This window comes from Labrys sp. WJW, from assembly GCF_001676615.1.
In the GTDB taxonomy this organism is placed as follows: domain Bacteria; phylum Pseudomonadota; class Alphaproteobacteria; order Rhizobiales; family Labraceae; genus Labrys; species Labrys sedimenti.
This window is the reverse complement of sequence record NZ_LYXZ01000006.1, coordinates 170,983-269,083: the sequence shown is the minus strand read 5'-3', so window position 1 is coordinate 269,083 and position 98,101 is coordinate 170,983. Positions and strand designations below refer to the sequence as shown.

Genomic DNA, 98,101 nt, shown 5'->3' with positions numbered 1-98,101 from the left:
ACAGATATTCCACGCCCGCAAAGCCGTTGCGGGCGGCTGCCGCGAAGCGCTCCATGAACGGCACTTCGTTGAACAGCATGGTCAGATTGGCGGCAAATTTAGGCATATTCTATGGCCCTCTTTTACCCTCCCCTCGATGGGGAGGGTGAAAACCGATCAAATGCTCAATCCAGGAGCGCGATCGCGGTCGGCGCATCCTTGGCATCGAGGGCGAGGTCCTCGAACTCGGTGACCTTGTCGAGATCGATGCCCATGGCGACGTTGGTGACGCGCTCCAGGATCACCTCGACCACCACCGGCACGCGCAGTTCGGCTGCCAGGCGCTTGGCCTCCACGAAGCCCTCATGCAGCTTCTCGGGATCGGTGACGCGGATGGCGCGGCAGCCCAGGCCCTCGGCCACCTTGACGTGGTCGACACCGTAGACGCCCAGCTCCGGCGTGTTGATGTTCTCGAAGGAGAGCTGGACCTGGAAGTCCATGTTGAAGCCGCGCTGCGACTGGCGGATCAGGCCGAGATAGGCGTTGTTCACCAGGACATGCACATAGGGCAGGTTGAACTGGGCGCCCACCGCCAGTTCCTCGATCATGAACTGGAAGTCGTAATCGCCCGAGATCGCCACCACCGAGGCGCTGCGATCGGCGGCGCAGACGCCGAGGGCGGCCGGCAGGGTCCAGCCGAGCGGGCCGGCCTGGCCGCAATTGATCCAGCCCCTGGGCTTGTAGACATGCAGGAACTGGGCAGCGGCGATCTGCGACAGGCCGATGGTCGAGACATAAGTGGTGTCGCGGCCGAAAGCCTTGTTCATCTCCTCATAGACGCGCTGCGGCTTGATCGGCGTCTCGGTGAAATGGGTGCGGCGGAGCAGGGTCTTCTTGCGTTCGCGGCACTCCTCCAGCCAGGCGGAGCGATCCTTGAGCTTGCCTTGCGCCTTGAGTTCCTTGGCGGCCTCGATGAAGACGTCGAGTGCCAGGCCCGCATCCGAGGCAATGCCGTAATCGGGCGCGAAGACGCGGCCGATCTGGGTCGGCTCGATGTCGACATGCACGAATTTGCGGCCCTGGGTGTAGACCTCGACCGTGCCGGTGTGGCGGTTGGCCCAGCGATTGCCGATGCCGAGCACGAAGTCGGAGGCGAGCAGCGTGGCATTGCCATAGCGATGGCTGGTCTGCAGCCCCGCCATGCCGACCATCAGCGGATGGTCGTCGGGAATGGTGCCCCAGCCCATCAGGGTCGGGACCACGGGCACGCCGGTCAGTTCGGCGAAGGTGACGAGCTTGTCGGAGGCATCAGCATTGATGATGCCGCCACCCGCCACGATCAACGGGCGCTCGGCTTCCTGCAGGAGCGCGATGGCCTTGTCGATCTGGGCGCGGGTCGCCTTGGGCCGGTAGACCGGCAGGGGCTCATAGGTTTCCGGGTCGAACTCGATCTCGGCGGTCTGCACGTCGAAGGGCAGGTCGATCAGCACCGGACCGGGACGGCCCGAGCGCATCAGGTGGAAGGCCTGCTGGAAGGTGCCGGGAACCTGGGCCGGCTCCATCACGGTCACGGCCATCTTGGTGAGCGGCTTGGCGATCGCGGCGATGTCGACGGCCTGGAAATCCTCCTTGTGCAGGCGGGCGCGTGGTGCCTGGCCGGTGATGCACAGGATCGGAATGGAATCGGCCGACGCCGAATAGAGGCCGGTGATCATGTCGGTGCCGGCCGGGCCGGAGGTGCCGATGCAGATGCCGATATTGCCGGCCTTGGCGCGCGTATAGCCCTCGGCCATGTGGGAAGCGGCCTCGACATGGCGGGCCAGCACATGCTTGATCTGGTTGCGCGGACGCAGCGCGGCATAGAGCGGATTGATCGCAGCACCCGGAACACCGAAGGCACAGGTCGCACCTTCCTTCTCCATGATGTGCACAGCAGCTTCCGCCGCGGTCATGCGGGCCATGAGCGTTTCTCCTCAAGCATTCTTCGATCCGCGGATCGGAATTGCGTCTGTCTTTTGAAAATCACGCCTTGCAGGCGACCGATGGGATCGAATCCAGGGCGTGGTTGAATTCTTCGACGGAGCGGTGTTTCCCGCCCATTGCTGCCTGAAGATTGCAGGGGAAGGGCTATTAGTCCAATATATGGTTCGGTATAATCAATATCTCAAACATATGGATGCTGGACCGCCATGGAACTGCGTCATCTGCGCTACTTCATCGCCCTGGCGGAGGAGCTCAGCTTCACGGCCGCGGCACAGCGCCTGCACATCTCGCAGCCGCCACTGAGCCAGCAGATCCGCGACCTCGAGCATGAGCTCGGGGCGGTGCTGTTCCTGCGCACCAGCCGCAAGGTGGTGCTCACCGAAGCCGGCACGGCCTTCCTCGCCCATGCCCGCAGCATCATCGCCAGTGCCGAACTGGCGGCGACTCAGGTCAAGGCGATCGGCCAGGGCATGACGGGCGCACTCAACGTCGCAGCGACCGGCTCCATGCTGCTCGGTCCGCTCGCCGCCCTGATGGCGGACTATCGACGCCGCTTTCCGGGCGTGGTGATCGGCCTGCACGAAATGGCACCCGAGGCCCAGCTCAACGCGCTCGCGACGCGGGCCGTCGACATCAGCTTCCTGCGCATGCCACCCGAGGATGCCGAACTGGTGCACGAAACAGCCTGGCGCGAGCCCGTCGGCGTCTTCCTGCCATCAGGCCATCGCCTCGCCGAGCGCGGCCCAATCGCGCTGGCTGAGCTCCATGAGGACGAACATGTCTTCCTGCGCCTGCGTGATTCCAGCTTCGCGGTCTATCTGCGCCAATGCTGCGTGGAGGCAGGCTTCATCCCGCGCATCAGCCAGCAGGTGATCGAATCCTATTCGCTGACCAGCCTGGTGGCGGCCGGCTTCGGCGTCGCCCTCGCGCCCCGCAGCGTCAGCGCCCTGTCGCGGCCCGAGGTGATTTATCGCGACCTGGTGCCGCCCGCCCCCAGCGCCGACGTCAGTATGGTCTATCAGCGCGAGCCGAGCCCGGTACTGGCCCGCTTCCTAGCCTTCGCGCGCCGCTTCCTTGCAGATTGGCGCGCGCAGCCGGGCCGCCAATGAACTACCGCTGCTCAGGAAACGGGGATGGCGGCCAGTTCCCGGCGCAAGACCTTCAGGGCCGTCGACATCCAGATCCACACCCGGGCTGACTCGGCCTGTTCCTGGGCCAGGGTGACCTTCGTCCGGCTGAAATGCCTGTAGGCGTCATAGGCCTCCAGGGCGCCATTGGCTCCCGGCGCGGTATATTTCAGGATTTCGCGCGTCGTTCGGTCGCCTGCCAGACGATCCACGGGCGAAGCGGAAGGACGCCGTGCACCACCGGCACCGGGCGGCCGGTAATCACTGGATTCGTTGATATAGCCGTCGGGATCGGCGACACCCCAGGGCGTGCCGCCCATACCGCCATGGGTGCAGAAGAAATATTGCTGCTTGTAGATGGTCGAGGCACCCGGCGTGCGCCGCGTCGCATAGCTGCCGAACAGCAGCCGCGACCCCGTCTTCGGATCACGGCGGGCATGGAAGCACACACGGACATTGGGCGGAATGAAGAGCGGTGAATTGAAGGGCTGCCTGTCGACGGCATCGAACAGGAAGAGGCCATCGACGGGAATGCCCTCCAGCGCGAGCAGGGAGGCGGCATAGACCACGGCCGCACCACCCCGGCTATAGCCGGCTAAGAAAATCCGTTTGGGCCCGGACGCCTTGTGCCGATAGCGCTCCCGCACGGAGCGATAGGCACCGATGCCCAGGGCCGGCGTCGAGACACCGTCGAGGCTCGGGCCACGCCGGTAATATCGGGCCTCGTTGCCCCAGCTCCGATAAAGGCGCTGCACGAAACTGTTGCGGAACTCCGCCTCATAGGCCCGGTCGGAATAGGGGCCGGTACCGTCGATGCCGGCATAAATGTCGAGGGCCGCATTGGCCGCCGCGGCCTGGGCATCGCGCTGGCGCTGCTCCTCGTACCGCGCGACCTCCCTGGTGTAGAGCACCGACATGTCGTGGCTGTCGAAGGGAAAAGCGCCATTCCAGTTCATTGCCCGCCCCGAATGACCTACGAAGTATATGTAACAGTCTATACGGCCTCATTAATGTCCTTCAAGAAGTATTATTTGACAATAATATAATTCAATGCGCGGTATCTATGTACCCACTGAAACAAATCCGACACAATCCGTACCTCGGGATTGAGTTATTATGAGAATGGGCAATTTCTCTCCGGTCTTGAAGGAAAAAGACCAGCGGCAGGTCCCCAGCATCTCGTTCGCATTCTCCTCCAGATCTCGGAACGCGGGATAGGGGGCTTCGTGCCGGGCAACTCCCTGGGTGGTACGGACTGAGGAGGGTACCGCGGCAGGGTTGCACAAGTCCGCAGCCCCTTGACGAACCGGTGCAGGACCGACATTTTTAACCAGGCGTGGCCCACGCCCAACCTCCCAAGGCCTTCCCCAGCATGGCCTTAAACGGAGGCAAAGGGACTTCCGTCTCGGGTCGTCGTCCTGGTCCGATCGTTTCGGGCGTGGTTGCTGGGGAACTTGCGTCCGGGGCGTGAAAGGCCTGACAATGACGCAGAATGGCAATCTCAAGCGCCGTGTCCGTGCGCGCGCAGCCAAGACGGGCGAGTCCTACACCGCCGCGCTCAGACATCTTCGTGAGGCACAACCGCGCCACGCCGGCGCCCAATCGGTGCGGCTGGCGGTGGCGCAATCCTCGCTCTTCAACGATCCTCGCGACAGCTCCGCACTTCGCACCAGCGGCATGGAAATGCGACAGCTGATGTGCGACGCCCACAGGGTCGGCGCGCGACTGATCCATTTCCCGGAGGGTGCGACCTGCTCTCCCAACAAGCGCATCATGTCTGCGAGTGGTCCGCGCGACGTTGGCCCCTCAGACTGGACCCGATTCGATTGGGCGGTTCTCGGCGAGGAACTCGACGCGATCAGCACGCTCGCGCGGGCGCTCGGACTATGGACGGTGTTCGGCGCGGTCCATCGCCTGACCCCACCACACCGGCCGCATAACAGCCTCTATGTCGTCTCCGATCGCGGAGATCTCGTCACCCGCTATGACGAGCGCATGCTCTCGAACACCAAGATCTCCTTCATGTATTCGCCGGGCAAGCAGCCGGTGACCTTCGAGGTCGACGATCTGCGTTTCGGCTGTGCGCTCGGCATGGAGGCGCATTATCCCGAAATATTCACCGACTATGAAAGGCTCGATGTCGACTGCGTCCTGTTCTCGACAACGGGCGAGAGCCCGTCGGCCGCGCCGCCTTTCGCGGCAGAGGCCTTGGGACACGCGGCCAGCAATGCCTATTGGGTCAGCTACGCCGCCCATGCGCCGCAGAGCGTGATGGTCCCCTCCGGAATAGCTGCACCAGACGGCCGGTGGAACACCCAATGCCCGGCAGATGGCACACCGGCCATCGCCGTTACCGACATCACGACGGATCGAGACCATCCCGCGCGGCCATGGCGGCGAACCGCCCGTTCCGATCTCTACGAGGCGCATAAAATCGACGGCGATCCCAGAAGCGACGCCCGCAATTCGTTCTGACCGGCAAAGGGGGCGAAAGCCCCCTTTGCCTTACCGCTGCCGCTCAGGCCTTCGCGCCCGACACCTTCACGCCCGGCGCAAGCGAGCGCAGTGCGTAGTAGATGATGCCCGCGATGGCGACGCCGAAGAACCAGCCATAGATACCCCACCAGGCCGGCAGCCAATTGGTCAGGTTGGGCAGGATGGAGGAGAACAGTGCGCCGATGCCGGCGGCGATCAGGGCGTTGACATGCCAGCCGCCCTGGAAGCGGAACTCGCCATCCTCGCGATAGAGCGCCTCGACGTCGATCTCGCCCTTGCGGATGAGATAATAGTCGACCAGCATCACCCCGAGGATCGGCCCCATGGTGGCGCCGATGATGCCGACGAAGCTGGCGGCGCTGCCTTCCCAAGGCGCGAAGGGATAGAGCACCAGAGCAATGAAGGCCGCGATGTAGCCGCCCTTCTTGAAGTCGATGGCGCGCGGGAAGACATTGGCGAAATCGAAGGCCGGCGAGACGAAATTGGCCACGACATTGATACCCAGCGTCGCCACCGCGAAGGTCAGCGCGGCAAGCAGCGCCAGGAACCAGCTGTCGAACTTGGCCGAGATCTGGTCGGGATGCAGCAGCACCTCGCCATAGACGTCGTAGGCGGCGATGGTGGTGACGCCGGCCACCATGGAGAACAGCACCAGATTGACCGGCAGGCCCCAGAGATTGCCGGTGCGCACCGCCGATTTGTCGGGCGCATAGCGGCTGAAGTCGCAGAAATTCAGGTAGAGCGCCGAGAAATAGGTCACCCAGATCGCGGCAACCGCGAACAGCGAGGTCCAGGAGCCGGGCGTGCCGGGCACCCCGGCATCCTTGGTCTTGTCGAGAAGGACATCGAGCGGAATATCGCTGGAAAAGGCGAACTTGCCGGATTTGACGCACAGATAGATCGCCAGGATCAGCATCATCACCCACACCGCTGGGCCGGCCCAGTCCTGGAAGCGCCGCACCGTCTCCATGCCCTTCTGGATGATCAGCAGCTGCAGGGCCCAGATCACCACGAAACAGATCACTTCGAGCCCGGAATGGCCGAGAAAATGCACGTCGCGATGGAACTGGGCGAAACTGTCGGAGCGGATCAGCAGCGCCACGATAGCGCCTGAAGCGGCCGACGTCTGGGCACCATACCAAAAACAGGCGACCACGGCCCGCACCAAGGCCGGCAGGTTGGCGCCCCAGATGCCGAAGGAGGCCCGGGCGAGCACCGGATAGGGCACGCCGGTCTTCACGCCGGCATAACCCACCAGATTCATCAGCGCATAGATGACCAGCGAGCCGATGCCGATGGCCACGATGAAATTGACGAAGCCGCCGCAGAACAGGAACAGACTCGCGGCGAGATAATAGCCCCACAGGCTGTGCACGTCTGAGGTCCAGACGTTGAAGATGCTGAACGGCCCCCAATTGCGAATTTTCGCCGGGGCCAGATCCTCGTTGTAGAGGTCGGGCGATGCCCCTTTGATCTCCATTATCACCTCTCCCGCGCTCGTCCGCCGGAGGTTACAACATGACGCATGGTAATGTCCGGCGGCATTCCATGCGTCATTGCTGGGCCGAATCTTGGCACCGCATCCTGCAAGTCAGAGCGCTCGAAAGATGCAAGTCAATCAGCATCCATGCAATGAGCACCGATATTTTACCTGTACTGACTCCGCCTGACCATCGTTGCCGGCAATACTGTCTGAATAAGAGGCAGCCTGCACAGTCCGGCGGCGAACACGCGCGTCCACGCGCCGACATGGCAAGAAAAAACCCGCCTCTCGCATCGCGATGGCGGGCTGTTACCGGGCCGGGGGCGCAGAACCTTCTGGACGAGAGGGAGGCGAACCGGAAGTCCGCACATTCCTAAAATAAGCCTCAGCCGCGCTTGCGCGGCTTCTTCGGCTCGCCCATCACATAGGTCTCCTCGACGGCGCGGTCGTCGCCCAGCGTGACCAGCACGAAGAGCTCCTCGGCCAGGGTAGTCACCGTCTCCATGCGATGCGCCATGGCGGGAGTCGCTCTGGCGTCGAGCACCACGGCATCGCATTCAAGACCCGGTTCGAAACTGCCGATCAGATGCTCAAGGCCGATGGCGATGGCGTTGCCGCGGGTCATGGCGTGGAACAGCGCCAGCGAATCCAGGCGCTGGCCCTGCAATTGCAGCACCTTATAGGCCTCATTCATGGTCTGCAGCATGGAATAGGAGGTGCCGCCGCCGATATCGGTGGCAACGCCGATGCGCACCGGCCTGTTGGGATCGCGCATCGCCTTCCAGTCGAACAGCCCCGAACCGAGAAAGAGGTTGGAGGTCGGGCAGAACACGGCGACCGCATCGGCATCCGCATAACGCTGGCGCTCGCTCTCGGACAGATGGATCGAATGCCCCATCAGCGATTTGCTGCCGAGCAGCCCGTATTTCTCATAGATCGCGGTATAGTCGGCGCATTCGGGATAGAGCCGCTTGGCAGTGGCGACTTCTTCCAGATTTTCCGAAATATGGGTCTCGACCAGGCAGTCCGGATGCTCGCGCGACAGGGTTGCGGCGGCTTCGAGCTGGGCGGGCGTCGAGGTGATGGCAAAGCGCGGCGCGATCGCATAGAGCTGACGGCCGCGGCCATGCCAGCGCCCGATCAGGGCCTTGCTGTCGTCATAGCCGGATTGAGCGGTGTCGGTGAGCGCGTCGGGCGCATAGCGATCCATCATCACCTTGCCGGCGGCCATGCGGGTGTTACGCCGCTCGGATTCGGCAAAGAAGGCCTCGGCCGAGGCCGAATGCACCGAGCAGAAGGCGACGGCCGTGGTGGTGCCGTTGGAAAGCAATTCGTCGAAGAAGAAGGCTGCGCCGCGGGCCGCATGGGCCGGATCGCCATATTTCTGTTCCTCGACGAAGGTATAGGTGTTGAGCCAGTCGAGCAGTTGGGCCGCCCACGACGCCACCACCTGGGTCTGCGGCAGATGGATATGCGGATCGATGAAACCGGGCGTGATCAGGCGGTCCGAATGATCATGGATCACGATGGCGGCGGGAAGCTGGGGGCGCAGAACGGAGGTCTCGCCGGCCGCCAGGATCTTGCCGCCGGCCAGGACCAGCAGGCCGTCCTCGACATAGCGCACGGCGCTCTCGCCATGCTCTTCGGGACGCTCCACGAACCAGAGCAGGCGGCCGCGCAGGGCCTTATCCGCCCGCGAGAGATCCTTCGTCGTCACAACGTCACTTCCTTCTGGCTGGCGCGAGGGGCGCACGACTAAAGTGCTTTGTTCTGGTGAAGAGGCCGTGCCTTCAATGCGGGCACGAGCCAGGATCCTGCAAATACACCAGGATCCCACGGCATGGCTCACCGATCATGCCAGACATCATAACCATATCGTCTTCGGGCGATTGTCACATTTTATTGGGAAGTCCTTCATGCGAGGCATATCTACCGCTGTGACGCCCCACGGGAAATTATAAGTGCTACAAAGAGGCCACAAACGAGCCTGACGAAGAAACTTTGGGAGGAGGCGCCGGCGCAGGGAGGCCGGATCGACATCCCCCAATCACATTCCGATCCCGTTGCGGATCGGCCGGGCTCCAGCCCCGGTTCCAGTTCCTTGGCATGTTCGCCGCCGTGCACCCGTCCTCGGGTCGCCAGTCGCCGGGCATGCGTTGGTATGTTCGGGGCCGGGCATGCTTCTTGCCTGGCTCGCTTCAGTGCCTTCATCGATTATGCTGCAGGGTCGGCATGCCGGGAAACCGGTAGACAGACCTCGCCAAACCACACGGATGATCATGCGCCGGACCGTAAGATTCCTACTCAACGATCGCCAGTTCTCGCTGGAGGGCTTCGACCCCACGCTGACGCTGCTGGACTGGCTGCGCAACGAGCGCCGGCTCGTCGGCACCAAGGAAGGCTGCGCCGAGGGCGACTGCGGCGCCTGCACCGTGCTGATCGGCCGGCTTCGTAACGGCGAGCTGCGCTATGAAGCCATCAATGCCTGCATCCGCTTCCTGGCAACCCTCGATGCCTGCCACATCGTCACTGTCGAGCATCTGAAGAAGGCAAGCGGCGGCCTGCATCCCGTCCAGCAGGCCATGGTGGAGCTGCACGGCTCGCAATGCGGCTTCTGCACGCCCGGCATCGTGATGTCTTTGACCGCCCTGTGGCTGGGCGCCGCCGAGCCCCCCTCGCGCGATCGCATCGAGGAGGCCCTCGCCGGCAATCTGTGCCGCTGCACCGGCTATGGCCCGATCATCTCGGCGCTCGACCGGGCCTACGAGATCGAGGCGTCCAGCGCCGATTCCCTGAATGTCGGTCGCGCCGAGATCGCCGGCAAGCTGGCCGGCCTCGCCGACCAGGAGGTCATCGAGATTTCCGAGGGCAGCCGCAAGCTGTTCGCCCCCGCCACCGCGGATCAGCTCGCCGAACTCACGGCCGCTCATCCCGACGCCACCCTGGTGGCGGGTGCTACCGATGTCGGCCTGTGGATCACCAAGATGCTGATGCGTCCGGCCACCGTGATCACCCTCGGCCGCGTCGGCGAACTCGACCGCATCGAGGACAAGGGCGACCATCTCGTCATCGGCGCCCTGGTCTCGGTCAGCGACGCGCGCGCCGCGCTCGGCGCTCTCGACCCGCAGATCGACGAGCTCATCCGCCGCTTCGGCTCCGAGCAGGTGCGCAATGCCGGCACCATCGGCGGCAATGTCGCCAATGGCTCGCCCATCGGCGATTCCCCGCCGGTGCTGATCGCCCTCGGCGCCAGCGTGATCCTGCGGCGCGGCGGCGAGCGGCGCACCGTGTCGCTGGAACAGTTCTTCATCGCCTACAAGAAGCAGGACCGCCTGCCGGGCGATTTCGTCGAGGCCCTGATCGTGCCCAAGCCGAAGCCGGGCACGCTGTTCCACGTCTCCAAGATCTCCAAGCGCTTCGACGAGGACATCTCGGCCGTGTGCGCCGCCTTCCGTCTCGAGCGGGATGGGGCGGGCCTCACTACGAATGCCGTGCTGGCCTTCGGCGGCATGGCTGCCACGCCCAAGCGCGCCGCCGCCGCGGAGGCGGCCCTTGCCGGCCGGGCGTTCAATGCCGAAGCCGCCGAGGCCGCAGCCCTCGCTTTGGCCAGCGATTTCAAGCCGCTCGACGACTGGCGCGCCAGTGCACGCTACCGCTCGACGGTGGCTGCCAATCTGATCCGCCGTTTCCAGGCCGAGACGGCCACCGGTTCCGTTCACCGAGTTGCCGGCATCCTCCGGAGTGACGCCCATGCATAAGCCCGTCTTCGCAGCCAATCGCGACCAGGTCTCCGGCGGCGTCTATCAATCCATTCGCCACGATTCCGGCCACAAGCACGTGGCCGGCGAGGCCCTCTATATCGACGACATGCCCGAACCGGCCGGCCTGCTGCACGCCGCCCTCGGCCTGTCGCACTGCGCCCATGGCCTGATCAAGGAGATCGACCTCTCGGCGGTGAAGGACAGCCCCGGCGTCGAGTTGGTGCTCACGGCGGCCGACATTCCCGGCGTCAACGATGTCAGCCCCTCCAACCATCACGACGACCCGGTTTTCGCCGAGGGCAAGGTGATGTTCTACGGCCAGCCGATCTTCGCCGTGATCGCCCGCACCCGCAACGAGGCGCGCCTGGCTGCGGCCAAGGCCAAGATCACCTATGAGGAGCTGCCGGCGATTCTCGACATCGCCGCCGCCCGCAAGGACGGAAAGGATCTCGTCGCCGAACCGATGAGCCTCAACCGCGGCGATCTCGATGCGGCGATGACCGCCGCACCCCGGCGCATCAAGGGCTCGATGAATCTCGGCGGCCAGGAGCATTTCTATCTGGAAAGCCACATCGCCCTGGCCGTGCCGGGCGAGGACGGTGACGTAACCCTCTATTCCTCCACCCAGCATCCCAGCGAGATCCAGCACGCGGTAGCGCATGTGCTTGGCGTGCCGAGCAACGCCATCACCTGCGAGATCCGCCGCATGGGCGGCGGCTTTGGCGGCAAGGAGACCCAGGGCAACATCTTCGCCGCCATCGCCGCCCTGGCGGCACGGCGCACCGGCCAGGCGGTCAAGCTCAGGCCCGACCGCGACGACGACATGGTCGCCACCGGCAAGCGCCATGACTTCGTGATCGACTACGAGGTTGGCTTCGACGACGAAGGCCACATCCTGGCCGCCGACATCCTGTTCGCCGCCCGCTGCGGCTTCTCGGCCGATCTTTCCGGCCCGGTGACCGACCGTGCGCTGTTCCACGCCGACAACGCCTATTTCTATCCGGCCGTGCGCCTCAACGCCCAGCCCTGGCGCACCCACACCGTCTCCAATACCGCCTTCCGCGGTTTCGGCGGACCGCAGGGCGTGATCGGCGCCGAGCGCCTGATCGAGGAAGTGGCCTATGCCACCGGCAAGGACCCGCTCGAGATCCGCAAGCTCAACTTCTATGGCGGGCCCGGCCGCGATCTCACGCCCTATCACCAGACGGTGGAGGCGGACCTCTCGGCCGAGATCATCGCCAAGCTCGAGGCATCCAGCGACTACCAGGCCCGACGCGCCGAAATCCGTGCCGAGAATATCAGGGAGAATGCCCGCGGAGGCACCTTCCGTCGTGGCATCGCCCTCACGCCGGTCAAGTTCGGCATCTCCTTCACCAACAGCTGGCAGAATCAGGCCGGCGCCCTAGTGAACGTCTATACCGACGGTTCGGTGAGCGTGAACCATGGCGGCACCGAGATGGGCCAGGGCCTCTACATCAAGGTCGCCCAGGTGGTGGCGCAGGCCTTCCAGATCGATCTCGACATGGTCAAGATCACGCCGACCACCACGGCCAAGGTGCCCAACACCTCGCCGACGGCCGCCTCCTCCGGCACGGATCTCAACGGCATGGCGGCGCTGAACGCCTGCAACAACATCAAGGAGCGCATGGTCGCCTATGCCGTGGAGAAGCACGGCGTGCCCGAGGACCAGGTGGAGTTCCTGCCCGGCCGCGTGCGGGTCGGCAATCGCGAGATCGAGTGGCCGGATTTCGTCAAGGAGGTCTATGGCAACCGCATCCAGCTCTCCTCCTCCGGCTTCTACCGCACTCCCGATATCTACTGGGACCGCAAGGCCGGGCGCGGCCGCGCCTTCTATTATTATTCCTACGGCGCCGCCGCCTCGGAAGTCACGATCGACACGCTCACCGGCGAATACCGGGTCGAGCGGGTCGACATCCTGCACGATGTCGGCGCCTCGCTGAACCCGGCCATCGACATCGGCCAGATCGAGGGCGGCTTCGTGCAGGGCATGGGCTGGCTGACCACCGAGGAATTGTGGTGGGACAACAAGGGGCGCCTGCGCACCCACGCGCCCTCCACCTACAAGATCCCGGTGGCCTCGGACCGGCCGCGCATCTTCAACATCGACCTGTTGAACAAGCCCAACCACATGCCCTCGATCCACCGCTCCAAGGCGGTGGGCGAGCCGCCGCTGGTACTGCCGATCTCCGTCCTGCATGCCCTGTCGGACGCCGTGGCCAGCATCGGCGACTACAAGATCTTCCCCGATCTCGACGCGCCCGCCACGCCCGAGCGCGTCCTCTTCGCGATCGAGGCGATGCGCGCCAAGATGCGGGAGAGGAGCGGGGGTCATGGTTGATCTCGAGATCGGCAAGCTCCTCGCCACGATCGAGGCCGATGGCCGCCAGGCCATCCTGGTCGAGATCGCGGCGGCCCTGGGCTCGACGCCGCGCGGCGTCGATGCGCTGATGCTGGTAACCTCGGATGCGGTTGCCGGCACCATCGGCGGCGGCCATCTCGAATTCCATGCCATCGACGTGGCGCGCTCCATGATTGCCGAAGGCAAGGAAGGACCCGGACCCGCCTCCCAGAGCATGGACCTGCCGCTCGGCCCGATGATGGGCCAGTGCTGCGGCGGCCATGTCACCCTGCGCTTCGAGCCGGTGACCACGAAGGTCGCCGCCTGGCTCGGCGACCACGAGGCCAAGCTCCTGGATGCGCGGCCACCGGTACTGGTGTTCGGGCTCGGCCATACCGGCCGGGCGCTCGCAAGCATGCTTTCGCTGCTGCCCTTCGCGGTGACGCTGGTGGACGATCGGGCCGAGATGTTCACCGGCCTGCCCGACAATTGCCGCACGCTTCATCTCGAGGATCCGGCCGATGCCATCGCGGACGCTCCCGCCGGCGCCGCCTATATCATCCTCACCCACAGCCATGCGCTCGACTACCGCCTGACCGAGGCGGCCCTGGAACGCCGCGATGCCGCCTATGTCGGCATGATCGGCTCCAAGACCAAGCGCAAACGCTTCGAAAGCCAGTTCCTGCGCAACGGCGGCACCAATGCCATGCTCGGCGAGCTGACCTGCCCGATCGGCGGCGCCGATGTCGACGACAAGCGCCCCGAAATCATTGCCAGCCTGACGGCGGCCGAGCTGGTGCGGTGCTTCGCCCAGCGTGCCGCCCGGCTGCAACGGCCCCGCTGGGCCCCAGCCAAGGCCGGCTGACACCCGGCCGGCCCTCGTCAGAACCACCCCGGAAGACCGGCATCCTCCTCCCGCTCGCGGCGAGGATCGCCGCTGCATGCCCAAGCCCATGTCCATGCCACGGAACTGAACCTGCCCTCGCCACCCGGCCGAAGACCGGAGCGAGACCCAACATCAGGAGGGGAAACGTCCCATGACGACGCTTGCACAGACCAACCCGGCGGCCAGTACCGCCACCGCGCAAACCACACGGGTGCATCCCGTCGACGAGGTGCTGCCTTTTGCCAAGCTGGCGACCTACGGCTTCCAGCACGTGCTCGCCTTCTATGCCGGCGCCGTGCTGGTGCCGATCATCGTGGCAAGTGCGCTCAAGCTCAGCCCGGAGCAGTTGATTCACCTGATCAACGCCGATCTCTTCACCTGCGGCATCGCCTCGATCATCCAGGCGGTCGGCATCGGCAATATCGGCGTGCGGCTGCCGCTGCTGCAGGGCGTGACCTTCACCGCCGTGAGCCCGATGATCGCCATCGGCCTGGCGGTGGGCGGCGGCACCGAGGGCCTGCTTTCCATCTATGGCTCGGTGCTGGTGGCCGGCTTGTTCACCTTCGCCGCAGCCTCCTATTTCTCCAGGCTCACCCGCTTCTTTCCGCCGGTGGTGACGGGATCGGTGATCCTGATCATCGGCGTGGCGCTGCTGCCCGTCGCCGCCAACGACATCGTGGTGGGCAAGGGCCCCAACGCCATGCAGGATCCGGTCCTGCTCAAGAACCTCGCCTATGCCTTCGGCACGCTGGCGCTGATCGTCGGCATCCAGCGCGTGTTCACCGGCTTCATGCAGACGGTGGCGGTGCTGATCGGCCTGGTCGCCGGCACCCTGGCGGCCTGGGCCCTGGGCGATGCGCATTTCAGCGAAGTCGCCAATGCCGGCTGGGTCGGCTACACCTCGCCCTTCTATTTCGGCTGGCCGACCTTCTCGATCACCGCCATCCTGTCGATGATGGTGGTGATGATCATCACCATGGTCGAGACCACCGGGGACGTCTTCGCCACCGGCGAGATCGTCAAGAAGCGCATCGCTCCGGAAGATATCGGCCGCGCCATCCGGGCCGACGGCCTCGCCACCTTCATCGGCGGCGTGCTCAACTCCTTCCCCTATACCTGCTTTGCCGAGAATGTCGGCCTGGTTCGCCTCACCCAGGTCAAGAGCCGCTGGGTGATCGTCGCCGCCGGCGTGATCATGATCATCCTGGGCTCGCTGCCCAAGGCCGCCGCCATCGTCGCCGGCATCCCGCATCCCGTGCTCGGCGGCGCTGCGCTCGCCATGTTCGCGGCGGTGGCCGTGGTCGGCATCCAGACGCTCAGCAAGGTCGATTTCAACAACCACAACAACATCGTGATCGTCTCGACCAGCGTGGGACTGGGCATGCTGGTGACAGCGCAGCCCTTCGTCGCCAACGCCTTCCCGCAATGGGCGCAGATCATCTTCGGCTCGGGCATCACGCTCGGCGCCATCTCCGCCATCGCGCTCAACGTCATCTTCAACCATGTCGGCAAGGTGCACAGCCCCGCCGTGGCGGGGCGCCCCGGCCACACGCTGGTCACCCTCGCAGACGTCAACAGGATGGGCAGCGCCGAGTTCGCCAAGACCTTCGGCGGCCTGGTCGAGGACACGCCCTGGGTGCTGGAGCGGGCCTATGCCTTGCGCCCCTTCGCCGACACCATCGCACTGCGCTCGGCTTTCCACGACGCCCTGCTCACCGGCTCGGCCGAGGAACAGCTGCAATTGCTGAACTCCTTCGCCGATCTCGGCAGCGAAAGCGACGCCGGCAATGCCTATCTGCTGGATCATGCCGATGCCGGCATCGACAATGAGGATCTGGCCGAGGTCAACAGGCTGGCCGTGGCCTATCGCAAGCATTTCGGCTTCCCGCTGATCATCTGTGCGCATGAAGTCGAGCGCTACGAACGGGTGCTGGCAACCGGCTGGTCACGCATGGCCAACTCGCCAACCGTCGAGCGCTCCTCGGGCCTGATCGAGATCGCCAAGATCGCCAATCATCGCTTCGACAAGCTCGTCGCCAACGCCAATCCGATCGCCTCCTCCCACCTGGTGCAATTGCAGGAGCGCTTCGCCTAGAGCGTCTTGCGCCAGAGCGATCGCAAGGAAAGCCCCCGGCACACCCCGCCGGGGGCTTTCGGCCTTTGTAATCTCCGCCTCACGCCTGCCCGATCCGAGCAGGGTTGTTTGTGACACCCCGATGACGCATGGTCTGCCCGATTCACAATCGAAGGACCGGCACGTGGGTGACACCAAGAAGAAAATTTATGAATATTTGATCGAAGGAGCGACGTCTGGCCTCGTCGACGAAGATCTCTATACGTATATCGTCGGGCGCGTCTCGAAGGCCAACAGCAAACGCATCGCCAGGGCAGGATTTCTCGCTCTCAGTGATCCAACGTTGACTGATCGCAATGTACTGAACACGATTTATGCTTTGGCCATCAAGCATAGGCTTGCCGGCAGCGGCGCAGATGAAGCCGAAGAAGCCGCGGAAGAGGGTTCCGGCAAGGCCAAGGCCTCCGACTCCAAGGCCGCAAGTCTGCCCCTGCCGGAGAAGAAGCCCAAAAAAGGCTGAAGCCCGATAGCCCGTGTGGCCTGGCGATGAAGCCAGGGCTCTTTCCGAAGCAGAAAACGACCGAGATCGTGGCGGCGGCCTGAACGAACCGGGCCTCAGCCCTGGTGGGTGATCCTGCCGTCGCAGATCGTCACGAGCGGGCGCAGGGCCGCCAGTTCCGTCGCGGGCGTCGCCTCGATATCGCCGGAGAGGACGACGATATCGGCGAGGTAGCCGGGCTTGAGCCGGCCCTTGCGGTCTTCCATGAACTCGACGAAGGCCCCCTCGCTGGTATAGGCGGCGAGCGTTTCCATCAGGCTGAGGCGCTGGTCGGGCATGCCCTCCTTCCAGGGCTGGCGGGTCATCGCATCCTGGATGCAGCTCAGCGGCGACAGCGGCGAGACCGGCCAGTCCGTCGCGAAGACGATGCGGGCGCCGGCATCCTTCAGGGTGCGCCAGGCGAAGGCGAGCGGCCAGCGCGCCTCGCCGATGCGGGTGAGATAGGGCTCCAGGGGCAGGCCCGCCGAGCCGGGCGGATGCGTCGGCTGCATGGACGCCACCGTGCCGAGCTCGGCAAAGCGCCCGACATCGTCGGGATGCACCACCTCGACATGCTCGATGCGATGCCGGCTGTCGCGCGGCCCATTGGCCTTGCGCGCGGCCTCGTAACCGTCGAGCACGATGCGCACGGCGCCGTCGCCGATGGCATGCACGGCGACCTGCAGGCCGAGCCTATCGGCCTCGACCGCGACTTGCGCGAAGTGCTCGCCCGTGAACAGCGGATCGCCCTTCCAGCCCGGCTCGTCGGCATAGTCGTCCACCATCACGGCGGTGCCGGATTCGGTGACGCCGTCGACGAACACCTTGACGAAGTCCGAACGCAGCCTGTCGCTGTCGAAACGCCGGCGCCAGCCTGCCGCCTTCGCCTCGATCATATCAAGATCCATGAAATTCTTCATGTGGAAGGGCATGCGCACGCGCACCGGCAGGCCATGCTCGCGCTCGATCTCCTCCAGGATCTCGAGCTGGTAGAGATTGCCGTCCATCGCCTGCACGCTGGTGAGGCCGAGCTCGGCGCAATAAGCGAGGCCCCGGCGGATCAGCGCGAGATCGGAGGCCCGCTCCTCAGGCGTGACATGGTCTGGATCCCCACCCGTGCCGATGCCGAGATGGTCACGCCCGGCGGTGACGCCCATTTCCGCCACCGGATCGATGGCATTGGTTTCCTTGAGCTCACCGGTGGCCAGGCCGTCCTCGCCCATGACGATCTCGTTGCCCACCCCGACGTCGCGCCCTTCCAGGATGCCGGCGGCCTTCAGTGCGGCCGTGTTGGCCCAGGCGGTGTGACGGTCGGGCGCCAGCATCATGAAAGGCCGGTCCGGCAGGATGGCATCGAGATGGTGGCGGGTGACCTTCTCGGTCTCCGACAGGATGGTGTAGTCGGCCGACAGGCCGACGAGCAGGCGCAGATCGGGATTGGCGGCCGCATAGGCGGTGACCGCCTGCTTGAGGGCTTCGAAGCCCTTCACCCCGAACAGGGAAAGCTGGGTCAGCGACACCGAGCCGCCGAAAATATGCATATGGGCTTCGTTGAGCCCGGGCAGCACGGTGCCGCCGCCGGCATCGATGCGCCTCGTGCCTTCTCCCGCCAGGGCCAGGATCTCGCTGTCGCTGCCGATGGCGAGCAGAAGGTTGCCGGCGACCGCCAGGGCCTGTGCCCGTGGCCGCTCCTCGTCCATGGTGAGAATGCGGGCATTGTGGATGATGAGATCGGCCTGCGGCATGTGCGCCCCCGGAATGCTGCCTTTACAGTTTGGCGCGCAACAGAGCCTATTCCGGCAGGCCGGGCAAGCAGGACAGAGGCCGACGGCCTGCCGCGTTTTGGCGCATGCCTCCCCTGCATGCATCGGGACGCAGGATGGTTGAGCGCCTTGGCCGATCTCTTTATTGATAAGGGTATTCGCGCCGCTTTCCGATCCAGGCTGCCCCGATTTTCTCCATTTCGAATCGAACATTCTTTGACCGACAGATCCTTTGAGAATCAGCTCCGGCCTTCTGCGGATTCCCAGGAACGCCATCCGCAGCTTCATCAGCCGCCGGGAGAGCCGCTGATCGATGTCGAGGAAGGTCCGGAGCCCAGTGGGGCGAGCCTGGCGGCACGCATCCTGCTCGGTGTCAGCCTGGTGCTGATTGCCGCCAACCTCAGGGCGGTGTTCTCCAGCTTGTCGACGGTCCTGCCGGAAATCGTGCGCGATACCGGCCTCAACTCCTTGTGGTCGAGCGTACTGACCACGCTGCCGGTGGTCTGCCTCGGCATCTTCTCCTTCCCGGCTCCCAGTCTCGCCCGGCGCTTCTCGGCGGAGCGCGTCATCCTCGCCTCCATGCTGACTATCGCGCTCGGCACGGGTTTGCGCGGCCTCGGCCAGGCGCCTTTCCTCTTCGTCGGTTCCTTCCTGGCAGGAGCCGGCATCGCCATGATCAACGTGCTGCTGCCCGGGCTGGTCAAGCGCGACTTCCCCAGGCAGATCGCCCTGATGACGGGGCTCTACACCATGGCGCTGTGCGGCAGCGCGGCAGCCGCCGCGGCCTTTACCGTGCCGCTCGAAAAGGCGCTGTCGGGCAATTGGCCTGCCGCGCTGGCCCTATGGGGCGTGCCGGCGCTCGCGGCGGCCGTGATCTGGGTACCGCAGGCCCTCCGAGCGGGCCATGACCACGCCTCTGCCAAGCCGGCCGTGAAGGGGCTGTTTCGCGACAGGCTCGCCTGGAAGGTCACGCTGTTCATGGGCCTGCAATCGGCCATGGCCTATATCGTCTTCGGCTGGATGGCACCGATGCTGCGCGACCGCGGCATGGAAGGCACCAGTGCCGGCCTCCTGGTGTCTGGCTCCGTGGTGGTGCAGATGCTGGCCTGCCTGGCGACGCCACCCCTGGCCATGCGCGGGCGCGACCAGCGTCTCGTCTGCCTTGCCCTGCTTGCCTGCGGCGCTGTCGGCTTTGCCGGCTGCTACTGGCTGCCCTTGTCGCTCACCTGGATCGGCGCCATCTTCTGCGGCATCGGCCAGGGCGGCCTGATCGCCGTGGCGATGACGCTGATCATCCTGCGCTCACCCGATGCGCATGTCGCGGCCCGCCTGTCCGGCATGGCGCAGGGCTTCGGCTATATCATCGCCGGCTTCGGCCCGCTGCTTGCCGGCCTGCTGCGCGGCATCACCGGCAGCTTCGCCGCGCCGACGCTGCTGTTCATCGCCTTCGCCCTCGTCGCCGCCTGGAGCGCCCTGGAAGCGGGGCAGGACAAGGTGGTTCAGGTCGAGAACTAAGTGAGGACCAGTTCCCTTCTCCCCTTGCGGGAGAAGGTTGTCGCGCTCAAGCCTGCCCGCCTGCGATCAACCCCGACAGCGGCCGGTTCTGCCGTTCGACCTGGGCCTTCAGCGCATCCAGCGGCATCGCCTCGTCCTTGGCGAATTCGATGAACATCAGATTGAGATTGTTGAAGAACATTTCCCCGGCCGCCGCCGCATCGACATCCGCGCGCACGGCGCCGCGCTTCTGCAGGGTCAGGACCAGGCTGGAGACCTGGCCGCACAGGCGGCGGTCGAGCTCGGTATAGCGCCGGCTGAACGGGCTGTCGGGCTGCTGGATCGACAGCGCCATGGCGACCCGCCACATCTCCTTGGACAGATAGACCAGGGAATGGTCGTAATATTGCGCGATCAGCGCCTGCAGGGCTGCCTGCACGGTCGGCGGCGGATTGGCCACGATCCGGCGCCCGGCCTCGAGCACCTCCTCCACCTCCATGGTGACGGCAGCGAGCAGGATGTCGCCCTTGTTCTGGTAGTAATTGTAGAGCGTGCCGACCGAGACCTCGGCAAGTTCGGCGATGTCCTCGATCCGCGCGCTGTCATAGCCCCCCTCGCGGAAGAGGCGGGTGGCGGCCTCCAGGATGCGCCGGTTCCTGTCCGCCTTCTGCTTTGCGCGTAGCCCCGCCATCTCGCATCCTCTGAACGTGTTCTAAAATTGATATTGACTTAAAAAATGAACTCACTCAATTTCTTTATTAGAGCACCATCAAGACGTGCCGCCAGCCAGAGGTAAACCATGACATCGCCCGCAAGCCGCGCCCTCGCGCGCCGTCTCCTCCTCGCCTCCGCTCTCGCCGGCATGACCGGCCTCTCCGCCACGGTATCCGCCCGTGCCGCCGACGAGCTCAACGCCCTGGTCTGGTGCGATCACACCGACCCGGCCCTGATCGAGCCCTTCGAGAAGGCCAACAACGTCAAGGTCAACCTGAAGACCTATGAAGGCACCGGCGCGGGCCTTTCCATCATCGCCCAGTCCCGTCCTGGCGACTGGGACGTGCTGGTGATCGACGCCATCGACGTCAAGCGCGCCGTCGACCAGAACCTTCTCGCCGAAATGCCGGCCGACGCCCTGCCGCTCGCCGACACCTTCCCGGAAGTGCGCATGGAGGCGCAGAACGCCAAGGATGGCAAGATCTACGCCGCCACCGAGAAGTTCGGCTACAACACGATCTCCTACGACAAGACCAAGGTCGACCCGAAGGACATGAAGGACCTCAGCGTGATGTGGTCCGACAAGTACAAGGGTCGCATCGCCATCTATGACTATTACCTGCCGGTGATGGGCCTGGTTCAAATCGGCCTCGGCAAGAAGACGGCCGAGTTGTCGGAGGCCGACCTGCCGGCCATCCAGGACAAGCTCGCCGCCATGAAGAAGGTCTCCAAGCAGGTCAGCGAGGTCACTGCTTCGCAGACGGCGCTGGCCACCGGCGAGGTCGACATCCTGGTCGGCGGCGGCGAATGGATCACCGCCGCGCTCGCAGCCGAAAAGCCCAATCTCGACTGGACCGTGCCGGACCAGGGCGCCGTGCGCTGGGCACAGTCCATCGGGGTGATGAAGGATGCCGCCCACAAGGATCTCGCCCTGAAATTCGTGCAGTACATCCTCAGCCCGGACGGGCAGGCGCGCCTCGCCACCTCTTCCTGCTACTGGGCGATGCCCGCCAACAAGAAGGCTGGTGACCACCTGACCGATGCCCAGAAGGCGGCGCTGCGCTGGAACGACCAGGCCGGCTATCTCGCCAAGGCCCAGCTCTATCCCGCGCCCAATCCCGAGCTCGACAAAAAGATGCAGGACGCCTGGACCGACATGATGCAGCAGTGAGGCTGGAGCGCGGACTTCCAGTCCGCTCTTCCCTTCTTGCAAGCAGCACGGTTCCAAGAGCGGGCAGGATGCCCGCGCTCCCAGGGGACACCACCATGACCGCATCCAGCCTCGAAGCGGCCGAGCGCCGCAAGGCCTGGGGCTTCGTCCTGCCGGCGCTCGGCTGGACGCTGGCCTTCTTCGTCGTGCCCTTCGGCTTCATGGCGGCGATGAGCCTGTGGTCGCTGCAAGGCGGCCAGATCGTCCAGAGCTGGGACCTGAACAACTACCTCGCCTTCCTCCAGAAGGAGTCCCTGCTCAAGGGCCTGGTCAATTCGCTGGAGATCACGGCGATGGTGACCGTGCTCTCCGTGCTGCTCGCCTATCCCCTCGCCTGGATCATCGCCGAGCGCGTGCCCAAGCGCTATCAGCGCCTCGCCCTCATCCTGGCCGTGCTGCCGTTCTGGACCTCCTATGTGGTGCGCTCCTACGCCTGGCTGCTGGTGCTTTCCAAGGCCGGCGTGATCAACCAGGCCCTGCTGGCGCTCGGCGTGATCGCCGAGCCGCTCGACCTCGCCTCGACGCGCACCGCCACCGTGATCGGCTTCGTGCATTTCTTCGTGATGCTGCTGACGCTGACCATCTACGCCAATCTGATCCAGCTCTCCCCGAACTACCGGCGGGCGGCGGCCGATCTCGGCGCCAACGGGTTGCAGACCTTCTGGCACGTGGTGCTGCCGCTCACCCTGCCCGGCATCATGACCGGCGCCTTCCTCACCTTCGTGCTCTGCATCGGCGATTATGTCACCCCGCAGATCCTCGGCGGCAACAACGAGTTGGTGCTGCCGCAGATCATCATGCTCCAGCTTGGACGCCGGGCCGACCTGCCCATGGCCGCCACCCTGTCCATCGTGCTGATGGCGGTGGTGACTTTGGCCTATGTCGCCTGCGCACGCTGGCTGAAGATCGAGAGGGCCTGAGCATGACGCGCAAGAGCCTCGGCAATGCTCTCTCCGGCCTCTATGCCATCGCGATCTTCGGCTTCATCTTCCTGCCGGTGGCGGTGCTGGTGCTGTTCTCCTTCCAGGACGGGCGCCTGCCGGTACCGCCCTTCAACGGCGCCTCCCTGCAATGGTACCGGGCGGTGTTCGCCGACGGCAAGCTGATGGCCGCCATGCTCAATTCCCTCATGGTGGGCATCGGCTCCTCGATCGTCGCCTGCCTGCTCGGCTTCCTCGCCGCCTATGCGCTGGCGCGCTACAGGCTGCCGGGCTCGGCGCTGCAGCGGGGCCTTTTGATCGCCCCGATGACGGTGAGCTATCTCATCATCGCGCTCGGCCTGCTAACGGTGCTGAACGCCTTGCATTTGCCGCTCTCGCTGTGGACGGTCGGTATCGGCCATGTGGTGATCAATTTGCCGCTCTGCTTTGCCATCATCTATTCCTCGATGGGCGACCACCACATCAATATCGAGCGCGCGGCCCGCGACCTCGGCGCCAGCGACCTCAAGGTAATGGCGCTGGTCACCGCCCCGATGCTCGCCCCCTCGATCCTCGCCGCCTTCTTCCTGTCCGTCACCTTCAGCTGGGACGAGTTCATCATCGCCTTCCTGCTCTCGCGCTTCGACGTCACGCTGCCCGTCGAGATCTGGAACCTGCTGCGCTCCGGCCTCAATCCCAAGACCAACGCCATCGGCTCGTTGGTCTTCCTCATCTCCATCCTGGTGCTGGTTGTCGTCGAACTCGCCGTCTTCGGAAGGGCCAAGAAATCATGAAAGACCCGAAATCATGACCGCCTCGGTTTCCGTCCGCAATGCCAGCAAGACCTTCGGCGCCTTCACCGCCCTCGACGATGTCAGCCTCGAGATCGCGGCCGGCGAGTTCATCGTGCTGCTCGGCCCCTCCGGCTGCGGCAAGACCACCCTGCTCTCGATCCTGGGCGGCTTCCTGACGCCGAGCTCCGGGCAGGTGCTGATCGGCGGCCAGGACATGACGAATGTGCCGCCGGCGCGGCGGCCGACCACCACCATGTTCCAGGACTATGCCCTCTTCCCGCATATGCGCCTGATCGACAATGTCGGCTTCGGGCTGCGCATGCGCGGCATGGGCCGGGCGGAGCGCGACGAGAAGGCGCTCGGCTATCTCGCCCTGGTCGGCCTCGACAAGGCTGCCGCCAAGAAACCGCATGAATTGTCGGGCGGCCAGCGCCAGCGCGTCGCCCTCGCCCGGGCGCTCGCCGTCGACCCCGACGTGCTGCTGCTCGACGAGCCGCTCGGGGCGCTCGACCTCAAGCTGCGGCGCCAGATGCAGGACGAATTGAAGGCGATCCAGAAGCGGGTGGGCACCACCTTCGTCCATGTCACCCACGACCAGGAGGAGGCGATGGCGATCGCCGACCGCATCGTGGTGATGAATGCAGGCCATATCGAGGATGTCGGCCCGCCCGCCACGGTCTATATGCGGCCGCGCTCGCTGTTCTCGGCCGGCTTCATGGGCGAGGCCAATTTCATCGCCGGCGAGGTCGCCGATCTCCACGGCGATCATATCAGCATCGACACGGCCCTCGGCAGCCTCGTGCTGCCCAGCGCCGGCTTTACCGCGGGCGAGCCCCGCAGGAAAAGCGCGGTGACGCTGTGCATCCGGCCCGAGCATTTCCGGCCGACGGCGGGCGAGCAGGGGCCGATGGTCTCGCTGGGCGAGGCCAGGGTCACGGGCGGCGCCTTCTTCGGCACGCATTATCGCTGCCATCTCCAGCCTGCCGCCGGGCCGGCCCTGGTGGCGCATCTGCCGCAATCGGCCCACCTGGCCGAGGACCAGTCCCTGGCGCTAGCCGTCAAGCCCGATGATGTGGTGATCTTGTCCTGACAGGAAGTGATTGCTCACCCCATTTGAGAGGTCGCGCAGCCCCTCACCTCTATCCTCTCCCCGCAAGAGCGGGGCGAGGGGGTACAGGCGCCGCGATCGATCCTCAGGCCTTTCGTCTCGCCCGGTGGTTGGGCGAGATGATACGGTTTTCGAACGAACGCATCGTCGAGGTCCCCCTCGCCCCGTTTACGGGGAGAGGGTAAGGGTGAGGGGCAGCGCAACTCGGACAGCATTGGTTAGGCAAATAACAGGGCAAGATGAAAAGGCACCCGATGCAGCGGATCAGCCCCGACAAATGGTATGAAATGCGGCGTCTCGACGACGACGTCACGGCCATCGGCGAGCCCTATATCCAGGAGTTCTATCGCTGCAACATCTGGCATGTCCGCGGGCGTGACCGCGACATGCTGGTCGACAGCGGCATGGGCGTCGTCTCCCTGCGCGAATGGGTGCCTGTGGTCACCGAGCGCGACCTGATCGCGGTGGCGAGCCACACTCATTTCGACCATATCGGCTGCCATCACGAGTTCGAATGCCGGGCGGTGCATGCCGCCGAAGCGGACCTCCTCGCCAATCCGACCCGGCAGAACACCCTGGCCGATCCCTATGTCACCGACGAGATCTTCGATGCCCTGCCGCCGGAGCCCTATTGCTCGGCCTGTTATGCGGTGAAGCGGGCACCGGCTACCCGAATTCTGGAGGACGGCGACGTCATCGATCTCGGCGACCGCGTCTTCGAGGTCATCCACACGCCGGGCCATTCGCCGGGCGGCATCGCGCTATGGGAGGCCCGTACGGCGACGCTGTTTTCCGGCGACATCCTCTATGACGGCCCCTTGATCGAGGACACCTACCACGCCAATGCGCAGGACTATGTGGCCTCGATGGAACGATTGCTGCGCCTGCCCGTCCGCACCGTGCATGGCGGGCATTTCCCGAGCTTCGACGGTGCGCGCTACCGCCAGTTGATCCGCGCCTGGCTCGAAGGCAAGGGCAGGACCGTGCCGCCGGCGTGACGCTTCAGGCCACCCGCAGGATCCGGCCCGGAAAGTCGGTGAACACGCCGGCAACGCCCAGGGAGAACAGCTCCAGCGCCCGCTCGGCGGTGTTGACGGTGTAGGACAGCAGCGGGCGCCCCGTCGCCTTGTAGGCGGCGATGCTTTCGGGCGTCTCTTGTTCATGGTCGAAATTGATGGAAGCCGCTTCGACTCTGTCGGCGATGTCGGCCCAATCGGCCGGGCGGTCCCAGATCAGATAGCCGCGCGGCAAATCGGGAGCGAGGTCTCGCGCCGCCTCCAGGCTTTCGACCGAGAAGGAGGACAGCACGAGCGGCGTCCCGGTCGAGCCGAAGGCACGGATCGCCTTCAGGGCAACTTCCGCAGTGCGGACATCGGTACCGGGCGAGGGCTTGATCTCGACATTGAGGCCAAGCTTCAGCTCCTTGCACAAGGCAAGCACCGAAGTCAGGTCGGGAATGCGCTCACCGGTGAAAGGGCGGCCGAAGGGAGCACCGGCATCGAGAGCCTGGAGTTCCCGCCAGGTGAGATCGATGACCGGCCCCCGGCCCGTGGTGGTACGCTCCAGCGTATCGTCGTGAATGACGACGGGCACCTCGTCCTTGCTGAGCTGCACGTCGATCTCGACCATGGCGACGCCAAAGGCTGCGGCACAGCGGATCGATTCGAGCGTGTTCTCAGGCGCATGCGCAGCGGCGCCGCGATGCCCGATGACACGGGGAAGGGTGAGGGGCATCGTCGGTCTCCAGAAGCGGATCGAGAGGATCACAAGCTCCATGGCCCGAAGCGCCGCCAATGGCAAGATCACGCCCCCTGCTGCCCCCACTTCTTTACGCAAGGACAGGCGGGTTCATGCACGCCGTCCCCGCATCCGGATGGAATGCGGGGACGCAGTTTCGTTTTTCAGATTTTCCATGAGACGATCGCTCGGGCCGATCTCGGATCGGTTGGGTTCACCCCCCGGAGAACACCAGCCCGAAATCTTAGGTCATGAGACGATTGAATGAACTGTAGCGATATCGGTTTTCGGTTCTCGGACCGGCTCGCTATGTTGAACCACCTCGAAAAGCTTACGCTTCGCTTGGGATATCAGGCCCTTGAGGCGGTTCGGAAGGGAGGCTCAGCCGATTATTCGCTCGGCAGGCCGAGTGCAGCCGCAACGCGGCGCAGATGGGCGGGGCTGGCATTGTTGCCCAGTTCGAGGTCTTCTATCTCATCGACCGTGAGACCGCAGGTGACTGCGAGGTCTTCCCTGCTGTATCCCTTTGCTTCGCGGGCCTGCCTGAAGAGGTCCGTACCGACGGGCACCGAGGACGTGCAGGTCTGGGCAAGGGTATGATCGCTTCCGGTATGGGACATATAAATCCTCCTTGTTGAGAACCGGGGAAATGGATTTGCTATTTGTCTCCCGTCCTGGATGGTGAAGGCGGCACAACATGCCTTCCAATTAACGATTTGCCAAGTATCGCCCTGCGCGACATGTGCATTGCGAGCACACAACTGCGCGAGGGACTACTTAAGTTACTGTTTCAGCTTTGCAATATCGATCAAACGCAGGAAAAGGCCTCGGGAGAACAGCCCTTTCCTTAGGTATTGCCTTTGATCAGTCTTGGTTGGATCAGGAGCGAATCGGGCTTTTTGACCAGCTGCGGGATTATACCCCGCCTGCCATGGTTGCCCGGCGCGGATACTGACAGCTCATGCCCGAGAGATCAAGCCATCGTTTGCCCGGGCTGCCGCCGCCCCGGCATGTCGCGGTTCGATGCAGTCAGGTGAAATTACAAAAACCTTTCCAGACAAAGCGTTAGCGGACGAAGCATCAGGCATGCGCGCGCCTGGCCCGGGCACTGAGATAACGGCGAATGGGAACATCGTAGCAGTAGTGCGCCAGCAGACTGGCGATGATCGCGACGACCGCGACGATGGGAGCCTCGACATAGAAATTCTGCGCCCCGAAGAAGGAACGGTAGAGGCCGTTGATCCAGCAGAAGATCGGGAAATGCAGGCAGTAGAGCGGGTAGGATACAGTGCCTGCAGCTGAACAGAATGCGGCAAGCCCGCCCGAGCATTGGACCCTGGCGCCCACGGCGACCAGAGCGGGCGAGAGCAGCGCCACCCAGGTGAGCTGCACGACCCGCGGCAGTTCCGCCGGCCAGAAGAACAGGACGGCCATTGCGCCGGCCAGCAGCCAGAACGTCACGGTCCATCCCCGCCATGCCGGCAGCCTGTCGCGCATCTGGTAGAGCACGACGCCGATGAAGAACGAGGCGCCGACACGCGGAAAGCCGGAGAGGAAGGTATTGGGGGTATCCCCGCCCAGACCGGTGACCATCAGAATGCACAGGCAGGCCAAGGCAAGGGCGGCCGCCGCCTTCTCCAGATTGGTGTGTCGCAGGCGCCACCACACCAGATTCGCGGTGAGTTCCAGCAGGATGGTGTATTGCGGCGCGTTCAGCGGGAAGAAACTGGGACCCCCGATCTCGGCGGGAGCGCTGAAATTCGGCAGGCTGAAGGTGGAGAGCATCAGCGCATTCAGCAATTCGGCATAGGGTACCGGCGCGTGCTCGAAGGCGCCGCGGGCGACCAGGTAGCTGGCGCTGATGGCAAGGGCGAGCACCGTCAGCGGCAGCAGGCGCAGCAGGCGGACGCGCAGAAATTCGAAACTGTCCATCGTGCGGGCCTGGCCCATATAGGCGTAGGACAGCACATAACCGCTGAGGCAGAAGAACAGGTCGACCGCCAGATAGCTGTTTCTCGCGACCCACGGCACGGCCAGCCAGCTGCCGAGATGGATCAGCATCACGCAAAATGCAGCGAAGCCGCGCAAACCGTCGAGCAGCAGGAAATGCGGTTTGGCCGCCTGACTGCCGGGGAACATGGAATGACGCCGCATCTTGACCTCGTCCTGTCCAGAGCAATACGCGCTCGCGCCTGGACGCCTATTTGTTCCAACTCTTTGTTTCCGCGCGTCTTTACGATGCGAGGTGCCCTCCGGGGCTCGAGAAGCACGCGCCCTGCCGGCCGCAGCCGCAGAACTATGTGATGGCCCCGGCGCGACACCTGATCGCCGCCGGCTACACCCGCCTCATCAGCCGGCCCTTATTGCAATCCGGCATTTCGTCCGCACTGCAATTTCATAATGACGCAGAGGAACATTTGCACATGATCTCAGCAATTGCAACATGTCTCGTTATCTTTAAAATAACAAGTTTATATATAATTACCCTTTTTGCTGTTCATATAAAAAGTAATTTCAAGTCATCAGAAACAATATTCAATACGCATCGAAAGATTCTTGTTTTCTTGAGATAAGGCGTACGAAAATTCCCTCAAGTTCAGTAACCTGCAATGCAGACGCGCCTGCAGGAAGTTTGCTCCAGGGAGGGAGATCTTCGTTCTACCCCGTATCCTGCCAACAAGTAGTGCTGCCCCGGCTCCACAACATAGGCGATAGTAAAGCCTGCACCCTCGCACGGAGGCACCTGCCCGGACGGGTCGGGAAGATGTCAGCAGGCCTCGCTTCCCGCTTCACCGGATCCGATGAAGCGGGACTTTGAGATCACGTCCCATTCGCCAAGAACCGGCGCCGGTCTTCCGGTACGATGGTCTAGAAATAACGGGCGAGATTGCGACGGATGCGCTCCAGCGGGTTCTCTGCGCCGGGTGGGGTTTCGAAGGCTTGCCCGGTTATCGTCTCATAGGCCTGAATATAGACCTTCGAGGTTTCAGCGATCAGCTCGGCGGGGATGGCGGGAATCGCTTCCTTATAGGGATCGCAGCGCGCGGCGACCCAGTTGCGTACGAAATCCTTGTCGAAGCTTTCGGGCTTCTCGCCGGCAGCAAAGCGGGCGGGATAGCTGGCGCCAAACCAATATCGGCTGGAATCGGGCGTATGAATTTCATCGGCCAGGATGATACGCCCCTCGCCATCGGTGCCGAACTCATACTTCGTGTCGGCCAGGATCAGCCCCTTCTCCTGCGCCAGGGCCTGGCCGCGTGCGAACAGCGCCAGGGCATAACCGGAAACTTCCTCCCATTGCCGCGGGCTGAGCAGGCCTTTGGCGATGATTTCATCGGCGGAAAGCGGCTCGTCATGCCCCCCGTCGAAGGCCTTGCTCGTGGGTGTGATGATCGCCTGCGGCAAGGCCTGGTTGTCGCGCAGTCCGTCGGGAAAACGCGCGCCATACATTTCACGCTGGCCCTGTTTGTAGAGGGTCAGGATGGAAGTCCCCGTCGTGCCGGCGAGATAGCCGCGCACCACGATTTCCACCGGCAGGATCGTCAATCTCTGCCCCACCACGACATTGGGATCGGGATAGTCGAGCACATGGTTGGGGCAGATGTCGCCGGTATGCTCGAACCAGTAGCGGGCGGTCTGCGTCAGCACCTGCCCCTTGCCGGGAATGCTGGCGATCGCCCGGTCGAAGGCGCTCAGCCGGTCCGTGGCAATGATGATGCGGCGCCCGTCGGCAAGATCATAGTTCTCCCTGACCTTGCCACGATAGTAGTTCGGCAATTCCGAGATGAAGGCATCTTGCAGGGCGGCAATATCTGGCATGGCGTAACCGTGTCGAAATGGGAAAATCGCTTATGGCACGGCCAGCCCGTCCTGTCACACCCGCCGTCCGCCTCGCTACGGGCCGCGTCAGGCGATTCCCGGACGTGGACTTCGGGCGGTGATTCCAGGGTTCAACTTGCACCGAAGTTCTGCTATTATAGATGGCAACGGATCATGGGGAACCGGATCCGTTTCGATGACTGAGCCCATAGACTCAGCCAAGGACAGGTCAAACCAGTCCATGAGGCCTCAGGCCTATCGAACGCCGGATGACTAGGCGCGACTTTGGCGGCTTCAGAGCAAACCGCCCCTTCCCTCCCTCTCTCCTCTGCCATCCCTGCATTCGCTTGGCCTGCCCGGATCAACGGTCCGCTTGCGCGCCGGCGGTCCCTGCTTGTGCCAGCTCTCGATCCGCAACCAGCGGCCCTCAGCCCTTGGAGCCTGAAACGATGATCTCAGCTGCCTATTGCCGCCTCATGGCCCGGTACAACAGCTGGCAGAACGCCTCCCAGCTCGCTGCCGCCGACAAGCTCACGCCTGCGGATCGCTGGAAGGATCGAGGCGCCTTCTTCCAATCGATCGCGGCGACGTTGAACCATCTCTATTGGGCCGATGCCCTGATCCTGCAGCGCTTGAAAGGGAATGAGCGCCCGGAGGAACACATCAAGCACTCTCTCACCAGCCCATCGGACTGGGATGACTTCAAGACGCTTCGATCGCGGCGAGACGAAGAGATCGAGGAATGGGCGGCCCAACTGCTCGACGCGGACCTCGCCGGCATGGTCGCCTGGCGTCCGGGAGCGGGTTCAACCCGGATCGAGAAGCCAACGGCGCTGTGCGCCGTCCAACTCTTCAACCACCAGACCCATCACCGCGGCCAGGTCCACGCGATGTTGACGGCAGCAGGGACACAGCCAGGACCGACCGATCTCGAGATGCTGCCATAGCCGACACGGCCCCGGCCGCCGCCGGGCTTTGGGTGCAAGGTGAAGGTCCGCTTCCTTTTGAAGCAGCCCCCCAAACTTCTTCTGCAAATTGTGCCGGGCCAGAGGCTCAGGCGTCGACCTGGGCCGTCAGCGCGTTGTCCTGGATGAATTCGCGGCGCGGCTCGACGATGTCGCCCATCAGCTTGGTGAAGATGTCCTCGGCCTCGACCACTTCCTTGACCTGCACCTTCAGAAGGGAACGGACATTGCGGTCGAGCGTGGTCTCCCACAGCTGGTCGGGGTTCATCTCGCCCAGGCCCTTGTAGCGCTGCAGTGACAGGCCCTTACGGGCGGCATTGGTCAGCGTCTCGAACAAGGCCACGGGACCGTGGATCTCGATCTCCTCGCCGCGGCGGGTAAGGCTGGCGGGAACCCCGTAGACCTCGCGCTGCGCGGTCGAACGCTCGTCGAGCAGCCGGGCATCGACGGTGGCAAGCAACTGGGCATCGAGCGTATGGGCTTCCTTGACGCCGCGCACCATGCGCTCGAAGACATAGCCGCCCTTGTCGACCCGGCCGGTCCAGCCGCGTTCGAATTCCTCGGCAATGGCATCGAGGCGCCGCGCCGTTTCGTCGGCGGCCTGCTGGGCCTGCTCGGGGTCGGCAACCACGGCGATGTTCAGCGCACCGGCGATAGCGGCCTGTTCCACGACCACGCGGTCATAGCGGCTGTGGAGCTGGCCGAGCAGGGTGCGGATGGTGCGCGCATCGGTGATGACGCCGCGCAGGTCCTGGCCGGCCCGCTCCTCGCCGCTGCCGAGCCGCAGCACCGAGCCCTCGACGCCTGTGTCGATCAGATAGTCCTCCAGCGCCCGCTCGTCCTTCAGATATTGCTCGGACTTGCCGCGGGAGACCTTATAGAGCGGCGGCTGTGCGATATAGACATGGCCGCGATCGATGATCTCGCGCATCTGGCGGAAGAAGAAGGTCAACAGCAGCGTGCGGATATGGCTGCCGTCGACGTCGGCGTCCGTCATGATGATGATTTTGTGGTAGCGCAGCTTGTCCGGGTTGAACTCCTCCGAACCGATGCCGGTGCCGAGCGCGGTGATCAGCGTACCGATCTGTTCCGACGACAGCATCTTGTCGAAGCGCGCGCGCTCCACGTTCAGGATCTTGCCGCGCAGCGGCAGCACGGCCTGGAACTCGCGCGAGCGACCCTGCTTGGCGGAGCCGCCAGCCGAGTCACCCTCGACGATGAAGAGTTCGGCCTTGGCCGGATCGCGCTCCTGGCAATCGGCAAGCTTGCCTGGCAGGGAGGCGACGTCGAGCACGCCCTTGCGGCGGGTGAGTTCACGGGCCCGGCGGGCCGCCTCGCGGGCAGCGGCAGCCTCGGCCACCTTGCCGACGATGACCTTGGCCTCGGCGGGATGCTCCTCGAACCAGGTCGACAGCGCCTCGTTCATGGCGCTCTCGACCACCGGGCGCACCTCGGAAGACACCAGCTTGTCCTTGGTCTGGGACGAGAATTTGGGGTCCGGCACCTTCACCGAGAGCACGCAGGTCAGGCCCTCGCGGCAATCGTCGCCGGTCATCTCCACCTTCTCCTTCTTGGAGATGCCGGAAGACTGGGCATAGCCGGTAACCTGGCGGGTCAGCGCACCGCGCAGGCCGGCGAGATGGGTGCCGCCGTCACGCTGGGGGATGTTGTTGGTGAAGCACAGCACCGTCTCGTGATAGCTGTCGTTCCACCACATCGCCGCTTCCACGCCGATGCCGTCGCGCTCGACCTGCACATAGATCGGCGCGGGCACGAGGGCGGTCTTGGAACGGTCGAGATAGCGCACGAAGGCGTCGAGGCCGCCTTCATACATCAATTCCTCGCTCTTCTCCCCGCCATGGCGGCGATCCGTCAGCACGATGCGCACGCCCGAATTGAGGAAGGCGAGCTCGCGCAGGCGCCGCTCCAGCGTGGCATAGTCGAATTCGGTCTTGGTGAAGGTCTCGGTCGAGGGCAGGAAGGTCACCTCGGTGCCGCGCTTGTCGCCGGCGGGGCCCACCATCTTGAGCGGCGCATCGGCATCGCCATGGCTGAAGCTCATGACGTGCTCGCCGCCGTCGCGCCAGATGCGCAAGATGAGCTTGGAGGAGAGCGCATTCACCACGGAGACGCCGACGCCGTGCAGGCCGCCCGAGACCTTGTACGAGTTCTGGTCGAACTTTCCGCCGGCATGAAGCTGCGTCATGATCACTTCGGCCGCCGAAACCCCCTCTTCGGGGTGGATGGCGGTGGGAATGCCGCGGCCATTGTCGGTAACGGTGACCGAGCCGTCGGGGTTCAGCGTCACCGTGACGATGTCGGCATGGCCGGCCAGCGCCTCGTCGATGGCGTTGTCGACGACCTCGTAGACCATGTGGTGCAGGCCCGAGCCGTCATCCGTGTCGCCGATATACATGCCGGGGCGCTTGCGCACCGCGTCCAGGCCCTTGAGCACCTTGATGCTGTCGGCGCCGTAGTCATTTTCGGGCGTTTCGGACAAAGCGGGTTCAGCCATTGAGCAACTCATTCCTTGATTCGGAAGGAATATAGGGATTCCCGTGCCGAATTTCATGCCAAAACGGCACATTTTTGTGATTTATCAGATATTTATCGGTGGATGACGGCGATCTTTCATCGCGTGGCGATCGTCACGGCCGTGCCGGCGATCACGGTGCCGCAGCTCCTGGCCAGAAGACGCATGGCGCGCGGGCTGGTCAGCAACGAGCGAGCCCGGCCGGCCAGGACGATGTAGAAGCCGAACACGGCGGCGAGCACCGCTTCGGTGGCGATGGCAAGCTCGACGAAGCTTGCCGGCGAGAGATGGCCGAGATCGATCAGGTTGGGCAGAAGCGCGGTGTAGAACACCATCACCTTGGGGTTGCCGAGGGTGATCGACAGGCCGCCCAGAAAGCTGCGCCAGCCATTCTCGCGGCTTGTGTCACGCTCGACGGCCTGGACGAGGTTCGCCGTCGTCCATAATTTCCAGGCCAGATAGAGCAGATAGGCGACGCCGGCATATTTGATCGCCAGGAAGACGCCTGAAAAGCTCTGCGCCAGCACGGCCAGGCCCGCCGCGGCGAAACCGAGCCAGACCAGGTCGCCCAAAGCGATGCCGACGGCAAAGCCCAGGCTCTCGCGTGCGCCCTTGCCAAGCACGCGCGCCACCAGTGCCGCGATGCCCGGCCCCGGCAGAGCCGCGGCCACGAACAGCGCGCCGGCATAGACGGCGAGGGCGGTGGGATCGAGCATGGGGAGGCTCCGGTGGGAGACCTTTATAGCCGGTCGCGGCCAGAGTGGGAAGCTTTCCGGAGCCGCCAGCCTCCCGCAGGCTTGCGGGAAAGGGCGGTCAGTCAGTCCACCGCCGACTGCGCGATCTTGGCTTCCGCCTCTCCCACCGCTTCGGGCGTGCCGACATGCAGCCAGATGCCGTCGAGCCGCCGGCCGAACAACCGCCCCTTGGTCTCGGCCGCGTCGAACAGCCGGTTCAGCGAGAAGATCTCGCGCGTGCCTTCGAACAGGTCCGGCTTGATCAGCAGCACCCCCGCATAGGCGAAGGGCGCGGTCTCGTTCTCTCTCCGGCGGGAGAGCAGCCCGGCGCTGTCGAGATGATAGTCACCCCGGCCGTCGAAGCCGATACTGGTCGCCGTCGCCGCCACCAGCATCAGGATGTCCATGCGTTCGGGATCCCAGGCCGCCTCGAGGGCCTCGAGATTGTTCTGCGGCCCCTCGATCCAGAAGCTGTCGCAATTGCAGACGATGAAGGGCGCCTTGCCGAGCAAGGGCAGGGCCTTGCGTACGCCACCGCCGGAATCCAGCAGGCCTGCACGCTCGTCGGAGATCAGGATCTTCGGATGCTGCCGGCCGGAAAGATGGGCTTCCATCTGCTCGGCGAGATAGTGCACGTTCACCACCGCCTTCTCCACGCCCGATGCTGCGAGGCGGTCGAGCACGTGATCGATCAGCGGCTTGCCTGCGATCTCGATCAACGGCTTGGGCCGGACGTCGGTCAGTGGACGCATGCGCTTGCCGAGCCCGGCGGCCAGCAGCATGGCGGTCGAAAAGGGGCGGGTCATGATACTCTGGCTTCTATCGCGAAGACGAAGGTCTCGAACCATTCCCTGAGGTCGGCCAAGGTGGGATGGGCCAAAGCACGGTCGAGATAGGCGCGGATGCGCGGGATGTGCTTGAGATAAGCGGGCTTGCCGTCGCGCTTGTCGAGGCGGGCGAACAGGCCGAGCAGCTTGGTGTTGCGCTGGGCCGCCATCACCGCATAGGCGCGTGCGAAGCCGGCAGGATCGAAAGCGGCATCGGCGCCGCGGCGCGCCTTCACATAGCGCGTCAGCAGCTGGAGCTCGAGCTCCTGGTCCAAGCTCACCCGCGCATCGAGGCAGAGCGAGGCCACGTCATAGGCAGGCGGGCCGATCATCGCATCCTGGAAGTCGAGCAAGCCGATGCGCTTGATGCCCTCGCGCCGGGGCAGCCACATCAGGTTCGGCGAGTGGACGTCACGCAGCAGCCAGCTCTGCTCGCCCTTGACGACCGGTGCGAGTGCCGAGCGCCAAAGCGCCGTGAAATGGTCGCGGTTGCGCTGCGACAATTGCGGCGCGCCGATCATCGGCATGTACCATTCGATCAGCAGCTCGACCTCGATATCGAGGGCGCCATGGTCGAAGGACGGGATCTTGTGGTTGATGGCGGAAGCGACCGGCAGCGTATCCGGCAGCTCCATGCCGTGCAGGTGGGCGAGCAGGTCGACGGCCACGCCATAGCGCTCGGCCACCGGCTTGCCGTCCTCGGCAATGAAGTCCGTGCCGAAATCCTCCAGCAGGAGCAGGCCGTGCAGCAGATCTTCCTTGAGGATCTGCGGGGCCGAAAAGCCGCGTTCCGCCAAGCCCCTGGCCATCGCCACGAAGGGCTTCACATCCTGGGAGATATGGGCGATCTGGCTGTAGGTCTTGCCATAGCGCACCGGCGTGCGGTCGGTCCGGGCCGGCGAATTCATCAGGATCACCGTGTTCTGCCCACGCCTCAGCCGGGCATAGGAACGGGTCGAGGCGTCGCCCTGGACATGTTCGCGCGCCGCATCCTGCCAGCCAGCATGGCGCAGGAAATCGCCGGTCTGGGAAAAGCGGCGCAGCCGGGCGGACCAATCGCCCGTCCCCGTCAGCGTCGCGCGCCGGGCGGTCTCGCTGCGGCCGGCATGCACGAAACGGATGTCGAGCCGGTCGGCGGGAAGCGTCTCACCGGCCTTCTCGGGCCATTCGACCAGCACCAGCGCGCCGTCGGGCGCCTCGTCCCAACCCAGTTCGTCCAGCTCGCTGGCATGGCCGATACGATAGAGATCGGCGTGCACGATCGGGAAGGTCGGCGTGTCGTAGAGCTGGATCAGCGTGAAGGTGGGACTGGAGACTTCCAGCTCCGGATCCTCGGCGATCTCCCTGATCAGGGCGCGGGCAAAGGCGGTCTTGCCGGCACCGAGATCGCCCGACAGGGTAACGAGATCGCCGGCCCGCAGCGTCGCCGCCAGGTCACGGGCCAGCAGCTCGGTCGCCGCTTCGCTCGGCAGGTCGACGGTCCATTGGTGGGTCAGGAGATCGGTCAATGGGCTGGGCCTTTAATGTCATCCCGGACGTATCCACACAAGCTTTTGCTTGTGTACGGCGGCGCGCAGCGACGCTTCGCAGATCCGGGACCGCTCTGGATGTGAGACTTGTTTGTCATGCGATCCCGGATCTGCGGCACAATATTGCATATTGCGCCGCGTCCGGGATGACCCCGGCCTCTCATTCGGCCGCCTCCCTGTGAACGGAGGCGTCGACCGGGAAGCGACAGGTGACGATGGTACCGCGGCCCTCCTCGGAGACCAGCTCGACCGTGCCTCCATGCAGTTCCACGAAGGAGCGCACGATGGACAGGCCGAGGCCGACGCCGCGATGGCCGCTTGAGCCGCCATGCGATTCGAAACGGTCGAAGACGCGGTCGATCACCGCCTGGGAAATGCCGCGACCGCGATCCTCGACCCGGAAGACGATCTCCTGGCCCTTGCGCAGGGCCGAGAGCGTCACGGTGCCCCCGGCCTGCGAGAAGCCGATGGCGTTGGAGAGCAGGTTGAACAGCACCTGGCGCACGCGCTGGCCATCGGCCTCGAAATTGCCGATCGCCTGGCTCGCCTTCATCTCCAGCCGGACGCCGGTCTCGGCCAGGCGCGGCTGCACCGCCTCGGCCACGCCCTGCATGGCTTCGCGGATGTCGACCTTGCCGAGGTCCAGCGTCATCGCGCCGGCATCGATGGTGGCGAGGTCGAGGATGTTGTTGATGATGGCATAGAGCGCATCGGACGAGGTCTTGATGTAGCCGGCATATTGGCGCTGCTTCTCGTTCAGCGGCCCGGCAGCGCCATCGGCCATCAGCTGCACGAAACCGATGATGTTGGTGAGCGGCGAGCGCAGCTCGTAGGAAACATGGTGGACGAAGTCGTTCTTGAGGCGGGCGGCTTCCTCCAGCGCCTCGTTCTTCTCGACCAGGGCGTTCTCGAAATTCACCGAATCGGTGACGTCGGTGAAGGTGGCCAGCGTACCGCCATCCGGCAGCGGCACGGTGGCGACGTCGATGACCGTGCCGTCGACCCGCATCATGCGCTGGTCCGTGGAATGGCGGGCATCGCCGAAGGAGGTGATCACGCCCTTGAGCGCCTGCCACACCGCCTCGTCGCGGAACAGCACCGAGCAGCGCGACACCACGTCGTCGATATGGGGACGCTGCTCCAGCATCTCCTGCGGCAACCGCCAGATCGCGGCGAAGGCCGGGTTGGACAGGCGCAGGCGGCCGTCGGAGCCGAAGGCGGCGACGCCTTCCTTCAGATTCTCCAGCGTCTCGCCCTGGACGCGCGACAAGGCCTTGTAGCGGGCCTCCAGATCGATGCGCTCGGTGACATCCTCGAACAGATAGGTGACGCCGCCGGCCGGGTTGGGCGTGGTGACCACGCGCGAGGTGCGGCCATCGGGCAGGTGCCACCAGTGTTCGGCTGGCTCGAAAGCGCGATAGGCCTCGTGCAGCTTCGATTTCCAGGCCCTGAAGTCGGCCTGTTCTGGCAGGCGGCGCTGGGCACGCAGGCGGTCGAGGATCTCGCTGTCAGTCGGCTTGCCGTCGAGGAAGGCGGCATCCAGCTGCCAGAGCGCGGCAAAGGACGCGTTGTAGAAGGTGAGGTGCTGGTCGGCGTCGAAGATCGCCACGGCGGTAGCGAGCTGGTCGAGCGTGCGCACATGCGCCTCGATCTGGCGCCCGATATCGGCCCGCATCGTCTCGACTTCCGACACATCGATCGCCATGCCGGCCGAGCCGCGCGAAGAAGGGATATCGATGACGTCGAGCGTGCGTCTGGCGCCGCCGACCACCGCCGGCACGCGCTTGAGGAAGGGCTTGCCGTCGTGACGCGCAGCATTGGCCTCCTCGCGGGCCGGCCGGTCGAGCAGCTCGACGTCGCCGCTGAGGACATCGGTCTCGTCCTGGGCGTCGACAGCCCGGGCATAGGCCTTGTTGACCCAGACCAGCTTGTCATTGGCATTGCGCAGCCAGAGCGGCACCGGCGCCTCGTCGAGCAGGGAGCGGATCGCCTCGATCTCCTCGCTGGCGCGGCGATGCCGGTCGGCGAGGCGGGCGAGTTCCAGGCGGTCGCCGGTGACGTCGCGCAACCGGAGCACGGCCCGCCCGCCGATGGCACGGCCATCCGCCTCGATATAGCCGCCATGGCGCGAGCGTGCCACCATGTGAAAGCTCTCGCCGCGCCCGCGCAGCGCCGCGATCTGCTCTTCCAGCGCGCGGGTATCGTGATAGTCGAGCCAGCCCGTCCCGATCAGGCCGCGGCGGGAGGACGAGATGGTGACCCCCGGCAATTCGCCAGAAAGCAGCGGCAGGTCCTCGGTGCCGGACCAGACCGCGATCAACTGCGGCTCGGACATCAGCAGGGCTTCGGCACGCTCGGCGCGAGCGGCGAGGGCCTGCGCCTCGGCCTTGGCGGCGCGGTCGCGCTTGAGCCAGGCATTGCGGGCGCGCAGATAGAACACGGCAAGGCCGGTCGCCAGGATCAGCAGGCCCGCGAACAGGGCCAGCATGGCGAGGATGCGGCGATCGGCGCTGGAGAGATTGCCGAACAGGCCTGATACCGCCGGCATGGTATCGGCCGCCAGGGCGGCGGACGTCGGCAGCATGCCCGCCAGGAAAATGCCGGTGCATAGCAAGGCCGAGAGCCGGGCCCTCCCCGACAACCCCGCTTCCTGTCGCCTGCCTTGCCGTCTGTCCTGTCGCATCTTGCTTCGACGAATCCCTTCGGTACCGGACAGGCGCCGGCGAATGACGTTCCGCTCACCCTGAAACGCAACGCGACGTTGGCAGGACCGCGGCGGCCTCGCCCCTCCTTCGAACGGGCGGAAACCACCAGGCTGCTGCGACCCCGTCTGCCAAGGGCGCAGGCACCGATGCGCCCCGCCCTCGCACATTTGCAGGCACCGCGGACCGAATGGAGACCGGCCCTGCCCGCAAAGGGAACCGGCTGTCATTGCGAATGACGTCCGGCCTTGCGCGGGAGCCCGGCTTCACGATCAGCATGACCGTGAACCCGTCCCCCGAATCAGTTCACTTTACCCTCCCCTTGACTCCTGCCGGAAGAGGCCATTCGGCAGCTATGCAAGGAAATTTGAAGGTGCAGGCTCCCGATGAAGGAACCAGACATGACGAAGCGACCCGTCATCTTGGCACCGATCATGGTTACCACGGGCTTAACAAACCTCGGCCATCGGCGGAAATCGCCAAGGGAACAGGGATCGGCGCCCCAACAAAAAACCGCCCCGGCAAGCGGGGCGGCGCGCAATATCGCTTCACTATGATCGGCTGAAAAAGACTGTCTTTCTACGCCTAGGTGATGAAACGTCCGACGCGAACGGGTTCAGTAGGCCTCGCTATTGCTCAATCGACGGGTGACATGCCGAACGGCATGGATCTTGCGAGGCTGAGCGCTCTTGTCGCTCGCGCCAATCTGGCGATCATTCTCGCCCGCCTGCTGGATCGCCGCGGGTGCGCCATACAATTCAGGCCCGGTAACGAGACGGCCATGGGCATTGGCAGCCGTAGCGGCAATGACAATACCAAACGCTGCAATCGTAGAAATCGTAAAGATCTTCATGATTTTTTCCTTGAAAATCCTCAGGAGGGCGAACAAGCAATGATCTGAATCTACGGCACACTGCTCCGTCTCGCAATTCACGAGCGAGATATGAAGCGTGAACTATTCGTGATGGCGAATTTACCGAGAGAGATAGACCGGAAACAATCCAGAAATACTTATGGCAATTTTGCGATCTGCAAAATTGTGATCGCTCCGGCTGCGGCTGCTTCAAAAATCGGAAGCAATGCCCTTCACTTCCCAGTCGCCATAGCGCACGGGTTCAGGCCCGTCCCGGCCATTGATCTCGCGCGGGCGCTCGGCCGGCTTTTCCGCTTTGCGGCGCTCAGCCGCCTCCGCGAGCGCGCGCTTGGCCGCTTCGCTCAAGGTCTTGCCAGGCGCGGCATGGGGAGGCGTGTCGGATTCGGGAGCGGACATGGGTTCTCCATCGCAAATATGGTATGTTCGATCAAGCACTTCTATGAAAACTGCCTCGGTTACACGGGCGGCGCCGAGGCGTACCTCGCCTGCGGGCAACGCGCGATGAGACTTGACCTTTGGGAACCAAGGTTCACGATACCGGGCTGGCATGTCCGCATTGCAGGCTTCCCATAGATGGATGCCCGGATCAAAAAAACGAAGAGCCGACTTGTCATGGCGGCAGGTGAGATTATAGTCAGGAAATAAATATTATCCGCAGTGAAGTCTGCGGGACTTGGATTGCATGTTGGCAGGCATCTCCCATCCGCCACCATGCGGGCAGGTCCCCTCAGGCCAACGGCGGCCAAGGCGTGCTACGGCGGCTTCGGAGGAGGCTGGCGGAGCGCCAATAACTACAGAAATCCAGACGCTCAAACCAACCGCCATATCGGCAGAGGGGAAGAATATATGACAAGAGTAGCCGTCATCGGTGCCGGTCCCTCGGGCTTGGCGCAGCTCCGCGCCTTCCAATCGGCCGCCCGCAAGGGTGCCGCCATTCCCGAAATCGTCTGCTTCGAAAAGCAGTCGGACTGGGGGGGCCTGTGGAACTACACCTGGCGCACGGGCCTGGACGAACATGGCGAGCCGGTGCATGGCAGCATGTACCGCTATCTCTGGTCGAACGGCCCCAAGGAATGCCTGGAATTCGCCGACTACTCTTTCGAGGAGCATTTCGGCAAGCCGATCCCGTCCTACCCGCCGCGCGCCGTGCTGTGGGACTACATCAAGGGCCGTGTCGAGAAGGCGGATGTGCGCAAATGGGTGCGCTTCAACACGCCGGTGCGCATGGTGCGTTTCGACGAAGCCACCAAAAAGTTCACGGTGACCGCCCATGAGCGCACCGAAGACCGCATGTATGACGAGGAGTTCGACTATGTCGTGGTGGCTTCCGGCCACTTCTCCACGCCGAACGTGCCCTATTTCGAAGGCGTGAAGAGCTTCAACGGCCGCGTGCTGCATGCACACGACTTCCGCGACGCCCTGGAATTCAAGGGCAAGGACATCCTGCTTGTCGGCCGTTCCTATTCGGCCGAGGACATCGGTTCGCAATGCTGGAAATACGGCGCCAAATCGGTGACCACCAGCTACCGTTCCAAGCCGATGGGCTTCAAATGGCCGGCCAATTTCGAAGAGCGCCCGCTGCTGCAGCGCCTGGAAAACCGTACGGCCTATTTCGCCGATGGCTCCAGCAAGGAAGTCGACGCGCTGATCCTGTGCACCGGCTACCAGCACCACTTCCCGTTCCTGCCGGATGACCTGCGCCTGAAGACGGCCAACCGGCTCTGGGCCGACCACCTCTACAAGGGCGTGATCTTCGACAAGAACCCGCAGCTCTTCTATATCGGCATGCAGGATCAGTTCTACACCTTCAACATGTTCGACGTGCAGGCCTGGTGGGCCCGCGACGTGATCATGGGCCGTATCAATCTGCCGCCGGAAGCCGAGCTTCAGGCCAATTTTGACGCCTGGCGTGCTCGCGAGGAAACCCTCGAAAATGCCGAGCAGATGATCTGGTTCCAGGGCGACTATGTGAAGGAGCTGCTGGCCGAGACCGACTATCCGCAGTTCGACATCGAGAACACCAACAAGACCTTCATGGAGTGGGAGCACCACAAGATGGAGGACATCATGGGCTTCCGCGACCATGGCTATCGCTCGCTGATGACCGGCACCATGGCGCCCAAGCACCATACGCGCTGGGTCGAGGCGCTCGACGACAGCATGGAAACCTATCTGCGCACCGAGCCGGAGGCGGCCACCAAGGTAGCGTAAGGCATTCGTAGTTGAAATTCAGGACGCCGGCCCCGTCTCGTGCAGGGCCGGCGTTGTGTTTTCCGGGGGGCTGCCGGCTGAAAGCCGGCGATCCCAGGGGTTCAGTGCCCCGCTCCCCCGATCCGCTCCGCCAGGAAATCCACGAAGGCGCGGATGCGGGCGGCCAGGTGATCGTGGCCGACGAACACGGCGTGGATCAGCTCGACGTCGAGCGGGTTGTGGTCCTCCAGGAGCGGCACCAGCAGGCCGGCATCGATGTCGGGCTGGACATGAAAACGGCCGAGGCGCACCAGGCCGAGGCCGTCCAGGCAGAGCTTGCGCATAGTCGGCCCATTGTTGGCCTTGAGATTGCCGGCAACCTGCACGCGTCGTACGGAAGCCGAACCGGGATCGCGGAAGGGCCAGCTGTCGAGACCGCGCCGGAAGTTGAACAGCAGACAGTTATGCCGCTCGAGATCCTCGGGCCTGGCGGGCATGCCGTGACGGGCGAGATAGCCGGGCGAAGCGGTGATCACTCGGCGGCTCTCCAGGATCTTGCGCGCCTTCAGCGTCGAATCGCGCAGGGGTCCTGAGCGGATGGCGATGTCGGCCTTCTCCTCGACGAGGTCGATGACGTCATCGGTGAGCGAGAGGTCGAGCTCAACCTTGGGATAACGCGCCAGGAAGTCGGGCAGCACCGGCACGACGCAGCGCGCCCCGAATCCCACCGAGGCGCTGACGCGTAGCCGCCCCGATGGCACGACCTCGCCGCCGCTCGAGATCATCCGCTCCGTCTCGGCGATGTCGGCCAGAATGGCCTGGGCACGGCCCAGATAGGTTTCCCCCTCCGGCGTGAGCTGCAAGGTTCGCGTCGTGCGCACCAGCAGGCGGGCTCCGAGCCGGTCCTCGATGCGGGTGACGAGCTTGCTCACTGCCGAGGGCGACAGATGCAGCTTGCGTCCGGCCGCCGAGAAACTGCGCAATTCGGCCGCGGTGACGAACACCTCCATCTCACCGGCCCGATTGTCCATGGTCATTCCTTATGAATTGAATTCAAAGCTATTCGCTCATTATGCCCAATTATCATAGCAATGCGTAGCGATCATATTCGTCCCGACATTCATTCACCCTTGTTGGGACCTTTCTCATGCCCCTCGCCCTCCTTGCCCTCACGATCGCGGCCTATGCGATCGGCACCACGGAGTTCGTGATCGTCGGCCTGCTGCCGACGGTCGCTTCCGATCTCGGCATCACCTTGCCGCTCGCCGGCCTGATCGTCAGCGTCTACGCCCTCGGCGTGACCTTCGGCGCCCCCATCCTGACCGCCCTCACCGGCCGCCTCGGCCGCAAGGGCCTGCTGCTCGGCCTGATGGCGCTGTTCGTCGTCGGCAACAGCGCGGCCGCGCTTAGCCCCAGCTATGAATTGCTGCTGGTCGCGCGCGTCCTCTCGGCCTTTGCCCATGGCGTGTTCTTCTCGGTCGGCGCCACTATCGCAGCCGATCTTGTCGCGCCCGATCGTCGTGCCTCGGCCATCGCCATGATGTTCATGGGCCTGACGGTGGCGATCGTCACCGGCGTGCCGCTCGGTACCTTCATCGGCCAGAGCTTCGGCTGGCGCGCCACCTTCTGGGGCGTCGCGGGCCTCGGCCTGATCGCCTTCGCGGCTATCGCCGTGTTGCTGCCATCCACGCTGCGCAAGGCGCCGCCGGCCAGGCTGATCGACCAGGTCCGGGTTCTCGGCAGCGGCCGCCTGCTGCTGGTCTTCGCCATGACGGCGCTCGGCTATGGCGGCACCTTCGTCGCCTTCACCTATCTCGCCTCGATCCTGGAAAAGATCACCGGCTTTGCCGCCGGCAGCGTCAGCCTGATCCTGGTGCTCTATGGCGCGGCGATCGCCGTGGGCAATCTCGTGGGCGGCCGTATCGCCGACCACAATCCCGTCAAGGCCCTGATCGTCCTGTTCGCCCTGCAGGCCGCCGTACTGGCCGCCTTCGCCTTCACCGCAACCTCGCCGGTGCTGACCCTGGTGACGCTGGCCGCGCTGGGCTTCCTGTCCTTCGCCAATGTGCCCGGCCTGCAGCTCTATGTGGTGCAGCTGGCCAAGGCCCATCGCCCGACCGCCGTCGACGTCGCCTCCGCCCTCAACATCGCCGCCTTCAACCTCGGCATCGCCCTGGGCGCCTGGGTCGGCGGGCTGGTGGTGGCCTCGCCGCTCGGCCTCGGCCTGACGCCCCTGGTCGGTGCCGCCCTGGTCGCCATCGCCCTGGTGCTGACGCTGTGGAGCGCCGCGCTCGACCGCCAGCCCCAACCCATCGGCCAGTCGGCCTGATCTAGTTCCGTTTCTCGAAAGGACATTACCATGGACTATCGTCGTCTCGGCGCGTCCGGCCTTGAAGTGCCGGTCCTCAGCTTCGGCGCCGGCACGTTCGGCGGCTCGGGGCCCCTGTTCGGCGCCTGGGGCACTACGGACGAGAAGGAAGCACGCCGCCTTCTCGATATCTGCCTCGAGGCCGGCGTAACCCTGTTCGACACCGCCGACGTCTATTCCAATGGTGCGTCCGAGGAAGTTCTCGGCGCCGCCATCAAGGGCCGCCGCAGCGAGGTGCTGATCTCGACCAAGACCGCCTTGCCGATGGGTGACGGGCCGCGCGACTACGGCACCTCGCGCGAGCGGCTGATCCGTTCCGTGGAGGCGGCATTGCGCCGCCTCGGCACCGACCATATCGACCTCCTGCAGTTGCACGCCTTCGATGCGGGTACTCCGATCGAGGAGGTGCTCTCGACGCTGGACGGCCTCGTGCGGGCCGGCAAGGTGCGCTATCTCGGCGTTTCCAACTTTTCCGGCTGGCAGCTCATGAAGTCGCTCGCCGTCGCCGACCGGCATGGCTGGACACGCTATGTCGCCAACCAGGCCTACTACTCCCTGATCGGCCGCGACTATGAGTGGGAGCTGATGCCCCTCGGCCTCGACCAGGGCGTGGGCGCGCTGGTGTGGAGCCCGCTCGGCTGGGGGCGCCTCACCGGCAAGCTCCAGCGCGGCCAGGCACTGCCGGCCGGAAGCCGGCTGCATCAGACGGCCGATTTCGGCCCGCCGGTCGAGGACGAACACCTGTTCCGTGTCATCGACGCCCTAAACGAGGTCGCCGAGGAAACCGGCAAGAGCGTGCCGCAGATCGCCATCAATTGGCTCACCAGCCGCCCCACCGTCTCGTCGGTGATCATCGGCGCCCGCAACGAGGACCAGCTCAGGCAGAATCTCGGCGCCATCGGCTGGAGCCTGACGCCGGACCAGCGCCAGAAGCTCGACGCGGCCAGCGCGGTGGAAGCGGCCTATCCCTATTTCCCCTATCGCCGCCAGGAAGGCTTTGCTCGGCTGAACCCACCGGCAGTGTGAGAGAAATTCTACCCCTTCACCCGCTCCATCCTGGGGTCGTAGAGCGGCTCCAGGAACACCTCGGCCTTCACCCGTTCCGTCGCGACTTCCAGCTCATAGCTGCCGGAAAGCACATAGTCGGCGTCGACACCGGCGGGATCACGGACATAGCCGTAGCCGATATTCTTGGCGACCGTGTAGCCATAGCCGGCCGAGGCCAGCCAGCCGCAGCGTTTGCCGTTGCGATAGATAGTCTCGCGGCCGAGCAGGATCACCGTGGGATCGTCGACGGTAAAACCTGCCAGCAGGCGCGGCAGCGGCTTGGCGGCCTGTTCGATCAGGGCCTCGCGGCCGAGGAAGGGAATGTTCTTCTTCAGCTTCGCCGCCCAGCCAAGCCCGGCCACCAGGGGCGAATGGTCAGGCCCGATCTCGCCGCCCCAGGCCCGGTAGCCTTTTTCCAGGCGCAGCGATTCGATGGCGCGATAGCCGGCATTGACGAGACCAAGCGGCGTGCCGGCGGCCATCAGCGCGTCATAGACCGTCAGCGCGAACTCCATCGGCACATGCAGCTCCCAGCCGAGCTCGCCGACATAGGTCACGCGCAGGGCCAGAACGCGTGCCCCGGCGATGTGCAGCGGCCTTGCGCTGCCGAAGGGCGCGGCGGCATTGGAGAGATCCTCGCCGGTGAGCTGGCCGAGGATCTCGCGCGCCTTCGGGCCCATCAGCACCAGCACAGCAAATTGCGAGGTGACGTCCTCGACCTCGACATCGAGCCCGTCGGGGATGTTGCGGCGAATCCAGTCGAGGTCATGGGTGGCAAAGCCGGTGCCGGTGACGAGGTAATAGCTGCCATCGCCGAGCCTGGCCACGGTGAGATCGGTCTCGATGCCGCCCTTGCGGTTGAGCATCTGCGTGTAGGTGAGGCTGCCCGGCTTCTTGACCACGTCGTTGGCGCAGAGCCAGGACAGGGCCTTGTCCGCATCACGCCCCTTCACGGTGAACTTGGCGAAGGAGGTCTGGTCGAACACCACGGCGGCCTCGCGGCAGGCCCTGTGCTCGCGGCCGACGGCCTCGAACCAGTTCTGGCGGTCATAGCTATAGACGTCCCTGGCCTCCTCGCCCGCTCCGGCGAACCAGTTGGGTCGCTCCCAGCCGAGCTTTTCGCCGAACACCGCACCCTGCGCCTTCAGCCGGTCATAGAGCGGGGAGCGGCGCAGGGGACGGCCGGACTGATATTCCTCGAAGGGCCAAGCCATGGTGTAGTGCTTGGCATAGGCCTCCATGGTGCGCTGGCGCACCCAGCCGGTATCGAGCGTGTTCTTGCCGAAGCGACGGATATCGACGGCCCAGAGGTCGTAGGGCGGCTCGCCCCTGGCCACCCATTCGGCCAGGGCCATGCCGGCCCCGCCGCCCGAGGCGATGCCGAAGGCGTTGAAGCCGCAGCCGACATAGACATCCTTGGTCTCCGGCGCCGCGCCGAGGATGAAATTGCCGTCCGGCGTGAAGCTCTCAGGCCCATTGATGAACTGCTTGATGCCGGCATTTTCCATGGCCGGCACACGGCCGATGGCGAGCTCCATCAGCGGCTCGAAATGATCGAGATCGTTGTCCAGTAGCTGGAACTCGAACTTTTCGGTTGCACCACTATTGTTCCAGGGCTTGGGATTGGGCTCGTAGCCGCCCATCACCAGGCCGCCGACCTCCTCCTTCCAGTAGGTGAGGCGATCGGGATCGCGCAAGGTCGGCAGATTGGAGGTGACGCCCTCGATCCGCTCGGTGATCAGATATTGATGTTGCATCGACACCAAGGGGATGTTGACCCCGGCCATGCGGCCGATCTCGCGCGACCATTGGCCGGCACAAATGACGATTTTCTCCGCTTGGATACGCCCCTGGTCGGTCAAGATAGCCTTGGCGACGCCGCCCTCGACCTCGATGCCGGTGACGGTGACGCCCTCGCGAAAGGTGACGCCGCCCATGCGCGCGCCCTTGGCGAGCGACTGCGTGATGTCGGAGGGCGAGGCCTGCCCGTCCGTCGGCAGGAAGGCGGCGCCGACCACGTCGTCCACCTGCATCAGCGGCCAGAGATCCTGCGCCTCCTTCGGGCTGAGCAGCTGCATTTCCAGGCCAAAGGAGGTGGCCGTGGTGGCTTGGCGCTTCACCTCGGTCCAGCGCTCCTGGTTGCAGGCAAGGCGCAGGCCGCCATTGCGCTTCCAGCCGGTGGCGAGGCCCGTCTCCTGTTCCAGCCGGTCATAGAGGGCGACGGAATAACCGAGCAATTGGGTGATGTTGGCATTGGTCCTGAGCTGGCCCACCAGCCCCGCCGCATGCCAGGTCGAGCCGGAGGTGAGCTTGCCGCGCTCGAGCACCAGCACGTCCGTCAGCCCCATCTTGGCGAGATGATAGGCGGTGGAACAGCCGATGATGCCGCCACCGATGATGACGATCTTGGCTGAGGAAGGCAGGTCGGACATGGGGATCTCCTGGGAGCGCGGGCGTCCTCGCCCGCTCTTGGAAACACGGCGCATGGGGAAAGAGCGGGCGAGGACGCCCGCGCTCCCGGGGACTATTCGTCCCGCCACGCCTGATACGCCGCCTCGTAGCGCCTGAGATTCTCAGCGGTGTAGGCGGCATAGTCGAAATCGAGGGTGGAATGGATTTCAGACACCATGCTCCATAGGGTCTCGCGCAGCAGCGAAGCGGCGGTCATGGCGGCCAGGCGCCGACGCAATCCATCATCGAGGGGCCGCTCGAAATAGGCCTCCGTCAGACTGTCACGCGCAGCGACGTCGAGCTCGGAATTGGAGGCAAGGCCGCCAAGATCGAACAGAGGCGAGTTGAAGCCGGCATAGTCCCAGTCGACCAGCCAGAGGCGCTTGCCGTCATCGAGGAAATTGGCGGCGAGCAGATCGTTATGGCCGAAAACGATGTCGACCGGGCCGACGCCTTCCTCCAGACGCTCGCTCTCGGCCAACAGGCGAGGCAGCAACGGCAGATGCCGACTGGCTCCTTCCCTCAGCGTATGGCCATAGTCACGCAGGACCTGGAACACCCAGAAGATCGCCGCCGGGCCCCGGAAACAGCGGGGCATCTCGCGATGGCAGCGTCGGACCAGTTCGATCATGGCCTGGTGGTTGCGTGGGTCACGTACATCCTCGGGCGAGAAGGTGCGCCCCTCGATGAAGCGCAGCACCAGCGCGCCGGGCTCGTGATGCACCACCTCCGGCGAGATCCCGGCGGCGAAGGCGGCCTTGCTCGCGGCCAGTTCGTTGGCACGGCTGATCTGATGAAGAGGAATGTCGTCACCGATCCGCACGACATATTTGCCGTCGCCGTCCACCACGGTGAAGTTGGTGTTGGTGATACCGCCGCCGAGCGGCTGCGGCTCGACCCTGCCGCGCCAGCAGGCCAGGGTCGCCGCCCTCTCCCGGGGGCTGTGAAGCGGCACCTTGGGCATGGCGGCTCCGGATGGTTTGTTCAAGGTTGGGGCAGCCTAACCCGATCGGTATCAAATCGTCCAGACGGTACGCCAGACAATGGTCGGGGTGGCGGAGCCCCTTCGGTGCCCTCGAAGCCGGTGCTTCGTCAATTCCAATGCCGCCTAAGCCTTGGCTTTTCGTGCCGCATGCGACAAAAGGGGATCGGAAGCGGCGTATTGCAGCAATGCAGTCGTCTGCTCGTGCACGTTTGGAAAGGGCCGTTCGGGCTCAAGACATCGGAGTTACGGTCGGCCCGAAGGGAGACTTCAGGGAAGATTCGTCGTCTCCATTGGCGGAATGACGCCACGGTAAGGCCGGAGTTCTTTTGTGATTCGAGTGCAACGGTAACATGGCGACCGGGCGGACAGATCGGGTGATCACCCCGACGACGCGAAGTGCCACCCAGATCATGGAGTGCCACGACTGCGGACTGCTGCATGACGTGCCGCCGCTTCAGGACGGCATGCGGGCACGCTGCTCGCGCTGCGGCGCCACCATGGAGCATTACCGCGCCATCTCGCTGAGCCATGCCTATGCCTACAGCCTGGCCGGCGCGGCCTGCTTTGCCATGGCCAATTTCCTGCCCTTCATCAAGCTGGAGATTTCAGGGCGGATACAGGTCGCCGGGCTCGTCACCGGCATCAAGTCGCTCTACGACCAAGGCTTGTGGGAACTGGCGATCGTGGTCGGGATCACCATGCTGGTGGCGCCGGGCTTGCAGATTCTCGCCCGCCTCGCGGTCCTGACCGGGCTGAGGATGCGGCGCCCGCCGCGCTGGCTGCCTCTGGTTCATCGCGGCTCCAGCTTCGTCGGCCGCTGGGCGATGATCGAAGTCTACATATTCGGCCTGATCGTCGCCTATGTGAAGCTGATCGAGCTCGCCAGCATCGAACTCGGCCCCGCCGTCTTCGCGGTGGCGGTACTGATGCTGGTGACGGTGGCGACCAGCGCCCTGCTCGACGACGAGACCATCTGGCGCAGCTTCGAGCGCAAGGGCCTGGTGCCGCCGCCGCCGGTGGTGAATCCGAGGCGGCCCGTGGCGCTGTGCGAAGCCTGCGGGCTTGCATCCAACCTGCCCGATTCGGGCCATGGCGACTGCCCGCGCTGCAAGGCGGCGCTGCATCTGCGCAAACCTGACAGCATCAACCGCACCTGGGCCCTGCTGATCACCGCCGCCATCCTCTACATTCCCGCCAACATCTACCCGATCATGGCGGTCTACATGCTCGGGCGCGGAGATCCCTCCACCATCATCGGCGGCATCATCCAGCTGGCGGATGCCGGCATGTGGCCGGTGGCGGCGGTGGTCTTCATCGCCTCGATCCTGGTGCCCACGCTCAAACTGGTGGGCTTGGCAACCTTGCTGATCACCACCCAGCGCGGCTCGACCTGGCGCCTGCGGGACCGCACCGTCGCCTATCGCCTGATCGAATTCATCGGACGCTGGTCGATGGTCGACATCTTCATGATCTCGATCCTGGTGGCGCTGGTGCAATTGGGTGGGGTGGCCAGCATCCAGCCCGGTGTCGGTGCCATCGCCTTCGCCGCCGTGGTGATCATCACCATGATCGCGTCCGAATGTTTCGACCCCCGCCTGATGTGGGACAATCTCGACCGCCAGAAGGGAAAGCCAAGCCATTGACCGATTCCGATGCCCCCCAGAATGGCGCTTTCGAGCATGGCGACGGCCCGGCCACACCCGAGATCGGCAAGCCGCGCCGGCGCCTGCCCCTGATCTGGCTGGTGCCGCTGGCCGCGATCGGGGTCGGGCTCTATCTGGCCTGGGTGACGCTGTCGGAGAAGGGCCCCGAGATCACCATCTCCTTCCGCACGGCCGAGGGGCTGGAACCGGGCAAGACCCAATTGCGCTACAAGGCCATCGTGTTCGGCACGGTGAAGAGCGTGACGCTGGCGCCCGACGGCAGCCACATCATCGCCACCGCCGAGATGTCCAAGCAGGCAGCGCCCCTGATGCGCCGGGACTCCCTGTTCTGGGTGGTGCGCCCGCGCCTGTCGGCGAGTTCGGGCGTGTCAGGCCTGTCGACCCTGCTGTCCGGCGTCTATATCGAGTTCGATCCGGCCACGTCCGGCGAGACGACCGACAGCTTCACCGGCCTGGAAGTCCCGCCCGTCATCCCCACCGATGCCCCCGGCACCGAATTCGCCCTCAGGGCCACCCAGATCGGCTCGGTCGGCGTCGGCTCGCCGATCTTCTATCGCGGCCTCGAAGTCGGCCAGGTCCTGGGCTACGATTCTTCCAATGCGTCCGCCGGCATCACCATCCGTGCCTTCGTGCGCGACCCCTATGACAAGGAGGTGCTCACCTCCAGTCATTTCTGGAGTGCCTCGGGTGTCTCGCTCACCACGGGTCCGCAGGGCTTCCGGCTGCAGCTGGATTCCCTCCAGGCCCTGCTCGCGGGCGGCATCGCCTTCGATACGCCGACCGGCGTGCCGGCGGGCGGGCGGGCGCCATCCAAAACGGCTTTCACGCTCTACAGCGACAAGGCCAGCGCCGACGAGGCCAAATATACCATCCGGCTACGCTATCTGGTCTATTTCGACTCCTCGGTCGGCGGCCTCGTGGCCGGCTCCAATGTGGAGTGGCATGGCCTCAAGATCGGCCAGGTCGTCGACGTCAACCTGCAATATGACGTCACCAAGAATGCGCCGCGCGCGCCCGTGCTGATCGAGATCGAACCTCAGCGCGTCCAGGTGGTTGGCGCCACCGGCCCGATCGATCCCGAGACCGTGCTGAAGTCGCTGGTCGCCAAGGGGCTGCGCGCGGAGATCAAGACCAGCAACTACCTCACCGGCCAGAGCGTCGTGTCGCTGGACATCGATCCCAAGGCTGCACCGGCGCAGTTGGGGACCGGCGACGCCTATCCGGTGATCCCGACCAATCCGAACCAGTTCGATTCGGCCCTGCGCTCGGTCAACGACATCCTCGACCGCATTTCGAAACTGCCGCTGGACAAGCTGGTGCTGCAGGCCAACGACACCATGAAGTCATTCCAGGACCTGGCCGCCGGACCGGAAATCAAGGAATCGCTGCGTTCGCTCGCCGGCGCCCTCACCTCGGCCCGGGAATTGATCGACAAGGCCAAGACGGATCTCGCGCCGGCCATGCAGAGGCTGCAGCCGGTGCTCGACACCGCCCAGCAATCGATGAAGCGCATCAACTCCACCCTGGGCTCCTTCGACCAGGGCTATGGCGGCTCGTCCAGCTTCAAGCGCGACCTCACGCGCCTGATGTCGCAGGTCGACGACGCCGTGCGCTCCATTCGCGTGCTCACCGACTATATGCAGCAGCATCCCGAATCCCTGATCCGGGGCAAGACCAGAGGAAGCAACTGATGCCGTTCTCCTCCAGCCGTTCTGGACGCGTTGTAGCCCTCGCGGGCCTGGGCCTGGCTCTCAGCCTGCTCGCGGCCTGCGCCTCGCCTGAGGCCAAGATCTACACACTGGCTGCCCAGGGCGGGCAGAAGGTAGCGGGCCGGCCGGTCTCGCTGTCGATCGAGACAGTCGACGTCGCCAAATATCTCGACCGGCCGCAGCTGGTGCGCCGCTCCGGCGACGTGCAGCTCGGCGTCTCCGAATTCGAGCGCTGGGGCGAGCCGATAGGCTCCATGGTGCAGCGCGTGCTGGCCGAGGATCTGCGCCGGCGCCTGCCCGCCGGCTCGCTGGTGACCACCAGCCAGACCGTGTCGGGCAAGGAGGCGGCAACGCTGGAACTCTCGGTGAGCCGCTTCGACACCAATGCCGAGGGCGTGGTGCTTCTGCAGGCGCAATGGCGGCTGCATTACCGCAATGGCGGCCGCAGTGCGGCGGCCCAGGCCAATATCGCCGTGCCTCCGGCCGATACGGGCGCGCCCGCCCAGGTCGAGGCGATGAGCTCGGCCCTCGACCAGCTCGCCGGGCACATCGCCGCCAAGCTGCGCTGAGGAGAGCACGCCGCTTCACGAGCCCGCCAGAATCGTGCACTGGTCATACACGTCATTGTGAGCCGCCAAACGCCGGATCAACGTAACGCCGGTTCTTTCCAAACGTAGTGATTGCGAGGAACGCCCATCAGCGCGCCTTCGAAATCAATATGGCAAAGAGGAAAGAAGCGACCCGCATGAAAACATTCTTCCACATCTCGGAAAACGGAAGCGGCTCATATCGTTTTCTGGCGATTCTTCGCTGGGTCATGGTCGTAATCTTCGTGTCGTTCGGCATGCAGAAATTCACATTGCAGTCGGCCCAGGGCATCGCCCAATTCATTACCAACAGCCCCTTCATCTCATGGCTGTCGCTGCTGGGCCTGCGGGGTGAGGCGTATTTCCTCGGTGTTGCCGAGTTCGCCATTGCGGCGCTGCTTGCGGCAGGGGCCTTCGTCCCGGTCCTGTCGGCTGTCGGTTCGCTGATGGGCATCGTCACATTCGCGATCACCTGGTCGTTCTTCTTCACCACACCCGGGGTGGTGCAATGGAGCCTGTCGACCGATCCGATGGCCTGGAATCTGACCGGTGAGTTTCTATTCAAGGACATCGTCCTGCTTTGTGTCTGCGTGGTCCTGTTCCTGGCTTCCTTGCCGCGGTCTCTTGTAGCCTCGCCAACCGCCTGAAGCATTTTCCGGGCAGGTCTGCCGGCTTGCTGGGCACATCGCCGCCAAGCTGCGCTGAGCCAAGCGCACGAACGGTGGGCCGATCTGGAGATCGGCACACCATATCCGCGAGATCCCGTGCGCGATGCCTGAACGGCTTCACGGAGCCGTCCTGCACGTCTGAAAAAAATTTAGCCTCCATGTCACAGCGCCTGAGGCCGGCTCGTCATGTCCGTGCAAACCGATCAAGAGGACATGATCATGAAAGCCAGACTGAACCCTTTCGCCGCCTCTCCCGCCATCATGAAGCAGTGGCTCGACTTCTCCACCGGCATCGACGGGCTGGAAACCAGCCTGATGGAACTGGTCAAGATGCGCGCCTCGCAAATCAATGGCTGCGGCTTCTGCCTGCATATGCACGCCCTCGATGCCCGCAAGCTCGGCGAGAGCGAGGAACGGCTCTATCTGCTCGACGCCTGGCGCGAATCGCCGCTCTATAACGACCGCGAACGCGCGGCCCTGGCCTGGACCGAAGCCCTCACGCTGGTTGCCGACAAGCGCGCGCCCGACGATGTCTATGAGCAGGTGAAGGCGCAGTTCACCGAGGAGGAACAGGTGAAGCTCACTCTGCTGATCGTCGCCATCAATGGCTGGAACCGGGTCAATGTCGGCTTCAACGCCGTGCATCCGGTGCGCGCGAAAGCGGCGGCCTGATGCCGGGCGCCAGCCAGGCCGATGCGGCCGCAAGCTTCGATCCCTTGCGGCCGCGGCTGATCCGCATAGCCTATCGCATGCTGGGATCGGTCGCCGATGCCGAGGACGCGGTGCAGGATGCCTTCCTGCGCTGGCTCGACACCGACCGCACCGAGGTGCGCGAGCCCTTGGCCTTCCTCACCCGCGTGGTGACGCGCCTGTGCCTGGATGTGCTCAAGTCGGCCCGGCGCCAGCGCGAGACCTATGTCGGCCCCTGGCTGCCCGAGCCGGTGATCGAGGAGGGCGAGGACGAGGTCGAGGACGTCACCTTGCCTCTCTTGCTGGCACTTGAGCGGCTCTCGCCGCTGGAGCGCGCCGCTTTCCTGCTGCACGACGTCTTCGGCGTCTCCTTCGACGAGATCGCCGAGACCATAGGGCGCGATGCCGCCGCCTGCCGCCAGCTCGCCAGCCGGGCCCGCACCCATGTGCGTGCCTCCCGGCCGCGTTTCGACATGCCGAAGGAACGTGGGTTGGAGATCGCCCACGCCTTTTTTGCAGCCTCGCGCAGCGGCGACATGACGGCCCTGCAGGCCCTGCTGGCCGCCGATGTCGCCGTGCATTCCGACGGTGGCGGCAAGAAGCCGGCTGCGATGAAGCCGATCTTCGGCATCGAGGACGTGATGAAGCTGCAGGCCGGCCTGGCGCATTACTTCGCCGAGACGATGTCGCAGCTGGTGCGCTTCACCCATATCAACGGCCTGCCAGGCTTCATCACCATCGAGCGCGACGACACGCTGCAGACCACGGCTCTCGACATCCGCGACGGCCAGATCGTCGGCATCTACGTCACCCGCAATCCCGACAAGCTCAGGCATATCGGGGAGGCGTCCCTGCATTGAGGGGGAGGTGGCAGCCGGCTTGGTTTGAGTAGCGCTGCCCCTCACCCTACCCTCTCCCCGTAAACGGGGCGAGGGGCGTCATACGCTGCGTCTTGATGCGAGACAGGGCGCTTGCTGGGTAGGGCGGGACATGGAAGTCCCCCTCGCCCTGTCCTTACGGGGTGTCGTCAACTCTCTTGAGTTGACTATGGGTAAGGGTGAGGGGCAGCACAATTCTCGAAAATCTACCCCCTACCCCCTTGCCGGGATTTTCAGCCCGCCGAACATCACATTGCGTGTCAGCGGCAGGTTGAGAAAATCATGCGGGAAGCCGAGCTTGATGGCGCTGGCCGCCTCCAGCCGGGCACGCTGCTCGTCCGTGAACGCTACCTCGAGCGCGCCGAGATTGTCCTCCAGCTGAGCCAAAGTGCGGGCACCGACGAGGGGAGAGGCGACCGCCGGGCTCAGCAGCGTCCAGGCCAGTGCCACCTGCGAGGGCGTATGCCCGGTCTCGCCCGCGACGGCCTTGACCACGTCGGCGATATCGAGACCGCGCTCGGTGAGCGCCCCATTGCCGAGCGCGACGTTGCGGCGAGTGCCCGAGGCTTCGGCCGAGCCGCCGCTGTCGTCGAGATCGGCCCGGCTATATTTGCCGGCGAGCACACCGCTGGCCAGAGGCGACCAGGGGATGACGCCGAGGCCCATTTCCCTTGCCATCGGCACCAGCTCGCGCTCGATGGTGCGCTCGATCAGGCTGTATTCGACCTGCAGGGCAATCAGCGGCGCCCAGCCCCGGAGATCGGCGATGGTCTGCATGCGGGCAACCTGCCAGGCCGGCGCATCCGAAATGCCGGCATAGACGATCTTGCCCGCGCGCACGAGGTCGTCGAGGCCGCGCAGCACTTCCTCCACCGGCGTGGTGAAGTCCCAGGCATGCAGATAGAGCAGGTCGATATAGTCGGTGCCGAGCCGCTTCAGGCTCTCTTCCACCGAGCGCACCATGCTCCTGCGGTGGTTGCCGCCGGAATTGGGATCCCCCGGACGGGAGGGCAGCGTGTATTTGGTGGCGATCACCAGCCGGTCGCGGCGGTCGCCGGCGAAGGCGCCGACAAAGCGCTCCGAGGTGCCGTTGGTGTATTGGTTGGCGGTATCGATGAAATTGCCGCCGCGATCGACATAGGCGTCGAAGATGCGCCGGGCCTCGGCTTCGTCGGCGCCCCAGCCCCAATCGGTGCCGAAGGTCATCGTCCCCAGCGAGAGCGGGGATATCCTGAGGCCCGAGCGGCCGAGCAGGCGGTAGTCATCCAGAGCGAGCGTCATGGGGGTCATCCTCCGTTGCGATGCTGCCGGGAAGATGGTCCCTGGAGACTACTTCGTTAATGCTATAGAATTGGAATGGCTTATGAAGGAAAACATATAGAATGCGTGGCAGCGACCATGCCGAACTCCGGGCTTTCGTCGCCGTGGTCGAGCACGGTAGCTTCGCGCGGGCGGCTGCCCATCTCGGGCTTTCTCCCTCCGCCCTGAGCCAGACCATCCGCGCGCTGGAGGAAAGGCTCGGCGTGCGCCTCCTCAATCGCACCACCCGCAGCGTGGCGCCGAGCCAGGCCGGCGAGCGCTTCCTCGCCCGGCTGCGCCCGGCGCTATCCGATCTCGACGCAGCCGTCGCCGATGTCAGGAGCCTGCGCGACAGCCCTGCCGGGTTGCTGCGGATCAACGCCACGCGCATCGCCGCCATCCATGTCATCGGGCCGCTGGTCGGCCCCTTCCTCGAAGCCTATCCCGACATCACGCTCGATCTCGTCAGCGAGGACAGGCTGATCGACATCGTGGCCAGCCGCTTCGATGCCGGCGTGCGGCTCGGCGAGATGGTGGAGAAGGACATGATCGCCGTGCGGCTCGGCGGCGAACTCCGGCTGATGGCCGTGGCTTCCCCCTCTTATCTCGTCCGCCACGGCGCGCCCGCGACGCCGCACGACCTCGCCCGCCATCGTTGCATCAATTTCCGCTGGCCGACGGATCTCAGCCTCTATCATTGGGAATTCGAGCGCGAAGGCCGCCCGCTCGAAGCGGCCGTCGAAGGCCCCCTGATCGTCAACGAACCGGAGGTCGCCTGCCAGGCTGCGCTGGCCGGCGTCGGAATCGCCTATCTGTTCGAGCACCAGGTCCGCCGCGGCCTGGATGCCGGCGAACTGGTCCACCTCCTGGCGGACTGGTCGCCGCCCTTTCCGGGCTTCCACCTCTATTATCCCAGCCGCCGCCAGATGGCGCCGCCGCTACGGGCCTTCCTCGACTTCGTTGCGGCGAGGCAGGGTAAGGCCGCGAGAGCCTAATCCAGGCGCATATGCAGCAGCGGATAGGGACGTCCGTCGCCATCGAGCGCCGAGCGGCCTGTCTCGACGAAGCCGATGTGGCGATAAAAGCCGACGGCCTGGGTGTTCTGCTCGTTGACGTCGACGGTCAACGCCCCCTCGCCCTGCTCCCTGGCATGGCGAACCAGAAAGGTGCCGATGCCCTGGCCACGCTTGTCGGGATCGATGAACAGCGAATCGATATGGCGATCGGACATGCCCATGAAGGCGAGCGGCCGGTCGTCGCCATCAGCGGCAACATGCAGGGGAGCAGCCGGCAGGTAGTCGTTGGCAACCAGCTTGTCGATCGCCTCGAAATCGCCGGGCAACAGGAAATCATGCGTCGCCCTGACGGAGCCCCGCCAGATCTCAAGCAGAAGGGGCACGTCCGCAGGATGCGAGGAGCGAATGGTGATCATGGAAATTGATATCCAAATAGATGATGCTCACATCGGCAGGATGGCGAGCAACTGACGGAGATCCGCGATAGTAATGGTCTCCTGCTCGGCTCGCTCGCCGCCGCGGTCGAGGTGCAAAGCTTGCAGACCCGCCCCTTTTGCACCCTCATAATCGCTTCGCCAGCTATCGCCAACCATCAGGATTTCTGCGGGCGCACAGCCGAGCTGGAGGCAGAGGGCCTGATAGAAGGCAGGATCGGGCTTTGCGGCGCCGACCTCGAAGGAAAGGCAGGCATTATCCACCAGATCCGCGAACAGAGCCTTCAGCGGAGCCGCATAGGGCAGCGCAAGATTGGAAGCAAGGGCGATGCGATAGCCCGCCCGGCGCAACGCGGCAAGAACCGCCCGGCTTTCCGCAAAGGCGCGAATGGAGGCCAATTCCGCTTGGAGATCGGCGTTCCATTCGAGGCATGGCTCCACGCCGCACAAATCGGCGAATGCGGCGAGGTCGAGCGGCCGCATGATTGACGAGGCCAGAACACCAGCCCTCGAGGCGCGTGCCATCTGCACATAGGGCCGGCGCTCGTCGACGATCTCGACCAACGTGCCGAATGCGTCGAAAGCTACGGCCTTGATGGCACATAGTTGGTCCATTGGACAGGTTCAGCTCAGTTCAGCCCTTGTAGCCGCCCATGGTGCAGACGATCTGCCATTCCTCGTCCGTCACCGGCTGCACGGACAGGCGCGACAGCTTGACCAGCGCCATGTTGGCGAGCCTCGGCTCGGCCTTGACGTCGGCAAGCGTCACCGGCTTGGGGAAGGGTGCCACCGCCTTGAAGTCGACCAGCACCCAGGGCTGGCCTGGTGTGGCCGGGTCCGGATAGTGCTCGCGGGCCACCTCGGCGACGCCGACGACGGCCTTGCCCTCGTTGGAATGGTAGAAGAAGGCCTTGTCGCCCTGCTTCATCGCCATCAAGTTGAGCTTGGCGGCATGGTTGCGCACGCCGTCCCAGGGCGTGCCCTTGGCTCCGGCGGCAACCTGCTGGTCCCAGCTCCACACTTCGGGTTCGGACTTGATCAGCCATTGGGCCATGTCGATTGCCCTCCTGCCGGGATCAGAGACCGGCCGGGGGCTTGATGCCCCAGCGCCAGCGGCGGATGCTCGTGGAGGCGAACAGGCCGGCCTTGGTATAGGGATCATTCGCGGCAAAGGTCCGGGCCTCGGCCTCGCTGGGGAAATCCACGATCAGCAGCGAACCCACCATCTTCTCCTCGGCGTCCAGGAACGGACCGGCGCCGAGGATATGGGCGTCCTGCGTCTTCAGATAATCGAGGTGAGCCGGGCGCGTCGCCTGCCTGAGTTCGAGACCATTGGGAATGTCCTCGCATTGGATGACGAATAGCATGGCGGCGCCTTTCCTGATGTCGGTTGTTCCTCGCGTAGCGATTTCGCGAGACGATGTCGAGAGGCAAGCCAAGCCCGATTCCGGCCGGCGCCTACGGTTGCCGATCGCCGCTCTCATGACCACGGCCACGCAGCATGCCGCCGAGGACTCCGTCGCGCAGCACGACGGCGTGGAAGAGCGCCGCCAGCCCATGCAGCCCGACGAGGGCCACGAGCACCCAGGTCAGCAAGGCGTGGAGGCCCAGCATCGTACGGGAAGACACCCCCTCCATCCCCGCCAGCACGGGCATGGGTAGCAGGCCGAAGGCGAGCGGCGGCGGCATGAACGGCGCGGGACGATAGCCGAGCCAGCCCGTGAGCGGCACGAGCAGGAGCAAGGCATAGAGACCGGCATGACCGAGCACCGCCACGACCGCGGCAAGTGGAGAACGGGCACGGCGCGGCGCATGGTCGAATATCCGGGAGCCGAGGCGCAGCAGGGTCAGCGCCAGGAGGACAAGGCCCAGCGAGAGATGGGCCGTCAGCCAGACATTGCCAGCCATGGCCATGCCGCCGAGCAGAAAGAGGCCGATGATCCATTGCACGGTGATCGCGATCACCGTGACCCAGTGGAACAGCCGGGCCTTCAGGCTCCACCCCATAGCAGCCCGCCTAGACGATGCGATAGGGCACGATTTCACGCCGGTCATGGTTCACCGCCAGATGGGCCTTCAGGGGCGGCACGGCGCGCTGGTGGCAATGCGAGCGCTCGCAGATGCGGCAGGAAATGCCGATCGGGTCGAAACCCGCCCGGTTGGAGAGATCGAGGCCGTCGGCATAGACGAAGTCCCGGGCATAGGCGATCTCGCAGCCCAGCGTGATGGCATAGCGGCGCTGGGCTGCATTGAAGCCGCCGCCGCCCTTGGCGATCTCGGTGGCGACGCTGAGATAGCGCTCCCCGTCGGGCGTCTCCGCAAGCTGGCGGATGATGCGGCCCGGTGCCTCGAAAGCCTGGTGCACGTTCCAGAGCGGGCAGGCGGAGCCAAAACGCGCGAATTGCAGCTTGGCCGCGCTGTGGCGTTTGGTGATGTTGCCGGCCCGGTCGATGCGGGCGAAGAACACCGGCACGCCCTTGAAGCCCGGTCGCTGCAGGGTGGAGAGGCGATGGGCCACCTGTTCCAGGCTTGCGCCGAAGCGCGCGGCCAGGAGTTCGAGGTCATGGCGCAGTTCCCGCGCGGCGGCATGGAAGGCCCGGTAGGGCAGCGTCAGCGCCCCGGCGAAATAATTGGTGAGGCCGATGCGGGCGATCTCCACCGCCTCGCCACTGCGCCAGTCGGCCCCGGCCAGGATGGCAGCGATCTCGGCCTCCGCCTCCAAGGCAGCGATCTGGAAGGCGAGCTGGAAATGCCGGGTGGCGGCGGGTGAATAGGGGTGCAGGCGCAGCACCCGCGCCTCCTTGTCGAAGCCGCGGATGATGCCTTCCTCGGCCGGCGCCTGCATCACCCTGACCTGGTGGCGGCTTTCGAGATGGGCGGTGAAGGCGGCGCCGGGCTCGCGGCGGGGCAATCCCAGGCGCTCGGCCAGGGCCTCGGCGGCGGTGTCGAGCTCATGCACGTAGTTGTCGAGGAAGTGGAAGAAATCGCGCACTTCCTCATAGGGCGTCGGTTCCGACAGGCCGCCTGCCAGCCGTCCGTCCAGGCTCGCCAGCTGTTCGGAATTGCGCCTGTAGGCCTGGTGCGCGGTGATCAGGGCATGGGCGAAGCCCGGGGCATTCTGGGTGACCAGCTTCAGTTCCTGCAGGCTCGGCGCCAGGGCGTCGAAAAGCGGATCGGCCAGGGCCTCGTTCAGGGCCGAGAGCAGGCGGTCGCCGTCGCTCTGGGCGATGGTGGCGATATCGATGTCGAAACGCTCGGCCAGCGCCAGCAGCACCGCGGCCGACAGCGGACGCTGGTTGTTCTCCATCTGATTGAGATAGGAGGTGGAGATGCCGAGCCGCTGGGCGAACGCCGCCTGGGTGGCGTGCGCGGCCTCGCGGATGGCCCTGAGGCGGGCGCCGATGAAGAGTTTGCCTGCCATATTCGCAATTTCGCAATTTGCAATCGAGTTTAGCATAAATCATGCATTCGCACTCTTTCAAGCAAGAACAAAGAGCGCAGAAAAGCTAACGGTTCCTCCCGTGAAGGATCGAATTGCCTCGACGTTTGTCATTGCCGGGCTTGACCCGGCAATCCAGCCCCTTTCGAGACAATGAAACGGGAGCCGCTGGATGCCCGGGTCAAGGCTGACAATGACAAGGGCAGCGTTTCACGCCTCCGCGGGCTGTGCCGAGCAGCGAGGGATGTCGATCCAGGCAATGTCGAACCGTGTGGAGCAAGCCCGATGCGCGCCGTCCTCGAACAGTTGGAAAGCCGCCGCGAGGAGGCGAGGCTCGGCGGCGGCCTCAGGCGTATCGAGGCGCAGCACGCCAAGGGCAAGCTGACGGCCAGGGAACGCCTGGAGGTCCTGCTCGACGAGGGCTCCTTCGAGGAGTTCGACATGTATGTCACCCATCGCGCCGTTGATTTCGGCATGGCGAGCCAGAAGGTCGCGGGCGATGGCGTGGTCACCGGCTGGGGCACCATCAATGGCCGCCTCACTTACGTGTTCAGCCAGGATTTCACCGTGCTCGGCGGCTCGCTGTCCGAGACCCATGCCCAGAAGATCTGCAAGATCATGGACATGGCCCTGCGCAACGGCGCGCCTGTGATCGGCCTCAACGATTCGGGCGGCGCCCGCATCCAGGAAGGCGTCGCCTCGCTGGCCGGCTATGCCGACGTGTTCAAGCGCAATGTCGAGGCCTCCGGCGTGGTGCCGCAGATCTCGGTGATCATGGGCCCTTGCGCCGGCGGCGCCGTCTATTCGCCGGCGATGACCGACTTCATCTTCATGGTGCGCGATACCTCCTATATGTTCGTCACCGGCCCGGACGTGGTGAAGACGGTCACCAACGAGGTGGTCAGCGCCGAGGAACTCGGCGGCGCCCGCACCCACACCCAGAAATCCTCCGTGGCTGATGGTCCCTTCGACAATGACATCGAGGCCCTGGAGGAGATCCGGCGCCTGTTCGATTTCCTGCCGCTCAACAACCGCGACAAACCGCCGGTGCGGCCCTTCCACGACGACCCGTCGCGGCTGGAGATGCGCCTGGACACGCTGGTGCCCGACAGCTCCACCAAGCCCTACGACATCAAGGAACTGATCCTGGCCGTCGCCGACGAGGGCGACTTCTTCGAAATCGGCGAGGCCTTCGCCCGCAACCTCGTCACCGGCTTCATCCGCATCGAGGGCCAGACCGTCGGCGTGGTGGCCAACCAGCCTTTGGTGCTGGCCGGCTGCCTCGACATCGATTCCTCGCGCAAGGGCGCGCGCTTCGTGCGCTTCTGCGACGCCTTCTCCATCCCGATCCTGACTTTGGTCGACGTGCCCGGCTTCCTGCCCGGCACCGGCCAGGAATATGGCGGGGTGATCAAGCACGGCGCCAAACTGCTCTTCGCCTATTCCCAGGCCACCGTGCCGATGGTGACGCTGATCACCCGCAAGGCCTATGGCGGCGCCTATGATGTCATGGCTTCCAAGCATATCGGCGCCGACGTCAACTATGCCTGGCCCACGGCCGAGATCGCCGTGATGGGCGCCAAGGGCGCGGCCGAGATCCTGCACCGGGCCGAGCTCGGCGATGCCGCCAAGATCGCCGAGCGCGCCCGCGACTATGAGGCTCGCTTCGCCAATCCCTTCATCGCAGCCGAGCGCGGCTTCATCGACGAGGTGATCCTGCCGCACACCTCGCGCAAGCGCATCGCCCGGGCCTTCGCGGCCCTGCGCCGCAAGGCGGCCGAGACGCGCTGGCGCAAGCACGACACCATGCCGCTGTGAGGGTGGGATGAGGGTGATGGTGAGAACGACAAGGACGTATCGCTTTACCCTCCCCTCGATGGGGAGGGTCGGCCTGAAAGGCCGGGGTGGGGTGGGATACACCCGTGGCGACGATGAATGTCATACGCTTCTGCGAGCGGGTCACCCCACCCCGACGCTTCGCGTCGACCCTCCCCATCGAGGGGAGGGTAAGGAACCGTGCTACGCAAACCCTGATTGGCGCCCATGAACACGAATCCCCCCCTGTTCAAGAAGATCCTGATCGCCAATCGCGGCGAGATCGCCTGCCGCGTCATCCGCAGCGCGCGGAAGCTCGGCATTGCCACCGTTGCCGTCTATTCCGATACCGACCGCGACGCCGTGCATGTGCGCGAGGCCGACGAGGCCGTGCGCATCGGCCCGTCGCCTTCGGCGCAGTCCTATCTCAAGATCGACGCCATTCTCGCCGCAATCCGTGAGACGGGTGCCGACGCGGTGCATCCGGGCTATGGCTTCCTGTCGGAGAACGCCGCCTTCGCCAAGGCGCTCGCCGAGGAGGGCGTCGCTTTCATCGGCCCGCCGTCCAAGGCCATCGAGGCGATGGGCGACAAGATCACCTCCAAGAAACTGGCGGCCGAAGCCGGCGTGTCGACGGTTCCAGGCCATATGGGCCTGATCGAGGACGCGTCCGAGGCCGCCCGCATCGCGGCTGAGATCGGTTATCCCGTGATGATCAAGGCCTCCGCCGGCGGCGGCGGCAAGGGCATGCGCATCGCCTGGAACGACGCCGAGGCCCGCGAGGGCTTCCGCGCCTCGCGCTCGGAGGCCAAGTCCTCCTTCGGCGACGACCGCATCTTCGTCGAGAAATTCGTCACCGAGCCGCGTCATATCGAGATCCAGGTGCTGGGCGACCAGCACGGCAATCTGATCCATCTGGGCGAGCGAGAATGCTCGATCCAGCGCCGCAACCAGAAGGTCATCGAGGAGGCGCCGTCCTGCTTCCTCGACGAGGCGACGCGGCGCGCCATGGGCGAGCAGGCCGTGGCCCTTTCCCGGGCCGTCGGCTACCACTCCGCCGGCACGGTGGAGTTCATCGTCGACAAGGATCGCAATTTCTACTTCCTGGAAATGAACACGCGCCTGCAGGTCGAGCACCCGGTGACCGAACTGGTCACCGGCATCGACCTGGTGGAAGCGATGATCCGCGTCGCGGCCGGCGAGCGCCTGCCGCTTCGCCAGGACGAGGTCCGCCTCTCCGGCTGGGCCATGGAGGCGCGCGTCTATGCCGAGGACCCCTATCGCAACTTCCTGCCCTCGATCGGGCGCCTGAGCCGCTATCGTCCGCCCACTGAAGGGCCGGACGGTGAGGGCGGCCTGGTGCGGGTCGATGCCGGCGTGCAGGAGGGCGGCGAGATCTCGATCCACTACGACCCGATGATCGCCAAGCTGTGCACCTATGCCCCGACCCGCCTGGAGGCAATCGACGCCCTCGCCCGCGCCCTCGACCAGTTCGAACTGGAGGGTATCGGCCATAACCTGCCCTTCCTGGCCGCCCTGGCCGACCACGAGCGTTTCCGCGCCGGCCTGATAACCACCGCCTTCATCGCCGAGGAATATGAGGGCGGGTTCACGGGCGTGCCGCCCACAGAAGCGGACCTGCCGAGCCTGGCGGCCGTGGCCGCCGTGGTTGTTCATATCCGCCAGCGCCGCGACAGCGCCATCTCCGGCGCCATGGACAATCACCGCCGCGCCATCGGTCGCGACTTCGTCGCCACCCTGGCGGGGCAGGCCCTGCCCTTCACCATCGATGCCGTCGATGGCGGCTACCATGTCGTCTTCGCAGACGGCGCGCTGCTCGCCGTCACCAGCCGCTGGACGCCGGGCCAGGCCCTCGGCCGGTTCAGCGTCGGCGGCGAGGCCATGGCCGTAAAGATTGGCGTCACGGCCGGTGGGCTGCGCCTGCGCTGGCATGGCCGCGACGTCCTGGTGCAGGTGCGCAGTCCCCGCGTCGCCGAACTTGCCCGCCTGATGCGCGAGAAAATTCCGCCCGATACCTCCAAGCTCCTGCTCTGCCCGATGCCCGGCGTGGTCGCCGCCATCACCGTCAGCGAAGGCGAAGCGGTGGAAGCCGGCCAGGCGCTCGCCACCATCGAGGCGATGAAGATGGAGAACGTGCTGCGCGCCGAGAAGGCCGGCACGATCAGCCGCATCGCCGTGGCCGAGGGCGCCAGTCTCGCCGTCGACGAACTCATCCTCGAATTCGAATGAGGCCAGCCATGTCCGGATCCGCCATATCAGCACCGGCTTCCGCAGCCGACACCGCGCTCGAAGACTGGCGCGCCCTCGCCAGGAAAGAGGTCAAGGCCGATGCTGACAGCCTGACCTGGCACACCCCGGAGGGCATCGCGGTCAAGCCGCTCTATACGCAGGCCGATCTCGACGGCGTCGCCCATCTCGGCTCCCTGCCGGGCCAGCAGCCTTTCCTGCGCGGCCCGCGCGCCACCATGTATGCCGGCCGGCCCTGGACCATCCGCCAATATGCCGGCTTCTCCACCGCCGAAGCCTCGAACGCCTTCTATCGCAAGGCATTGGCGGCCGGGCAGAAGGGCCTTTCCGTCGCCTTCGACCTTGCCACCCATCGCGGCTATGATTCCGATCATCCCCGCGTGGAGGGCGATGTCGGCAAGGCCGGTGTCGCCATCGACAGCGTCGAGGACATGAAGATCCTGTTCGACTCCATCCCACTGGAGGAGATGTCGGTCTCCATGACCATGAACGGGGCGGTGCTGCCGGTGCTGGCCTTCTTCATCGTGGCGGGCGAGGAACAGGGCGTATCGCGCGCGAAACTATCGGGTACGATCCAGAACGACATCCTCAAGGAATTCATCACCCGCAACACCTATATCTACCCGCCGGAAGCCTCGATGCGTGTTGTCGCCGACATCATCGCCTACACCGCCAAGGAGATGCCGCGCTTCAATTCGATCTCGATTTCCGGCTATCACATGCAGGAGGCGGGGGCGACCTTGGTGCAGGAGCTCGCCTTCACCCTGGCGGATGGCCGCGACTATGTGCGGGCGGCGCTGGGCAAGGGCCTCGACGTCGACGCCTTCGCCGGGCGGCTCTCCTTCTTCTTCGCCATCGGCATGAATTTCTTCATGGAGGTGGCCAAGCTGCGGGCGGCCCGGCTCCTGTGGTCGCGCATCATGACCGAGTTCGGCCCGAAGGATCCGCAATCGCTGATGCTGCGCACTCATTGCCAGACCTCGGGCGTGTCGCTGGCCGAGCGCGATCCCTACAACAACATCGTGCGCACGGCCTATGAAGCGATGGCGGCGGCTCTCGGCGGCACCCAGTCACTGCACACCAATTCCTTCGACGAGGCGATCGCGCTGCCGACGGAATTCTCGGCCCGCATCGCCCGCAACACCCAGCTGATCTTGCAGCACGAGACCGGCGTGACCAAGGTGGTCGATCCCCTGGCCGGCTCCTATTATCTCGAAAGCCTCACCCATGACCTTGCAACCCAGGCCTGGGCGCTGATCGAGGAAGTGGAGGCGATGGGCGGCATGACGGCGGCGGTGGCGGCCGGCCTGCCCAAGCGCCTGATCGAGGAGGCCGCGACCAAGCGGCAGGCGGCCGTCGACCGCGGCGACGAGGTGGTTGTCGGCGTCAACCGCTACCAGCTCGAGGACGAGCCCGCGATCGACAGCCTCGACATCGACAACCACGCCGTGCGCGCCGCGCAGATCCGGCGGCTGGACGATATCAAGCGCCGGCGTGACCCGCAGGCCGTGGCCAGGGCCCTCGCCGCTCTCGCCGAGGTGGCCCGCTCGGGTACCGGCAATTTGCTGGAGGCCGCCGTGGAGGCGGCCCGCCATCGCGCCACCGTCGGCGAGATCTCCGACGCGCTCAGGGCTGTGTTCGGCGACCACAGTGCCCGCCCCAAGGTGGTGGCGGATATCTATCGCCCTGCCTTCGGCGAGGGGCCGGAAGTGTCAATTCTTGCGGACCGCATCGCCAATTTCACGGCACAGCGCGGGGCCAAGCCGCGCATCCTGGTGGCCAAGCTCGGCCAGGACGGCCATGACCGCGGTGCCCGTGTGGTGGCATCGGCCTTCACCGACATGGGTTTCGAGGTGGTTGCCGGCCCGCTGTTCCAGACACCGGACGAGGCCGTCGACCTCGCCCTCGCCGAGAAGGTCGACGTCGTCGGCGTCTCCTCGCTGGCGGCCGGCCACAAGACGCTGCTGCCCCAGCTGATCGAAAGGCTGAAGGCGCGCGGCCGGGCCGATATCGCCGTGGTCTGCGGCGGCGTCATTCCGCGCCAGGACTATGATTTCCTGCGCGAGGCCGGGGTTGCGGCTGTGTTCGGCCCGGGCACGCCGGTCCTCGACGCGGCGCGCACCGTGCTCGATCTGCTGGAAGGGCGGCTGAGCAACGAGCGGCGCTAGAAACCTTCTCCCCTTGCGGGAGAAGGTGGCATTGCGAAGCAATGACGGATGAGGGGTGTTGACGCCCCCCATCCATGTCGAGTTTCACCCCTCATCCGCCCCTTCGGGGCACCCAGTCCACTCCAAGTGGAGTGGACGATACCCGCAAGGGGAGAAGGCTGGTCGCGCTTTTACCCCTTCACCCTGGCTTCCGCGGCCACGATGGTGTTGTGCAGCAGGCAGGCCACCGTCATCTTGCCGACGCCGCCGGGAACCGGGGTGATGTAGGAGGCTTTGCCCATGGCTTCCTTGGTGGCGACGTCGCCGACGATGCGGCCCTTGCCGTCCTCGGTGGGCACGCGGTTGATGCCGACATCGATGACCACGGCGCCGTCCTTGATCCAGTCGCCCTTGACCATTTCAGGCCGGCCGACGGCGGCGACGAGAATGTCGGCCTCGCGGCAGACGGCGGGCAGGTCCTTGGTGCGCGAATGGGCCGTCGTCACCGTGCAGTCATAGGCGAGCAGGAGCGCGCCCATCGGCTTGCCGACGATGTTGGAGCGGCCGACGACCACGGCCTTCTTGCCGGAAAGCCCTTCCTTGCCCACGGTATCGAGCAGCATCAGCAGCGAACCGAGCGGGGTGCAGGGGATCAGCATAGCTTCCGGATCGATCCTGGACGCCGTGAAGAGCTTGCCGACATTCATCGGGTGGAAGCCGTCGACATCCTTGGCCGGATGGATGGCGTCGATCATCATCTGGCCGTCGAGATGATCGGGCAGCGGCAGCTGCACCAGGATGCCGTCGACGCCCGGATCGGCGTTGAGGCCTGCGATCACGCCGAGCAGCTCTTCCTTGGACACGGTCTCCGGCAGCTCGATCAGGCGGCCGTCGATCGCCGTCTCATGCGCCATCTTGGCCTTGGTGTTCACATAGGCCCGGCTCGCCGGATTGTTGCCGACGATCACCACGTCGAGGCGCGGCTTGCGCCCATGGGCGGCGGCAAAGGCCTCGGCGCGAACCTTGGTACGGGCGCGGACATTGGCCGCATGGACGTTGCCGTCGATCAATTCGGTCATGGCGAGCTTTCGTTGTTTTACGGGCAGTGGAATTTTTTTCTTCAGAATAAATTATAGCGCAGCCGCGTCTTGTGCAACAAGCCCATCTCGCCTTGTTCTGTCTTGTTTTTCCCTCAGATGCGCGGCCAGCTCGGGGGGGGCAAGATGCGGACGAGACGTCCGCGGTCCCAGTCATGGCGGTTCATGCTCCAACCTGGCCAATGTCGTGCGGGAAACGGTGCGGCTGGGACCGCGGACGTCTCGTCCGCATCTTGGAACCGTTGACAGGACCCGCTTTTGCCTCCCGAGTAGCGTCCTGACAAGGTCGACCGATGGCCCTGCGATTCGCGGGTGTCGCCTATCGGCCGGCCAGCTTGAGGAGACAGGCCATGGCCGATGGCAGCACGCGCCAATTTTCGATCCCGCGCGAAAAGGATCTCCAGCTCAGGACAATCCGCAACACCGGCGGCCTCAGCGTCTCCTTCCTGGAGAACGGCACGGTCTTTGCGATCGACCATGACGACGGCAAGGACCGTATCACCCTCAACCAGGTGCTGGGATCGCCCGTCCATGGCGGCATCGGCCGGCTCTATCTGCGGGCCGGCGGCGCAAATCCCTTCGTCCGGGAACTGGTCGGCCCCGGTGCCAAGGGCCGGTTCGCGGCGTCTGGCTCCAGCGCGGTCTGGCAAAGCGAGGCCGGCGGCATCGCCTATCGGGTAAGGCTCGCACTCCATCCCAGCGAGGCGCTCTGGTTCTGGCAGGTCGAACTGTCCGGCTCGGGGTCGGCCCAGCCCTGCGACCTCGTCCTCATCCAGGATGTCGGCCTCGGCAGCCGCGGCTTCCTGATGAACAGCGAGGCCTATGTCTCGCAATATCTCGACCACCATGTCGAGCATCACGAAACCCTCGGCCCGGTGCTGATGAGCCGGCAGAACCTGTCGCAGGGCGGCAAATTTCCCTGGCTGGCACAGGGCTGCGTCACCGGGGCGAAAGGCTTCGCCACCGACGCGATCCAGGTCCTCGGCCCGGATTACCGCATGACCGGCCTATTCGCTGCCGCCTTCGGCACCGACCTGCCCTCGCAGCGCCGGCAGCACGAGGTCGGCTGCATCGCCCTGCAGTCCAACCCCGTCAGCGTCGGGCAGAGCTCGAGCGCCGAGATCACCTTCTTCGGCCTGCTATCCCCCGATCACCGGGCCGCTTCCGGCCCGGCCGACCTGCCCGTGGCCGTCGCCGCAGCCGCCCGTGCGGGGGAAACCGGCACGGATACGCCTTCGCCAGCCGAGCCGGCGCGCAGCCTGGTGCAGGATGCCGCTCCCCTGGTGGCATTGCCGCTGGAGGCGGGCGAGATCGCCACGCTCTATCCCGAACGCCGGGCTGAAGAAACCCAGGACGGCACCTTGCTCTCCTTCTTCGTGCCGGAGGGCGAGCAGAACCGGCATGTCGTGCTCGCTGCCAAGGAAGCCGAGGTCGCACGCCGCCACGGCGCCCTCCTGCGCAGCGGCGCCAGCATGCGGCTGGACGACGCGACCCTGTGCTCCACCGCCTGGATGCACGGCGTGTTCGGGGCGCAGCTCACCATCGGCAACACCTCCTTCCACAAGCTGTTCTCGGTCTCGCGCGATCCCTACAACATCACGCGCGGCAGCGGCCTGCGCATCCTCGTGGACCAGGGCAACGGCTGGAAGCTGCTTGCCGTGCCGAGCGCCTTCGACATCGGGCTGAGCGATGCCCGCTGGATCTATCGCCTGCCCGGGCGCACCGTCACCGTGCATGCCGTCGCCGCCGGCGACGCGCCCGCCATGCAATGGCGCGTCAGCGTCGACGGGGCTCCCTGCCGCTTCCTGGTGTTCGGCCATGTGGTGATGGGCGAGCGCGACTATGAGCAGACCGGCACCGTCACCATCGATGCTTCAGCCAAGCGCATCAGCCTCACGCCCGGTTCGGACTGGCTGTGGGGGCAAACCTACAGGCAAGCGGCCTATCACCTGGTGACCTCGACCCCTTCAGCGGTCGAGGCCGTGGGCGGCGACGAACTGCTCTATGTCGACGGCCAGGCGCGCGGCGGCGCCTATGTCGCCCTGCGTTCCCAGGCCACCAACGAACTCGCCTTCGCCGTCACCGGCTCGATGACATCGGCCGCCGAGGCGGAACGACTGGCCGCGCGCTTCGCCGCCGGGCCGGATGCCGAGAGCCTGCTCGCCCCGGCGCGCGCGTTCTGGAGCCTGCTCACCCGCGATCTGCGCCTTAGGGGAAGCGGGCCGGATGTCGAGGCCCAGGATCTCTTCCTGCCCTGGCTCGCCCATGACGCCATGATGCATCTGACCGTGCCGCATGGCCTGGAACAATATACGGGTGCCGCCTGGGGCACCCGCGACGTCTGCCAAGGCCCGGTCGAACTGATGCTGGCCCTCGAGCACGATGCCGAGGTGCGCCACATCCTGCTCACTTTGTTCGGCGAGCAATCGCAATCGCGAGGCGACTGGCCGCAATGGTTCATGCTCGAGCCCTATCCCTATATCCGGGCCGGCGACAGCCATGGCGACGTCATCGTCTGGCCGCTGAAGGCCCTCTGCGACTATGTCGAGGCCACCGGCGACCTCGCCGTGCTCGAGGCGCAGGCGCCGTGGCGCGATGACAAGAATGCGGCGACTGCGGCGCGGTCGACGCTCGCCGCCCATGTCGACAAGCTCCTCGCCACGGTTTCGGCCAGCTTCATCCCCGGCACCCATCTGGTGCGCTATGGCGAGGGCGACTGGAACGATTCGCTCCAGCCCGCCGATCCGCACTTGCGCGACTGGATGGTGTCCAGCTGGACCGTGGCGCTGCTCTATGAACAGGTCGTGCGCTATTCTTCCATCCTCAAGCGCCGGGGCGAGACAGCCCGCAGCGCCGAATTGTCCGATCTCGCGGCCCGCATGCGCGGCGATTTCAACCAGCATCTCGTCCGCGACGGGGTGGTGGCCGGCTACGGCCTGTTCGATCCCGAGATCTTCGGTGAAGAGGAGGCGGCTCCCACCGAAACCGACATCGCCCCGGTCGATGCGAAGAAGGGCGGCGTCGAACTGCTGCTGCATCCCAGCGACACCAGGACGGGCCTGTCCTATTCGCTGATCTCGATGACGCAGCCGATCATCGGCGGCCTGTTCACGCATGATCAGGCACGCCGCCACCTCAAGCTGATCGAGGAGCATCTGCTGCTGCCCGACGGCGCCCATCTGATGAACCGGCCCGTAGTCTACAATGGCGGCCCGGAAAAACTGTTCCGCCGCGCCGAATCCTCGTCCTTCTTCGGGCGCGAAATCGGCCTGATGTATGTGCACGCCCATCTGCGTTATTGCGAGGCCCTGGCCAAGCATGGCGAGGCCCAGAAGGTCTGGGACGGCCTTGCCCTGATCAACCCGATCGCGGTGACGCAGCGCCTTCCCAACGCATCGCTGCGCCAGCGCAACACCTATTTCTCCTCCTCCGACGCCGCCTTCCCCGACCGCTATGTCGCCAGCGCAGAATGGGGCCGGGTCAGGGCGGGGACGGTCGATGTCGACGGTGGCTGGCGCATCTATTCGAGCGGCCCGGGGCTCTATACCCGCGCCATCGTCGAGCAGGTGCTGGGCAAGCGCCGGCATTTCGGTGTGAGGGAAGAGAACCCGCTGGCGGTGGCGGCGCTGGAGGGCAGCCGGTCGAGTTTGGCGTAACCTGGGAGCGCGGACGTCCTCGTCCGCTCTTGGAAACAACGCGTTTTAGGAAGAAGTTGCGGACGAGGACGTCCGCGCTCCCAGAACTACTCTTCTTCCTTCTTGGCCTGGCGCTTCTTGGTGCGGCGGCGCTGCTTGCGCAGTTCCGTGCTCTCATGCACGCCGAAGGTGGAAGTGGGCTTCTTCTTGCGCGAGTCGGCCCTCTTTTCCGCCCTTGCCTTGTCCTTCAGCAGCGCCTTCACCTGCTTGAGCTGCTCCTGCGTGAAGAAGACCTCCCTGCCCATGGCCGTGAAGAAGCCGTGCTGGCGCGCGACATTGGCGAGCGGCTTGGCTTCCACGCCGAGAAGGCGGGCCGCTTGAGCAAGCGATATCGGGGTGGTGGATTGCGGATCTTCGGTCACGGTCGGTTCCGGCATGATTGTCTCGATCCTCAATAATGCGGCGGCGGCGGTTCGGGCAACCCGGCGAGATCGGCCCGTTGCTCGCCGATCTCGACGCGATCCTGGAGCTGGACGAGCAACCGGTTCAGCGCCTCGATCTGCTTCCATTGCGCAATGATGGCCTGGTTGAGATCCTCGATGGTCTCGTCCTGAAAGGCCACACGCGTTTCCAGCGCGTCGATGCGGGCGCTGAGCGTCTCGATCTCGGTCATGGCCCCTCACATCTTGCCGAAGAAATCACTGATATCGAAGCAGATCGCCTGTTTCGCACTGCCCTTGGAAATATCCAGCACGTCGTAAAGGCGCCCGTTCCGGTTCAACAGGACCTGCCGGTCGCGCCGCCAGCCGGGCCTGTTCTTGCGCAACCAGGCATATTCGGAGGCAACGCCGTCGACCTCGCCCCTGGCGCCCAGGACCTTGAACGCCGCATCGGCGGGGACCGGGCAGGTCGCCGGGCCGAAGCGGATGCCCGCCTGCGCAACGGCAGGCAGGCTGCACAACAATGCCACCGCAATGATAACACGAATGATGCCGCCCACGCTTCGCCCCTTTTCGGCTTTCTCATCCAACCTCTTGGCAAGATATTTGCGCTAGAACCAGCCCATGTTTCGGGGATTCGGCATATTTCGCGCGTCGACGTGGGTCAACCTGACCAAATTCGCGATCGTCTTCATCGTCGCGATGAATCTGGCGCGTCTCGACCGCCTGACGGGCATCGCCGCCGGCCTTGCCCTCGCCGCCCTCGTGCTGGTCTGGCTGGCGACGCGGCTCGGCCTGCTGCCCGTCGGCGGCGACAGCCCCGAATGGCGCCGCCTGATCCGCCGCCACGACCAGGCTCTGACCAAGCGCTATCGCCAGCTGGTGCGGGTCAATGCCTATGGCGCCGAGGAATTCGACAAATGGCGTGACGAGCTGGTGCGCTTTCGCGATTCGACCAAGCTCTCGCTCGACGAGAAGGACATCCCCCGTTTCGATGCGCTGGCCACCCGCATGGTGGGCAAGTGGGCCTCGGCCCAGCCCGATACGCGTATCCCGGAAGCGATGGAGGAAATCACGCCGCAGGACTACGAGCATCTCTGCGCCGATCTCCTGCGCAAGGCCGGCTGGGAGGCGGAGGTGACGGGCCAGTCGGGCGACCAGGGCATCGACATCCTGGCGCGACGGGACGACCTCTCCGTCGCCCTGCAATGCAAGCTCTATTTCGGCAATCCCGTCGGCAACAAGGCCGTGCAGGAGGCCCATGCCGCCGCCGGCTTCGCCGATGCCGATTACGCGGTGGTGGTCTCCAACCGGGATTTCACCAATTCGGCCGAGCAGCTCGCCCGCAAGCTCGGCGTGCTCCTCGTCCATCACAGCGAACTGCCCGACCTGGAGACGATGCTGCAGCCGGGGAGGTGAGGGGCGCGACAAGCCTTCTCCCCTTGTGGGTGTCGTCAACTCTCTTGAGTTGACTAGAGGTGGCATTGCGAATGCAATGACGGATGAGGGGTGACGGCGACCACCCTCCATCGTTGCGTATCTCCCCTCATCCGCCCTTCGGGCACCTTCTCCCGCAAGGGGAGAAGGCTTGTGGCGCCTCAATCCGGATAGCTGACCTGGAACTCGATCTGGCCGTAGTCCTGGAAGGTCCAGTGCCTTGCGGCCTGGCCGGGCCAGAGCAGGGTGACGGCGCCGGCGGCCGGGCGGTAGCAGGCCGTGTAGACCGTACCGAAGCCCTGCGCGTAGCTGGTCGCCAGCAAGGGCGGGGTCAGGAAGGCTGCCGCCAGCCCGTTTCCGTCGAGCGTGGGATCCGCCAGGAGCTGTTCGAGGGCTTCCGCCCGCTGGACGGTGCGCGAGAGGCGGCCATGTCTCGGCCATTCCACGCCGAGCTGGTGATTGGTGGTGAAAGCCTTGCCGGAGACGATCGCCGGCCGGTCGGGCGAGAGATAGACCGTTTCGGAGCGGCCCTGGCGGTCGAGCACCGTCACGTTGTAGGCCATGTGGCAGGGAACCGAGCGTAGCGCCTCCACGGCCTGATAGGTGTCGGAACAGACCTCCAGGAGATAGCGCACGATCATGGGTGCGCCGAAGCCCCGACCGGCCACCGCGCGCCCGCCAAAGGTGAGCGAGACGACGAGGCCGGCATCGTTCATGCCGTCGGCAAGGCCGGAAAGGCCGTCCACCATGCCGATGACGTCCCGGTTGCGCCAGCGCGAGCGCAGCAGCGTTCCCTCGTTCAGTTCCGGCGCCAGGTCGTAGTTGCGCACCAGGATGGGGCCGAGCTCATCGACCAGCACGGCCTGGCTGCAATTGACCAGGTAGCGCGGCGGCGTCCAGAAGCTCAAGAAGCGGGCGAGGTCCTCATCCGAGGGCACCGCGGCGATCAGTCCGGACCACAGCCCCTCCATCTCCGGCATGAAGCGTCGCACGGCGCGTGTAGCATCAACGAGGCTCGGCGCCTGCGCACCGCCCCGTTCCAGAAACCACTGCCGCCAGCCGGGCCAACCGGCCTGGAACACCGCGTTCCAGGCCAGGCCGGGCTCCTGTTCCCGCAAACTGCGGAAGCCTACGTTCATTTCTTTCCACTCATGCCTTCAGAGCCTCATTCGAAACTCGCGGTGAGGTTAAAAAAATAGCTCGGATTTTGTCATGCCCGGGCTTGCCCCGGGCATCCAGATACCGCTCCCCTTCAAGATCGAAGCCCTGGATCACCGGGACAAGCCCGATGATGACAAAGGTCGAGGTTCCGACGCTTCTTGCGGTCAGATCCATTTGGCCGAAGCCATGTCGACCGGCGGCACGATAGCCGTCATCGCCGAGAGCGGCACCGATTCGAATTGTGCCTTGATGCCGGCGTTCCATTTCTTGGCACGCGCCAGCAGCTCACGACTGTCCGATTGCATCCGGCCTCGCGCCAGCAGGCAGCCCATGTCGGCGCCATGGTAGCAATATTCTCCCACGCCGTACACGCGCATGTAGAAGGCCTCGTTCTCGTCACCGACACTGGTCAGGTCGAGGGCAGAGCGCTGATAGGCGATCTCACCGCGATCGTTCATGCGCCAGATGCCCGATTGCGGCACGCGCGTCAGCATTTCCACCTTGTCCTCGGTCTGCTTGAGGATGAGCTGGGTCCAGTGGTCATATTCCTTCCAGCGGCTCTGCACCGCCTCGATGTCGAGGTCGTAGTCGACATCGAGGAATTCGAGGAGGTGGAACAGGAACAGCGGGCAGCCGCCATAGATGGTGGTGATCAGATTGGTCGGCGGCGAGGCGCCGGAGACCCGCGGATTGAGTTCGCCCAGATAGACCTCGTGCGTATCGGTATCGAGCAGGAAGTCGCAGCAGAACACGCCGCGATAGCCTTCCTCGTAGAGGCGGTCGCCGAGCTTGCGCGCCATTTCGCGCACCCGGTCGGGCGCATCGCCCGGCAGGATGGTGGGCGAGACGTCATTGCCGCACCAGCCGCCCTTATAGGGCGTGATCTCGGCAAAGCCGGTGATGTCGGTCATGACAGGGCCGACCAGCGTGCCGTGGCGCGTGCAGCAGCCCTCGATGGTGCCGGGAAGGTGATTGATGCGCTTCATCACCTTCAGGTCCTGGCCGATGATCTTGGCGGCATATTTGTCCCAGTCCGCCTGGCTCTTGACGAAGAAGGTGGTGCGACCGCTGTCGCCATAGGGCGTCTGCACCACCAGGTCACTGCCGAGCCCGGCCGAGGCGGCGAGCGCCTCCAGTTCCTGATAGGTCGAGGCGAGACCCATGGTGTTGGGCGCGCTGGCTACCCCCGCCTCATTGCCGAGCCGCGTCGTCTCGATCTTGGAATCGAGCCGGGTGCGCAAGGCGGCCTTGGGCAGGGCGACATCGACGCCGGCCTCGGCGCAGAGCTCCTCGGTCTCCTCGTCGAACATCACGAAAATGGCCTTGCCGCGCGGCTTCTTGCGGATGCGGGCCCGAAAGGCGGGATGGGCCACCAGGTAATTGGCGACATCCTCCATCGACTTGAACTCGACCGGCCCGGTGCGCGGCGGCACGAAGACCCGCGGATGCCTGCCGTCGAAGATGTCGAAGTAATTGATGAACTCCAGGCCGCCCACCCACTCGTCGAGCCCGAGCAGGTTGAAGGGCGTCGGCGTGACGACATAGATCGGCGTCTCGTTCATGCGCAGGAAACGATAGATGTCGCTGAGGCTGCGCAGCTTCTCACGTCCACTCATGGTGGGGATCCCATTCTCTGCAGGGTTTGCCGTTATTGGAGGGCCTGTAGGGCCGAAGAGGCGAAGCGCGGGGCTCGAAGAGCGCACCATCGTCCCATGCGATATCGGCGAAGGAAAACCGGCGAGATATAAAACGAGCGTTTGTCCCAGGCGTCCTTGCCGCGCTCCAAACGGCCGCAACGTGCTTGCGACGGTTCAACCAGGCGACAACAGGCTCACCAGCCGGCATGAGGCTCCCTTCTGTGGGCGACGTCCTCTGTGCCAAATTTCTGACACACTTCCAGCAAGCCGGCAACGGGGGTGGGGAGGCGGGCGGAACGCGACCAGCCTTCTCCTCTTGCGGGAGAAGGGAGTCGCGCCTCTCTGCCCGGCTGCCGACCCTTACGCCCTCGCGAGAGGCCCTTCCGTGCGCAACGCCCCCGGCGGCCTGCCTGTCACGCGCTTGAAGGCACGGCTGAAGGCGGCCTGAGAAGCATAACCCAGGCGCTGGGCGGCAGTGTCGATCGACATGCGGTCGCGTCCGATCCATTCGGCCGCCAGGCGCATGCGCAGCTCGGTGACATAGCGCAATGGTGTCTGGCCGGTCACCGCCAGGAAACGTTCGGCAAAGACCGAACGCGAGGCCCCCATTTCCTGAGCCAGTTCCGCCACCGTCCAGTCCCGGCCGGGGTCGCGATGCAAGGCGCCGATGGCGCGGCTCAGACGCGGGTCACGCAGCGCATCCAGCCAGCCAGCCGTCTCCCCGCAGCCGCATTCCACCCAGCCACGTACGATCGAGGCCGATACCACATCGGCCAGCCGCGCCAGGATGCCAGCCGAGCCGACCCGCTCCGTCAGCACCTCGCGTTCCATCGCCCGCAGCATCGGCTCGATTTCCGGCTGGCGCTCCAGGAGCGTGCCGACCAGCATCACCTCCGGCATCTGGGCGATCAGCGGATGCATGCCGCCGAGATCGAACTCCATGCAGCCGCTGAAGACATGGGCATGCTGGCTCGGGCAGGTCTCCTCGACGCAGGCCGAAACGGCGCTGACGCTCTTGCAGAGCGGGATCGCCTCATAGGCGCCGACATCCTGGCTTGGCAGGTCCGGCGCGGAAACGAGGCAGTGTTCTCCGCCCCGCGGCAGCAGCACGGCATCGCCGGGCCCGAGACTGTGGACCGCGCCGCCGGCCATGCGCAGATAGACCGTGCCGCAGGCGACGAAATGGAACTGCGCCCGTCCTTCGACCGTGCCGAAATGCACGCCGAAAGGGGGGGCTGCATGCAGGCGCCGATATTGCACGCCATTCAGCCGCATCCCGAGGAGCAGTTCGCTCATCAGGTCGGCTGGCGGGTTATCACGACGCACGCGCTCAAGTCCGGACGAATGGTAAAGCATTCCGGATTTAGTGACATGGATCGTCCGAGATGTCCACCCTATGTTGCTGCAACGCAATAGCGTTTTGCGATTTGGCGGGACACCTAGAATTGCAAAAACGCGCCAACCCAACCCGTTGGAGCAAAACGCGTTCCGCCCGAACGCGTTTTGCTCCAGGTCACTTCGACAGGACATGACAGATGAGCGAAGCGTTGCAGAGCGCCTCGACGCTTGACGCGATCGAACCGGATCGCGGCCCGAATCGGGCTTTCAGGGATGATCCCGCCGCACCCGCGACATCAGCACCCGGATCGCAGAACGCCCTGTGGGGTGCCGTGGTCTCCATGATGCTTGGCGTCTTCGGCCTGGTCACGGCGGAATTCCTGCCTGCCAGCCTGCTGACGCCGATGGCCCGCGATCTCGGCGTCACCGAGGGCGTGGCCGGGCAGGCCGTCACCGCGACCGCGACCGTGGCCCTGCTCACCAGCCTGATCGTGGCGACGGTGACCCGGCGCCTCGACCGCCGCATCGTCCTGCTGGCCTTTTCGATCCTGCTGATCGCCTCCAACCTGCTGGTCGCCTCCGCTTCGAGCCTGCCGGCCCTGATCGCTGGACGGGTGCTGCTCGGGGTCGCGCTCGGCGGCTTCTGGACCATGTCTGCCGCCACGGTGATGCGTCTGGTACCGGAGGCGCTGGTGCCGCGTGCCCTGTCGATCCTGTTCAGCGGCGTCTCGGCCGCAACCGTCTTTGCCGCTCCCGTCGGCAGCTATGTCGGCGACATCGCCGGCTGGCGCGCCGTCTTCGTGATGGCGGCCGGCCTCGGTATCCTCGCCTTGGTGGTGCAGTTCGCTACCCTTCCGCGGCTGGAGCCGCGCGGGCATGCCCGGCTGCGCACGCTGTGGGAAGTGCTGATGCGGCCGCAGATCGGCCTCGGCATGGTCGCGGTCACCCTGGTGTTCACCGGCCATTTCGCCTTCTTCACCTATATCCGGCCCTTCCTGGAAACGGTGACGGGGGTCGGCGTGAGCACGATGTCGGCCATCCTGCTCGGCTTCGGCATCGCCAATTTCCTCGGCACCTTCCTCGGCGGCTTCCTCCTGGAGCGCAGCCTCAGGCTGACCCTGGCCGCGATGCCCCTGGCGATGGGCGTGCTCGGCCTGATGCTCGCCGGCCTCGGCAGCGCACCGGTGGCGGATACGGTGCTGATCGCCCTGTGGGGCCTCGCCTTCGGCGCCGTGCCGGTAGCCTGGACGGCCTGGATCACCCGCGCCGTGCCGGACGAAACCGAAAGCGGCACGGCGCTGATCGTGGCGGTGATCCAGCTTGCCATCGCTCTCGGTGCCGCGGGCGGTGGTTCCATCTTCGACGTCAGCGGGGCCAGCGGCGTGTTCGTTGCTGCAGGCCTGGTTCTCCTGCTGGCGGTCCTGCTCATCCTCGCCGGCGTGCGCTCTCGCCTGGTGACCGCGGCGGCCTGAGGTTTATCGAGGACGGAAAGCGGGCTCCGGCAACAGAGCCCGCTTTCTGCGTTTCAGGCAGCCTGGTCGGGCCGCGGGCCGACATAGCGGGACTGCGGCCGGATCAGCCGGCCATAAAGGGTCTGTTCGCGGGCATGGCCGATCCAACCCGCCACCCGCCCGGTGGCAAAGACGCTGGTGAAGCTCTCGCGTGGGAAGCCGAGGGCTTCGAGCAGCAAGGCCGTATAGAATTCGACGTTGATCTGCAGCGACCGGTCCGGCTTGCGGCGGGCGAGAATACCGGTCGCGGCCGCCTCGACATGCTCGGCCAGAGCGAGACGGCTTGTCTCGTTCGTGCCCGGGCTGAACAGCGCCGTGACAGCCCGCTTGAGGGCCTCCGCCCGCGGATCGCGCACGCGGTAGACGCGATGGCCGAACCCCATCAGCCTGTCGCCACGGTCGAGGGCCGCCTCCAGCCAAGCCTCGGCCGTCTGCGCAGCGGCGATGCCGTCGAGCATGTCGAGAACCGGCCCCGGCGCACCGCCATGCAACGGACCTTTCAGGGCGCTCAGCGCCGCCAGCACCGCCGAGGTCAGGCCGGCCTGCGTCGAGGCGACCACCCGGGCGGTGAAGGTCGAGGCGTTGAGGCCGTGGTCGCTGACCGTGACCAGATAGGTGTCGACGGCGGCGGCTTCCTCCGGACGTGGTACGGTCCCATGCAGCATGCGCAGCATGTCGGCGGCATGGCCGGCCTTCGGATCCGGCGCGATCGCCGCCTCGCCCCGCCGCTGCCTGGTGATGGCCGCGGTGAGCACGGCGGGCGCTGCGATCAGCCGAAGCGCCGTGTCGAGGTCCTCGCCATCCCGGAGCCGGGCCATGGCGGCGCGCAGCGCATCGGTGGCAGGCAGACCCGCATCCGGCATGCCCTCGGCGACCAGCGACTCGAATACCTCGCAGCGCGCCTTGCCGAGGCGGGACGCCAGTTCCGCCGGGCCGGGCAGATCCTGGAAGAAGCCGTCGAGCAGGATGCCGACCAGTTCCTCATAGCCGACATGCCCGGCAAGATCGTCGAGCGAATGGCCGCGAATGACGAGTCGGCCGGCAAGGCCGTCCACGTCCGACATCACGGTTTCGGTGGCAATGACATCGTCCAATCCATTGTTCATCGCAATCTCCTGGAGCAAAGCGCGTTTGGACATAAGCGCTTGTTCGTACTCACTCCTCATTCGACGCGTCTTTGCGATTCCTGGCGATTCCGCCAAATCGCAAAACGCTTTGAACAAGGTTGCGACAAGCATTTGGGCGCTTTAGCATTGACGTCAATCTTGATTGATTTCGTCAATATATCAGCCCGATTGCATCGATGTCCTGGATCACTTCGGAAGAAGCCCTCGCCCTGCTCAAGGTCCAGCCGCAGACACTCTATGCCAATGTCAGCCGCGGCAGGATCCGCACCAGGCCGCACCCACAGGACGTGCGGCGCAGCCTCTATCACGGCGAGGACGTCAAAAGGCTGGCGGAGCGCCACGCCGGGCGCCGCAGCGCAGCCGACGTCGCCGCGCAAACCATCTCCTTTGGTGAGCCCGTGCTGGCCTCCGCCCTCTCCACCATCGCGGATGGCCGCCTGTGGTATCGCGGCGAAGACGCCGCCCGCCTGTCGGAGCGGGCAGGCCTGGAGGAGATCGCGCGGCTGCTCTGGCAGGTCGGCAGGGTCGACCTCGCCTTCCCGCCGACCGTCAAGGGCGCGCCGATCCCGGCCAATCCCTTCGAAGCCGCGCTGCTCGCTTTGGCGAGACGAGCCAGCCACGACTTTCCCACCGGCGGACGCTCGCATGCCGTGCTGTGCCGGGAAGCGGCGGGCCTGGTCGGCACCATGGCAGCCGCCATGCTCGGCGGCGGTTCCGATGGTGCCTTGCCGCTGCACCAGCAGGCGGCCCAGGCCTGGCAGGCGCCCGATGCCGCCGGCCTCATCCGGCGGGCTTTGGTGCTACTGGCGGATCACGAGCTCAACGCCTCGACCTTCGCCGCCCGCACGGCCGCATCGACGGGCGCTCCGCTGGCCGCCGGCCTGTTGGCGGGGCTGGGCACCCTCGCCGGCCCGCTGCACGGCACAGCCGCGGTGAGCGTGCAGGCCCTGGCCGAGACCGCCCGCCGCGTCGGCACTCGCCACGCCGTGCATGACTGGCTCTCCCGCGGCCATCGCCTGCCGGCCTTCGGCCATCCGCTCTATCCCGATGGGGATCCCCGGGCGACCGCCCTGCTGGCCTGCTTTGCCTGCAGCGAGATCTATGAGGACATCCGCGGAGCCGTGGCGGAACATAGCGACGAGCCGCCGAATGTCGATTTCGCCCTCGCGGCCTTGGCCGACCATCATGGCCTGCCGGCGAGTGCGCCCTTCACGCTCTTCGCCCTGGCCCGCTCGGTCGGCTGGATCGCCCATATGCTGGAGCAGACGGCCCGGGGCAGCCTGATCCGACCCCGCGCCCACTATGACGGGCCGCCGCTGAAGACAGCGGCGGCGGAGACGGCCTGACCCCACCAGCACCGGCTTTTGCCAAGGTAGACGCTCCCTGTTCCGCAGGGCACAGCAAGAGGGCCCGCTTCATGCTTGCGTCCGCCCGGTCCGGTCGCGCGCGATATTCATCGCCTTCGCCGCCAGGCCTGATCCCGCCCCATTGGAGAAACGCGGATGCCCCGCCGTCTCACGCACCGCCTCCTTCTGTCGCTCGCCTTGTTCATCGGCTTCGCCCGCTTGGCCGTAGCCGCGGAGATACCGACGGTCGAAGATCCCGAAACCCAGGTCCGATACTATGTCGATGCGCTGACCCGGCAGGATTTCGACGGCGTGATGAAGATTGCCTGCGGCGCTGGCAATGCCCCCGACTGCGAATTCGGCAAGGGCCTGCGCGATGCCCTCGCCTCATTCAAGGGCCGCCCGCTGAGCTCGACGGGCACGGTGCTCGACCTTTCCTTTCCGGAGGCCATACGCGAGATCTATGTCGCGATACGGGCCGACAACTACACGCCGGTCTATATGCGTTTCACCTATCGGATGGACGACAGCGGCTGGCGCCATCGCGCCTTCCGCTTTGCGACCGGCTCTTCGGCTGCGCTCTTTCCGGCCAGCCTCCTCGAAGGCAGCCTGGTCGGCTTGACCGGCGCCAACCGGACCGGACCAGCCACGGCGGTCGACGAAACGAGCGAGAAGATCGTGGCCGGCATCGCCAGGCGGGATTACGAGAGCGTCGCAAACGCCATCCGGCAGGCCGTCACCGACACCAGCGAAGGCATGAAGCGCTCCATCGATCGCTTCGCCGACAGCTTGAAGCCGTATCATCTCAGCCACATCCGGAAGATCATCGACCGGGAAATGGATGGATTCCGCCAGCAGTTCTACTATGCCGCGGTCAGCGACAAGGACGCGATGTTCATCCGGCTGACCTATGCCAAGACCAACGGACAATGGCGGCTCTTCGACATGCAGTTCGCCGGTGAGAGCAATGGCCTGATCCCGGCCGACATTCTGAAGGACAGCCTCGCCACCCTTCCAACCCCTTGACCCCGCTCCCCCCGGCGTCAGGGCGCGAACCGCTTTGAAATGCTTTCGGCTCCGCTGCGGTAATCGACGAAGCCGATACTCCCATAAAAGGCCTGGCCGCCTTCGTTCTCCTTGCGGATGGTGGCGTCGATGAAGCGCACGCCTGCCATCTTGGCCGCCGCCGCGGTCTCCCGGAACAAGGCGCGGCCGATGCCCCTGCCATGTGCTTTAGGCGCCACATAGGTTCCGATGACGGCCCAGTCAGCCGGCAACCGGTCCTCGCCCGCCCAGTCCGGATCGCACCATTCGAGGGCTTGGAAACCCAGGATCTGCACCTTCTCCACTGCCACGAAACAGCAGATTCCGCGCGTCGCCGCGATGAATTCGGCACGAATGCGGTGCTCGTCGAAAGGCCTGCGATGCGCCGTGGTTCCGCCGATCGCGATGATCTCGTTGATGAGTCGGGCCATCGAACCGGCGTCCTGCAGCAACGCGGTGCGGACTTCCATGGGCATTGCCAGTTCGCTTTCGGATGAGTTTTTGCCTTACCCCAGCCTATGCGTCCGAGCCTGTTCGGCAAGGCGTCTGCCCCGATATGGCCATTCCACGCCAGGCGCCGGCCAAACAGCATCGTGGGCCAGGACAGGCCGATCAGGCCGGGTCCTTGAACTCGATCTCCGCCAGGGCGCGAAGCTCGGCCTCCTGGCCTGGATAGGCCGCAGCCGGCAGGTCCTGAAGCGTCAGCCGCAAGCTCGCCATATGCAACAGCTGCTGCTGCCTTGGCGTGGGCTTCTCCAGGTCGAAGAGCGAGGCGATCCCGTCGCGCAGCCGGCGGTCCTGCTCGGTGGCGTCCCAGCCGCTATAGCGGAGCCATTCTTCCTTGGGATCCATCGGCGGCTCTCCTCTTGTTGCATGCCAGCATGACAGACGGCCGACATCTTACGGCATCACACTGCAGGTCCCGCACAGGGTGAAAACCGTGCCGTCGTCTACTCGCTGGGACAGGCAGGCTGCCTTTCGATGATCAGATGTTGCCAAAACAACAATCTGGGTCGAATATCTGACATAATATCCGCGCTTTTAGGCTATAGTGTCGAGGCAATGGCCAAGAAGGACAAAAAGAAACAGCCCGATATACGGCATCAAGTTGGAGCTCTTCCCGTGCGTGAACGGGATGGGCGTCTCGAAGTGTGCTTGATCACCACGCGCGAGACCAGCCGCTGGTCGATCCCGAAGGGATGGCCGATGAAGGGGCGCAACGATTGGGAAGCGGCACGAATCGAGGCAGAGCAGGAAGCCGGCCTGGTCGGGATCGTAGGCGAAAAACCTTGCGGCAGCTTCATCTACTGGAAACGCCAAGCCGAGCATTTCGACCTCGTCGAGGTCTGCGTCTACCCTCTGCATGTGAATGCGACCTTGCCGACCTGGAAGGAGATCGGCCAGCGCCAGGTGCGCTGGGTCCTGCCCGCCGATGCGGCCCTCGTCGTCGAAGAGCCGGGACTGTGCTCCTTGCTGCAGGGCATGAAACCCTGAAGCGCCTTACGATCCGTCGATCTCGCAAAGGCGCATTGAAATAGCTGCGCCTCCATTTCAAGAACGACGGCATGGATAGACCCGCGGTCTGACCGGGTCGGTCCGAATCGTGACCGGTTCGGTGGCGGTCACCATCGCCGACCTGTCCTGGGCGAGCTCGGCCACGACGACGCCATTCCCGCGCGGTTGGCGGCAAGGTTTTTTGGTAATTCCACCAGATCGCAAAACGCTTCAGCGCGACGCGAGGAGGACCGTACCAGTCCTGCCGGGCTTTTCGACAAGCGCCGCAGCCTGGCCCACATCCGCGAAGTTGAATGTCTTCTCGACCGTGAACAGTTCCGGCTTGGTAGAAGCAAGTTCGAGCGCCAGCGCCAGATCGGCCTTGCGAACCTCGGCGGGCAGGTTCGACCAACGTCCGATCGTCACTCCCGAAATGCGGATATCGCGGGTCGAAAAGTAGAGTGCCGGCACGGAAATCGGCTGGCCGGAAAGATCGCCGTAGGAAACAAGGCTGCCGCCCTGGGTGAGTAGCCCGGCAGCGGCACTTGCCGTTTCGCCGCCAACCGGATCGAGGACGACGGCGATCGGATGCCCGTCCGCCGCGGCGATGACCTTCTCCTGCCAGCCAGGCTTGTCGGTGGAGACAACAGGCAGATCGGGAAACACGACGTTGAGCTCGTTCACGCCGGCCTCGCGTCTGACGACGCCGACGACGTCGAATCCGCGATCGAGAAGAAGCCCGATCGTCAATCTGGCAACGGCGGACCCGGCGGCGGTGAGAACTACGGTATCGCGACCTGGCTTCGCCCCCGAAGCCTCGACGGCTCTGAGGAGGAGCGCAGCCGTCAACGGGTTGACGTGAAGCTGCGCCGCAGCCTCGTCCGACACATCGTCGGGGATCTCGGTGACGTACTCGGCGGAAACGAGGGCCTTCTCGCTCCAGGCGCCGCGTCCGGGGAAGAAGGCAACGCGCCTTCCTGGCTTCAGATCAGCTCCGTCCCCTGCCTGTTCGACGATGCCATAGCCTTCGAAGCCGACACGGACGCCGCCTTCCGGGACGACCGATCCAGGCTGGTAGCGTCCTGCTACGCCGAGCAGATCGCCGTGATGAACAGGACGAAGGAGCACACGGATCAGGACTTCGTCGCGACCGGGGCGCTCGAGTTCCTCGACCTCGACAGTCTGAAGGACCTCTTCAGGCTTTCCGTGCTTGAAATAAACTGCAGCGCGCATTGCTGATCCTCCTGGAAAATTGGGGAGCGGTTGCCGGCCGCTCCCATCTCAAGATTAGACCTCTCTCAAGATTAGACCTGGGCCTGGCCGCCATCGGCGAAGAGCTCGGCGCCGTTGACGAAGCTTGCATCGTCGGAAGCCAGGAAGAGCGTCGCCTTGGCGATTTCCTCCGATTCCCCAACGCGACCGAGCGGAATGCGCGAAGCGAGGTAGTCCAGAAGACCTTGCTGCTGCTCCCTGTCGTCCCCGGCAAGCTCGACGAGGCCGGGCGTGCGGGTCGCACCGGGCGAGACGACGTTGACGCGGATGCCGGTGCCCTTGAGGTCGAGCGCCCAGGAACGGGCCAGGTTGCGGACGGCCGCCTTGGACGCCGAGTAGACGGAAAAAGCAGCAGTGCCTTCGGTGCCGGCGGTGGAACCGGTCAGCACGACCGACGACCCCTTGCCTAGCAGCGGGAGCGCCTTCTGCACTGTGAATATGACGGCTTTCACGTTGCGGCCGAAGGTGTCGTCAATTTGTTCTTCGGTGATCTGGCCAAGCGGAAGCATGCTGCCGCCGCCTGCGTTAACGACGAGGACGTCCAGGTACCCTTGTTCCGATTTCACCTGAGCGAAGAGCCTGTCGAGATCGTCATTGTTGCTGGAATCTGCTTGAACGCCGACCGCTCCTTTGCCGATCTCGGCCACTGCCTTGTCCAGAGCGTCCTTGCGGCGGCCGGTGATATAGACGCGGGCGCCTTCGGCCGCAAAGAGCTTGGCGGTCGAAAGGCCGATGCCGCTGGTTGCGCCGGTAACGACGGCGATCTTGTTCGCAAGTCTATTGGTCATCTTACTCTCCTGTTACTGGGCACGCGTAGCGGATCAGCCCGAGCGAACGCGGCCAATGGTGCTTTGAAACTGTTCGGGAGGTGGCGCTGGCCCTTGGCCTGTCGTTGCCGTCCGATGTGGAGAAGCTAATTCGTCAGTCCGGCGGCGAGAAGCGGCCCGGCATGGAGAGATTATCCATTCACATGGACAATCTCGGGCACCTAGTCGCCACGCCTGGCGTCGACGTGCTCGAACACTTGCTGGGCCCAGTCCGCGAATGCCCGCAATCGAGGATTGGGAAATCTGTCCGCGGGATAGACGAGGTGCAGGGCGTGGTTCTCCGGCTTCCAGGCGGGAAGGAATTCGACCAGCGAGCCGTGCTCAATATGCGGTCTTGCAAGGAAACCGAAGCTCTGCCCGATCCCCAGGCCGGCAAGCAGCGAACCGAGATGTGCGGTGCTTTCATTGACCGAGAGACCGCTCGCCGTCGGCATGAACTCTATTCGTTCGTCAAACCGCTGGAAGCGCAAGGGAAATCGTTTTCCAGACGATGCCGAAAAATAGCTGACGACCCGGTGCCTGCGGATATCGTCGGGGTGAGCGGGCGGCTCCCGACCTTCGAGATAGGTGGGCGCTGCGCAGAGGACGTAATCGAGCTCGCACAGCTTCCTTGCCTTCATCGAAGAATCGACGAGGGCACCGCCACGGATGACGCAGTCTATTCCTTCGCCTATGAGGTCAGCGGAGCGGTCGCTGACGCCCAGAAGAAGGTCGATGTCCGGATATTGGCGTTGAAAGTCCGAGAGGCAGGGGATCAGTATCCTGTTCGCCAGAACCGACCCGATGTCCACGCGGAGCCTGCCCCTCGGAGTGCTGCGAGAGCCGGCGACGGTGCCGTCCATATCGTCGAGATCGGCCAGAAGGCGCAACGCGCGCTCATGATAGGCGGCGCCCTCGGTGGTCATTGTCACAGAGCGCGTCGTTCGCTCGACAAGCTTCGTCCCGAGATGCGCCTCGAGATCTTGCACCAGCTTGCTGACGGAGGAACGGGGCAGGCTCATTGCGTCCGCGGCCTTGGCGAAGGACCGGGCTTCGGCGACGCGAACGAAGGTGCGTATGGCGAGTATCTGATCCAAATGAGGCCTGCCTGGTCGGAGCGCTGGGATGACTATACCCGGCTCGTTCGGCGTTTCCATTGCTGATCGGTACAAGTGTCTTGCCGTGTGCAACGGCCACAGAAGCCACGAAGCGCTATCGATTTCGCAGTCGATAATCACGTTTTGTTCTCATTTTGCTTGGCGGTGCCGCGCTTCCCCGCTATCGTCGGCGGGGTTGATGGGGAAACGAGAACGAGATGGTATCGCGCGTCGCGACGGTGGCATTCGAGGGCGTGGAAGCGCGCCAGGTCGACGTGCAGGTCCAGATCATGACGGGTTCGGTGGTGTTCACCATCGTCGGCCTGCCCGACAAGGCGGTTTCGGAGGCGCGCGAAAGGGTGCGTGCCGCCCTGACCGCCGCCGGCCTGGCCCTGCCGGCCAAGCGCATCACCGTCAATCTCGCCCCGGCCGACTTGCCCAAGGAAGGCTCGCATTTCGACCTGCCGATCGCGCTCGGTGTGATGGCTGCCATCGGCGCCATTCCGCATGACGCCCTGGAAGGCTATTGCGTGCTGGGCGAGCTCGGCCTCGACGGCACCATCACCAAGGTCGCCGGCGTGCTGCCATCGGCCGTTGCCGCCAATGGCCGAGGGCTCGGCTTGATCTGCCCGGCCGCCTGCGGGCCGGAAGCGGCCTGGGCCGGCCCCGACATGGACATTCTCGCCCCGCGCTCGCTGATCCAGCTCGTCAATCACTTCAAGGGCACGCAACTGCTTTCCCGCCCACAGCCGCGCATTGCCGCCGCGCCGGCCGCCCTGCCTGACCTCAGGGACATCAAGGGCCAGGAGACCGCCAAGCGCGCCTTGGAGGTGGCCGCCGCCGGCGCGCATAATCTCCTGATGATCGGGCCCGCCGGCTCCGGCAAATCGATGCTGGCGGCGCGGCTGCCCTCGATCCTGCCGCCGCTCGTGCCGGCTGAGCTCCTGGAAATCTCGATGATCCATTCGGTGGCGGGCCACCTCGCCGGCGGCGAGCTCACCAGCCGGCGCCCCTTCCGCGCGCCCCATCATTCAGCCTCGATGGCGGCGCTGATCGGCGGCGGCATCCATGCCCGGCCCGGTGAAGTCTCGCTCTCCCATCATGGCGTGCTTTTTCTCGACGAGATGCCGGAATTCGCGCCGCAGACCCTCGATGCCCTGCGCCAGCCGCTGGAATCGGGCGAGGCGGTGATCGCCAGGGCCAATGCCCGCGTCACCTATCCCGCGCGAATCCAGCTCGTCGCGGCGATGAACCCCTGCCGCTGCGGCAAGGCCAATGATCCCGGCTTCGCCTGCCGGCGCGGGCCGGTGGAGCGCTGCGCCGCCGACTACCAGGCCCGGATCTCCGGCCCGCTGCTCGACCGCATCGACATCGTCGTCGAGGTGCCTGCCGTCTCGGCCGCCGATCTCATCCTGCCGCCGCCCGCCGAGGGTTCGGCCGAGGTGGCGGCCCGGGTGGCCGAGGCCCGCGACCGCGCCGCCCGGCGCTATCGCACGCTCGGCCTGCCCGACGGCTCCACCAATGCCAGCGTGCCGGTCAATGTGGTCGAGGAGGTCGCCCGCCCCGATGCGGCGGCCACCAAGCTCCTGCGCGACGCCTCGGAAGCCATGCGCCTGTCCGCCCGCGGCTTCCACCGCGTGCTCAGGGTTTCGCGCACCCTGGCCGATCTCGACGGCGAGGCCGATGTCGGCCGCATCCACATCGCCGAGGCCCTGAGCTACCGGGCGCGGACGGACAGGGCGACGGTGCTGGCATAGGTTCGACCTCCCCTGCACAGCATCCATGGCATGGACGGACTGGCGACGCGGCCGCCAAGCCGCTATCTGCAGACACCACCCAGCCGATGTTCACCCGAGACATGTCATGCGCATTCCCGTCCTTCTCGCCTCCCTTGCCTTGCTCGCCGGCACCACCGCTTCCCTGGCCGCTCCCCGCCCCCGCTGCGCCGATGCCGCGGTGAAGCAGGCCACCAAGCTGCTGGCTTTCCATTCCGACAATGACGACCGCGCCCGCGTCGATGCCGATAGCGTCAAGGCGATCGGTACCGTCGGCGCCTTGGTCGGCAAGGGGCGTTTCGATGTGATCGAGGTCGAGGGCTCGATCTACAAGGGCGAGTATCGCATGCGCCTGATCTACGCCCAGATCCCGGGCGACTGCGTGCTGATGGGCCAGGAGATCCTCGAACGCAGCGATCCCTATTGACCGCTGCGGGTTTGCCAGCCTCGGCCGAGGCCGTAAGTTATTGTGGCCGCATCGTTCTCGCGAAACCGGCGTCCACTTTTCGGCTCGATGCTTTAGACTGGGTTGCCAGCCGCAGCAGCGATCGAGGTGATTCATGACGGGCAGCCAGGCAGCCGGACGCCTTTTTGCGGCGCTGATCGCCGTCACGGCCTGGCTCGCCGTCGTTCTGCGTGCCTGGATCGTAACGTCCTTCGTGATGGCACAGGGTCGGACGGCGCTCGACGGCCTCGTCACCGTGTTCAGCTATTTCACACTGCAGGCCAATGTGATCCTGGCCATCGTCGCCACCGCCTGCGCCCTGCGCGGAGAGGCCGATGGATTCCTGACCCGGCCCTCGACCCGGGCGGCCGTCACCGTCTACATCGTCATCGTCGGCGTGATCTATGCCGTGCTTCTCGCCGGATTGCGACAGCTGACGGGCCTCGCCGTCCCCGTCGACATCGCCCTGCACCGGGTGGTGCCGGTGCTCTTCGCGCTCTATTGGCTCTTCTTCGTGCCGAAGGGCCATCTCACCTGGCGCGATCCGCTGGGCTGGCTCGCCTTTCCGGCGCTCTATGTCGTCTATTCGCTGATCTATGGTGCGCTGACGGGGCGTTATCTCTACCCCTTCTCCAACGTGCCGGTGCTCGGTTATCCCCGCGCCCTCGCCAATGCCGCCCTCATCCTTCTGGCCTTCTACGGCCTTGGCCTCGCGCTGGTAGCACTCGATCGCGCACTCGCCGGCTCCGCCATCCGGGCCCGGCAATGACGTTTGACGGTATCATGATGACGGATCCATTGCTAAGCTGCCGATCGCAGCCACAGCGAGGTACGTCGTGACAGGCAATCCGGGGCTCGGGCGCCTCTTCGCAGCGGTGATCGCGCTCATCGCGGGCGGCGCCGTGCTGTTGCAGGTGCTGCTGGGCATCGAGACCGTGCAGGCGCGGGGAGGCAGCGCGCTCGAGGGCGTCATCCTCGTCTTCAGCTACTTCACCGTGCTCACCAACACGCTGGTGGCGATCGTGTCCGGGGCCAGCGCCCTTCTCGGAGAACGCGACGGCTTGCTGACCCGGCCGGGAACCCGGGCAGCCGTGGCCATCTATATCTTCGTGGTCGGCGTGATCTTCGCAGCCCTTCTCACCGGGCTGCGCGAGACTCATGGCCTGGATCGCCTGGCCGACGACACCCTGCATCGCGTCGTGCCGGTCTTGTTCGTGCTCTATTGGCTCCTCTTCGTGCCCAAGGGCCAGTTGCGCTGGCGCGATCCCGTGACATGGCTGCTCTATCCCCTGCTTTATGTCGCCTATTCGCTGCTCTACGGCGCCCTGACCGGCCGCTACCTCTATCCCTTCGGCGACGTCACGGTTCTCGGCTATGGCGGCGCCCTCGCCAATGGCCTCGTCATCCTGGCAGGCTTCTTTGTGCTGGGACTGATCGTGGTGGCGATCGACCGGGCCACGGCGCCGGCTGGGACTGCCTGATCAGGTAACTCGATACTGCGGCTTGTTGTCACAAATCCGTGCGAAAACTGTGATGATGCTGCTCCGATGGGGATTCGGGCAGGGGCTGAAGATGCCGACGACGACGCCGAAAGGCTTGTTTGCAATGATCAATCCGCGCGGCTGGGGCAGCAAGCTGCCGGCCGGCATCGTGCCCTTGGCGCCGCGCCGCCGGCTCAAGCCCGCCTTGCGCCAGCGCCGCATCGAGAATATCGGTCTGCCGATGACTCTCGGACGCATCGGCTCCCTGGAAGTGCGGTTGGCTGAGACCGCAAGGGACGTGAAGAAGGCGCAAAAGCTGCGCTATCAGGTGTTCTACGAGGAGATGGCCGCCATCCCGGACGCGCTGTCCCTGATCTCCAGGCGTGACCGCGACGATTACGACACGCTCTGCGACCACTTGCTGGTGATCGACCATGACGCTCCCACCAAGCTGGGCAAGCCGGGCGGCCGTGTGGTCGGCACCTATCGCCTGCTGCGCCAGGACGTGGCCGAGCGCCATGGCGGCTTCTATTCAGCCGGCGAATACGCCATCGAGCCGCTGATAGCGGCCCATCCCGGCCGCCGCTTCCTCGAGCTCGGCCGTTCCTGCGTGCTGCCGGCCTATCGCAACAAGCGCACGGTGGAACTGCTCTGGCACGGCATCTGGACCTATGTGCTGCATCACAAGATCGATGTGATGCTGGGCTGCGCCAGCCTGGAGGGCACCGACCCGAGCCGCCTTGCCTTGCCGCTCGCCTTCCTGCACCACCATGCTGCCGCCGAGGGCGAATGGCGCGTCAAGGCCGTGCCGGAGCGCTATGTCTCGATGAACCGCATCGCCAAGGAAGGCATCGACGTCAAGCAGGCGCTGCATGCCCTGCCGCCCTTGATCAAGGGCTATCTGCGCCTCGGCGCCACTTTCGGCGACGGCGCAGTGGTCGACCACCAGTTCGGCACCACCGACGTGCTGGTGGTCCTGCCGGTCGAGAAGATCAGCGCCCGCTATGTCGGCCATTTCGGCGCCGGCGCGGAACGCCACGCGGCGTAGCGGTGTGCCGGTCTTCAGACCGGCATGTCTAAGACGACCGTAGGGGGGTCAATGCCGGCCTCGCAGCATCGGCATGCCGATGCTGCTGAGAAGACCGGCACACCCTCAGGCGGCCAGGCCGCGCTTCTTCAGCAAGGCCTCGGGCTTGGGATCATGGCCGCGGAAGTCGCGATAGGCCTGTGCCGCGTCCTGGCGATTGCCGGCGGCATAGACGAACTCTCTGAGCTTGCGGGCCGTCTCGCCGTCGAAGATATCGCCCGCTTCGACGAAGGCATCGAAGCCGTCGGCATCGAGCACTTCCGACCACAGATAGGAATAATAGGCCGACGAATAGCCCTCGCCCGAGAAGACATGCTGGAAATGCGGCGGGCGGTGACGCATCACCATGGCCCGGGGCATGTCGATCTCGCCGAGCACCTTGGCCTCGAAGGCACCGACATCGAAGGCCTCGGCCTTATCAAGCAGATGCATTTCGAGATCGACCAAAGCGGAGGAGACATATTCCACCGTGGCAAAGCCCTGGTTGAAAGTGCGGCTGGCCAGCAGGCGATCGAGCAGGGCCTTCGGCATTGGCTCGCCTGTCTTGTAGTGCACGGCATAGCGTTGCAGCACTTCGGGCTGTTCGAGCCAGTGCTCGTAGAGCTGCGAGGGGAATTCGACGAAGTCGCGCGCCACGCCGGTACCCGAGAGCAGGGGATAGGTGACGTCCGACAACAGGCCGTGCAGGCCATGACCGAACTCGTGGAACAAAGTGCGAGCGTCGTCGAAGGACAACAGGGTCGGCTCGCCCTCCGCGCCGCGGGCGAAATTCATCACATTGACGATGATCGGGCTGATGGCGCCGTTCAGCCGCTCCTGGCTGCGGAAGGCGCTCATCCAGGCGCCGCTGCGCTTGGAGGGCCGGGCGAAATAGTCGCCATAGAACAGGCCGATGCTGGCGCCGGCCGCATCCGTCGCCTCGAAGGCCCTGACGTCGGGATGATAGACCGGCACGTCCTTGCGCTCGGTGAAGGTGATGCCGAACAGGCGCCGGGCCGTGTCGAAGGCCGCCTCGATGATCTTGTCGAGCTGCAGATAGGGCTTGAGCTCGGCCTCGTCGAGATCGAATTCCTGGCGGCGCTTCTTCTCGGCATAGTAGCGCCAGTCCCAGGCCTGCAGCGCGATATTGTCGCCTTCACCGGCCGCCAGCGCCTCCAGGCCCGCGCGTTCGCGTTCGGCCTGGCCGCGGGCCGGCAGCCACACCGAGCGCAGGAGATCGAGCGCCGCCTCGGGCGTGCGAGCCATCGAATCGTCGAGCCGGTAATGGGCGAAGGTCTGGTAGCCCAGGAGCCTGGCGCGCTCGGCCCTCAGCGCCACCATCTCGGCGATCAAGGCGCGATTGTCCGTCTCGCCGCCGCCCTCGCCGCGGGCCAGCCAGGCCTTGAAGGCCGTCTCGCGCAGGTCGCGGCGGGCGGAGAATTGCAGGAAGGGCTCGATCAGGGAACGCGAGAGCGTGACGACATGGCCGCTCTCGCCGCGATCTCCGGCGGCGCCGGCGCTGGCAGAGCGCAGGAAATCAGGCAGGCCGGCGAGATCGGCCTCGCCGTCGAGCTTCATCGACCAGGCCTTCTCGTCCTTCAGCACGTTCTGCCCGAACTGGGTGCCCAGGCTGGCAAGGCGTTCGGAAATCGCTGATAGCCGCTGCTTGACCGCCTCCGGCTTGCCGGCTCCGGCCCGGCGGAAGGCGGTGTGATAGCGATCGAGCACCCGGGCCTGCTCCGGCGACAGACCGAGTTCGGCACGGCGGGCGAAGACGGCGTCGACGCGCCGGAACAAAGCGTCGTTCAGATAAATCGCGGTGTGATGACGCGAGAGCACCGGCGCCATCTCGCGCTCGATCGCCTGCAATTCGTCGTTGGTGTCGGAGCCCGCCAGGTTGAAGAACACCGAGGCGACCTGGTCGAGCGCCCGGCCCGATCGTTCCAGCGCCGCCACCGTATTGTCGAAGCTCGGCTCGGCGGCGTTGCCCGCGATCCTGTCGATCTCGCCCCTGTTCTCGGACAGCGCCACCTCGAAGGCCGGGCGATAATGCTCGGCGCGGATCTCGGCGAAAGGCGGTGCGTCGAAGGGAGCGGACGAGCGAGCGAGCAGGGGATTGGTATCAGCGGACATGCAGGAGCCTCGATTCGGATACGGCCTTATAGCAGCCGACCTTCCGTCTCCTGAAATATGCATTATCTTTTGATTTTGGAGGGCACCATGGCCGATGAAAACGACCCGGCGACGCCAGCCGATTCCAAGCTCACCCGCACCAAGCAGCTCTGGGCCCAGGCCGGCAAGTTCCTCACCGGCCGGGCTTCCCGGCCCGAGAGCGACCGCCTGCCGCCGGGCCAGCATCTCGTCAAGGACTGGCCGGTGCTCGATCTCGGCCTGCAGCCCAACATCGGCAAGGCGCACTGGCAGCTCGATGTGTTCGGGGCGGTCGAGAATCCGGTCGTCTGGGATTTCGCGGCCTTTTCGGCCCAGCCCCAGGTGACACAGGTCTGCGACATCCACTGCGTCACCACCTGGTCGCGCTACGACAACCATTTCGAGGGCCTGCCCACGTTGGCTCTCGCCGAGATCGTGCGCCCCAGGCCGGAGGCGAGCCATGTCGTGCTGCATTCGGCCGATGGCTACACCACCAACCTCTCCCTGCAGGATTTCCTGGGCGAGGACGTGCTGATCGCCCATGCCTGGGAAGGCAAGCCGCTGACCTCAGACCATGGCGGCCCGGTGCGGCTGGTGGTGCCCCGGCTCTACTTCTGGAAGAGCGCCAAATGGCTGACCCGCATCGAGTTCGCCAGTCGCGACAAGCCAGGCTTCTGGGAAGTGCGCGGCTATCACAATCGCGGCGATCCCTGGCGGGAAGAGCGCTACAGCGAGTGAGGGCGCTGCCTATTCCTGGGATCGCCACCCTTCCAGCCAGCCCTTCAATCACGGCGCACTTGGTTTCCAAGCGCCAGTTAGAAAGCCGGTAATCCCAGAACAAAGCTAACTGCGCTACCCGTCCACCTTGAGCGCGGCGATGAAGGCTTCCTGCGGGATGTCGACGCTGCCGAACTGGCGCATCTTCTTCTTGCCTTCCTTCTGCTTCTCCAGAAGCTTGCGCTTGCGCGAGATGTCGCCGCCATAGCATTTGGCGGTGACGTCCTTGCGCAGGGCGCGGATGGTCTCGCGGGCGATGATCTTGGCGCCGATGGCGGCCTGGATCGGGATGACGAACATGTGCTGCGGGATGAGATCCTTCAGCTTCTCGCACATGGCACGGCCGCGGCTCTCGGCACGATCACGATGCACCAGCATCGAAAGCGCGTCCACCGGCTCGGCATTGACCAGGATCTGCATCTTGACCAGATCCCCTTCCTTGTAGTCGGTCAGATGATAGTCGAAGGACGCATAGCCCTTCGATACCGACTTCAGGCGGTCATAGAAGTCGAACACCACCTCGTTGAGCGGCAAATCATACTGCACCATGGCGCGCTTGCCGACATAATTGAGGTCGACCTGCACGCCGCGACGGTCCTGGCAGAGCTTGAGGATCGAGCCGAGATAATCGTCCGGCGTCAGGATGGTGGCGCGGATCCACGGTTCCTCGATCGAGGTGATCTTCACCACATCCGGCATGTCGACCGGGTTGTGCAGCTCGACATGGCTGCCATCGGTCATGTTGATCTTGTAGATGACGGAGGGCGCCGTCGCGATCAGGTCGAGGTTGAACTCGCGCTCCAGACGCTCCTGGATGATTTCCAGGTGCAGCAGGCCGAGGAAGCCGCAGCGGAAGCCGAAGCCGAGCGCCGCCGAGGATTCCATTTCGAAGGAGAACGAGGCGTCGTTGAGGCGAAGCCGCCCCATGGCGGCGCGCAGATCCTCGAACTGCGCCGCATCCATCGGGAACAGGCCGCAGAACACCACGGGCTGCGCCGGTTTGAAGCCCGGCAGCGGTACGATGTTGGTGTTCTTGCGATCATCGGTGATGGTGTCGCCGACACGGGTATCGGCAACTTCCTTGATCGCGGCGGTGATGAAGCCGATCTCGCCCGGCCCAAGCTCGGCGATGGCCTGCATCTTCGGCCTGAAGACGCCGAGGCGATCGACCTCATACTGCGCATTGGTGCCGATCATCTTGACGCGCTGGCCCTTCTTGAGCGTGCCGTCGAAGATGCGTACCAGCACGACCACGCCGAGATAGGCATCGTACCAAGAATCCACCAAGAGCGCCTTGAGCGGGGCGTTGCGGTCACCCTTGGGCGCCGGCAGACGAGTGACGATGGCTTCCAGCACCAGGTCGATGTTGAGGCCGGTCTTGGCCGAGATCGGTACGGCCTCGGAGGCATCGATGCCGATCACGTCCTCGATCTGCTGCTTGATGCGGTCGGGTTCGGCCGCCGGCAGGTCGATCTTGTTGAGCACCGGCACCAGCTCGTGATTGGCGTCGATGGCGTGATAGACATTGGCGAGCGTCTGGGCCTCGACGCCCTGGGAGGCATCGACCACCAGGAGCGAGCCTTCGCAGGCCGCGAGCGAACGCGAGACCTCATAGGCGAAGTCGACATGGCCGGGCGTGTCCATCAAATTGAGGACATAGTCCTTGCCGTCCTGGGCGCGATAGTTCAGGCGCACGGTCTGCGCCTTGATGGTGATGCCGCGCTCACGCTCGATATCCATGGAATCGAGCACCTGCTCGACCATTTCGCGGTCGGTCAGCGTGCCCGTGGCCTGGATCAGACGATCGGCAAGGGTGGACTTGCCGTGGTCGATATGGGCCACGATGGAGAAATTCCGGATATTTTCGATCAGTTCTTCGCTCATCCGCGCGCAATAGCAG

General features: G+C 65.1%; 83 protein-coding genes and 1 pseudogene. 40 read left to right on the top strand and 44 right to left on the bottom strand.

Annotated features, from left to right (window positions below; translation table 11 throughout):
* Together BA190_RS36765 and gcl are read right to left on the bottom strand one after the other, a co-directional pair.
* A pseudogene (locus tag BA190_RS36765) lies at positions 1–106 on the bottom strand (hydroxypyruvate isomerase); the annotation flags it as partial.
* 58 nt (positions 107–164) lie between these two features.
* Positions 165–1,940 carry a glyoxylate carboligase gene (gene gcl / locus BA190_RS05600; RefSeq protein ID WP_068283837.1) on the bottom strand — a complete coding sequence of 592 codons (1,776 nt, stop codon included), beginning with the start codon at positions 1,938–1,940 and terminating at the stop codon, positions 165–167.
* 228 nt (positions 1,941–2,168) lie between these two features.
* Between gcl and BA190_RS05595 the strand changes: the two genes are divergently transcribed.
* Positions 2,169–3,071: a LysR family transcriptional regulator gene (locus tag BA190_RS05595; protein WP_068283835.1), complete on the top strand. Its 903-nt coding sequence runs from the start codon at positions 2,169–2,171 to the stop codon at positions 3,069–3,071.
* A gap of 11 nt (positions 3,072–3,082) precedes the next feature.
* Here the strand turns inward: BA190_RS05595 and BA190_RS05590 are convergent, their stop codons facing one another.
* Positions 3,083–4,045: a hypothetical protein gene (locus BA190_RS05590; protein WP_156771369.1), complete on the bottom strand. Its 963-nt coding sequence runs from the start codon at positions 4,043–4,045 to the stop codon at positions 3,083–3,085.
* Between the two features lie 526 nt (positions 4,046–4,571).
* On the opposite strand from BA190_RS05590, the gene BA190_RS05585 reads away from it, so the two are divergent.
* Positions 4,572–5,564, top strand: coding sequence for a carbon-nitrogen hydrolase family protein (locus BA190_RS05585; RefSeq protein ID WP_068283825.1), 993 nt, complete (start codon positions 4,572–4,574; stop codon positions 5,562–5,564).
* A gap of 43 nt (positions 5,565–5,607) precedes the next feature.
* Here BA190_RS05585 and BA190_RS05580 read toward each other — a convergent pair whose 3' ends face one another.
* Positions 5,608–7,065 carry an NCS1 family nucleobase:cation symporter-1 gene (locus tag BA190_RS05580; protein WP_068283823.1) on the bottom strand — a complete coding sequence of 486 codons (1,458 nt, stop codon included), beginning with the start codon at positions 7,063–7,065 and terminating at the stop codon, positions 5,608–5,610.
* 388 nt (positions 7,066–7,453) lie between these two features.
* On the bottom strand, positions 7,454–8,785 hold the full coding sequence (gene guaD / locus BA190_RS05575; RefSeq protein ID WP_068283820.1) for a guanine deaminase: 1,332 nt from the start codon (positions 8,783–8,785) through the stop codon (positions 7,454–7,456).
* Positions 8,786–9,341: 556 nt separating this feature from the next.
* Between guaD and xdhA the strand changes: the two genes are divergently transcribed.
* From xdhA to BA190_RS05550, 5 genes are all read left to right on the top strand, one after another.
* The gene (xdhA, locus tag BA190_RS05570) at positions 9,342–10,826 is read left to right on the top strand and encodes a xanthine dehydrogenase small subunit (protein ID WP_371260289.1); all 1,485 of its coding nucleotides are present in this window, start codon (positions 9,342–9,344) and stop codon (positions 10,824–10,826) included.
* Positions 10,819–13,188 (top strand): xanthine dehydrogenase molybdopterin binding subunit, encoded by a 2,370-nt coding sequence (xdhB, locus tag BA190_RS05565; RefSeq protein ID WP_068283815.1) that lies wholly within the window; start codon positions 10,819–10,821, stop codon positions 13,186–13,188. The genes xdhA and xdhB overlap by 8 nt, the downstream gene beginning before the upstream one ends.
* On the top strand, positions 13,181–14,053 hold the full coding sequence (xdhC, locus tag BA190_RS05560; RefSeq protein WP_068283811.1) for a xanthine dehydrogenase accessory protein XdhC: 873 nt from the start codon (positions 13,181–13,183) through the stop codon (positions 14,051–14,053). Before xdhB ends, xdhC begins: the two co-directional genes overlap by 8 nt.
* A gap of 172 nt (positions 14,054–14,225) precedes the next feature.
* On the top strand, positions 14,226–16,169 hold the full coding sequence (locus tag BA190_RS05555; RefSeq protein ID WP_068283807.1) for a solute carrier family 23 protein: 1,944 nt from the start codon (positions 14,226–14,228) through the stop codon (positions 16,167–16,169).
* Between the two features lie 163 nt (positions 16,170–16,332).
* Positions 16,333–16,668: a hypothetical protein gene (locus BA190_RS05550; protein WP_245314564.1), complete on the top strand. Its 336-nt coding sequence runs from the start codon at positions 16,333–16,335 to the stop codon at positions 16,666–16,668.
* A gap of 95 nt (positions 16,669–16,763) precedes the next feature.
* On the opposite strand, the gene BA190_RS05545 is transcribed toward BA190_RS05550, so the two are convergent.
* Positions 16,764–18,431: an amidohydrolase gene (locus tag BA190_RS05545; RefSeq protein WP_068283796.1), complete on the bottom strand. Its 1,668-nt coding sequence runs from the start codon at positions 18,429–18,431 to the stop codon at positions 16,764–16,766.
* Between the two features lie 324 nt (positions 18,432–18,755).
* Here BA190_RS05545 and BA190_RS05540 point away from each other — a divergent pair, with 324 nt between their 5' ends.
* A complete protein-coding gene (locus BA190_RS05540; RefSeq protein WP_068283942.1) occupies positions 18,756–19,964 on the top strand; it encodes an MFS transporter in 1,209 nt (402 codons plus the stop codon).
* Positions 19,965–20,010: 46 nt separating this feature from the next.
* On the opposite strand, the gene BA190_RS05535 is transcribed toward BA190_RS05540, so the two are convergent.
* Positions 20,011–20,634, bottom strand: a complete 624-nt coding sequence (locus BA190_RS05535) for a TetR/AcrR family transcriptional regulator (protein WP_068283794.1) — start codon at positions 20,632–20,634, stop codon at positions 20,011–20,013.
* 108 nt (positions 20,635–20,742) lie between these two features.
* Here BA190_RS05535 and BA190_RS05530 point away from each other — a divergent pair, with 108 nt between their 5' ends.
* The 5 genes from BA190_RS05530 (at position 20,743) to BA190_RS05510 (ending at position 25,687) form a co-directional block, all read left to right on the top strand.
* On the top strand, positions 20,743–21,828 hold the full coding sequence (locus tag BA190_RS05530; RefSeq protein ID WP_068283792.1) for a spermidine/putrescine ABC transporter substrate-binding protein: 1,086 nt from the start codon (positions 20,743–20,745) through the stop codon (positions 21,826–21,828).
* Between the two features lie 95 nt (positions 21,829–21,923).
* A complete protein-coding gene (locus BA190_RS05525) occupies positions 21,924–22,787 on the top strand; it encodes an ABC transporter permease (protein WP_068283786.1) in 864 nt (287 codons plus the stop codon).
* A gap of 2 nt (positions 22,788–22,789) precedes the next feature.
* Positions 22,790–23,581 (top strand): ABC transporter permease, encoded by a 792-nt coding sequence (locus tag BA190_RS05520; protein WP_068283783.1) that lies wholly within the window; start codon positions 22,790–22,792, stop codon positions 23,579–23,581.
* Between the two features lie 13 nt (positions 23,582–23,594).
* Positions 23,595–24,671 carry an ABC transporter ATP-binding protein gene (locus BA190_RS37165; RefSeq protein ID WP_068283781.1) on the top strand — a complete coding sequence of 359 codons (1,077 nt, stop codon included), beginning with the start codon at positions 23,595–23,597 and terminating at the stop codon, positions 24,669–24,671.
* A gap of 272 nt (positions 24,672–24,943) precedes the next feature.
* Positions 24,944–25,687: an MBL fold metallo-hydrolase gene (locus BA190_RS05510; protein WP_068283774.1), complete on the top strand. Its 744-nt coding sequence runs from the start codon at positions 24,944–24,946 to the stop codon at positions 25,685–25,687.
* 4 nt (positions 25,688–25,691) lie between these two features.
* Here BA190_RS05510 and BA190_RS05505 read toward each other — a convergent pair whose 3' ends face one another.
* The 4 genes from BA190_RS05505 to BA190_RS05490 all read right to left on the bottom strand — a co-directional run bounded on the left by BA190_RS05505 (position 25,692) and on the right by BA190_RS05490 (position 30,245).
* Entirely contained in the window at positions 25,692–26,423 is a 732-nt protein-coding gene (locus BA190_RS05505) for a glycerophosphoryl diester phosphodiesterase (RefSeq protein WP_068283935.1), read from the bottom strand.
* Positions 26,424–26,815: 392 nt separating this feature from the next.
* Entirely contained in the window at positions 26,816–27,046 is a 231-nt protein-coding gene (locus BA190_RS05500; RefSeq protein WP_156771368.1) for a RodZ family helix-turn-helix domain-containing protein, read from the bottom strand.
* Positions 27,047–27,506: 460 nt separating this feature from the next.
* Positions 27,507–28,580 (bottom strand): acyltransferase, encoded by a 1,074-nt coding sequence (locus BA190_RS05495; RefSeq protein WP_082979472.1) that lies wholly within the window; start codon positions 28,578–28,580, stop codon positions 27,507–27,509.
* Positions 28,581–29,294: 714 nt separating this feature from the next.
* Positions 29,295–30,245, bottom strand: coding sequence for a phosphoribosylaminoimidazolesuccinocarboxamide synthase (locus BA190_RS05490; RefSeq protein WP_068283771.1), 951 nt, complete (start codon positions 30,243–30,245; stop codon positions 29,295–29,297).
* Between the two features lie 449 nt (positions 30,246–30,694).
* Here BA190_RS05490 and BA190_RS05485 point away from each other — a divergent pair, with 449 nt between their 5' ends.
* Complete coding sequence (locus BA190_RS05485) at positions 30,695–31,192, top strand: DinB family protein (RefSeq protein WP_068283767.1); 498 nt, start codon at positions 30,695–30,697, stop codon at positions 31,190–31,192.
* Between the two features lie 106 nt (positions 31,193–31,298).
* Here the strand turns inward: BA190_RS05485 and gyrB are convergent, their stop codons facing one another.
* The 5 genes from gyrB to BA190_RS05460 all read right to left on the bottom strand — a co-directional run bounded on the left by gyrB (position 31,299) and on the right by BA190_RS05460 (position 39,474).
* Positions 31,299–33,725, bottom strand: coding sequence for a DNA topoisomerase (ATP-hydrolyzing) subunit B (gene gyrB, locus BA190_RS05480; protein WP_068283764.1), 2,427 nt, complete (start codon positions 33,723–33,725; stop codon positions 31,299–31,301).
* A 116-nt stretch (positions 33,726–33,841) separates the two neighbouring features.
* A complete protein-coding gene (locus tag BA190_RS05475; RefSeq protein WP_068283760.1) occupies positions 33,842–34,459 on the bottom strand; it encodes a LysE family translocator in 618 nt (205 codons plus the stop codon).
* A 101-nt stretch (positions 34,460–34,560) separates the two neighbouring features.
* A complete protein-coding gene (locus tag BA190_RS05470) occupies positions 34,561–35,283 on the bottom strand; it encodes a nucleotidyltransferase family protein (RefSeq protein ID WP_068283757.1) in 723 nt (240 codons plus the stop codon).
* A complete protein-coding gene (tsaE, locus tag BA190_RS05465; protein WP_068283751.1) occupies positions 35,280–36,812 on the bottom strand; it encodes a tRNA (adenosine(37)-N6)-threonylcarbamoyltransferase complex ATPase subunit type 1 TsaE in 1,533 nt (510 codons plus the stop codon). The genes BA190_RS05470 and tsaE overlap by 4 nt, the downstream gene beginning before the upstream one ends.
* Before the next feature lie 181 nt (positions 36,813–36,993).
* Positions 36,994–39,474 (bottom strand): PAS-domain containing protein, encoded by a 2,481-nt coding sequence (locus tag BA190_RS05460; RefSeq protein ID WP_245314562.1) that lies wholly within the window; start codon positions 39,472–39,474, stop codon positions 36,994–36,996.
* A 296-nt stretch (positions 39,475–39,770) separates the two neighbouring features.
* On the opposite strand from BA190_RS05460, the gene BA190_RS35710 reads away from it, so the two are divergent.
* Positions 39,771–40,100 (top strand): hypothetical protein, encoded by a 330-nt coding sequence (locus tag BA190_RS35710; protein ID WP_156771367.1) that lies wholly within the window; start codon positions 39,771–39,773, stop codon positions 40,098–40,100.
* A 51-nt stretch (positions 40,101–40,151) separates the two neighbouring features.
* Here BA190_RS35710 and BA190_RS05455 read toward each other — a convergent pair whose 3' ends face one another.
* Entirely contained in the window at positions 40,152–40,388 is a 237-nt protein-coding gene (locus tag BA190_RS05455) for a hypothetical protein (RefSeq protein WP_068283744.1), read from the bottom strand.
* A gap of 210 nt (positions 40,389–40,598) precedes the next feature.
* Positions 40,599–40,805 (bottom strand): DUF1674 domain-containing protein, encoded by a 207-nt coding sequence (locus BA190_RS05450; protein ID WP_068283741.1) that lies wholly within the window; start codon positions 40,803–40,805, stop codon positions 40,599–40,601.
* 450 nt (positions 40,806–41,255) lie between these two features.
* Between BA190_RS05450 and BA190_RS05445 the strand changes: the two genes are divergently transcribed.
* Complete coding sequence (locus tag BA190_RS05445) at positions 41,256–42,620, top strand: NAD(P)-binding domain-containing protein (protein WP_068283738.1); 1,365 nt, start codon at positions 41,256–41,258, stop codon at positions 42,618–42,620.
* A gap of 101 nt (positions 42,621–42,721) precedes the next feature.
* Here the strand turns inward: BA190_RS05445 and BA190_RS05440 are convergent, their stop codons facing one another.
* Positions 42,722–43,630, bottom strand: coding sequence for a LysR family transcriptional regulator (locus BA190_RS05440; protein ID WP_068283731.1), 909 nt, complete (start codon positions 43,628–43,630; stop codon positions 42,722–42,724).
* A gap of 116 nt (positions 43,631–43,746) precedes the next feature.
* On the opposite strand from BA190_RS05440, the gene BA190_RS05435 reads away from it, so the two are divergent.
* Together BA190_RS05435 and BA190_RS05430 are read left to right on the top strand one after the other, a co-directional pair.
* Complete coding sequence (locus BA190_RS05435; RefSeq protein WP_068283729.1) at positions 43,747–44,928, top strand: MFS transporter; 1,182 nt, start codon at positions 43,747–43,749, stop codon at positions 44,926–44,928.
* Between the two features lie 30 nt (positions 44,929–44,958).
* Positions 44,959–45,993: an aldo/keto reductase gene (locus BA190_RS05430; RefSeq protein WP_068283726.1), complete on the top strand. Its 1,035-nt coding sequence runs from the start codon at positions 44,959–44,961 to the stop codon at positions 45,991–45,993.
* An 8-nt stretch (positions 45,994–46,001) separates the two neighbouring features.
* Here BA190_RS05430 and BA190_RS05425 read toward each other — a convergent pair whose 3' ends face one another.
* Both BA190_RS05425 and BA190_RS05420 read right to left on the bottom strand, forming a co-directional pair.
* Entirely contained in the window at positions 46,002–48,446 is a 2,445-nt protein-coding gene (locus BA190_RS05425; protein WP_068283723.1) for an FAD-dependent oxidoreductase, read from the bottom strand.
* A gap of 92 nt (positions 48,447–48,538) precedes the next feature.
* Positions 48,539–49,429, bottom strand: coding sequence for a choline kinase family protein (locus BA190_RS05420; RefSeq protein WP_068283720.1), 891 nt, complete (start codon positions 49,427–49,429; stop codon positions 48,539–48,541).
* Between the two features lie 371 nt (positions 49,430–49,800).
* Here BA190_RS05420 and BA190_RS05415 point away from each other — a divergent pair, with 371 nt between their 5' ends.
* The 6 genes from BA190_RS05415 (at position 49,801) to BA190_RS05390 (ending at position 55,628) form a co-directional block, all read left to right on the top strand.
* Complete coding sequence (locus tag BA190_RS05415) at positions 49,801–51,093, top strand: paraquat-inducible protein A (RefSeq protein WP_082979471.1); 1,293 nt, start codon at positions 49,801–49,803, stop codon at positions 51,091–51,093.
* A complete protein-coding gene (locus tag BA190_RS05410; protein WP_162275048.1) occupies positions 51,090–52,805 on the top strand; it encodes an intermembrane transport protein PqiB in 1,716 nt (571 codons plus the stop codon). Before BA190_RS05415 ends, BA190_RS05410 begins: the two co-directional genes overlap by 4 nt.
* Entirely contained in the window at positions 52,805–53,392 is a 588-nt protein-coding gene (locus tag BA190_RS05405; RefSeq protein ID WP_068283717.1) for a membrane integrity-associated transporter subunit PqiC, read from the top strand. The genes BA190_RS05410 and BA190_RS05405 overlap by 1 nt, the downstream gene beginning before the upstream one ends.
* A 176-nt stretch (positions 53,393–53,568) precedes the next feature.
* Complete coding sequence (locus BA190_RS05400; RefSeq protein WP_082979469.1) at positions 53,569–54,057, top strand: DUF417 family protein; 489 nt, start codon at positions 53,569–53,571, stop codon at positions 54,055–54,057.
* Positions 54,058–54,297: 240 nt separating this feature from the next.
* On the top strand, positions 54,298–54,750 hold the full coding sequence (locus BA190_RS05395; protein ID WP_068283923.1) for a carboxymuconolactone decarboxylase family protein: 453 nt from the start codon (positions 54,298–54,300) through the stop codon (positions 54,748–54,750).
* The gene (locus BA190_RS05390) at positions 54,750–55,628 is read left to right on the top strand and encodes a sigma-70 family RNA polymerase sigma factor (RefSeq protein ID WP_068283711.1); all 879 of its coding nucleotides are present in this window, start codon (positions 54,750–54,752) and stop codon (positions 55,626–55,628) included. The genes BA190_RS05395 and BA190_RS05390 overlap by 1 nt, the downstream gene beginning before the upstream one ends.
* 231 nt (positions 55,629–55,859) lie before the next feature.
* Here BA190_RS05390 and BA190_RS05385 read toward each other — a convergent pair whose 3' ends face one another.
* Positions 55,860–56,927, bottom strand: a complete 1,068-nt coding sequence (locus BA190_RS05385) for an aldo/keto reductase (protein WP_068283709.1) — start codon at positions 56,925–56,927, stop codon at positions 55,860–55,862.
* A gap of 101 nt (positions 56,928–57,028) precedes the next feature.
* Between BA190_RS05385 and BA190_RS05380 the strand changes: the two genes are divergently transcribed.
* On the top strand, positions 57,029–57,940 hold the full coding sequence (locus BA190_RS05380; RefSeq protein WP_068283705.1) for a LysR family transcriptional regulator: 912 nt from the start codon (positions 57,029–57,031) through the stop codon (positions 57,938–57,940).
* Here BA190_RS05380 and BA190_RS05375 read toward each other — a convergent pair.
* From BA190_RS05375 to BA190_RS05350, 6 genes are all read right to left on the bottom strand, one after another.
* The gene (locus BA190_RS05375; protein WP_068283702.1) at positions 57,937–58,377 is read right to left on the bottom strand and encodes an acetyltransferase; all 441 of its coding nucleotides are present in this window, start codon (positions 58,375–58,377) and stop codon (positions 57,937–57,939) included. The two genes, BA190_RS05380 and BA190_RS05375, sit on opposite strands and share 4 nt — an antisense overlap.
* Before the next feature lie 27 nt (positions 58,378–58,404).
* Positions 58,405–59,010 carry an HAD family hydrolase gene (locus BA190_RS05370; RefSeq protein ID WP_068283699.1) on the bottom strand — a complete coding sequence of 202 codons (606 nt, stop codon included), beginning with the start codon at positions 59,008–59,010 and terminating at the stop codon, positions 58,405–58,407.
* Positions 59,011–59,029: 19 nt separating this feature from the next.
* Positions 59,030–59,449, bottom strand: coding sequence for an EVE domain-containing protein (locus BA190_RS05365; RefSeq protein WP_068283696.1), 420 nt, complete (start codon positions 59,447–59,449; stop codon positions 59,030–59,032).
* 22 nt (positions 59,450–59,471) lie between these two features.
* The gene (locus tag BA190_RS05360) at positions 59,472–59,762 is read right to left on the bottom strand and encodes a YciI family protein (protein WP_068283693.1); all 291 of its coding nucleotides are present in this window, start codon (positions 59,760–59,762) and stop codon (positions 59,472–59,474) included.
* Positions 59,763–59,853: 91 nt separating this feature from the next.
* Positions 59,854–60,402, bottom strand: coding sequence for a cytochrome b (locus tag BA190_RS05355; RefSeq protein WP_068283690.1), 549 nt, complete (start codon positions 60,400–60,402; stop codon positions 59,854–59,856).
* 10 nt (positions 60,403–60,412) lie between these two features.
* Entirely contained in the window at positions 60,413–61,816 is a 1,404-nt protein-coding gene (locus BA190_RS05350) for a short-chain fatty acyl-CoA regulator family protein (protein WP_068283686.1), read from the bottom strand.
* 303 nt (positions 61,817–62,119) lie between these two features.
* On the opposite strand from BA190_RS05350, the gene BA190_RS05345 reads away from it, so the two are divergent.
* From BA190_RS05345 to scpA, 3 genes are all read left to right on the top strand, one after another.
* Entirely contained in the window at positions 62,120–63,652 is a 1,533-nt protein-coding gene (locus tag BA190_RS05345) for an acyl-CoA carboxylase subunit beta (RefSeq protein WP_068283683.1), read from the top strand.
* Between the two features lie 225 nt (positions 63,653–63,877).
* The gene (locus BA190_RS05340; RefSeq protein WP_068283680.1) at positions 63,878–65,899 is read left to right on the top strand and encodes an acetyl/propionyl/methylcrotonyl-CoA carboxylase subunit alpha; all 2,022 of its coding nucleotides are present in this window, start codon (positions 63,878–63,880) and stop codon (positions 65,897–65,899) included.
* Positions 65,900–65,907: 8 nt separating this feature from the next.
* A complete protein-coding gene (gene scpA / locus BA190_RS05335) occupies positions 65,908–68,085 on the top strand; it encodes a methylmalonyl-CoA mutase (RefSeq protein WP_068283677.1) in 2,178 nt (725 codons plus the stop codon).
* Positions 68,086–68,255: 170 nt separating this feature from the next.
* Here scpA and BA190_RS05330 read toward each other — a convergent pair whose 3' ends face one another.
* On the bottom strand, positions 68,256–69,143 hold the full coding sequence (locus BA190_RS05330; RefSeq protein ID WP_068283674.1) for a bifunctional 5,10-methylenetetrahydrofolate dehydrogenase/5,10-methenyltetrahydrofolate cyclohydrolase: 888 nt from the start codon (positions 69,141–69,143) through the stop codon (positions 68,256–68,258).
* Between the two features lie 368 nt (positions 69,144–69,511).
* Here BA190_RS05330 and BA190_RS05325 point away from each other — a divergent pair, with 368 nt between their 5' ends.
* Positions 69,512–72,817 (top strand): GH36-type glycosyl hydrolase domain-containing protein, encoded by a 3,306-nt coding sequence (locus tag BA190_RS05325; RefSeq protein WP_068283670.1) that lies wholly within the window; start codon positions 69,512–69,514, stop codon positions 72,815–72,817.
* A gap of 86 nt (positions 72,818–72,903) precedes the next feature.
* Here the strand turns inward: BA190_RS05325 and BA190_RS05320 are convergent, their stop codons facing one another.
* The 3 genes from BA190_RS05320 to BA190_RS05310 are packed head-to-tail and all read right to left on the bottom strand — an operon-like array spanning position 72,904 to position 73,796.
* Positions 72,904–73,233: a hypothetical protein gene (locus tag BA190_RS05320; protein ID WP_068283667.1), complete on the bottom strand. Its 330-nt coding sequence runs from the start codon at positions 73,231–73,233 to the stop codon at positions 72,904–72,906.
* Positions 73,234–73,247: 14 nt separating this feature from the next.
* Positions 73,248–73,469 (bottom strand): SlyX family protein, encoded by a 222-nt coding sequence (locus BA190_RS05315; RefSeq protein ID WP_068283664.1) that lies wholly within the window; start codon positions 73,467–73,469, stop codon positions 73,248–73,250.
* Between the two features lie 6 nt (positions 73,470–73,475).
* Positions 73,476–73,796, bottom strand: coding sequence for a hypothetical protein (locus tag BA190_RS05310; RefSeq protein WP_068283662.1), 321 nt, complete (start codon positions 73,794–73,796; stop codon positions 73,476–73,478).
* Positions 73,797–73,860: 64 nt separating this feature from the next.
* Here BA190_RS05310 and BA190_RS05305 point away from each other — a divergent pair, with 64 nt between their 5' ends.
* A complete protein-coding gene (locus tag BA190_RS05305; protein WP_068283659.1) occupies positions 73,861–74,655 on the top strand; it encodes a restriction endonuclease in 795 nt (264 codons plus the stop codon).
* 179 nt (positions 74,656–74,834) lie between these two features.
* On the opposite strand, the gene BA190_RS05300 is transcribed toward BA190_RS05305, so the two are convergent.
* The 4 genes from BA190_RS05300 to BA190_RS05290 all read right to left on the bottom strand — a co-directional run bounded on the left by BA190_RS05300 (position 74,835) and on the right by BA190_RS05290 (position 78,827).
* Positions 74,835–75,812, bottom strand: a complete 978-nt coding sequence (locus BA190_RS05300; RefSeq protein ID WP_068283656.1) for a C45 family autoproteolytic acyltransferase/hydolase — start codon at positions 75,810–75,812, stop codon at positions 74,835–74,837.
* Positions 75,813–75,822: 10 nt separating this feature from the next.
* The gene (locus BA190_RS35705) at positions 75,823–76,008 is read right to left on the bottom strand and encodes a hypothetical protein (protein ID WP_156771366.1); all 186 of its coding nucleotides are present in this window, start codon (positions 76,006–76,008) and stop codon (positions 75,823–75,825) included.
* Positions 75,999–77,450: a biotin carboxylase gene (locus tag BA190_RS05295; RefSeq protein WP_068283653.1), complete on the bottom strand. Its 1,452-nt coding sequence runs from the start codon at positions 77,448–77,450 to the stop codon at positions 75,999–76,001. The genes BA190_RS35705 and BA190_RS05295 overlap by 10 nt, the downstream gene beginning before the upstream one ends.
* 381 nt (positions 77,451–77,831) lie before the next feature.
* On the bottom strand, positions 77,832–78,827 hold the full coding sequence (locus BA190_RS05290; protein ID WP_068283651.1) for an AraC family transcriptional regulator: 996 nt from the start codon (positions 78,825–78,827) through the stop codon (positions 77,832–77,834).
* 179 nt (positions 78,828–79,006) lie between these two features.
* Between BA190_RS05290 and BA190_RS05285 the strand changes: the two genes are divergently transcribed.
* Positions 79,007–80,281 (top strand): MFS transporter, encoded by a 1,275-nt coding sequence (locus tag BA190_RS05285; protein ID WP_082979466.1) that lies wholly within the window; start codon positions 79,007–79,009, stop codon positions 80,279–80,281.
* Positions 80,282–80,334: 53 nt separating this feature from the next.
* Here BA190_RS05285 and BA190_RS05280 read toward each other — a convergent pair whose 3' ends face one another.
* Positions 80,335–81,426 carry a citrate synthase/methylcitrate synthase gene (locus BA190_RS05280; protein ID WP_068283916.1) on the bottom strand — a complete coding sequence of 364 codons (1,092 nt, stop codon included), beginning with the start codon at positions 81,424–81,426 and terminating at the stop codon, positions 80,335–80,337.
* Positions 81,427–81,623: 197 nt separating this feature from the next.
* Here BA190_RS05280 and BA190_RS05275 point away from each other — a divergent pair, with 197 nt between their 5' ends.
* Entirely contained in the window at positions 81,624–82,793 is a 1,170-nt protein-coding gene (locus BA190_RS05275) for a citrate/2-methylcitrate synthase (RefSeq protein ID WP_068283648.1), read from the top strand.
* A gap of 156 nt (positions 82,794–82,949) precedes the next feature.
* A complete protein-coding gene (locus tag BA190_RS05270) occupies positions 82,950–83,819 on the top strand; it encodes a hypothetical protein (protein WP_068283645.1) in 870 nt (289 codons plus the stop codon).
* A gap of 17 nt (positions 83,820–83,836) precedes the next feature.
* Here BA190_RS05270 and BA190_RS05265 read toward each other — a convergent pair whose 3' ends face one another.
* Complete coding sequence (locus tag BA190_RS05265; RefSeq protein WP_162275047.1) at positions 83,837–84,289, bottom strand: GNAT family N-acetyltransferase; 453 nt, start codon at positions 84,287–84,289, stop codon at positions 83,837–83,839.
* A 160-nt stretch (positions 84,290–84,449) separates the two neighbouring features.
* Positions 84,450–84,689 carry a hypothetical protein gene (locus BA190_RS05260; RefSeq protein WP_068283641.1) on the bottom strand — a complete coding sequence of 80 codons (240 nt, stop codon included), beginning with the start codon at positions 84,687–84,689 and terminating at the stop codon, positions 84,450–84,452.
* Between the two features lie 210 nt (positions 84,690–84,899).
* Between BA190_RS05260 and BA190_RS05255 the strand changes: the two genes are divergently transcribed.
* Positions 84,900–85,331, top strand: a complete 432-nt coding sequence (locus tag BA190_RS05255) for an NUDIX hydrolase (protein WP_068283638.1) — start codon at positions 84,900–84,902, stop codon at positions 85,329–85,331.
* Positions 85,332–85,562: 231 nt separating this feature from the next.
* Here BA190_RS05255 and BA190_RS05250 read toward each other — a convergent pair whose 3' ends face one another.
* From BA190_RS05250 to BA190_RS05240, 3 genes are all read right to left on the bottom strand, one after another.
* Positions 85,563–86,564 carry a zinc-binding dehydrogenase gene (locus BA190_RS05250; RefSeq protein WP_068283635.1) on the bottom strand — a complete coding sequence of 334 codons (1,002 nt, stop codon included), beginning with the start codon at positions 86,562–86,564 and terminating at the stop codon, positions 85,563–85,565.
* A 71-nt stretch (positions 86,565–86,635) separates the two neighbouring features.
* Positions 86,636–87,391: an SDR family NAD(P)-dependent oxidoreductase gene (locus tag BA190_RS05245; protein WP_068283632.1), complete on the bottom strand. Its 756-nt coding sequence runs from the start codon at positions 87,389–87,391 to the stop codon at positions 86,636–86,638.
* Between the two features lie 200 nt (positions 87,392–87,591).
* A complete protein-coding gene (locus tag BA190_RS05240) occupies positions 87,592–88,506 on the bottom strand; it encodes a LysR family transcriptional regulator (protein WP_068283628.1) in 915 nt (304 codons plus the stop codon).
* 218 nt (positions 88,507–88,724) lie between these two features.
* On the opposite strand from BA190_RS05240, the gene BA190_RS05235 reads away from it, so the two are divergent.
* From BA190_RS05235 to BA190_RS05215, 5 genes are all read left to right on the top strand, one after another.
* The gene (locus BA190_RS05235) at positions 88,725–90,263 is read left to right on the top strand and encodes a YifB family Mg chelatase-like AAA ATPase (RefSeq protein ID WP_068283625.1); all 1,539 of its coding nucleotides are present in this window, start codon (positions 88,725–88,727) and stop codon (positions 90,261–90,263) included.
* Positions 90,264–90,369: 106 nt separating this feature from the next.
* Positions 90,370–90,708 carry a hypothetical protein gene (locus BA190_RS05230; RefSeq protein WP_068283622.1) on the top strand — a complete coding sequence of 113 codons (339 nt, stop codon included), beginning with the start codon at positions 90,370–90,372 and terminating at the stop codon, positions 90,706–90,708.
* A 133-nt stretch (positions 90,709–90,841) separates the two neighbouring features.
* Positions 90,842–91,495 (top strand): Pr6Pr family membrane protein, encoded by a 654-nt coding sequence (locus BA190_RS05225; protein WP_068283619.1) that lies wholly within the window; start codon positions 90,842–90,844, stop codon positions 91,493–91,495.
* A gap of 67 nt (positions 91,496–91,562) precedes the next feature.
* The gene (locus BA190_RS05220) at positions 91,563–92,207 is read left to right on the top strand and encodes a Pr6Pr family membrane protein (protein WP_068283616.1); all 645 of its coding nucleotides are present in this window, start codon (positions 91,563–91,565) and stop codon (positions 92,205–92,207) included.
* 124 nt (positions 92,208–92,331) lie between these two features.
* Entirely contained in the window at positions 92,332–93,255 is a 924-nt protein-coding gene (locus BA190_RS05215; RefSeq protein ID WP_371260291.1) for a GNAT family N-acetyltransferase, read from the top strand.
* 105 nt (positions 93,256–93,360) lie between these two features.
* On the opposite strand, the gene BA190_RS05210 is transcribed toward BA190_RS05215, so the two are convergent.
* The gene (locus BA190_RS05210) at positions 93,361–95,406 is read right to left on the bottom strand and encodes a M3 family metallopeptidase (RefSeq protein ID WP_068283609.1); all 2,046 of its coding nucleotides are present in this window, start codon (positions 95,404–95,406) and stop codon (positions 93,361–93,363) included.
* An 87-nt stretch (positions 95,407–95,493) separates the two neighbouring features.
* Between BA190_RS05210 and BA190_RS05205 the strand changes: the two genes are divergently transcribed.
* Positions 95,494–96,162 (top strand): sulfite oxidase-like oxidoreductase, encoded by a 669-nt coding sequence (locus BA190_RS05205; RefSeq protein WP_068283909.1) that lies wholly within the window; start codon positions 95,494–95,496, stop codon positions 96,160–96,162.
* A 114-nt stretch (positions 96,163–96,276) separates the two neighbouring features.
* Here BA190_RS05205 and lepA read toward each other — a convergent pair whose 3' ends face one another.
* On the bottom strand, positions 96,277–98,085 hold the full coding sequence (gene lepA / locus BA190_RS05200) for a translation elongation factor 4 (RefSeq protein ID WP_068283605.1): 1,809 nt from the start codon (positions 98,083–98,085) through the stop codon (positions 96,277–96,279).
* Positions 98,086–98,101: the final 16 nt, after the last annotated feature.

Excerpts from the sequence above, each read along its gene's own strand:
- gcl (WP_068283837.1), bottom strand. The coding sequence starts at position 1,940 with ATGGCCCGCATGACCGCGGCGGAAGCTGCTGTGCACATCATGGAGAAG.
- BA190_RS05595 (WP_068283835.1), top strand. The coding sequence starts at position 2,169 with ATGGAACTGCGTCATCTGCGCTACTTCATCGCCCTGGCGGAGGAGCTC.
- BA190_RS05590 (WP_156771369.1), bottom strand. The coding sequence starts at position 4,045 with ATGAACTGGAATGGCGCTTTTCCCTTCGACAGCCACGACATGTCGGTG.
- BA190_RS05585 (WP_068283825.1), top strand. The coding sequence starts at position 4,572 with ATGACGCAGAATGGCAATCTCAAGCGCCGTGTCCGTGCGCGCGCAGCC.
- BA190_RS05580 (WP_068283823.1), bottom strand. The coding sequence starts at position 7,065 with ATGGAGATCAAAGGGGCATCGCCCGACCTCTACAACGAGGATCTGGCC.
- xdhA (WP_371260289.1), top strand. The coding sequence starts at position 9,342 with ATGATCATGCGCCGGACCGTAAGATTCCTACTCAACGATCGCCAGTTC.
- xdhB (WP_068283815.1), top strand. The coding sequence starts at position 10,819 with ATGCATAAGCCCGTCTTCGCAGCCAATCGCGACCAGGTCTCCGGCGGC.
- xdhC (WP_068283811.1), top strand. The coding sequence starts at position 13,181 with ATGGTTGATCTCGAGATCGGCAAGCTCCTCGCCACGATCGAGGCCGAT.
- BA190_RS05555 (WP_068283807.1), top strand. The coding sequence starts at position 14,226 with ATGACGACGCTTGCACAGACCAACCCGGCGGCCAGTACCGCCACCGCG.
- BA190_RS05545 (WP_068283796.1), bottom strand. The coding sequence starts at position 18,431 with ATGCCGCAGGCCGATCTCATCATCCACAATGCCCGCATTCTCACCATG.
- BA190_RS05535 (WP_068283794.1), bottom strand. The coding sequence starts at position 20,634 with ATGGCGGGGCTACGCGCAAAGCAGAAGGCGGACAGGAACCGGCGCATC.
- BA190_RS05530 (WP_068283792.1), top strand. The coding sequence starts at position 20,743 with ATGACATCGCCCGCAAGCCGCGCCCTCGCGCGCCGTCTCCTCCTCGCC.
- BA190_RS05525 (WP_068283786.1), top strand. The coding sequence starts at position 21,924 with ATGACCGCATCCAGCCTCGAAGCGGCCGAGCGCCGCAAGGCCTGGGGC.
- BA190_RS05520 (WP_068283783.1), top strand. The coding sequence starts at position 22,790 with ATGACGCGCAAGAGCCTCGGCAATGCTCTCTCCGGCCTCTATGCCATC.
- BA190_RS37165 (WP_068283781.1), top strand. The coding sequence starts at position 23,595 with ATGACCGCCTCGGTTTCCGTCCGCAATGCCAGCAAGACCTTCGGCGCC.
- BA190_RS05510 (WP_068283774.1), top strand. The coding sequence starts at position 24,944 with ATGCAGCGGATCAGCCCCGACAAATGGTATGAAATGCGGCGTCTCGAC.
- BA190_RS05505 (WP_068283935.1), bottom strand. The coding sequence starts at position 26,423 with ATGCCCCTCACCCTTCCCCGTGTCATCGGGCATCGCGGCGCCGCTGCG.
- BA190_RS05500 (WP_156771368.1), bottom strand. The coding sequence starts at position 27,046 with ATGTCCCATACCGGAAGCGATCATACCCTTGCCCAGACCTGCACGTCC.
- BA190_RS05495 (WP_082979472.1), bottom strand. The coding sequence starts at position 28,580 with ATGCGGCGTCATTCCATGTTCCCCGGCAGTCAGGCGGCCAAACCGCAT.
- BA190_RS05490 (WP_068283771.1), bottom strand. The coding sequence starts at position 30,245 with ATGCCAGATATTGCCGCCCTGCAAGATGCCTTCATCTCGGAATTGCCG.
- BA190_RS05485 (WP_068283767.1), top strand. The coding sequence starts at position 30,695 with ATGATCTCAGCTGCCTATTGCCGCCTCATGGCCCGGTACAACAGCTGG.
- gyrB (WP_068283764.1), bottom strand. The coding sequence starts at position 33,725 with ATGGCTGAACCCGCTTTGTCCGAAACGCCCGAAAATGACTACGGCGCC.
- BA190_RS05475 (WP_068283760.1), bottom strand. The coding sequence starts at position 34,459 with ATGCTCGATCCCACCGCCCTCGCCGTCTATGCCGGCGCGCTGTTCGTG.
- BA190_RS05470 (WP_068283757.1), bottom strand. The coding sequence starts at position 35,283 with ATGACCCGCCCCTTTTCGACCGCCATGCTGCTGGCCGCCGGGCTCGGC.
- BA190_RS35710 (WP_156771367.1), top strand. The coding sequence starts at position 39,771 with ATGACGTCCGGCCTTGCGCGGGAGCCCGGCTTCACGATCAGCATGACC.
- BA190_RS05455 (WP_068283744.1), bottom strand. The coding sequence starts at position 40,388 with ATGAAGATCTTTACGATTTCTACGATTGCAGCGTTTGGTATTGTCATT.
- BA190_RS05450 (WP_068283741.1), bottom strand. The coding sequence starts at position 40,805 with ATGTCCGCTCCCGAATCCGACACGCCTCCCCATGCCGCGCCTGGCAAG.
- BA190_RS05445 (WP_068283738.1), top strand. The coding sequence starts at position 41,256 with ATGACAAGAGTAGCCGTCATCGGTGCCGGTCCCTCGGGCTTGGCGCAG.
- BA190_RS05440 (WP_068283731.1), bottom strand. The coding sequence starts at position 43,630 with ATGGACAATCGGGCCGGTGAGATGGAGGTGTTCGTCACCGCGGCCGAA.
- BA190_RS05435 (WP_068283729.1), top strand. The coding sequence starts at position 43,747 with ATGCCCCTCGCCCTCCTTGCCCTCACGATCGCGGCCTATGCGATCGGC.
- BA190_RS05430 (WP_068283726.1), top strand. The coding sequence starts at position 44,959 with ATGGACTATCGTCGTCTCGGCGCGTCCGGCCTTGAAGTGCCGGTCCTC.
- BA190_RS05425 (WP_068283723.1), bottom strand. The coding sequence starts at position 48,446 with ATGTCCGACCTGCCTTCCTCAGCCAAGATCGTCATCATCGGTGGCGGC.
- BA190_RS05420 (WP_068283720.1), bottom strand. The coding sequence starts at position 49,429 with ATGCCCAAGGTGCCGCTTCACAGCCCCCGGGAGAGGGCGGCGACCCTG.
- BA190_RS05415 (WP_082979471.1), top strand. The coding sequence starts at position 49,801 with ATGGCGACCGGGCGGACAGATCGGGTGATCACCCCGACGACGCGAAGT.
- BA190_RS05405 (WP_068283717.1), top strand. The coding sequence starts at position 52,805 with ATGCCGTTCTCCTCCAGCCGTTCTGGACGCGTTGTAGCCCTCGCGGGC.
- BA190_RS05400 (WP_082979469.1), top strand. The coding sequence starts at position 53,569 with ATGAAAACATTCTTCCACATCTCGGAAAACGGAAGCGGCTCATATCGT.
- BA190_RS05395 (WP_068283923.1), top strand. The coding sequence starts at position 54,298 with ATGAAAGCCAGACTGAACCCTTTCGCCGCCTCTCCCGCCATCATGAAG.
- BA190_RS05390 (WP_068283711.1), top strand. The coding sequence starts at position 54,750 with ATGCCGGGCGCCAGCCAGGCCGATGCGGCCGCAAGCTTCGATCCCTTG.
- BA190_RS05385 (WP_068283709.1), bottom strand. The coding sequence starts at position 56,927 with ATGACGCTCGCTCTGGATGACTACCGCCTGCTCGGCCGCTCGGGCCTC.
- BA190_RS05380 (WP_068283705.1), top strand. The coding sequence starts at position 57,029 with ATGCGTGGCAGCGACCATGCCGAACTCCGGGCTTTCGTCGCCGTGGTC.
- BA190_RS05375 (WP_068283702.1), bottom strand. The coding sequence starts at position 58,377 with ATGATCACCATTCGCTCCTCGCATCCTGCGGACGTGCCCCTTCTGCTT.
- BA190_RS05370 (WP_068283699.1), bottom strand. The coding sequence starts at position 59,010 with ATGGACCAACTATGTGCCATCAAGGCCGTAGCTTTCGACGCATTCGGC.
- BA190_RS05365 (WP_068283696.1), bottom strand. The coding sequence starts at position 59,449 with ATGGCCCAATGGCTGATCAAGTCCGAACCCGAAGTGTGGAGCTGGGAC.
- BA190_RS05360 (WP_068283693.1), bottom strand. The coding sequence starts at position 59,762 with ATGCTATTCGTCATCCAATGCGAGGACATTCCCAATGGTCTCGAACTC.
- BA190_RS05355 (WP_068283690.1), bottom strand. The coding sequence starts at position 60,402 with ATGGGGTGGAGCCTGAAGGCCCGGCTGTTCCACTGGGTCACGGTGATC.
- BA190_RS05350 (WP_068283686.1), bottom strand. The coding sequence starts at position 61,816 with ATGGCAGGCAAACTCTTCATCGGCGCCCGCCTCAGGGCCATCCGCGAG.
- BA190_RS05345 (WP_068283683.1), top strand. The coding sequence starts at position 62,120 with ATGCGCGCCGTCCTCGAACAGTTGGAAAGCCGCCGCGAGGAGGCGAGG.
- BA190_RS05340 (WP_068283680.1), top strand. The coding sequence starts at position 63,878 with ATGAACACGAATCCCCCCCTGTTCAAGAAGATCCTGATCGCCAATCGC.
- scpA (WP_068283677.1), top strand. The coding sequence starts at position 65,908 with ATGTCCGGATCCGCCATATCAGCACCGGCTTCCGCAGCCGACACCGCG.
- BA190_RS05330 (WP_068283674.1), bottom strand. The coding sequence starts at position 69,143 with ATGACCGAATTGATCGACGGCAACGTCCATGCGGCCAATGTCCGCGCC.
- BA190_RS05325 (WP_068283670.1), top strand. The coding sequence starts at position 69,512 with ATGGCCGATGGCAGCACGCGCCAATTTTCGATCCCGCGCGAAAAGGAT.
- BA190_RS05320 (WP_068283667.1), bottom strand. The coding sequence starts at position 73,233 with ATGCCGGAACCGACCGTGACCGAAGATCCGCAATCCACCACCCCGATA.
- BA190_RS05315 (WP_068283664.1), bottom strand. The coding sequence starts at position 73,469 with ATGACCGAGATCGAGACGCTCAGCGCCCGCATCGACGCGCTGGAAACG.
- BA190_RS05305 (WP_068283659.1), top strand. The coding sequence starts at position 73,861 with ATGTTTCGGGGATTCGGCATATTTCGCGCGTCGACGTGGGTCAACCTG.
- BA190_RS05300 (WP_068283656.1), bottom strand. The coding sequence starts at position 75,812 with ATGAACGTAGGCTTCCGCAGTTTGCGGGAACAGGAGCCCGGCCTGGCC.
- BA190_RS35705 (WP_156771366.1), bottom strand. The coding sequence starts at position 76,008 with ATGGATCTGACCGCAAGAAGCGTCGGAACCTCGACCTTTGTCATCATC.
- BA190_RS05295 (WP_068283653.1), bottom strand. The coding sequence starts at position 77,450 with ATGAGTGGACGTGAGAAGCTGCGCAGCCTCAGCGACATCTATCGTTTC.
- BA190_RS05290 (WP_068283651.1), bottom strand. The coding sequence starts at position 78,827 with ATGCTTTACCATTCGTCCGGACTTGAGCGCGTGCGTCGTGATAACCCG.
- BA190_RS05285 (WP_082979466.1), top strand. The coding sequence starts at position 79,007 with ATGAGCGAAGCGTTGCAGAGCGCCTCGACGCTTGACGCGATCGAACCG.
- BA190_RS05280 (WP_068283916.1), bottom strand. The coding sequence starts at position 81,426 with ATGAACAATGGATTGGACGATGTCATTGCCACCGAAACCGTGATGTCG.
- BA190_RS05275 (WP_068283648.1), top strand. The coding sequence starts at position 81,624 with ATGTCCTGGATCACTTCGGAAGAAGCCCTCGCCCTGCTCAAGGTCCAG.
- BA190_RS05270 (WP_068283645.1), top strand. The coding sequence starts at position 82,950 with ATGCCCCGCCGTCTCACGCACCGCCTCCTTCTGTCGCTCGCCTTGTTC.
- BA190_RS05260 (WP_068283641.1), bottom strand. The coding sequence starts at position 84,689 with ATGGATCCCAAGGAAGAATGGCTCCGCTATAGCGGCTGGGACGCCACC.
- BA190_RS05255 (WP_068283638.1), top strand. The coding sequence starts at position 84,900 with ATGGCCAAGAAGGACAAAAAGAAACAGCCCGATATACGGCATCAAGTT.
- BA190_RS05250 (WP_068283635.1), bottom strand. The coding sequence starts at position 86,564 with ATGCGCGCTGCAGTTTATTTCAAGCACGGAAAGCCTGAAGAGGTCCTT.
- BA190_RS05245 (WP_068283632.1), bottom strand. The coding sequence starts at position 87,391 with ATGACCAATAGACTTGCGAACAAGATCGCCGTCGTTACCGGCGCAACC.
- BA190_RS05235 (WP_068283625.1), top strand. The coding sequence starts at position 88,725 with ATGGTATCGCGCGTCGCGACGGTGGCATTCGAGGGCGTGGAAGCGCGC.
- BA190_RS05230 (WP_068283622.1), top strand. The coding sequence starts at position 90,370 with ATGCGCATTCCCGTCCTTCTCGCCTCCCTTGCCTTGCTCGCCGGCACC.
- BA190_RS05225 (WP_068283619.1), top strand. The coding sequence starts at position 90,842 with ATGACGGGCAGCCAGGCAGCCGGACGCCTTTTTGCGGCGCTGATCGCC.
- BA190_RS05215 (WP_371260291.1), top strand. The coding sequence starts at position 92,332 with ATGATCAATCCGCGCGGCTGGGGCAGCAAGCTGCCGGCCGGCATCGTG.
- BA190_RS05210 (WP_068283609.1), bottom strand. The coding sequence starts at position 95,406 with ATGTCCGCTGATACCAATCCCCTGCTCGCTCGCTCGTCCGCTCCCTTC.
- BA190_RS05205 (WP_068283909.1), top strand. The coding sequence starts at position 95,494 with ATGGCCGATGAAAACGACCCGGCGACGCCAGCCGATTCCAAGCTCACC.
- lepA (WP_068283605.1), bottom strand. The coding sequence starts at position 98,085 with ATGAGCGAAGAACTGATCGAAAATATCCGGAATTTCTCCATCGTGGCC.